This window comes from Porphyrobacter sp. MBR-49, from assembly GCF_053628655.1.
Map to the genome: position 1 here is coordinate 55,993 of NZ_JBRJGU010000002.1, position 112,407 is coordinate 168,399.

Annotated in this window: 109 protein-coding genes, 4 tRNA genes, 2 pseudogenes and 2 riboswitches (1 of these 117 only partly in view); of the genes and pseudogenes, 58 read left to right on the top strand and 57 right to left on the bottom strand. The window is 62.6% G+C overall.

Annotated elements, in window-relative coordinates; all coding sequences use genetic code 11:
* The 9 genes from ACSSV3_RS02445 to ACSSV3_RS02485 all read left to right on the top strand — a co-directional run.
* Positions 1-35: the final stretch of an SMP-30/gluconolactonase/LRE family protein gene (locus tag ACSSV3_RS02445; RefSeq protein WP_354325737.1), read on the top strand. It extends 823 nt beyond the left edge of the window; 35 of the gene's 858 nt are visible here — the last part of the coding sequence; the start codon falls outside the window, past its left edge; the stop codon is at positions 33-35.
* Positions 28-453, top strand: coding sequence for a nuclear transport factor 2 family protein (locus ACSSV3_RS02450; RefSeq protein ID WP_354325739.1), 426 nt, complete (start codon positions 28-30; stop codon positions 451-453). Before ACSSV3_RS02445 ends, ACSSV3_RS02450 begins: the two co-directional genes overlap by 8 nt.
* Positions 450-1,514 carry a phosphotransferase family protein gene (locus ACSSV3_RS02455; RefSeq protein ID WP_354325740.1) on the top strand — a complete coding sequence of 355 codons (1,065 nt, stop codon included), beginning with the start codon at positions 450-452 and terminating at the stop codon, positions 1,512-1,514. Before ACSSV3_RS02450 ends, ACSSV3_RS02455 begins: the two co-directional genes overlap by 4 nt.
* A gap of 11 nt (positions 1,515-1,525) precedes the next feature.
* A complete protein-coding gene (locus ACSSV3_RS02460) occupies positions 1,526-2,806 on the top strand; it encodes an acyl-CoA dehydrogenase family protein (protein ID WP_354325742.1) in 1,281 nt (426 codons plus the stop codon).
* Complete coding sequence (locus ACSSV3_RS02465; protein ID WP_354325744.1) at positions 2,803-3,558, top strand: SDR family NAD(P)-dependent oxidoreductase; 756 nt, start codon at positions 2,803-2,805, stop codon at positions 3,556-3,558. The genes ACSSV3_RS02460 and ACSSV3_RS02465 overlap by 4 nt, the downstream gene beginning before the upstream one ends.
* Positions 3,555-4,292, top strand: a complete 738-nt coding sequence (locus ACSSV3_RS02470) for an enoyl-CoA hydratase/isomerase family protein (protein ID WP_354325746.1) — start codon at positions 3,555-3,557, stop codon at positions 4,290-4,292. Before ACSSV3_RS02465 ends, ACSSV3_RS02470 begins: the two co-directional genes overlap by 4 nt.
* Positions 4,289-5,155 (top strand): SDR family oxidoreductase, encoded by an 867-nt coding sequence (locus ACSSV3_RS02475; RefSeq protein WP_354325748.1) that lies wholly within the window; start codon positions 4,289-4,291, stop codon positions 5,153-5,155. Before ACSSV3_RS02470 ends, ACSSV3_RS02475 begins: the two co-directional genes overlap by 4 nt.
* Before the next feature lie 90 nt (positions 5,156-5,245).
* Positions 5,246-5,659, top strand: coding sequence for an alcohol dehydrogenase catalytic domain-containing protein (locus ACSSV3_RS02480; RefSeq protein ID WP_354325750.1), 414 nt, complete (start codon positions 5,246-5,248; stop codon positions 5,657-5,659).
* On the top strand, positions 5,626-6,129 hold the full coding sequence (locus tag ACSSV3_RS02485; protein ID WP_354325751.1) for a zinc-binding dehydrogenase: 504 nt from the start codon (positions 5,626-5,628) through the stop codon (positions 6,127-6,129). The genes ACSSV3_RS02480 and ACSSV3_RS02485 overlap by 34 nt, the downstream gene beginning before the upstream one ends.
* On the opposite strand, the gene ACSSV3_RS02490 is transcribed toward ACSSV3_RS02485, so the two are convergent.
* From ACSSV3_RS02490 to ACSSV3_RS02510, 5 genes are all read right to left on the bottom strand, one after another.
* Positions 6,126-7,016: an NAD(P)H-dependent flavin oxidoreductase gene (locus ACSSV3_RS02490; RefSeq protein ID WP_454184744.1), complete on the bottom strand. Its 891-nt coding sequence runs from the start codon at positions 7,014-7,016 to the stop codon at positions 6,126-6,128. The two genes, ACSSV3_RS02485 and ACSSV3_RS02490, sit on opposite strands and share 4 nt — an antisense overlap.
* A gap of 62 nt (positions 7,017-7,078) precedes the next feature.
* Positions 7,079-8,575: a class I adenylate-forming enzyme family protein gene (locus tag ACSSV3_RS02495; RefSeq protein WP_354325753.1), complete on the bottom strand. Its 1,497-nt coding sequence runs from the start codon at positions 8,573-8,575 to the stop codon at positions 7,079-7,081.
* Positions 8,576-8,584: 9 nt separating this feature from the next.
* A complete protein-coding gene (locus ACSSV3_RS02500; protein WP_354325755.1) occupies positions 8,585-8,872 on the bottom strand; it encodes a hypothetical protein in 288 nt (95 codons plus the stop codon).
* Positions 8,873-8,893: 21 nt separating this feature from the next.
* Positions 8,894-9,901 (bottom strand): acyl-CoA dehydrogenase family protein, encoded by a 1,008-nt coding sequence (locus ACSSV3_RS02505; protein WP_354325757.1) that lies wholly within the window; start codon positions 9,899-9,901, stop codon positions 8,894-8,896.
* A 15-nt stretch (positions 9,902-9,916) separates the two neighbouring features.
* On the bottom strand, positions 9,917-11,113 hold the full coding sequence (locus ACSSV3_RS02510) for an acyl-CoA dehydrogenase family protein (protein ID WP_354325759.1): 1,197 nt from the start codon (positions 11,111-11,113) through the stop codon (positions 9,917-9,919).
* A 171-nt stretch (positions 11,114-11,284) separates the two neighbouring features.
* Between ACSSV3_RS02510 and ACSSV3_RS02515 the strand changes: the two genes are divergently transcribed.
* The gene (locus ACSSV3_RS02515; protein ID WP_354325760.1) at positions 11,285-11,611 is read left to right on the top strand and encodes an acyl-CoA thioesterase domain-containing protein; all 327 of its coding nucleotides are present in this window, start codon (positions 11,285-11,287) and stop codon (positions 11,609-11,611) included.
* 339 nt (positions 11,612-11,950) lie between these two features.
* On the opposite strand, the gene ACSSV3_RS02520 is transcribed toward ACSSV3_RS02515, so the two are convergent.
* Both ACSSV3_RS02520 and ACSSV3_RS02525 read right to left on the bottom strand, forming a co-directional pair.
* Entirely contained in the window at positions 11,951-12,742 is a 792-nt protein-coding gene (locus ACSSV3_RS02520) for an enoyl-CoA hydratase-related protein (RefSeq protein WP_354325762.1), read from the bottom strand.
* A 6-nt stretch (positions 12,743-12,748) separates the two neighbouring features.
* The gene (locus ACSSV3_RS02525; RefSeq protein ID WP_354325764.1) at positions 12,749-14,035 is read right to left on the bottom strand and encodes an FAS1-like dehydratase domain-containing protein; all 1,287 of its coding nucleotides are present in this window, start codon (positions 14,033-14,035) and stop codon (positions 12,749-12,751) included.
* Between the two features lie 40 nt (positions 14,036-14,075).
* Between ACSSV3_RS02525 and ACSSV3_RS02530 the strand changes: the two genes are divergently transcribed.
* Positions 14,076-15,596 carry a class I adenylate-forming enzyme family protein gene (locus ACSSV3_RS02530; protein ID WP_354325765.1) on the top strand — a complete coding sequence of 507 codons (1,521 nt, stop codon included), beginning with the start codon at positions 14,076-14,078 and terminating at the stop codon, positions 15,594-15,596.
* 7 nt (positions 15,597-15,603) lie between these two features.
* Here ACSSV3_RS02530 and ACSSV3_RS02535 read toward each other — a convergent pair whose 3' ends face one another.
* From ACSSV3_RS02535 to ACSSV3_RS02560, 6 genes and pseudogenes are all read right to left on the bottom strand, one after another.
* Positions 15,604-15,924 (bottom strand): hotdog fold thioesterase, encoded by a 321-nt coding sequence (locus tag ACSSV3_RS02535; protein WP_354325767.1) that lies wholly within the window; start codon positions 15,922-15,924, stop codon positions 15,604-15,606.
* A pseudogene (locus ACSSV3_RS02540) lies at positions 15,902-15,997 on the bottom strand (esterase); the annotation flags it as partial. The gene ACSSV3_RS02535 and the pseudogene ACSSV3_RS02540, both read right to left, overlap by 23 nt.
* 29 nt (positions 15,998-16,026) lie before the next feature.
* Positions 16,027-17,007: an aldo/keto reductase gene (locus tag ACSSV3_RS02545; RefSeq protein WP_354325903.1), complete on the bottom strand. Its 981-nt coding sequence runs from the start codon at positions 17,005-17,007 to the stop codon at positions 16,027-16,029.
* A 2-nt stretch (positions 17,008-17,009) separates the two neighbouring features.
* On the bottom strand, positions 17,010-18,230 hold the full coding sequence (locus ACSSV3_RS02550) for an acyl-CoA dehydrogenase family protein (RefSeq protein ID WP_354325768.1): 1,221 nt from the start codon (positions 18,228-18,230) through the stop codon (positions 17,010-17,012).
* A gap of 1 nt (position 18,231) precedes the next feature.
* Positions 18,232-19,320, bottom strand: a complete 1,089-nt coding sequence (locus ACSSV3_RS02555; RefSeq protein ID WP_354325770.1) for an acyl-CoA dehydrogenase family protein — start codon at positions 19,318-19,320, stop codon at positions 18,232-18,234.
* A 20-nt stretch (positions 19,321-19,340) separates the two neighbouring features.
* Positions 19,341-20,708 (bottom strand): phosphotransferase family protein, encoded by a 1,368-nt coding sequence (locus ACSSV3_RS02560; protein WP_354325772.1) that lies wholly within the window; start codon positions 20,706-20,708, stop codon positions 19,341-19,343.
* A 67-nt stretch (positions 20,709-20,775) separates the two neighbouring features.
* On the opposite strand from ACSSV3_RS02560, the gene ACSSV3_RS02565 reads away from it, so the two are divergent.
* The 3 genes and pseudogenes from ACSSV3_RS02565 to ACSSV3_RS02575 form a co-directional block, all read left to right on the top strand.
* A complete protein-coding gene (locus tag ACSSV3_RS02565; RefSeq protein WP_354325773.1) occupies positions 20,776-21,582 on the top strand; it encodes an enoyl-CoA hydratase/isomerase family protein in 807 nt (268 codons plus the stop codon).
* Positions 21,515-21,838 carry an AMP-binding protein gene (locus ACSSV3_RS02570; protein ID WP_354325774.1) on the top strand — a complete coding sequence of 108 codons (324 nt, stop codon included), beginning with the start codon at positions 21,515-21,517 and terminating at the stop codon, positions 21,836-21,838. Before ACSSV3_RS02565 ends, ACSSV3_RS02570 begins: the two co-directional genes overlap by 68 nt.
* Before the next feature lie 374 nt (positions 21,839-22,212).
* Positions 22,213-22,701 (top strand): annotated as a pseudogene (locus tag ACSSV3_RS02575) (tyrosine-type recombinase/integrase); the annotation flags it as partial.
* A gap of 90 nt (positions 22,702-22,791) precedes the next feature.
* Here the strand turns inward: ACSSV3_RS02575 and ACSSV3_RS02580 are convergent.
* Positions 22,792-24,225 (bottom strand): helix-turn-helix domain-containing protein, encoded by a 1,434-nt coding sequence (locus tag ACSSV3_RS02580; protein ID WP_354325776.1) that lies wholly within the window; start codon positions 24,223-24,225, stop codon positions 22,792-22,794.
* Between the two features lie 150 nt (positions 24,226-24,375).
* On the opposite strand from ACSSV3_RS02580, the gene ACSSV3_RS02585 reads away from it, so the two are divergent.
* Positions 24,376-25,302, top strand: a complete 927-nt coding sequence (locus ACSSV3_RS02585) for a helix-turn-helix transcriptional regulator (RefSeq protein WP_354325778.1) — start codon at positions 24,376-24,378, stop codon at positions 25,300-25,302.
* A gap of 267 nt (positions 25,303-25,569) precedes the next feature.
* Here the strand turns inward: ACSSV3_RS02585 and ACSSV3_RS02590 are convergent.
* The 8 genes from ACSSV3_RS02590 to ACSSV3_RS02625 all read right to left on the bottom strand — a co-directional run bounded on the left by ACSSV3_RS02590 (position 25,570) and on the right by ACSSV3_RS02625 (position 33,345).
* Positions 25,570-25,643, bottom strand: a tRNA-Gly gene (locus ACSSV3_RS02590).
* A 150-nt stretch (positions 25,644-25,793) separates the two neighbouring features.
* Positions 25,794-26,930: a cobalamin-independent methionine synthase II family protein gene (locus tag ACSSV3_RS02595; protein ID WP_354325779.1), complete on the bottom strand. Its 1,137-nt coding sequence runs from the start codon at positions 26,928-26,930 to the stop codon at positions 25,794-25,796.
* Positions 26,927-27,739 (bottom strand): alpha/beta fold hydrolase, encoded by an 813-nt coding sequence (locus ACSSV3_RS02600; RefSeq protein WP_354325781.1) that lies wholly within the window; start codon positions 27,737-27,739, stop codon positions 26,927-26,929. Before ACSSV3_RS02600 ends, ACSSV3_RS02595 begins: the two co-directional genes overlap by 4 nt.
* Positions 27,740-27,770: 31 nt before the next feature.
* Positions 27,771-28,319, bottom strand: coding sequence for a VOC family protein (locus ACSSV3_RS02605; protein WP_354325783.1), 549 nt, complete (start codon positions 28,317-28,319; stop codon positions 27,771-27,773).
* 31 nt (positions 28,320-28,350) lie between these two features.
* The gene (wrbA, locus tag ACSSV3_RS02610) at positions 28,351-28,953 is read right to left on the bottom strand and encodes an NAD(P)H:quinone oxidoreductase (RefSeq protein WP_354325785.1); all 603 of its coding nucleotides are present in this window, start codon (positions 28,951-28,953) and stop codon (positions 28,351-28,353) included.
* A gap of 11 nt (positions 28,954-28,964) precedes the next feature.
* On the bottom strand, positions 28,965-31,187 hold the full coding sequence (locus ACSSV3_RS02615; protein WP_354325787.1) for a TonB-dependent receptor: 2,223 nt from the start codon (positions 31,185-31,187) through the stop codon (positions 28,965-28,967).
* A gap of 162 nt (positions 31,188-31,349) precedes the next feature.
* Entirely contained in the window at positions 31,350-32,180 is an 831-nt protein-coding gene (locus ACSSV3_RS02620; protein ID WP_354325789.1) for an IclR family transcriptional regulator domain-containing protein, read from the bottom strand.
* Positions 32,161-33,345 (bottom strand): CaiB/BaiF CoA transferase family protein, encoded by a 1,185-nt coding sequence (locus ACSSV3_RS02625; RefSeq protein WP_354325791.1) that lies wholly within the window; start codon positions 33,343-33,345, stop codon positions 32,161-32,163. The genes ACSSV3_RS02620 and ACSSV3_RS02625 overlap by 20 nt, the downstream gene beginning before the upstream one ends.
* 91 nt (positions 33,346-33,436) lie before the next feature.
* Here ACSSV3_RS02625 and ACSSV3_RS02630 point away from each other — a divergent pair, with 91 nt between their 5' ends.
* The 3 genes from ACSSV3_RS02630 (at position 33,437) to ACSSV3_RS02640 (ending at position 37,262) form a co-directional block, all read left to right on the top strand.
* Positions 33,437-34,225 (top strand): citryl-CoA lyase, encoded by a 789-nt coding sequence (locus tag ACSSV3_RS02630; protein ID WP_354325793.1) that lies wholly within the window; start codon positions 33,437-33,439, stop codon positions 34,223-34,225.
* 76 nt (positions 34,226-34,301) lie between these two features.
* Entirely contained in the window at positions 34,302-35,795 is a 1,494-nt protein-coding gene (locus ACSSV3_RS02635) for a CoA-acylating methylmalonate-semialdehyde dehydrogenase (protein WP_354325795.1), read from the top strand.
* A 156-nt stretch (positions 35,796-35,951) separates the two neighbouring features.
* On the top strand, positions 35,952-37,262 hold the full coding sequence (locus ACSSV3_RS02640) for a lipopolysaccharide biosynthesis protein (RefSeq protein WP_354325797.1): 1,311 nt from the start codon (positions 35,952-35,954) through the stop codon (positions 37,260-37,262).
* Between the two features lie 3 nt (positions 37,263-37,265).
* Here ACSSV3_RS02640 and gcvPB read toward each other — a convergent pair whose 3' ends face one another.
* From gcvPB to gcvT, 4 genes are all read right to left on the bottom strand, one after another.
* On the bottom strand, positions 37,266-38,822 hold the full coding sequence (gcvPB, locus tag ACSSV3_RS02645; protein WP_354325799.1) for an aminomethyl-transferring glycine dehydrogenase subunit GcvPB: 1,557 nt from the start codon (positions 38,820-38,822) through the stop codon (positions 37,266-37,268).
* 115 nt (positions 38,823-38,937) lie between these two features.
* On the bottom strand, positions 38,938-40,302 hold the full coding sequence (gene gcvPA, locus ACSSV3_RS02650) for an aminomethyl-transferring glycine dehydrogenase subunit GcvPA (protein WP_354325801.1): 1,365 nt from the start codon (positions 40,300-40,302) through the stop codon (positions 38,938-38,940).
* A 54-nt stretch (positions 40,303-40,356) separates the two neighbouring features.
* Positions 40,357-40,728 carry a glycine cleavage system protein GcvH gene (gene gcvH, locus ACSSV3_RS02655; RefSeq protein ID WP_354325803.1) on the bottom strand — a complete coding sequence of 124 codons (372 nt, stop codon included), beginning with the start codon at positions 40,726-40,728 and terminating at the stop codon, positions 40,357-40,359.
* Between the two features lie 3 nt (positions 40,729-40,731).
* Positions 40,732-41,895, bottom strand: a complete 1,164-nt coding sequence (gcvT, locus tag ACSSV3_RS02660; protein WP_354325805.1) for a glycine cleavage system aminomethyltransferase GcvT — start codon at positions 41,893-41,895, stop codon at positions 40,732-40,734.
* A 57-nt stretch (positions 41,896-41,952) separates the two neighbouring features.
* Positions 41,953-42,061, bottom strand: a riboswitch (glycine riboswitch).
* Positions 42,062-42,162, bottom strand: a riboswitch (glycine riboswitch). It abuts the riboswitch before it with no gap.
* Positions 42,163-42,301: 139 nt separating this feature from the next.
* Here gcvT and ACSSV3_RS02665 point away from each other — a divergent pair.
* Positions 42,302-43,501, top strand: a complete 1,200-nt coding sequence (locus tag ACSSV3_RS02665) for a cation:proton antiporter (protein WP_354325807.1) — start codon at positions 42,302-42,304, stop codon at positions 43,499-43,501.
* 6 nt (positions 43,502-43,507) lie between these two features.
* Here ACSSV3_RS02665 and metH read toward each other — a convergent pair whose 3' ends face one another.
* From metH to ACSSV3_RS02725, 12 genes are all read right to left on the bottom strand, one after another.
* Complete coding sequence (gene metH / locus ACSSV3_RS02670) at positions 43,508-46,135, bottom strand: methionine synthase (protein ID WP_354325809.1); 2,628 nt, start codon at positions 46,133-46,135, stop codon at positions 43,508-43,510.
* Between the two features lie 21 nt (positions 46,136-46,156).
* On the bottom strand, positions 46,157-47,203 hold the full coding sequence (locus tag ACSSV3_RS02675) for a homocysteine S-methyltransferase family protein (protein WP_354325811.1): 1,047 nt from the start codon (positions 47,201-47,203) through the stop codon (positions 46,157-46,159).
* Entirely contained in the window at positions 47,200-48,129 is a 930-nt protein-coding gene (metF, locus tag ACSSV3_RS02680; protein ID WP_354325813.1) for a methylenetetrahydrofolate reductase [NAD(P)H], read from the bottom strand. The genes ACSSV3_RS02675 and metF overlap by 4 nt, the downstream gene beginning before the upstream one ends.
* Positions 48,126-49,115, bottom strand: a complete 990-nt coding sequence (locus tag ACSSV3_RS02685; RefSeq protein WP_454184751.1) for an ArsR/SmtB family transcription factor — start codon at positions 49,113-49,115, stop codon at positions 48,126-48,128. Before ACSSV3_RS02685 ends, metF begins: the two co-directional genes overlap by 4 nt.
* A gap of 84 nt (positions 49,116-49,199) precedes the next feature.
* A complete protein-coding gene (locus ACSSV3_RS02690; RefSeq protein ID WP_354325817.1) occupies positions 49,200-49,547 on the bottom strand; it encodes a hypothetical protein in 348 nt (115 codons plus the stop codon).
* Complete coding sequence (locus tag ACSSV3_RS02695) at positions 49,544-50,782, bottom strand: molybdopterin-dependent oxidoreductase (RefSeq protein WP_354325819.1); 1,239 nt, start codon at positions 50,780-50,782, stop codon at positions 49,544-49,546. Before ACSSV3_RS02695 ends, ACSSV3_RS02690 begins: the two co-directional genes overlap by 4 nt.
* Before the next feature lie 2 nt (positions 50,783-50,784).
* Positions 50,785-51,411 carry a 3,4-dihydroxy-2-butanone-4-phosphate synthase gene (locus ACSSV3_RS02700; RefSeq protein WP_354325821.1) on the bottom strand — a complete coding sequence of 209 codons (627 nt, stop codon included), beginning with the start codon at positions 51,409-51,411 and terminating at the stop codon, positions 50,785-50,787.
* Positions 51,408-51,980, bottom strand: coding sequence for an NADPH-dependent FMN reductase (locus ACSSV3_RS02705; protein ID WP_354325823.1), 573 nt, complete (start codon positions 51,978-51,980; stop codon positions 51,408-51,410). Before ACSSV3_RS02705 ends, ACSSV3_RS02700 begins: the two co-directional genes overlap by 4 nt.
* Positions 51,977-53,464, bottom strand: coding sequence for a glycerol-3-phosphate dehydrogenase (locus ACSSV3_RS02710; RefSeq protein WP_354325825.1), 1,488 nt, complete (start codon positions 53,462-53,464; stop codon positions 51,977-51,979). Before ACSSV3_RS02710 ends, ACSSV3_RS02705 begins: the two co-directional genes overlap by 4 nt.
* Positions 53,464-54,555 (bottom strand): YeiH family protein, encoded by a 1,092-nt coding sequence (locus ACSSV3_RS02715; RefSeq protein ID WP_354325827.1) that lies wholly within the window; start codon positions 54,553-54,555, stop codon positions 53,464-53,466. Before ACSSV3_RS02715 ends, ACSSV3_RS02710 begins: the two co-directional genes overlap by 1 nt.
* Positions 54,556-54,660: 105 nt before the next feature.
* Positions 54,661-55,926, bottom strand: coding sequence for an MFS transporter (locus ACSSV3_RS02720; protein ID WP_354325829.1), 1,266 nt, complete (start codon positions 55,924-55,926; stop codon positions 54,661-54,663).
* Between the two features lie 112 nt (positions 55,927-56,038).
* The gene (locus tag ACSSV3_RS02725; RefSeq protein ID WP_354325831.1) at positions 56,039-58,372 is read right to left on the bottom strand and encodes a TonB-dependent receptor; all 2,334 of its coding nucleotides are present in this window, start codon (positions 58,370-58,372) and stop codon (positions 56,039-56,041) included.
* 102 nt (positions 58,373-58,474) lie between these two features.
* Here ACSSV3_RS02725 and ACSSV3_RS02730 point away from each other — a divergent pair, with 102 nt between their 5' ends.
* The 4 genes from ACSSV3_RS02730 to ACSSV3_RS02745 all read left to right on the top strand — a co-directional run bounded on the left by ACSSV3_RS02730 (position 58,475) and on the right by ACSSV3_RS02745 (position 63,684).
* On the top strand, positions 58,475-60,535 hold the full coding sequence (locus ACSSV3_RS02730; protein ID WP_354325833.1) for an alpha-glucosidase: 2,061 nt from the start codon (positions 58,475-58,477) through the stop codon (positions 60,533-60,535).
* Positions 60,532-61,545 (top strand): LacI family DNA-binding transcriptional regulator, encoded by a 1,014-nt coding sequence (locus tag ACSSV3_RS02735; RefSeq protein ID WP_354325835.1) that lies wholly within the window; start codon positions 60,532-60,534, stop codon positions 61,543-61,545. Before ACSSV3_RS02730 ends, ACSSV3_RS02735 begins: the two co-directional genes overlap by 4 nt.
* Complete coding sequence (locus ACSSV3_RS02740; RefSeq protein ID WP_354325837.1) at positions 61,538-62,467, top strand: aldo/keto reductase; 930 nt, start codon at positions 61,538-61,540, stop codon at positions 62,465-62,467. The genes ACSSV3_RS02735 and ACSSV3_RS02740 overlap by 8 nt, the downstream gene beginning before the upstream one ends.
* 131 nt (positions 62,468-62,598) lie before the next feature.
* Complete coding sequence (locus ACSSV3_RS02745; RefSeq protein ID WP_354325839.1) at positions 62,599-63,684, top strand: LLM class flavin-dependent oxidoreductase; 1,086 nt, start codon at positions 62,599-62,601, stop codon at positions 63,682-63,684.
* A 141-nt stretch (positions 63,685-63,825) separates the two neighbouring features.
* On the opposite strand, the gene ACSSV3_RS02750 is transcribed toward ACSSV3_RS02745, so the two are convergent.
* Positions 63,826-63,901: transfer RNA gene (locus tag ACSSV3_RS02750), tRNA-Thr, on the bottom strand.
* 50 nt (positions 63,902-63,951) lie between these two features.
* Positions 63,952-64,025, bottom strand: a tRNA-Cys gene (locus ACSSV3_RS02755).
* Between the two features lie 151 nt (positions 64,026-64,176).
* Here ACSSV3_RS02755 and ACSSV3_RS02760 point away from each other — a divergent pair.
* Positions 64,177-64,956: an acyl-CoA thioesterase gene (locus ACSSV3_RS02760; RefSeq protein ID WP_354325841.1), complete on the top strand. Its 780-nt coding sequence runs from the start codon at positions 64,177-64,179 to the stop codon at positions 64,954-64,956.
* 11 nt (positions 64,957-64,967) lie between these two features.
* On the opposite strand, the gene ACSSV3_RS02765 is transcribed toward ACSSV3_RS02760, so the two are convergent.
* From ACSSV3_RS02765 to ACSSV3_RS02795, 7 genes are all read right to left on the bottom strand, one after another.
* Entirely contained in the window at positions 64,968-65,786 is an 819-nt protein-coding gene (locus ACSSV3_RS02765; protein WP_354325843.1) for a crotonase/enoyl-CoA hydratase family protein, read from the bottom strand.
* A gap of 4 nt (positions 65,787-65,790) precedes the next feature.
* Positions 65,791-66,057, bottom strand: coding sequence for a hypothetical protein (locus ACSSV3_RS02770; protein ID WP_354325845.1), 267 nt, complete (start codon positions 66,055-66,057; stop codon positions 65,791-65,793).
* The gene (locus tag ACSSV3_RS02775) at positions 66,054-66,470 is read right to left on the bottom strand and encodes a JAB domain-containing protein (protein ID WP_354325847.1); all 417 of its coding nucleotides are present in this window, start codon (positions 66,468-66,470) and stop codon (positions 66,054-66,056) included. The genes ACSSV3_RS02770 and ACSSV3_RS02775 overlap by 4 nt, the downstream gene beginning before the upstream one ends.
* 64 nt (positions 66,471-66,534) lie before the next feature.
* On the bottom strand, positions 66,535-67,035 hold the full coding sequence (locus ACSSV3_RS02780; RefSeq protein ID WP_354325850.1) for a hypothetical protein: 501 nt from the start codon (positions 67,033-67,035) through the stop codon (positions 66,535-66,537).
* A gap of 11 nt (positions 67,036-67,046) precedes the next feature.
* Complete coding sequence (locus tag ACSSV3_RS02785) at positions 67,047-67,403, bottom strand: hypothetical protein (RefSeq protein WP_354325852.1); 357 nt, start codon at positions 67,401-67,403, stop codon at positions 67,047-67,049.
* A 25-nt stretch (positions 67,404-67,428) separates the two neighbouring features.
* Positions 67,429-68,031 (bottom strand): hypothetical protein, encoded by a 603-nt coding sequence (locus ACSSV3_RS02790; RefSeq protein ID WP_354325854.1) that lies wholly within the window; start codon positions 68,029-68,031, stop codon positions 67,429-67,431.
* 122 nt (positions 68,032-68,153) lie between these two features.
* Positions 68,154-69,353 carry an LL-diaminopimelate aminotransferase gene (locus tag ACSSV3_RS02795; protein ID WP_354325856.1) on the bottom strand — a complete coding sequence of 400 codons (1,200 nt, stop codon included), beginning with the start codon at positions 69,351-69,353 and terminating at the stop codon, positions 68,154-68,156.
* A gap of 159 nt (positions 69,354-69,512) precedes the next feature.
* Between ACSSV3_RS02795 and ACSSV3_RS02800 the strand changes: the two genes are divergently transcribed.
* The 5 genes from ACSSV3_RS02800 (at position 69,513) to lptG (ending at position 75,485) form a co-directional block, all read left to right on the top strand.
* Positions 69,513-71,435 (top strand): PHA/PHB synthase family protein, encoded by a 1,923-nt coding sequence (locus tag ACSSV3_RS02800; protein ID WP_354325858.1) that lies wholly within the window; start codon positions 69,513-69,515, stop codon positions 71,433-71,435.
* A gap of 125 nt (positions 71,436-71,560) precedes the next feature.
* A complete protein-coding gene (locus tag ACSSV3_RS02805) occupies positions 71,561-72,370 on the top strand; it encodes a phasin family protein (RefSeq protein WP_354325860.1) in 810 nt (269 codons plus the stop codon).
* Between the two features lie 244 nt (positions 72,371-72,614).
* Entirely contained in the window at positions 72,615-72,959 is a 345-nt protein-coding gene (gene clpS, locus ACSSV3_RS02810; protein WP_454184752.1) for an ATP-dependent Clp protease adapter ClpS, read from the top strand.
* A 123-nt stretch (positions 72,960-73,082) separates the two neighbouring features.
* A complete protein-coding gene (locus ACSSV3_RS02815; RefSeq protein ID WP_354325863.1) occupies positions 73,083-74,369 on the top strand; it encodes an LptF/LptG family permease in 1,287 nt (428 codons plus the stop codon).
* A gap of 6 nt (positions 74,370-74,375) precedes the next feature.
* Complete coding sequence (lptG, locus tag ACSSV3_RS02820) at positions 74,376-75,485, top strand: LPS export ABC transporter permease LptG (protein WP_354325865.1); 1,110 nt, start codon at positions 74,376-74,378, stop codon at positions 75,483-75,485.
* Positions 75,486-75,508: 23 nt separating this feature from the next.
* Here the strand turns inward: lptG and ACSSV3_RS02825 are convergent, their stop codons facing one another.
* Positions 75,509-76,606, bottom strand: a complete 1,098-nt coding sequence (locus ACSSV3_RS02825) for a fatty acid desaturase family protein (RefSeq protein ID WP_354325867.1) — start codon at positions 76,604-76,606, stop codon at positions 75,509-75,511.
* Between the two features lie 157 nt (positions 76,607-76,763).
* Between ACSSV3_RS02825 and ACSSV3_RS02830 the strand changes: the two genes are divergently transcribed.
* On the top strand, positions 76,764-77,939 hold the full coding sequence (locus ACSSV3_RS02830; protein WP_354325869.1) for an N-acetyltransferase: 1,176 nt from the start codon (positions 76,764-76,766) through the stop codon (positions 77,937-77,939).
* Positions 77,940-78,005: 66 nt separating this feature from the next.
* Here the strand turns inward: ACSSV3_RS02830 and ACSSV3_RS02835 are convergent, their stop codons facing one another.
* Positions 78,006-78,614, bottom strand: a complete 609-nt coding sequence (locus tag ACSSV3_RS02835) for a superoxide dismutase (RefSeq protein WP_354325871.1) — start codon at positions 78,612-78,614, stop codon at positions 78,006-78,008.
* 72 nt (positions 78,615-78,686) lie between these two features.
* Positions 78,687-79,973 carry a dicarboxylate/amino acid:cation symporter gene (locus ACSSV3_RS02840; protein ID WP_354325873.1) on the bottom strand — a complete coding sequence of 429 codons (1,287 nt, stop codon included), beginning with the start codon at positions 79,971-79,973 and terminating at the stop codon, positions 78,687-78,689.
* Positions 79,974-80,086: 113 nt separating this feature from the next.
* Between ACSSV3_RS02840 and glmM the strand changes: the two genes are divergently transcribed.
* The 4 genes from glmM (at position 80,087) to thiD (ending at position 83,956) form a co-directional block, all read left to right on the top strand.
* Positions 80,087-81,424, top strand: a complete 1,338-nt coding sequence (glmM, locus tag ACSSV3_RS02845; RefSeq protein WP_354325875.1) for a phosphoglucosamine mutase — start codon at positions 80,087-80,089, stop codon at positions 81,422-81,424.
* 117 nt (positions 81,425-81,541) lie between these two features.
* Positions 81,542-81,766: a DUF1272 domain-containing protein gene (locus ACSSV3_RS02850; protein ID WP_354325877.1), complete on the top strand. Its 225-nt coding sequence runs from the start codon at positions 81,542-81,544 to the stop codon at positions 81,764-81,766.
* A gap of 198 nt (positions 81,767-81,964) precedes the next feature.
* Complete coding sequence (locus ACSSV3_RS02855; protein WP_354325879.1) at positions 81,965-82,915, top strand: retropepsin-like aspartic protease; 951 nt, start codon at positions 81,965-81,967, stop codon at positions 82,913-82,915.
* Positions 82,916-83,059: 144 nt separating this feature from the next.
* Positions 83,060-83,956 (top strand): bifunctional hydroxymethylpyrimidine kinase/phosphomethylpyrimidine kinase, encoded by an 897-nt coding sequence (thiD, locus tag ACSSV3_RS02860; protein ID WP_354325880.1) that lies wholly within the window; start codon positions 83,060-83,062, stop codon positions 83,954-83,956.
* Here the strand turns inward: thiD and ACSSV3_RS02865 are convergent.
* Both ACSSV3_RS02865 and ACSSV3_RS02870 read right to left on the bottom strand, forming a co-directional pair.
* Entirely contained in the window at positions 83,953-84,828 is an 876-nt protein-coding gene (locus tag ACSSV3_RS02865) for an LOG family protein (RefSeq protein ID WP_354325881.1), read from the bottom strand. The two genes, thiD and ACSSV3_RS02865, sit on opposite strands and share 4 nt — an antisense overlap.
* A gap of 108 nt (positions 84,829-84,936) precedes the next feature.
* Positions 84,937-85,010 (bottom strand) — tRNA-Gln (locus ACSSV3_RS02870).
* 171 nt (positions 85,011-85,181) lie between these two features.
* Here ACSSV3_RS02870 and ACSSV3_RS02875 point away from each other — a divergent pair.
* Both ACSSV3_RS02875 and ACSSV3_RS02880 read left to right on the top strand, forming a co-directional pair.
* Positions 85,182-86,417, top strand: coding sequence for a Ppx/GppA phosphatase family protein (locus ACSSV3_RS02875; RefSeq protein ID WP_354325883.1), 1,236 nt, complete (start codon positions 85,182-85,184; stop codon positions 86,415-86,417).
* On the top strand, positions 86,414-87,073 hold the full coding sequence (locus ACSSV3_RS02880; RefSeq protein WP_354325885.1) for an RlmE family RNA methyltransferase: 660 nt from the start codon (positions 86,414-86,416) through the stop codon (positions 87,071-87,073). The genes ACSSV3_RS02875 and ACSSV3_RS02880 overlap by 4 nt, the downstream gene beginning before the upstream one ends.
* A 46-nt stretch (positions 87,074-87,119) precedes the next feature.
* On the opposite strand, the gene ACSSV3_RS02885 is transcribed toward ACSSV3_RS02880, so the two are convergent.
* A complete protein-coding gene (locus ACSSV3_RS02885) occupies positions 87,120-87,806 on the bottom strand; it encodes a c-type cytochrome (RefSeq protein WP_354325887.1) in 687 nt (228 codons plus the stop codon).
* 120 nt (positions 87,807-87,926) lie between these two features.
* Between ACSSV3_RS02885 and ACSSV3_RS02890 the strand changes: the two genes are divergently transcribed.
* From ACSSV3_RS02890 to bla, 8 genes are all read left to right on the top strand, one after another.
* Positions 87,927-88,820: a prephenate dehydratase gene (locus ACSSV3_RS02890; protein WP_354325889.1), complete on the top strand. Its 894-nt coding sequence runs from the start codon at positions 87,927-87,929 to the stop codon at positions 88,818-88,820.
* Positions 88,821-88,881: 61 nt separating this feature from the next.
* Positions 88,882-89,580: a hypothetical protein gene (locus ACSSV3_RS02895; protein WP_354325891.1), complete on the top strand. Its 699-nt coding sequence runs from the start codon at positions 88,882-88,884 to the stop codon at positions 89,578-89,580.
* On the top strand, positions 89,577-90,872 hold the full coding sequence (locus ACSSV3_RS02900) for a DUF4350 domain-containing protein (protein ID WP_354325892.1): 1,296 nt from the start codon (positions 89,577-89,579) through the stop codon (positions 90,870-90,872). The genes ACSSV3_RS02895 and ACSSV3_RS02900 overlap by 4 nt, the downstream gene beginning before the upstream one ends.
* Positions 90,869-91,831 (top strand): AAA family ATPase, encoded by a 963-nt coding sequence (locus ACSSV3_RS02905; RefSeq protein ID WP_454184746.1) that lies wholly within the window; start codon positions 90,869-90,871, stop codon positions 91,829-91,831. Before ACSSV3_RS02900 ends, ACSSV3_RS02905 begins: the two co-directional genes overlap by 4 nt.
* 3 nt (positions 91,832-91,834) lie before the next feature.
* Positions 91,835-93,193 (top strand): DUF58 domain-containing protein, encoded by a 1,359-nt coding sequence (locus ACSSV3_RS02910; protein WP_354325894.1) that lies wholly within the window; start codon positions 91,835-91,837, stop codon positions 93,191-93,193.
* A 7-nt stretch (positions 93,194-93,200) separates the two neighbouring features.
* Complete coding sequence (locus ACSSV3_RS02915; RefSeq protein WP_354325896.1) at positions 93,201-94,268, top strand: stage II sporulation protein M; 1,068 nt, start codon at positions 93,201-93,203, stop codon at positions 94,266-94,268.
* The gene (locus tag ACSSV3_RS02920; protein WP_354325898.1) at positions 94,265-95,200 is read left to right on the top strand and encodes an RDD family protein; all 936 of its coding nucleotides are present in this window, start codon (positions 94,265-94,267) and stop codon (positions 95,198-95,200) included. Before ACSSV3_RS02915 ends, ACSSV3_RS02920 begins: the two co-directional genes overlap by 4 nt.
* Positions 95,197-96,129: a class A beta-lactamase gene (gene bla, locus ACSSV3_RS02925; RefSeq protein ID WP_354325899.1), complete on the top strand. Its 933-nt coding sequence runs from the start codon at positions 95,197-95,199 to the stop codon at positions 96,127-96,129. The genes ACSSV3_RS02920 and bla overlap by 4 nt, the downstream gene beginning before the upstream one ends.
* 126 nt (positions 96,130-96,255) lie before the next feature.
* Here bla and ACSSV3_RS02930 read toward each other — a convergent pair whose 3' ends face one another.
* Positions 96,256-97,326 carry an isoaspartyl peptidase/L-asparaginase family protein gene (locus tag ACSSV3_RS02930; RefSeq protein ID WP_354323604.1) on the bottom strand — a complete coding sequence of 357 codons (1,071 nt, stop codon included), beginning with the start codon at positions 97,324-97,326 and terminating at the stop codon, positions 96,256-96,258.
* Positions 97,327-97,401: 75 nt separating this feature from the next.
* Between ACSSV3_RS02930 and ACSSV3_RS02935 the strand changes: the two genes are divergently transcribed.
* From ACSSV3_RS02935 to ACSSV3_RS02970, 8 genes are all read left to right on the top strand, one after another.
* On the top strand, positions 97,402-97,914 hold the full coding sequence (locus ACSSV3_RS02935; protein WP_354323605.1) for a GNAT family N-acetyltransferase: 513 nt from the start codon (positions 97,402-97,404) through the stop codon (positions 97,912-97,914).
* A 16-nt stretch (positions 97,915-97,930) separates the two neighbouring features.
* Positions 97,931-98,881, top strand: coding sequence for an SDR family NAD(P)-dependent oxidoreductase (locus ACSSV3_RS02940; RefSeq protein WP_354323606.1), 951 nt, complete (start codon positions 97,931-97,933; stop codon positions 98,879-98,881).
* A 41-nt stretch (positions 98,882-98,922) separates the two neighbouring features.
* Positions 98,923-100,080 (top strand): flavodoxin-dependent (E)-4-hydroxy-3-methylbut-2-enyl-diphosphate synthase, encoded by a 1,158-nt coding sequence (gene ispG / locus ACSSV3_RS02945; protein ID WP_354323608.1) that lies wholly within the window; start codon positions 98,923-98,925, stop codon positions 100,078-100,080.
* Positions 100,077-100,592 (top strand): thioredoxin family protein, encoded by a 516-nt coding sequence (locus ACSSV3_RS02950; protein WP_354323610.1) that lies wholly within the window; start codon positions 100,077-100,079, stop codon positions 100,590-100,592. The genes ispG and ACSSV3_RS02950 overlap by 4 nt, the downstream gene beginning before the upstream one ends.
* A gap of 51 nt (positions 100,593-100,643) precedes the next feature.
* On the top strand, positions 100,644-101,000 hold the full coding sequence (locus ACSSV3_RS02955; RefSeq protein WP_354323612.1) for a hypothetical protein: 357 nt from the start codon (positions 100,644-100,646) through the stop codon (positions 100,998-101,000).
* 219 nt (positions 101,001-101,219) lie between these two features.
* Positions 101,220-101,765, top strand: coding sequence for a manganese efflux pump MntP (locus ACSSV3_RS02960; RefSeq protein ID WP_354323614.1), 546 nt, complete (start codon positions 101,220-101,222; stop codon positions 101,763-101,765).
* Between the two features lie 156 nt (positions 101,766-101,921).
* Positions 101,922-102,851, top strand: coding sequence for a histone deacetylase family protein (locus ACSSV3_RS02965; protein ID WP_354323616.1), 930 nt, complete (start codon positions 101,922-101,924; stop codon positions 102,849-102,851).
* Positions 102,852-102,913: 62 nt separating this feature from the next.
* Positions 102,914-103,588 carry a murein L,D-transpeptidase catalytic domain-containing protein gene (locus ACSSV3_RS02970; protein WP_354324085.1) on the top strand — a complete coding sequence of 225 codons (675 nt, stop codon included), beginning with the start codon at positions 102,914-102,916 and terminating at the stop codon, positions 103,586-103,588.
* Between the two features lie 9 nt (positions 103,589-103,597).
* Here the strand turns inward: ACSSV3_RS02970 and ACSSV3_RS02975 are convergent, their stop codons facing one another.
* Positions 103,598-105,001: a L,D-transpeptidase family protein gene (locus ACSSV3_RS02975; RefSeq protein ID WP_354323617.1), complete on the bottom strand. Its 1,404-nt coding sequence runs from the start codon at positions 104,999-105,001 to the stop codon at positions 103,598-103,600.
* A 116-nt stretch (positions 105,002-105,117) separates the two neighbouring features.
* Here ACSSV3_RS02975 and ACSSV3_RS02980 point away from each other — a divergent pair, with 116 nt between their 5' ends.
* The 6 genes from ACSSV3_RS02980 to ACSSV3_RS03005 all read left to right on the top strand — a co-directional run bounded on the left by ACSSV3_RS02980 (position 105,118) and on the right by ACSSV3_RS03005 (position 110,988).
* Positions 105,118-106,080: a DMT family transporter gene (locus ACSSV3_RS02980; RefSeq protein ID WP_354323618.1), complete on the top strand. Its 963-nt coding sequence runs from the start codon at positions 105,118-105,120 to the stop codon at positions 106,078-106,080.
* 129 nt (positions 106,081-106,209) lie between these two features.
* Entirely contained in the window at positions 106,210-108,882 is a 2,673-nt protein-coding gene (acnA, locus tag ACSSV3_RS02985; RefSeq protein WP_354323619.1) for an aconitate hydratase AcnA, read from the top strand.
* 7 nt (positions 108,883-108,889) lie between these two features.
* Entirely contained in the window at positions 108,890-109,369 is a 480-nt protein-coding gene (locus ACSSV3_RS02990; RefSeq protein WP_354323620.1) for a rhodanese-like domain-containing protein, read from the top strand.
* Between the two features lie 296 nt (positions 109,370-109,665).
* A complete protein-coding gene (locus ACSSV3_RS02995) occupies positions 109,666-110,214 on the top strand; it encodes a hypothetical protein (RefSeq protein WP_354323621.1) in 549 nt (182 codons plus the stop codon).
* A gap of 24 nt (positions 110,215-110,238) precedes the next feature.
* The gene (locus ACSSV3_RS03000) at positions 110,239-110,463 is read left to right on the top strand and encodes a hypothetical protein (RefSeq protein ID WP_354323623.1); all 225 of its coding nucleotides are present in this window, start codon (positions 110,239-110,241) and stop codon (positions 110,461-110,463) included.
* Positions 110,464-110,748: 285 nt separating this feature from the next.
* A complete protein-coding gene (locus ACSSV3_RS03005; protein WP_354323625.1) occupies positions 110,749-110,988 on the top strand; it encodes a hypothetical protein in 240 nt (79 codons plus the stop codon).
* Between the two features lie 106 nt (positions 110,989-111,094).
* On the opposite strand, the gene ruvB is transcribed toward ACSSV3_RS03005, so the two are convergent.
* Together ruvB and ACSSV3_RS03015 are read right to left on the bottom strand one after the other, a co-directional pair.
* The gene (ruvB, locus tag ACSSV3_RS03010; protein ID WP_354323627.1) at positions 111,095-112,138 is read right to left on the bottom strand and encodes a Holliday junction branch migration DNA helicase RuvB; all 1,044 of its coding nucleotides are present in this window, start codon (positions 112,136-112,138) and stop codon (positions 111,095-111,097) included.
* Positions 112,135-112,323: a hypothetical protein gene (locus ACSSV3_RS03015; protein ID WP_354323629.1), complete on the bottom strand. Its 189-nt coding sequence runs from the start codon at positions 112,321-112,323 to the stop codon at positions 112,135-112,137. The genes ruvB and ACSSV3_RS03015 overlap by 4 nt, the downstream gene beginning before the upstream one ends.
* Positions 112,324-112,407 lie beyond the last annotated feature (84 nt).

Below are 112,407 nucleotides of genomic sequence, written 5' to 3' on the forward strand. Positions count from 1 at the left end.
ACGAACCCGGACTCAAGCTCAATTACTATGCTTGATCCCACTGCAGACCGCGATGCCATCCGCCACCTGCTGGCGACCTATACCTATAACGGCGATCGCGGCCGGATTGCGGAGTTAGCTGCCTGCTTTGCGGCTGAAGGCGTTCTGGAGTTTCCAGGTGTCGCAGCGACCGGACCGGATGCAATCTATGCCGCGTTGACCGCTGGCGACCCGAGCGATCCGCGCCGCACCTTCGTGCGCCACCACACAACCAACCCACTGATTGAAATGGACGGCAATGCGGCTATCGCGCGGAGCTATTTCTCGGTCTGGTCAAACCACGGTCCCGATCATGCCGGAACCTATTCCGACCGATTGGTGCGAACCTTGAAGGGCTGGCGTTTTGCCCACCGGACGGTGCGGATCGATTGGCAGGCCGAAGGCAGTCTGTTCCGGCGGATGGTGACGCAGTGACCGTTACACCCGATCTCGCCGACGTGGAACGGTTGACCGCATGGCTAGACGGGAACGTCCCGCAGCTAGGTACTGGCCCGCTAAATGTCGCGCATCTCCACGGCGGCACCTCCAACGTGATCCTGACGCTCAATCGCGGCGGGCCGGACATGGTACTGCGCCGCCCGCCAACTGTCCCACCGCCCGGCTCGGACAAGGGAATTCTGCGCGAGGCGCGGGTGCTGACTGCGCTCAACGGCACACCAGTGCCGCACCCACACTGTTTCGGTTCCTGCGCCGATATCGAGGTCATCGGCGCACCGTTCTATGTGATGGAGCGGGTCCAGGGCTGGGCCGCCGAACTGCGTGGCGAGCACATATATCACCGCGCCCCATTCGATCGCGCACCAAGCGAGTATGGCATCGCCTATGCCATGGTCGATGGCCTGGTCGCCCTTGCCAATGTCGATTATCGGACGGTCGGCCTTGACGGGTTCGGAAAGCCTGACAATTTCCTCGAACGCCAGGTGGATCGCTGGGAAAGCCAGATCCGCTCCTATCCGGATCTTTATGGTTCCTCATGGCGCGATCTGCCGGGTTTTGCCTATGCTCGCGATTGGCTTCGCGCCAATCTGCCCGACGATTTCCGTGCCGGAATCATCCACGGCGACGTTGGCACACCCAACGCTCTGTTCGCCTTCGATCGGCCTGCCCGACTGACCGCGCTGATCGACTGGGAGCTCTCGACTATCGGCGATCCGCTGATCGACTTGGCCTGGTTCACTGGCCGCCTGCGCGACGAAGCCAAGCCGGACGAGATCGGCGCGGCGGCGCTCTACAACATTGCCAATTTCCCGACCCGGCAGGAACTGGCCCGGTATTACGCCGCCGGCACCGGGCGGGACCTCTCCAACTTCGATTACTACTGCGTGCTGGCAGCCTACAAGAGCGGCTGCATTCTTGAATACAAGGTAGCGCAAAGTGCGGCGGAAATCTTGCCTGCAACCACCGGTGCCTTTTTTGATAAACTGGTACGCGCTGCCTTCACGCGGGCCGAAACACTGGCTCGCGCGGCCGGATGAGGAGAGCGATCATGTGGCAGTTTCAGACCGACCCCGAAGTACAGGCCGAGCTCGATTGGTTGCTCGACTTCGTGAAGCGCGAAGTCGAACCGCTCGATGTCCGGTTCCCCGGTCACGGCGCACCCTATGACGTATCCAATGCAGAAAGCCGCGCTGCGATCCGCCCACTGCAGGACGAGGTGAAAAAGCGCGGACTGTGGGCCTGCCATCTTGGCGAACACCTGGGCGGGCCGGGCTATGGCCAGTTGCGGCTGGCGCTGATGAACGAGATCCTTGGCCGCTCTTATTGGGCACCGACGGTGTTCGGCACCGCCGCGCCCGATACCGGCAATGCAGAAATCCTCGCCCAATTCGGAACCGAGGCGCAGAAGGTGCAGTATCTCAAACCGCTAATGGACGGCGAAATCGTCTCATCCTTCTCGATGACGGAGCCGCAGGCCGGTGCCGATCCCAAGGAATTCATCTGCCGCGCCTGGCAGGATGGGGACGAATGGGTAATCGAAGGGGAGAAATGGTTCTCCTCGAACGCCCGCTTCGCCGCCTTCCTGATCGTCATGGCAGTAACAAATCCAGACAATCCGCCGCACGGGCGGATGTCCATGTTCATCGTCCCCACCGATACCCCTGGGGTAGATATCCTGCGCAACGTCAAGACGTTGGGCGACAGCCATTTCCGCGATGAAGGCACCCACGCCTATATCCGCTATAATCAGGTGCGGGTGCCGCTGGATGCCATGCTGGGTCAGCCGGGGGAAGGCTTCAAGGTGGCTCAGGCGCGACTGGGCGGCGGGCGCGTCCACCACGCGATGCGAACGGTTGGTAAGTGCCAGCGCGCGCTCGACATGATGGCCGAACGCGCCAATTCCCGCCGTACGCAAGGCAAGTTTCTGGCCGAGCATCAGTTCGTGCAAGGCATGATTGCCGACAGCTGGATCGAACTGGAGCAGTATCGCCTGCTGGTACTCAAGACTGCCTGGACCATCGACGAGGTCGAAGCCGGCCGCTCGCCGCCTGTCGCCCCGCGCACGTTAATCGCGATGTGCAAGGTGCAGATGGCCAAGGTTTATCACGACATAATCCAACGCGCGATTCACCTGCACGGCAGCCTGGGCGTGACATTGGAACTGCCGCTGGCCGATTGGTGGGCGGGGGTACCCAGCCTCGCTCTCGCCGACGGGCCGACCGAAGTGCACAAAGCCCAGGTCGCCAAGGCGCTGCTCAAGCGAGGCGCGACCGCGCCGGGGCTGTTCCCCAGCGAGCATTTCTCGACCCGGAAGGAAGTACTGGCATGATGGACCCGTTGTTCGACTTCACCGGCAAGGTGGTACTGGTAACGGGCGGCAGCCGCGGCCTCGGTTATCAGATGGTCAAGGCCTTTGCGGAGCGCGGCGCGAATGTGATCATCGCAAGCCGCAAGCTGGAAAACTGCGAGACGGTGGCGGAGGAATGCCGCCGATTGGGCCGCCGCGCGCTGGCCGTGGCCACGCATGTCGGACGCTGGGCTGAATGCGACGCATTAATCGAGGTGGCGTACAAGGAATTCGGTCGGATCGATGTGCTGGTCAACAATGCCGGGATGTCACCGCCCTGCCCGAGCCACGAGATGCCCGAAAGCCTGTTCGATTCGGTGATGAACCTGAACTTCAAGGGCCCATTCCGTTTGGCCAGCCAGATCGGCCACCGAATGGCTGATGGTGCCAATGAACACGGGGGTGGCTGCATCATCAACATCAGCTCGACCGGCGCACTGATGGCCTTGCCGGGCGTGGTTCCCTATGCCGCAGCCAAAGCTGCGCTCAATGCCATGACTGTGTCGCTGTCCCGTGAATATGGCCCCAAGGTGCGGGTCAACACGATCAGCGCCGGGCCGTTCCTGACAGACATCGCCGAAGCGTGGGATCCCAAACGCCGCGAAAAGCAGCCGGTCGCGCTGGGCCGGCCCGGTCGGCCGGAAGAGATCGTCACCGCAGCGCTGATGCTCGCCAGCCCGGCCAGTTCCTACACCACTGGTGCCTTGCTGAGAGTCGACGGAGGACAACGATGAGCCATCCCCTCCTTCTATTCGAGCGCGACGGCGCCATCGCCACGCTCACGTTAAACCGGCCCGACAAGCGCAATGCCATCAACCTTGCGCTATGGACCGAACTGGACAACCATCTTGCGGCGATCGAGGCAGCGGGTGACGCGATCGCGGTAGTCGTGCTACGCAGCACTGGCACGGTGTTCTCCGCTGGCAATGACCTGAACGAACGCGGAGCCAAAGCTCCCCGCCCCTATTACCAGGCCGGGATCGTCACCCGGCTGGCAGAGCTGCCTCAGCCGGTGATCGTCGCGGTTCAGGGTGGCTGCTTCACGGGCGGGTTGGAACTGGCGCTGGCCGGAGACATCATCGTTGCAGCCGAAAGCGCCAGTTTCGCTGATACCCACGGCAAGTTCGCCCTCGTTCCGGCCTGGGGCATGAGCCAGCGCCTGCCGCGCCGGGTCGGCCAGTGGAAGGCCCGTGAGATCAGCTTCACTGGCCTGCCCGTTTCCGGCACCGAAGCCGCGCGGATCGGCCTTGCCAACCACTGCGTGCCCGACGACGATGTGGATTCGACGGTCGCACGACTTGCCAACGCCAACGTCGGACAGAGCCGCCACAGCGTGTTCGCCTACAAGAAGCTCTACGTCGAACAGGCCGACCTGCCCTTGGAGGCCGGCCTAGCGCACGAAGTGTTTGCCAGCGCCGGGGTCGGTCCCGAATTTGCCGCGCGGGTCAACCGGGAGTTCGGGAAATGATGATCAACCACGTGGACAAACGTGTCGTTATTACCGGGGCCGCATCGGGCATCGGTAAGGCGCTTGCTGAATACCTCGCCGCACAGGGAGCACGACTGGTGCTGTCCGATATTGATGCTGGTCGGGTCAAAGCTCTCGCCGCCGGACTTAACGGGGCGATCGCGCTTCGATGCGACGTGAGTAACCATGCCAGCGTCGAAGCTCTAGCTGAAGCGGCACAAACGGAACTGGGCGGGATCGACCTAGTCTTCGCCAACGCCGGGACGATCCTCAATGGCCCACTCGTCAAATCCACGCCTGAAGAGTTCGACTGGCTGATGGGCGTCAACCTGCGCGGCGCGTGGTCTTCGATGACTGTATTCGCGCGGGCCTTGCTGGCGCAAGACGAAGGCGGTAAAATTTGCGTCACCGCATCAGAACATTCGCTGGGCCTGCAACACAGCGGTGCAGGAATCTATACCGCCAGCAAGCAGGCCGTGCTTGCCATGGCCGAAGTACTACGGACGGAACTGCCCAGGAAAGTCGGGATCAGTGTGTTCTGCCCCGGGCTGGTTTCAACCGGGCTGGCAGATGCTGTTCGTCCCCCGCACCTGCGTCAGCCCAAAGACCACCAGCGCGAGTTATCCCGCGCAGTCCAAGCACAGGGGATGAGCGCCACCGAAGCCGCTGAGGCGGCGATTGCCGGAACCTTCCGAGGCGACTTCCTGATTGTCACCCATCCCAATTCGTTCGCAGCAGCGCAAATTCGTCATGCCGAAATCGAAGCAGCCTTTGCCGCCCAGGCTCCTGCCGGGGATGATACCGGGCGCTATGACGTAAACCGGATTGTCGCCGAATTGATGAGCAAGCCACAGGGCTCATAATATGCCTCGCATGGTCATTGCTGACGAGTGTGGCCCGCCCGAAGCTACGAACTCCGCGATCTAAGCTCGCTCGCCTTGCGACCCGGACATGTGCGGATCGCGATTCAAGCGGCCGGGATCAGCTTTGTCGACGTACTGACTGCTGAGGGGCGCTATCAGATCAAGCCGCCAATGCCGTGCACTCCCGGCAGCGAATCCGCAGGCGTGATTCGCGATATCGGCACAGAAGTGTCGGGTCTTTCAGTGGGTGATCAAGTCTCGGCTAGCGGCTGGGGCGGGTTGTTCGCCAAAGAAGCGGTGCTTCCGGCGCGCGGAGTCCGCAAGTTTCCAGATGCGTTGAGCTTTACCGAAGCGGCGGTTTCCCGGTCAGCTATGCCACCGCCTGGCACGGGCTGGTTGATCGCGGCCAACTTCACGCGGGCGAAACGCTGCTGGTCCTTGGCGCCGGTGGAGCGACGGGTTATGCCGCTGTGCAAGTCGGCAAGCACCTTGGCGCGCGGGTGATCGCGTCTGCCTCCAGCGCGGACAAACGTACCCTTGCACTGGCGGGCGGGGCAGATAATGTCGTTGACGCCCGCGCCGATAATTGGCGCGAGCAGGTCAAGGCGGCAAATGAAGGCAAACCGGTCGACGTGGTGTTTGACCCGGTTGGCGGCGAGGCGACCGGTCCGGCATTTCGCTCGCTTGGTTGGGGCGGTCGGCACCTTGTCATCGGTTTTCTAGGCGGAATCGCAACTCTCCAAACCAACCTGTCGCTGCTTAAGGATGCCAGCCTTGTCGGCGTCGATATCCGCCAGTTTAATGAGCGGGAGCCGGACAAGGCGGAAGCGAACCGCGCCGAAACCAGCCGCCTTGCCGCTGCGGGCGTGCTGAAGCTGGTCATCGCCCAGACTTTTCCGCTCGAACGGTTCCGCGAGGCCATGACTGCTGCTGCCAGCGGCGCACTGGCAGGGCGGATGGTGCTGGAAATCTAGCGCCACCCGGCTTCGATCGAGGCGAGACGTGCGCGCCAGCCGGAATGCCCACCCATTGCCACGAAGTCGCTCGAAAGACTTTTCACCAGCTGCGCCACCGGCAACTCCGTATCTATCAACCCAACACTTTGCCCTGCACTGAAAATGTCGCGCCAAGGCTTTATTCCGGCGGGCATGGGTGTCCGGTGGTCAGGTAACTCCAAGTAATCGAGGCCCGCCGCCTCAAGCGAATCCGCGATCCAGTTGGCAACTACCCCGTTCATGGCCGCTGAAGGAACGATCCGCTCCATTCCCGCGCGAACGATCATATCTCGGTGCCGCTGGACCACGCCGCTTTCCGGGGTAGCAATAAATCGAGTGCCCATACAGGCAAGGTCTGCGCCCAGCGCAAGCGCACCGCGTATCGCGCGCGCATCGGCAATCCCGCCCGCGACAATCAGCAGGCCATCCCATATCCGCCGGACTGCCGGAACAAAGGCAAAGGGTGTCAAATCGCCCGTATGCCCCCCTGCCCCCGCACAGGTCAGCATAAGACCATCGACCCCAGCCGCCAAAGCCTTCTCGGCATGACGCAAGGTCGTAACATCCTGGATCACTCGGCCACCCCAGCCATGAACCCGCTCGACCATCCGCGCCGGATCTCCGACACTGGATAAGACCAGCGGAAACCGGGCCTGTTCCAGCAGGCCAAAACGGCTGTCAAAGGCTGGGTCGCCGGCCATTCGCGCGGGCAAGTTGACGATTGCGGGGGCACGACCGGGCGCTTCCAGCATCGCGAGATAGTGTGAGAATTCGGTCTCGTTCGTTGCGGCGCCGCCCTGCCAACCCGCAACGACTCCTGCTTCCACGCACGCCCGTGTGAGCGCCGGAGAAGATGCAATGCTCATCGGCGCGCACATGAGCGGCAGTTCGAGTTGCGCGAACATCACGCCAGGCTGCCCCACTCGGCTCACGCTGCTAGCATCGCCTTCACTTCGCGCCGAAGCAGCTTGCCCATTTCATTATAGGGCAAGGTCGGGAAGAAGCGGACCAGTTCCGGCACCCGGCTAGAGCGCAAACGAGCGCGGATCATGTCCTTCAGTTCACTCTCGCTCGGCTGGTCAAAACCGCCGCGCACTACCGCGGCGATCCCCACCGCCTCGCCCCATTCCAGGCTGGGGACGGCGACGGCGGCTACATCGGCAATCGCCGGATGGGTCAGCAACAGGTCCTCGATCTCGCCCGGCGAGATGTTCTCACCTCCGCGCACGATCACGTCGTCGGCGCGGCCAGCCAGAAATAGATAGCCGTCCTCGTCGAGATAGCCAGCATCGCGGGTCGGGAACCAGCCATCGGCATCAAGCGCGCTCTTTTCCTTGTACTGGCCGGAAACCTGATCACCCCGCACATAGATTTCACCCGCCTGCCTCGGCGGCAGGGTGTGGCCGTCTTCGTCGCGGATTTCCAGTTCGACCGTCGGCAGTGGAATTCCGACCGAAGCCAGCCGAGCCTGTATTTTGGGATCGCTTGAGCGGTGGGCAGCACGGTGTTCGTCCGGCCCCAGCAAGGCGATGGTTGAACTGGTTTCGGTCAGGCCATAGGCGTTGGTGAAGGCCGTTTCGGGCAGCAGGTCGAGCGCCTGCCGGATCAGTTCGAGCGGCATCTTGCCCCCGCCATAAGCAATCGCGCGCAGCGAGGTGATGTCCGCCTTCACACCTTTTTCCAGCGCGTGGATGATCCGCCCCAGCATGGTCGGAACCACAAAGGCATTGGTGACCCGTTCGGCATCGACCAACTTCAGCCAGTCCTCCGGCGCGAACGCGGGCAGCAGCACGATCCGCCGCTGGGCATAGATCGACGAGGCCAAGGCCGCGATGCCGGCAATGTGATAGGGCGGCACCGAAACCAGCGTCGCTTCGCCCTCGTCCGCCGAGCCGAACTCAACCGTGCCAAGGATGTAGGACACCAGATTGGAATGGCCTAGCAGCGCCGCCTTGGGCGCGGCGGTGGTGCCGCTGGTGAACAGCTGGATCGCCGTGCCAAGGCCCGGGTCGTGCTCGGCAAATTCATCGGCCACCGCCTCCAGCGCGGCCTGCGTGAATTCGCTGCGCGGATAGGCGGTGTGGCCCTGCCCGTCGGCCAGCCGGCCGACCCGCGCCACATCACCGATCACCAGCGCCGGGGCTATCCGCCCGAGCAGCGCGCCCAGATCGGTATCGGCGAGCCGGTAATTAAGCGGGCAATACGGGACGCCGGCCAGCGCCGCGCCGAACAGCGCTATCACCGCCGCTTCGCTCGATTCGTCAAGCAGGGCAACGTGGCTAGCACCGCTGGCGCGGATCAGTTCGCAGGCTCCGCGTGCGGCGACATCCAGCTCGCCATAGGTCCAGCGCTTGCCGTCACAAATCAGGCCGACGCGGTTGGGAGCAGCCTGGGCGGCCATTTCGAGTATAAGGGAAATGTTCATGGGTATCGATCAGTCCGAAGCAGGGAGCGGCTTGGCTTCCTTCAGCACCAGCGCCACGCCGTTCAGGGCGAAACTGCCCTTGCCCGGCTTTACGCAGAGCAGCTCTACCGTGCCATCGACATCGATATACCGCTTGCCCATTACCGTGCCTCCGTCGAATCCGGCGACAGGCGTACCATCACCGACCGCATCGTCGGCCATCGGCACACCACCGCATTCGATCGTGCCGCCCATGTACTTGATCACCACCGCTTCGCTGGCGCAGGCCGCGCTCTTGATCCGGCTTCCAGGTTTCATCACTTCACTCCCAAAATGCCATTACCAACCGGCCAGCTTGGCCGCGCGGGCGCGGTTCTGCGCCGGGCTGCCGAGCCAGGCCCGGTTCTGGATCGAACGACGGAACCAGTAATTGAGGCCATGTTCCCATGTATAGCCGATCCCGCCGTGGACGACGATGGCGGCGCGTGTGGTGCGGGTATATACTTCGCACAAGTGCGCCTTAGCCATGGCGGCGGCTCGGGTGCAATCAGGCAAATCCGCATCCCAGGCATAAGCCGCGTACCACACCAGCGCCCGAGATGGTTCCACCTCCAGTGCCATTTGCGCCAGCTGGTGCTTTACCGCCTGAAACTTGGCGATCGCCTTGCCGAACTGTTCGCGGGTCTTGGCATAATCGACCGACAGGTCGGTGCAGTGTTGCGCTCCGCCCAGGGCATCGGCAGCGATCAGCACCAACGCGGCATCGTTCAGGCGCTGGACCATCGGATCACCGGCGGCGAACAGCGGATGCGCCTTTACGGTGTCGAACGTCACTCGCGATACGGGGCGGCTGCGATCGGTCGCAATGACCGCCTCGATCGTCACCCCTTGTCCTGCCTCGATCAGATGCAATCCGCCCGCACCATCATCGGCCAGGAAATAGTCGGCCGCGCGGGCCGCCTGGACCAGATTGCCGCTGAGCGCGAGCGTGACGACGCTTTCCCCGCTGGCAATTGCGGGCAGCAGTTCACGGGTGGCAGCGTTGGCGCAAGCAGACACGGCAATCGCGCCGACAATCTGCCCAATCAACGGCCCCGGCGCAGCCGCCGCGCCCGCCACTTCGCAGACCAGCGCAGCATCAAGCAGGCCTAGGCCAGCCCCGCCATCAGCTTCGGGCAGGGCTAGACCGCCGATACCCAGCGCCATCAGCGCCTGCCAGCTGTCCGCATCAAAATCAGCCTCGCCATCGGCAAAGCCGTGCAACTGCTCCATCCCCCAGCATTCGCCCAGGGTGCCGCGCACAGCGTCCTGGATTGCGACCTGTTCGGATGTCAGGTGAAAACGCATCGCTCCCTCTCCCCGTCAGGCCGCGCCATCGCGCGGCAGGCCAAGACCACGTTCGGCGATGATGTTGCGCTGGATGTTGCTGGTGCCCCCGGCAATCGAATTGCCCAGGCTGCCCATGATCTGATCAAGCCACTTGTTGGGTCCGCGCGGCCCGCGCGGCCCGCGCCCGCCGGCCCCGGCCGGCTCGATCAGGGCGTGATCGGCAATCAGGTCCTGCGCCAGCAGGGCCATCTCGTGCCCGATTTCGGTCAGCAGCAGCTTCATCATAAGCTGGACCGACCCGGCATCTTCCCCGGCTGCTGCACAAGAAAACAGGCGAAAGCTGGTGTAGCGGTGGGACATGACCCTTCCTTCGATCTCGGCCAACCGGTCACGGACCAACGGATCGTTCATTCGCCCCATTTCCTCGGCCAGTTCCACTAGTTTCCTGAACTGGCCACCCAGGCCGTCGGCACTGCCGATGCTGGCGCGTTCATGCTTCAGCGTGGTGCGCGAAACGTACCAGCCCTTGCCGCGTTCGCCGACCTGCCACGCCACCGGCGTTTCGGCATTGTCGAAGAAGAATTCGCAAAAAGTATGTGCGCCCTCTTCCCCGGTCATCTGCCGGATTGGGCGGCGGGTGATGCCGGGTTGATCGAGGTCGATCAGCAGATAGGTGATTCCGTCATGCTTGGGCGCGTCGGGCTCGGTTCGCACCAACATAAACATATGGGTCGCCTGCATGCCTTGGCTGGTCCATATCTTCTGGCCGTTGATGATCCACTTGGTGCCGTCGGGCGAAAGCTCGCTTTTGGTGCGAACCGAGGCAAGGTCTGAGCCGGAGCCGGGTTCGGAATAGCCTTGGCCCCAGATGTAATCGCCCTCGATGGTCTGACGGATGAACAGGTCCTTCTGTTCCTCCGTGCCTTGTTCGAGCAAGGTCGGCACGGTCATGTTGACGCCGTTACCGCCCACTTCCATCGGCGCGCGGGCGCGCGAAAATTCCTCGCGGATCACTTGGGCCCGAATCACGTCGACTGGTTGTTCTGAGCCGCCATAGCGCTTCGGTACCGCGCGGTAGAGGTAACCGCGCTCGACCGCAGCGCGGCGGAATGCACGAACGAACTCTTTCAGTTCGACGCCGTGCCTGTCGCGCGGTTGCCAGTGTTCTTGCACAAAGCCGCGCACTTCCGTCCGGAAGGCTTCCGCCGCTTCGCCGTAACTCAGGTCCATTGACAAATTTCTCCGTAGTCGGTGGTTGTTTCGCGGTTTAGGCTATGCCTTAGTTGTATTACTAGGTCAAATATGTCGATCACTCTGGAGGGTTTAATGACACCCCCAACGAACCATCCCTAGCCACCCCGATACTATGATCAGGACGGCTGTGCATTTGTCCCCACCTCCGTGTGCCGAAGCCCATGGGATGGCCTTGCGATTGCGGGCGGGCCAGTCAGCGCGTTGCAAGCCCATTGTGCCAAGGATGCTGCGCTGGACAAACATTTAGAGATCGCCCGGTTCCAAATCGACATTTTCGGCAAGGTCCCACACCAGCCGCTTACCCACGCCCTGGAAGTGTCGAGCGGAGGTCGGAAGACCAAACTGCAGCGGATTGTCCTGCTGGCTGGAGATAAACCGGTGGCGCAGGCCCAAGTCCTGCGTGTGCGCCGGATGGACACCCCGGTGTTCGCCGTACCTCACGACTATCCTGCCCCTGAGACAATCCCGGTGTAGGAAGAGCCGCCCAACGCGCGCATGGCAGGGGCTATCACTTTGCGCAGGATTGTGGGAGCACCCGGCATTCCCGGCCGCAGCGTCTTATGGTTGAAGCCAGTATCCGACTGAAGTCGGAGGGGTGCCTCCCAGAAGTGGGACTCTAAATCCGCACCAACGGAAAAATGCCTCCCCTCCGCTGTAAGGGCAATTGCACGGACATCACTATTTCGTTCAAATCGAGGAATACGTCCCGAATTTCTCCGAGCAATTCAGGCCACGACGCATTGCCGTTATCGCCGCAAGCGGCATGGACCCATACCACCCCATCAGCGGTGTGTTCCACGCGGACATACTGCATCAGTGCTCTTCAGCCTTGCGCTTCTCGCGCCAGATCATCGCCGTGGCTTGGGTTGATAGCCCCATGTTGAGCGCTTCCGCATCCAGTGCAGCCTCGAAGGCCCAATCCTCGGCATTGTTGAGGTTCTGCTTCATGTAGCGAAAGCCCATGCGTGGACCGTCAGCCAACCGGTGCCCCGCCTTCAGCGTTTCCTCGCGCAGAACAGCGTCATCGAACAAGCGGGTGTAGAGCCCTTTGGCAAAGGCTTCTTCGCCAGTAAGCTTTTCACCCAGAAGGAACAGCTCGCGCGCGACGCCGGTCCCGACGATCTTGCTCCAGAACCATGTCGAGCCGAAGTCGCCCCCCGCTCCGATCCGATCAAAGGCAGTCAGGAAGCTTGCCGATTTTGCGGCAAAGCGCAGGTCGCACGCTCCGGCAATGCCAATTCCCGCACCTGCGACTGGCCCATTGACCATGGCGATCGTCGGCTTGGGCATTTCGTGCAGTAAGCGTGACGTTTCCATGAAGGCGCGCAAGCGGACAAAGCTCTGTTCGGTCCTGCTCCCGCTGTCGCCATTGGCGGGGACGATGGCCTTGTCGGCACCGCCTTCTTTGAGATCGCCGCCAGCACAGAATCCGCGCCCGGCGCCCGTTACGACAACGCAACCGACCGAGACATCGCGCGCAGCATCCGCGCAGGCATCCGCGAGCGGCGCCATGATCGAGCCGGTCAAGGCATTGAGCCGGTCAGGACGGTTGAGGGTGATGATCCTGACACCACCCTCATTTTCGATCAGCAGTTCGTCTGACATCAGCGATCAATCCCCACCCAGTTCCCAATGCCGGGCCATCATTCTCGCCGCGGTTTCAGCCAATTCGGCTGGCACTTCCGGGTAGAGCGGGAACAGCTTGTCCTTGCTCGGCAAGGCGATCGTCGCCGTCGAACGAACCGTCTCCTCTTCGCGCTGGTTCACGAACCGGACCGCAACATCGACAAGGTTCTGCCCGTTCTCGACCCGCTTGGCCAGTACTTCACCGGTTACCCGCTGAACGTCGCCCATGAAATTGAATTTGCGGATCTCGTCATGGACGTGGACGATAACGCCGTCATCGCCGGCCCAGTCGTTGAGATACTGCCATAGGTAGTTTTCGCGCATTACACCGTAGTCATAGGCCATCGGATTGCCGATTGCCTGGGCCCAGACCGGGTCCCAATGGAGCCTTTGAGCGACATCCGGAATCCCGTATTCGTTCTTGACGTAGAACGCCGGGATACGCTGGCGGTTCTTGTGCGCGCGGCGGTTGGCGGTCGGGGCATAAGGCACGAAGCCGTAACCACCCGCGTGGAAGCAGATCACATCGGTGACGGTCAGCGGCCCCTTGGCCTGCAACCCAAGAGAATCGCCCTCTGCAACATCCTCGAAGTAGCGCTTCTCACTCCCCTGGACGTGCTCGTTGGCGTAGATATTCTCGATCTCCTGGAATTCCTCGTCGGTGTAGGTTGCCGGTTTGATCGACAGATTTTTGCCCTTCTTCACGGCGGTCTTACGCTCAGTGAGAACGCGCAGGATATCGTAGGTGGCCACAACTTCTGCGCGCTGGTTGATCTTTACCCGGCGGCTAGTAATGATGACCGAACGACCGGCAAATTCCGACTGCTTGACTTCGCAGGTCAGGTCTCCGCCATAGGAATAGATCGTGTCGCCTGGTCGCACTGGCCGGTAGAAGTTCCAAGCCGATCCCGACACGAACACATGAATGCCTTTGAACAGGCTTTTCTTGAGCGCTTTCACTTCGTCCGGGAGCGGGTCGCCCTTCATCGGCTTGTTGACCTGCCCTACGAACATGCCCGGCGCGATGACTCCGCCCCACCGCGTCTTCCGAGCATAGTGGGCGTCCGAAAACAGCGGATTGTCGTCCCCGCAACCATAGGCCCAGTTACGGATCGAATCTTCCGAAACGGTCTGGACATACTCCCCTGTTCTTTGCGGTTCCCAAACGCCAATCAGCTTGCGCTGGCGTTCGATATCGCTGTCAAGGATCTCATAGGCGGTCGCCTTTTGCCATTCCTCGCTCTGCTTGATATCGGTTTTAGCTTCAGTCACGGCAATCCTCCTTGATCCCAGTTATATAACTAGGTAATAGATGCTGTCTGGGCAGGCAAGGGAATTCGGGATGACGCAAGTAAGGCGGATCAGCGACGCGCTGAAGGTGCGGGCAGAGCACCAGCGGGACGAGATTGCGCACGATGGCATCAACAGACAGATCACCTATGCCGAGTGGGACCGCGAGGCAGATGAAATAGGCGGTGGCCTTGCTGCGGCAGGCCTGCAGCCTGGTGATCGGGTGTTCCTGCCGATCAGCAACTCCCATGCAGTAGAAATGGCCATTGCGGTCTTCGCTGTGTTCCGCGCCGGCGGCATTGCCTGCCCCATCAATACACGCTTGAATGCCAATGAAATTGCCGACTTCGCAGAGCTCACCACGCCGCGCTGGTGCATCACCGATGTCCCGGATATCGTCGCTGGGCTGGATCTTGCCGGATGCTGGAATGTCGCGGACATGCCGCGTGATCTGACCAGTCTGCCGGACCAGGCCGCACTCGACCCCGAAGCCGATGCAGAAATTCTCGGGACTAGCGGCACGACAGGTAAGATCAAGGGCGTCGTTGTTTCCCACCCGGACCTTATGAAGGGGGTGACCGGCACCAATATGGACCGATCACGCTCCACTCTCAGCGCGCTGCCGCTGACGGGTTCCGGCGGAAACCTCGGCATCGTGATGTTGCCTGCGCGTGGCGGAGCCACCGCGATCACCCAGCCCAAGTTCGATCCCAAGGGGTTCCTCGATCTGGTGCGGGAGAAACGCCCCAACCTGGTTTACCTGGTCCCTTCGATGCTACGCCTGATTCTGGACCATCCCGATGTTGCGGACTATGATTTCGAAGGCGTGAAATACCTGATGACTGGCACTGCCCCGCTCCCGCACGATTCCGTGAAGCGCGCGCTGGATCTGTGGCCGCGTGTCCGGATGCGCAACAGCTATGGCATGTCCGAAGGCGGGATCGGAGTTAGCACGACCAGCATGGAACAGGTGCTCAAACCCGGCTGCGTGGGCAAGCTGCCCGAACACATGCAATTGCGTGACGAAGACGGGAAAGTCATCACCCAACCCGGCGTCATCGGTGAAATCTACGGTTACCAGAACCATCCGCGCCGCTACTGGAACGACCCCGAAGCGACGGCCGCAAGTTTCGTCTCGGGTTGGACCAAGACCGGCGATCTTGGCTATGTCGACGATGACGGCGATCTGATCATGGCCGGGCGTTCCAAGGAACTTATCATTCGCGGGGGCTACAATATTACCCCGCTTGAGATTGAGACTGCCCTGCACCTGCATCCAGCGGTGCAACAGGCAGCAGTGGTCGGCATCGGTCATGAAGTGTTGGGAGAAGACATCGCTGCCGCTGTAACCTTGCGCCCCGGCCTTGTCGCCACCCCGGCAGAGATCATCGAATTTTGCCGCCAGCATCTCGCCGACAACAAGGTCCCTCGGACCCTGCTTGTCATCGACGAGATGCCGCTCAATCCCAACGGGAAGATCCTCAAGCAGGACCTAGTTACACCACTGAGCGCTGCGGCAAACGCAAGGCGACGTGCAGCATAGCGGACGGCTACATCCTAACCAACTCTATGGCAGCCATCGTAATCCGGGAAATGCAAACGAGCTTTTGCGCTTCGTCTGTGATGCGGATCGACCAGATTTGCGTCGTTCGGCCCAATGCTTCCGGTGAAGCGGTCGCGGTAACCCGGCCAGAATGAGCAGGCCGGATGTGATTGGCATTTATCTCCATACCTACCGCTGAAAATTTCTCTCGATCTACGCACCATCCGGCCGCCATTGAGGCTGTGCACGAGTGACGCGCCGCCATGAAGCCTGCCAAATGGCTGAAAAGTCCGTTGGTCAACGGGCATTCGGGCGCTGATCCAGTCATCTCCACAATCGACGAATTCAATGCCAATGAGCTCCGCAATTGTGTTGCGATGCAGCTTGTTGCGTTCGTTCAGCGAAGGGCGGACTCACGCCGACCAAATCATCACATGATCCCTTGCACCGGATGCGGAATATAAGGAGCCTCCAGAATCTCGACGTCGGTCGGTTCAAGCTGGAGTTCCAAGGCAGAAAGTGCATCTTCAAGCTGAGGCAGCTTTGTCACACCGATGATGGGCGAGGTCACTCCCGGTTTGCCGAGTAACCATGCCAATGCAAGCTGCGCCATTGGCACTCCACGCGACTTACTTATGGCGCCCAACGCTTCGACAACCTGCCTGTCACTGTCTTCAGTCCTGGAATACAGCAAGTCACCGAAACGATCGCTCGAAGAGCGCTCGGTAACAGTGCCCCACGGTCGCGTAAGTCTGCCACGGGCGAGAGGGCTCCACGGAATCACTCCGATGCCTTCAGCTCGGCACAGCGGCAGCATCTCTCGCTCTTCTTCTCGATAGAGTAGGTTGAGATGGTTCTGCATCGAAATGAATTTGGCCCAGCCATTTTGCTGAGAAAGCAATAGTGCCTTCTGGAACTGCCAGGAATACATTGAAGATGCGCCAGTATACCGTGCTTTTCCTGCTCGAACTATGTCATTCAAAGCTTCCAGCGTTTCCTCGATCGGAGTGTCATTGTCCCAGCGATGAATCTGATAGAGATCAATATAGTCCGTACCCAAGCGGCGCAGGCTGTCATCTACTGCCTGGAGTAAGGCTTTTCGTGAGAGTCCACCCTGATTTGGTCCCCGCCCCCAACGCCCCCACGCCTTGGTTGCAATCACGACTTCATCACGGCGCGCAAAGTCTTTCAGCGCACGGCCAGTAATTTCTTCTGATGCACCTCCTGCGTAGATATTTGCAGTGTCAAAAAAATTGATCCCCGCCTCTACCGCGCGTCTGACGATCATTCGACTGGCGTCTTCATCCAATACCCAGGGGTGAGCACCATTGCCCGGTTCGCCAAAGCTCATGCACCCCAGACACAGCTGCGAAACCATCAGTCCGCTGTTGCCAAGCCTTTTGTATTGCATGGTCACTTCAGCTGCTCAAACGGGACGTCTTTGTCCATCCTGACTTCGCCCGGCATGCCCAGCACCCGCTCCGCGATCTGGTTGCGCAACACCTCGTCCGCTCCCCCGGCGATGCGCATCACGGTCGAGTAGATATAGTCGTATTGCAGACGTGCGGTTTCCTCGTCGGAAGGATCGGCTGCAATCGCATCCATTCCCCGCAATTCCATCGCTATGCCCAGCGCCTTCTGCTGGCGACCAGCATAGGCAAGCTTGACCATCCCCGCCAATGCTCCGGGATTTTCCCCTTTCGAGACCATGGTTCGCAAGCGCGCCTGGAAGAAGCGTTCGCCTTGCTCTTCGGCCAACGCTTCGCCAAGGGCCCGGCGGATAGCCTTGTCGTCCAGCATGGTTGAACCGTCATCGGCAGGTGTCCGCCCAGCCAGCTCCAGTAGTGGCTCGATCCCGCTGCGATGTGCGCCTGAGCCGAGCCGCTCGCCCATCAGAACGGTCATGCAGCAAGCCCACCCCTCTCCGATAGCTCCAATACGATTGGCATCGGGAATCCGCACATCGGTCAGGAAGGTCTCATTGAATTCGCTCATTCCGGAAATCTGCCGGATCGGTCGCGTTTCGATTCCCGGGGTCGCCATATCAACGACAAAGAAGGTCAGCCCCTTGTGCTTGGGCACGGTCGGGTCCGTGCGCACGACCAGGATTCCCCAGTCGGTCAGATGTGCGAAGCTCGACCAGACCTTCTGGCCGTTAACAATCCAGTCACCTGATCCATCATCCGCCTGCACCGCCTTGGTCCGAAGCGCCGCAAGGTCGGAACCGGCCGCCGGTTCGGAGAACAACTGGCACCAGGTGATATCGCCATTGAGCGTAGGTTTGATGAACCGGGCTCGCTGCTCGTCATTGCCATGTTTGGCAATGACCGGAAGCGCCATTCCGGTTCCGATCGAGGTAAAGGGTCCTTTGGGCAGATGATACCGGGATTCCTCTTCGGAAAAGATCACAGCCTCAATCCCGCTCAATCCGCCGCCACCAAGCTCTTTGGGGAAAGTCAGGCCCGACCAGCCACCCCTGAAGAGCTCGCGCATCCATGCCCGAGCCCGGTCAGCTTCGTCGGAATCGGCCAGAACCACACCCCTCGGCAGTTCGTGAGCCGGAGCGTGTTCGGCGAGCCATGCCTTCGCCCGTACACGGAAGGCAGATTCTTCAGGAGTGTCGTTGAAGTCCATGTCAGGAAGCCTTTCCTTGGAAACCTGGGCGCGCGTTGAGCAGTCGGTCTGTCCAGTAGTCACGGCCACCAAGATTGACCGCAAGCATCCGCTCGCGCCGGTAATAGAAGTGGCAATTGGCCTCGAAAGTGTAGCCGATGCCGCCATGAACCTGGAGGTTCTCACGCGCGGCCATCTCGAACGCCTTGATAGCAGTCAGCCGTGCTGCCGCCGCTGCGCTTGCAAGGTCATCGGGCGAACTTTCCGATGCCCACCCCGCATAATAGGCATTCGACTTCGCCAGTTCGATAGCCACTGCGACATCTGCAAGCTTGTGTTTGATCGCCTGATAACTCGCCAGCGGGCGGCCGAACATCTGCCGCTCCATCACATAATCGCGGCCCATCTCAAGACAAGCTTCGGAACCGCCAACAGCCTCGAACGCAACCTGGACTGCTGCCCGGTCAAGAAGAGTCGAAATCTGGTTCAATCCGGGCAGCATGTCCGCGTCGACGTCCTTGAAGTCGAGCCGGTAATGCGCGCGCAGCTGGTCAAAACTATCAAGCTTCGTACGCGTAACACCTGGCTGGTCGAGCTGCACGATCGCAAGCCCGTCCCCAACCTGCACGACAGCAATGGCCGCAATCCCGGCATCAGCAACCGGCGACTTGATGCCATTGAGCTTGCCAGCCATCAGGGAAGCCTCCTGCCCAAGCAGGGGCCCTGACCCTTCCGTGCTGGCAAAGCAGGCCACGATCTCACCGCTAGCTAGTTGGGGCAGCCAACGCTGCTTTTGCTGGACAGAACCGGCCAGCCGGATTGCATCAGCTGCGAGCACGATCGAAGAGGTGAACGGGACTGCTGCATTGACCCTGCCAAGCTCTTGCGAAATGACCCCGAGATCGAGCTCGCCCATGCCCAGCCCTCCGAACTCGTCGGGAATATTGGCACCGAGGAAGCCCATCTCTCCCAGCTCTCGCCAGAGGGCTTCATCCCATTCGGCACCAATGTCGATCAGCTTGCGCAAATGGTCGTAGGGCGAGCGCTCGGCCAACAGGCCACGCGCTTGCTCCGCCAGCATTTTCTGTTCGTCGGAAAGGTCGAAATCCATGGTCGTTCCTTATTCGGTCCCTATTGGGAGAAATCGTCGTACCACGTGGTAGCCAGCCCACCCATGGCATCGGCCATAAGCACGGTTTCGCGCACCACTCTATTGTAGCAAAGCTGGACCGCTGCAGAAAAATCGACTGACTGGTCGGCTATAGCGCGCGTCAATGCGGAGCGCGCCGGCAGCAACCCGTCAGGCGCTTCGGGCAGGAAGTGCTTGAGTTCCTCGAACTCAGCTGCATCGAATGCGGCACCATAACGCGCCCGCATGCGCCAAAACTTGATCAACCGCGCCAATTCCTTCGCCTTTGAAGCGGCTCTCTGGTTGCCGGCGGCCGGAACGATTTCCTCCTGGAGATCGGCCAATGCTGTATCGAAATATCGCTCTGTCCAATCCGGCTCGATGCCGGGCAAATCCGGCTCTTCGAGAGAGATACCTGCAAGTTCGGCGACCGCACGCACGATCACCCGCTTGTGCATCGTCCCGAACATCAAGGCGGTGCCGGTCGCTCCCAATCTGGAACCTTCTGCGGCGGCGAGGACCGCAGATGGCACTGAGAAGGACAGCTGAAAATAAAGCCGGTGGTACTTCACACGCGCGACATCCACGGCTCCCCCGACCGCGGCTGAATAGGCAGCGAAGACATTGCGCATCGGCACGAAAGGCTGGATCAAGCTCCGCACCCATATCTGTGCCAAGTCTTCGGCCGGATCACCCAGGTGGGTCAGTTCCCAATCCACAATCGCCGTGACCCGATCTTCATGGAACAGGAAATTTCCGGGACCGGCATCGCCATGCAGGACAACGGCTGGCCCGGTATCGGGCGGAATATTGCGTGCCAGCCAGTGCAGAGCCACTTGGTAAACCGGATCGCCTACCTTTGACTGATTATCTGCGCTCCATTGAGCAAGATTCTGGCTTATCCGCTGCGAGGGCAACTCCGTGCAATCGCCAAGCTCAGCAAATGCCGGATCGCTTGCATCGAGCCGGTGAAGCGTGGCGAGCTGGCCGACAAAATCCGTCGCCAGTTTTCCCTTGTCTTGTGCAAGGGCAAAACGGTCATTCCCGCCGACGAACTCACTCAACAGCGCGAGGTGCGAAGGAAATGTCGCGACTAACGGCGCGACCTTGATCCCAGCCTGGCGATAAGGCCCGGACAGGGCCGAAAGTATCGCTGTCTCGCGCTGGAAATATGCTAGCCTGGATGCCTCTCCGGCCCTTGCATCCCAGGCGAGATAGCACTGCGTTTCACGGCCATCCGCAAAACGCAGCAAAACCTCTGCCCCTTGGCGCGATGCTCCCCCGCCGCCCCGCGGCTTTTCACTGACGATGACAGAGCCGGTTTGCTGCTCTATCTCGTCACGCAAGCCCTGCGGGATTGCACTTGCCATTGCCTCATCCAGTTATATAACTACGTTACATAGCATCTTGAACACATTGCGCCCGGGAGAGTCAAGCGTGGCCTACGAAACCATCCTATTCGATGTGGCGGACCATGTCGCCACGATCACAATCAACCGGCCTGAAGCAATGAACAGCTTCAATCGCCAAATGATGGATGAGTTCGTTCATGCCTGGCACGAAATCTCGTGGAATGACGACATCCATGCCTGCGTGCTTCGCGCCGCGCCGGGGCGGGCATTTTGCACAGGAGTCGATGTGAAGGGAGCGGCGGCGGGCGGAGACACTCGCCCGGCCGTGGATCTCGACAATATCTGGCATTGCGAGGATCCGGGCGACATGCTCGGCCCGAAATCGCGGCGCTGCTGGAAACCGGTGATCGCCGCTGTCCACGGCATGGCTGCAGGCGGTGCCTTCTATTGGCTCAACGAGGCTGACATTATCATTGCCTCCGAGGATGCAACGTTCTTTGATCCGCATGTGACCTACGGAATGACAGCCGCACTTGAACCCATAGGGATGACCTACAAAATGCCACTCGCGGATGTGCTGCGCATGGTGCTGCTCGGCAATGACGAAAGGATGAGCGCAGAGTATGCGAAATCAATTGGTCTAGTCAGCGAAGTGGTTCCGCTCGACGCACTATGGAGCCGCGCAGACGAACTCGCCCGCCAGATAGCGGCAAAGCCACCGGCAGCAATACAAGGCTCGATCAAAGCTATCTGGACAAGCCTCGATCTGCCACGTTCCGTCGCTTTGGCGAACGGTCTCAAATACCCGCAGATCGGCAACCCGGTTGGCGTTCCGCAAGTCGATCGCGCTGCGCTTATGGCCGACAAGGCCAAGAAATTCACGTTGCGCTGAGGCAGGCGAGCCACGACCCACCCACGCCGCCTCTTCGCCTGACAAGATTGCGATTGTGATGAGCGATGGCTCGGGCAGCTTGACGTATCGCGAACTGGAAGACCGCGCCAACCGCGGTGCCCGACTGCTGCGATCGCTAGGCAACGAGAAGGGCGACACTAAAGCCTACTGGTTGCCCAATTGCCTCGAGGTTTTCGAAGTGTACTGGGCCGGGCAACGTGCAGGTCTTTACATCACGCCAATCGCCACTCGCTGACTGCAGACGAAAGCAGGGCAGGAGCAGCCTCAAGCTGCCGCCTTACGTCGCCCCCCAGCGGGAACTGACCAACAGCTAGTCGAGCAAAGGACCCGAGATTGTGGAAAATCCGCGCTTCAGATTAGCCACCGAAACCGGGGTATCCAAGGGGGTAGAGTGCACCTGCTCGTATGAGTTATACAATATTTATCAATGCGATAACAGCTAAGGCGGAATCCCTCCGTCTCCGCCATCGGCCTTTCCAAGCCGTTCCAAACCCAACCAAAGGGCCTAGCAAGCTCTTTTTTGGCGTTCAATCCGGTCCAGCCCAATCCGGCCCTAGCCAGATACATGTCGGGGTAGATTGGGGGTGAGGAACTCTTGCGATTGGGGGTATTGGATGCTTTACGGGCAAAGCTGTTCGCGCAGCGGCACCGAAGGACAAGGCCTACAAGGTGACTGACAGCGGCGGGCTCTTTCGGCACGTCTCGCCAAAGAATCACGAGTCATGGCGCTTTAAGTACAGGCTGGATGGCAAAGAGCAGCTGCTCACGCTCGGCACATATCCAGAGGTTTCTCTCGCCGAGGCGCGGGAGAAACGTAACGACGCCCGAAAGCTTCTGAGGGAGGGTCGTGACCCTCGGAGTGCAGCCAAACGGACCAAGCTTGTAGGCAATAGCGGCATGTTCCAGAGCTTAGAGCAGGCCGCCCGCGAATGGCATCAAGTTCAGAAGCCGAGGTGGAAACCAGTCCACGCCGATGATGTGATCACCAGCCTTGAGCGGGGCAACTTCCCGCATCTTGGCGCAATGCCGATGGACGTGATCGACAAACCGCTGCTGCTTTCGGTGCTCAAGAAGATCGAGGGGCGAGGCTCGATCGAGACGGCGCGTGGAGTGAAACAGCGAGTCGCGGCGATCTATCGCTATGTGAATGCGCATGGGGCTGGCCGCTGTGCTCCGAGAAGAGTTCAGCTATGTCTGCTTTATTCGCCCGTCAGAGGCAACGGTGAACGGAACCACCCCGCGGTGGAACAAATCGATCGAGATGCTCCGGTCGCTGGGAGGATAGGCGCGTTGGTCGCAATCGACGCGCGGACAGATCCGGCACGACACACCGATCGGCGTCACAGCCTTTTCGGAACGGATGTCGAGCCCGTCGGCGTAGATGAACTCCTTCGCGTGCTCGATCTCGCATCCCAGCGCCACGGCGTAGCGGCGCGGTGTTCGGTCGAAGCGACCAGAGGCCTTCACCAGCCCTTTGGCGATTGAGACATAGCGCAAACCATCCGGCGTCTCGGCCAGCTGGACAAGGATTCGGTCAGGACTGGCGGCCGCTTCATGCACCACCCACAGCGGGCACGCGCCTCCGAAGCGGGCGAATTGGAAGCGGGTGGCACTGTGCCGCTTGGTGATGTTGCCCGCCATGTCGACACGACAGAAGAAGATCGGCAAGCCTCGTTCTCCCTCGCGCTGCATGGTGGAGAGTCGGTGGCACGTCTGTTCGAAGCTCGTCTCGAAGAAGACCGCAAGCCGGTCGACATCGTGCCGAAATTCGCGGGCCACGCGGCGGAAGTCGCGGTAGGGCATGAGAAGGGCGCCAGCAGCATAATTTGCCAAGCCGACCGTGAGCAGATCCCGCGCCACCTCGCTACGCAACCGGGCCGCGCCGGCGATCTTACGGATCAGCGGCCCGAGCGTCATCGCGGCGATCTGGTAAGCGATCTGGAAGCGGATCCCGGTGCCTGACTGGCCCACGCCGATACGCAACACGCCCTGTCCGACGTCGAAGCTGCGTAGCACTTCTTGATGCTGCAATTCGACCGAGATGCCGTATTTGTCAAATAGGTGGTGCCGCAGGGCCTCGGTGGTGACAACCTGCCCCTCCCCGGACATGGTGATAGCCAGCTGCTCCGCTGTCCGGTCAATCTGATCGACATAGTTGTTCGACAGATGGAACCAGTCCCGCACTTCCTCCCACGGCAAGCGCGCGCCTTCATGTGTATCGACAGTCAACGCCTCGTCGATCATTTCCAGCCGCTGGTTCGCGCGGCGCAAGGCCTCGTGCAATACGACGAAGCGACGCGCGAAGCCGGGCTGCTGCTCGGCGATCCTGACGATCGTGTCGAGCGGTACAGGTTCGGCAAACAAGGGGTCGCTGGCCGCTTCGCGCAGCATCAGCGCCAGCTGATCGGTGTCCTCGCCCGGAAAGTCCTGCCAATCGAGCGGGAAAAGAGTTGCGACCCGTTCGATCAGGCGCGGCGTGAGCGGCCGGTCATCATGTTCGAGTTGGCTGAGATAGGAAGGGCTGATGCCCAGCTGACCGGCCAGTTCGGCCTGCATCATCTGCCGCTGCTCGCGCAGCACCCTTAGCTGTGCTCCTGCGAAGATCCTGTGTCGCTTGCTCATGCCGCCCTCAAGATTGCAAAGTGAGTGTTTGCAAATTTGCAAATTAACATTGGACCAGCACCCTGTCTTCCGCAAGGCTCCGACCGTGGAAATTCAACTTATGGGCCATTGTCCAAGCGTTTTTAGAGGCGCTTCTCACGGGGAGTTCGTATGGCAAACAATGTTCTGGATCTCTGCCGCCTTGATAAAGCCGCTCAGGCGGGCAGCCCGCCTGATGATATGGCAATCAGTACTCAGATAGACATAGCAATTGCAGCCCAGTTCCTAGCGCACAAGGTGAGGCGCCATGGGTTGCGGCTTATCGTATGGCACAACCTCGCCACGCTCGAACCTATGATTGACAGCGCGGGCGATCCGCTAAATCTCACGGTTTTTGGATGGGACGAGGAAACGTTGGCTCCTTGGCTATGCCACGAAGCGGCCGTGTGTTCGCCGCTGATCAAGGCGTGCCGCGTGGCGAACGAGCCCTTGTGGATCAACCGGCATGGTGCCTTTCCGAAAGGGCAAAACCGGTTTGTCGAAAAGATCGATTACACAGGGTTCGAGCGCTACGTTTCCGCCAATGCGGCGATCATCATGCCCGTCAGGATGCCCTTCGGCTATCTTGCCGCAGCTTTCCTGACCAGCGTCGATCCCGGGCAGCATGACCTGTCGGAAGAATTCGAGAGCTTTGGAAGAACGCTAGTGCGGCCTATCGACCAGTTCCTCAGGCGTTATTCCATGCTGACCTTCGATGATCGCTACCTACCGTCCGACAATCTCTTGTCCAGCAGGGAGATCGAGTGTCTGAACTGGATCGCTCAAGGCAAAACAGATTACGAAATCAGTGTCATTCTGGGATGTAGCCACGCCGGGGTTCGCTATCATATCACGCGGGTAAGCGCCAAGCTCGGAGCCGTAAACCGCGCGCAATCGGTGTTCAAGGCTTGCCAGCTTGGCTATCTAGGCATTCCCTCGCGCCGCCTTCCTCACAGCTGTGCGCAATCCGTCAACGCGGGGCGGCAGAAGGTCTGCGATCTGCCAGGAAGGAATGATATCCATCAGCGGTCAGTCGAGAATATCTCCCAACGGGAATGATTTCCTTTCGGCGCCGAGCATGAACTGATGAGGTGGATGCTCCCTTCGCCAGGCATCGTATGATGCCAGACCGGCGCGATATTGCGCTGGAGAAGGAGAAGCACATGATCGAAGTCCACATTCTTGCGATCGACCTCGCCAAACGCAGCTTTCAGGTCTGCGTGGACTTGTAACGGTTTTGCGCCGGTCGCCTACGGGCTTCTGCCAAAAACCATCAAATTTCCAGAGGTTTTGTAGCGCTTCCGGGATGTTTTGGGAAGGGAGGGCTGGAGCGGGTGAAGGGAATCGAACCCTCGTCGTCAGCTTGGGAAGCTGCTGCTCTACCATTGAGCTACACCCGCATTTACCGGCGGCGCGGGGCGATTGTTTCATGTGAAACATCGATCAAGCCGGGGTCAAGGTACCGCTAGCGGGGGCCAAGACCCCCTTTGGGCGGGGCGAGCCATTGCCACGAATCCGGGCGACTGGTCAATAGTTGTTCGAGCCTGCGATCAATGACGCGCGCTAGCGATTTCGGCCCCTTCGGCCAGCGCAGCCAGTTTGGCCCAGACGATTTCGGGATCGAGCGCATTGCTGCCCGCGTGCACCGAAAACCCGCAATCGACCCCCGCCATCACCCGATCGGCCCCCAGCAGATCGGCATAACGGCCAATCCGCTGCGCGATCAGTTCGGGGTGTTCGATATAGGGGCTTTGCGGTTCGACCATGCCGGGGCACAGGATCTTGTCATCGGGCAGCGGGTGATCGGCAAAGAACGCGAATTCATGCGCGTGGCGCGGGTTGGCGCCTTCAATCAGCACGGTCTGCGGTTTGGCCTGCCACACGATATCGGCAATCTCGTCCAGCGCCACATCGCAGTGGTGCGGGCCGGGGTAGTTGCCCCAGCACAAGTGCATCCGCAATTGCTCCGCCGGGATGTTCTGCACCGCGTGGTTAAGCGCGGCGATGTTCATGCCGATACGCTTGCGAAACTCCTCAAGCGACAGGTGGGTGAACTGCACATGGCGGCCCATGGCAAGATCGGGGCAATCGACCTGCAAGGTGATCCCGGCGGCTGCAATGGTTTCGTATTCGTGGCGCAAACCTTCGGCCAGCGCGAAGACATATTCTTCATCGCTGGCATAAAACTGGTTGGGGAAGAACAGCGCGGTCACGCCCGGCGATGCGGCGGACATGAAGGTGGCGTGGCCGCCCCCGTCTTTATTGGCGGCAAGCCGCACCAGCCGTTCGGCATCAATGCGCGGGGCTTCCATGTCGATCACTTCAATCGGCGCGGTGCAGGCTGGCGCGGAACGTTTGGCCCGGCCCTTGTTGCCGAACACCTGTGCCTTGGCACCGGGGAAGGCCTCTAGGTCGGCGAATTCATACTGACCGGCCTTGCCGCCAAAACCCGACAGGCGGTGCTTGATATAGGTGGCGTAGCTGGGCTTGGACATTTCGCCATCGTTGACGATGGCAATGCCTGCCTGTTTCTGCCGCGCAATGACATAGGCGGTCGCTTCTTCCACTGCGGCGTCAAAATCGGTTTCAGACACCGCCTGCCCGCCTTCGCGAGCAAACACCAGTTCGAGCAGGGCTTCCGGGCGCGGCAGGCTGCCGACATGGGTGGTGGCAAAGCGGGTAGTCATGATGCGGGCCTTGTTGTGTTAGGAGCGTCGAGGGTAGTGCAGGCGCGCAGGAAGTCACCCACCGCCGTGTTGAAATCACCCGGATTGTCGGCATTGGCAAAGTGGCCTGCGCCGTCGATCAGCGCATGGCGTGCGCGCGGGGCTGCATTGGCGAGCACCTTGGCACAGGCGCGCCGCCACTGCGTATCATGCGCGCCGGTCATCGCCAGCACCGGCACGGCCAGCGCGTGCAGGGCCGCTTGCGAAAGGTTCGGAGGGTCGCCAGCGGCGGCAAGATCGCGTCCGTCATAATCGGCCAGCATCGCAGCGATCAGCGTGCGCGCCGCGTCAGAATGGGCCTGCATCAACGGATGCGCGGCCCAATCCGCCCGCAGCGCCGCCATGTTGCCCGCGGCCGCCCATTGCCGGTAGCGATCCAGCGCGATCACCTCCTCGCGATCGACCAGAGCGGGCAGCGGCGCACCCGATACCACCACGCCCGTCAACCGCGCCGCATATTGCTGCGCTACATCCAGCGCCACCACCGCGCCCTGCGACAGGCCGACAAGCGCGAACCGGTCAAAACCAAGCGCGTCGGCAATCGCGATCACATCCTGCGCCTCACGCGCCAGATCGGGCGGTGCGGTGGCGTGCCCGCAGCCGCGCCGATCAGGCATCACCAGCAGGAAATCCGGCGCCAGTCCTGCGATTTGCGGCTGCCACATCCGGTGATCGAGCGTCCAGCCGTGCAGCAGGATGACCGGAACACCCTCTCCCGCCATCCAGATCGGGATCGTGCCGCCGTGAACGGCAACGTCGCGATGCTCCATCTAAAGCACTTCCCGCCCCTTGCGTCTCCGGTCAGGCAGCGTGTTCGGCGCGGAACGGGTTGTTGTTATGATATTGCCCCGCCAGCCAACGCTTCAATTCACCATGCGCCGATGCGCGGCGTTCCGCATCCAGCGGGGCCGCACGCGGATCATCATGGGTGAATTCGAGCAACATGCCATTGGGGTCTTTGATATAGACCGAGCGGCAATAGCCATGTTCGAGCACATAGGTATCAGGCTCGGCAAACCCGGCGGCGGCGATGCGGCGTTCGATTTCGGCCTGGGCATCAGCGTCCACATCCAGCGCGACGTGCGTGAACGGGCTTTCGGGCATTTCGGGGCCGAATTCAGCCTGATCGTCCGGGTCGGCAAACTGGAAAAACGCCAATGCGCTGCCATCGGCCAGTTCGAAGAACACGTGGCAATAGATGCGTTCCTTGCCGAACAATTCGTCCTTTTCGCAATAGGTCGCCATCAACGGGAAACCAAGCATGTCTTCGTAAAACGCGCGGGTGGCCTCCAGATCCTTGGTCACATAGGCGGTGTGGTGCAGCCGGTTAGCGAGGATTTTTTTCGTCATGGTCATCTCTCTCCATCAGTCCCAAAACTGTTCAGGCAGCCAGTTTACCCGCGATCTGGGCAACGTGCGCCCCTTGGAAACGCGCGCCGGCCAATTCATTTTCGCTCGGCATACGGCTGCCGTCATTCCCCGCCAACGTCGATGCACAATAAGGCGTGCCGCCGCTGATTTCGCCCATCTCGGCGTTACCCTCAAAGGAATAGGGCAGGCCGACGATCACCATGCCGTGATGCAGCAGCGTGGTGTGGAACGAGGTGATGGTGGTTTCCTGCCCGCCGTGCTGGCTGGCGGTGGAAACGAACACGGAACCAACCTTGCCGACCAGCGCCTTGGTGAACCACAACCCGCCAGTCTGATCGAGGAAGTTGCGCATCTGCGCCGCCATATTGCCAAACCGGGTGGGCGTGCCGAAGATGATTGCGTCATAATCCGCCAGTTCATCCGGGGTGGCAATGGGGGCGGCCTGATCAAGCTTGATACCCGAAGCGGTTGCCACATCATCGGGCACCAGTTCGGGCACGCGCTTCACCACAACTTCGGTGCCGGGAACACTCGCTGCGCCATCAGCCACCGCGGCGGCCATCGCCTCGATATGGCCATAGCTCGAATAGTATAGCACCAGCACCTTGGTCATGAATCGTTCCTTCAGAATGACAAGCTGATTTCGGCACCAAATCGCCGCGGACGGCCTTTCCACACGAAGCCACCGGGCGAAAATTCGGTGTTGTAATCCTCGTCAAACAGGTTCTGCGCAAAGGCGGAAAGTTTCCAGCCGTCCTTTTCCAGGCTGACCCGCGTGTCGATAATATCGACCGGATTGCGCGACGTCGAGTTGACCAGATCCCACCACGTCCGCCCGGTGCGGCGGTAATCGGCGCGGGCCACCAGATCCATGCCCCGGGCAATCTCTGACCGGTGCTGCGCGGCAAAGTTGAAGGTCGAACGGCTGACGCCGGGCAATTTGTTGCCCAGCACCGATGGATCGGCAAAGCTGCGGATTGCGCTGTCGGTGTAGCCATAGCCCACGCTGAGATCGAGCGAATTGGTCGCGCGCAAGGTGGCATCAACCTCAAAACCCTTGAGCCGCGACCGCGGAACATTGCCGAGGTTCTGGGTCGAATTTTCCGCCAGAAACACGAAGAAGTAGCTGTTTTCCGACTTGGTAGTGAACCCGCTGACATTGAACGTCAGCGCGCGGTCCGCCGTGCGGGTCTTGGCACCAATTTCGATGGTTTCAGCAATTTCAGCCTCGAAAATGTCATTGACGCCGACAATGCCATTGGCTGCCGCGACCGCGCCCACGCCGGTCTGGTTGAACCCGCCCGAACGGAAACCACGGCTCCACCCGCCGAACAGCGTGACGTCTTCAATCGGCTTGTAAGTCAGCGTGGCCTTGGGCTGCCATGCATCGAAGGTGCGGCGGCGCACTTCGCCCGTCTGCCCTTCGGGGAATCCCGGAATATTGGGCAGGAACGCGGTCGGCGTCAGTGTGGTGTTGCTGCGCCGGTCGCGGTCATAGCGCAAGGATGCGTCAAACCGCAGTTGGTCGTTGATCTTCCATACCGTGTTGCCAAACAACGCCCAGGCGAAATTGTTCTGCCCATCGGCAAGGAAGCTGAACTGCGGGTTCAGCGGATTGGTGGTCGGTTCGCGAAACACCGGGAACACGCCATTGTCGGTATCAATCATATTTCCAACCGAGATGAACCGCTCGGTATCGACCAGATAGCCACCAGCGATAAATTGCACCGGCTTGTCCACCGGGGATTCGTAACGCAATTCCTGGCTGAACGCCTTCACGTTGAGATATTGGCTCTGGTTTAGGTCAAAGCCGTTGCCCTGACCCAGGATCGCTTCGAACAGGTTGAAGAAGAAGGAATCGGGAATCGGCAGAAAGTCGAAGGCATCGCCGGTCAGAATTTCCGTGACGGTGTCATATGACGTGACCGATGCGAAGGTGCCGAAATCGCTTTCGTGGCTGACGCGCAGCGCGACATTGTAGAGATCGCGATTATTGATGCCGGCATTGTTCACCTGCACCGGCACCGATGTGTCGTTCACGTCATTGACGATGTTGTAATACAGCCCCTGTGTGCGCAACTGGCCGACACTGCCGCGCAGGTCGAGCGTCAATTCAGGCGTGGGTGTCCAGAGCAGGTTGCCGCGCAGGTTGAAATCTTCAACCGGATCAGCATCTTCCCCCAGAAATTCGTTGCGGATCAGGCCTTTGGTGTCATACCAGCTGCCCGCCACACGGAACTTCAGGTTCTCGGCCAGCGGGCCTGACATATTGCCACGCAGGTAATAACCAATGCCGTTGTCGATCCCGGCGGTCAGCTTGCCGCTGAGTTCGTCGGTCGGTTGCTTTGACGTGATGATGATCGCGCCGCCGATCGCATTGCGACCATAGAGGCCGCCCTGCGGGCCTTTGAGCACTTCGATCTGCTCGATATCGACCAGTTCCTGATTGAACTGCGCCGGATTGATCTGCTGCACGCCGTCAACCACCACCGCGACCGATGGTTCGCTGTTGCGGTTCTGCGAAATGCCGCGAATGATGACGAAGGAAAAACCCGCATTCTGCACTTCGACCAGGCTGACGTTCGGCGTCAGCGCGATGAAATCGGATGGCCGCTCGATCCCCTTGGCTTCGATCGCATCGGAGGTGAAGGCGGTGATCGAAGCCGGCACGTTCTGCAGCGATTCCGAACGCCGGGTCGAGGTGACGATGATTTCGCTCGAACCTGCAGGCGCGCGGTCGGTTGCGACATCTTGCTGATCAGCAAGCTCCTGAGCCTGAACCGGAACAGCGCTGGCAGCCGCAATTGCCACAAGGCTTACCATTGGCGTTCTAAGCGATTTCATCATTCTCTCTCCCCTGTGCGCGCTCAGCGCGACGCTCTTATGGCGACCCCATTGTGCCAGAGGAGTTACAAAATTCGCAATGCGAAGTCAACTTCGATATGCGAAAAATAATTGACCCTTACTAGACCCCTTCTTGACCCCAGCTAGACCCCGCCTAGACCCCGTTCAGCCACCCTGCCCTTGCGGTTTCAGCGCTGCCTCCAGCGTCGGCCAGCGTTTCAGCGCCGCCTCGATCTCGCCCGCCGCAGTGCGCAGCAAGGGCAGCCGGGTGCGAACCAGCTCATCTTGCGAAATGCGGGTGGTGGAGGTGGAACAATTGATCGCGGCAATCACGCGCCGATCCCGTCCGAACAGCGGCACCGCGACCGACACGATGCCGTAATCGAGTTCATCCAGCGCCGAATCGTAACCACGCTCCGCCACCAGCGCCAACCGCGCAGCCATTGCCGCGCCATCAGTCACCGTGCGTTCGGTAAAGCGTTGGAACGGGGCGCGCGCCAACAGTTCGGCGCGCTCGCGATCCGGCAGATGCGCCGCCAATGCCTTGCCCAGCGAGGTTGCGTGGAACGGAAACCGCGTGCCGACATTGGCCGCCACCCGAAACCGCCGGTCGGTAGAAACATGGGCAACATACAGGATCTCTGGCCCTGAAAGCACCGCAAGGCTGGCACTGTCGCCGGTCGAATCGCGCAAGGATTGCAGCGGGGCTGCGACCACGTGTTCGATCTGCATCGACGCCAGGAACGCCGAGCCAATCGTCAGCACCGCCGGGCGCAGCAGGAACTTGCGTTCGTGTTGCCCCACATAGCCCAATTCCACCAGCGTGATCAGGCACCGCCGCGCCACTGCCGGGGGCAGCGCGGTCTTGGCCGCCACCTCGCTCAGGGTCATTTCCGGGTGATCTTCGTCAAACGCCTTCAATACGCGCAAGCCGCGTTCCAACGTGGAAAGGTATTCGGGGTTTTTGGCTGTCAGGTCAGCCTCTGCGGATCCCATGTTCTGGCCTTTCGATGCTGCGGCGGACATCCGCATCATCCGCGCCCAATACCGGGGGGGCGGTGACGCTGTCCATCCGTTCACCATCAAAGGTTAGCGGAAAACGGATCGTGCGGAAGGTGCCGTGGGGGCCATCGGGATCGCTGACCTCAATGCCGAGCGCCTTGGCCTGTTCGCTCGCAAGAACTTCGGCGCTGTCGAGCACGGCGGAATTGGGCACTTCCAGCCGGGTAAGATCCGCTGTCCATGCATCGCGCGGGCGGGCGGCAAAGATCGGCGCGAGGAAGCCAAGGACATCGTCATAATGCGCAATCCGCGCCTCGCGACTGGCAAAGGCGGGCAGGCTGAGCATATCGGGCTGGCCCACAGCGATTGCCAAATTCTCCCAGAACTTGGGCGGTGATGACATATGCAGTGCGATCCATTTACCGTCGGCGCATTGGAACACATAGCTCTGGCTGACATGCGGGCGGCTATACGGCCCCATCACCTGATCGGCGGATAAGAGGTGGGTGAAATCGTCAAGGTTGAAGTGGCACATGGCCTCGAACATCGAGGTTTCGACCACCCGGCCCTTGCCCGTGATATGGCGTTCATTCAGCGCGGCGAGGATGCCCAAGGCAGTGTAGAACCCGGTCATGGCATCGGCGATGGCGGGGCCGACCACGCGCGGGTGCTGCGGGTTGACCAGCAGGCGCAGAAACCCGCTCGCCGCCTGAGCAACCGTATCGAAAGCCGGACGATCGCGATCCGGCCCTTCGTTGCCGAAGCCCGAGATCGAGGCATAGACCAGCGCGGGATTGATCGCTTGCAGCCGCGCCGCATCAACATTCAGGCGATCCGCCACGCCGGGGCGGAAGTTCTGGATGAACACATCGGCAGTGGCGACCAGCTGATCGAGCACGGCGAGATCATCGGGCTGTTTGGGATCAATCGTGATTGACCGCTTGTTGCGATTATAGGTCTGGAAATGCGGCGAATAAAGCCCGCCTTTGAACGAGCGGAACGGATCGCCGGTGCCCGGCTGTTCGACCTTGATGACATCCGCACCCATGTCAGCCAACAGCATCCCGGCGGCTGGGCCAGTGATGAAGGTGCCCATTTCGAGCACGGTGACGCCGGTTAACGGCCCCCCTTTCTTGCGAAGTTTTTCCTGGGCTGTCATCCGCCTGATCCCACCTTGTATCTTGACAATAGAGCGTTAGTATATTCTTCGCATAACGAAATCAACTTCGAATATCGAAAAGGAACGCCCCATGCGCATCGGCAAGCAGGATAACGCCGTCACTTCGATCTGCACATCGGACGCGACCAGTATCACCGTTCGCGGACTGGATCTGTGCAACGACGTCATCGGCAAGGTCGATTTCACCAGCTATTTCTGGCTGCTCGTAACTGGCACCATGCCAGATCCCCGGCAGAAGGCGCTGGCCGATGCGGTGTTGTGCGCGATTGCCGAACATGGCTTGGTGCCCAGCGTGGTCGCCACCCGCATGACCTATGCCGCCGCGCCTGAGGCGTTCCACGGCGCGGTGGCAGCCGGGCTGCTCGGCTGCGGATCGGTGGTGTTGGGCAGCGCCGAGGTGGCAGGCAAGTTCTACGCCGCCTGCGTCGCCCGCGCAGAGGCGGAAGGGATCGAACCAGCAGAAGCGGCCGCGGCAGCGATCAAGGAGCTTCGCGCTGAAAAGAAGGCGATACCCGGCTTTGGCCACCCGCAGCATTCCGGCGGCGATCCGCGCGCGCATCGGCTGTTGGCGCTTGCCGGGGAACTTGGCGTGAACGGCGCGCATATCGCGATGCTGCACACCATCCAGACCGTGCTGCCGGCGACGATTGGCCGTCCGTTACCGATCAACGTCAACGGCGCGATTCCCGCCGTGATGCTCGATGCAGGGTTCCCGCTCGCGGCGCTCAAGGGCATTTCGCTGCTTGCCCGCACCGCCAGCCTGATCGCGCATCTGCAGGAAGAAACAGAACGGCCCATCGGCTTTATCATGAGCGGCGCAGCAGCGCAGCGTATCGGGTTTGACGACGGCACCGATTAACAGGGCCCCCGCCCGCACCCTTGCCAGCATCGGCCTGCAGCGCCATTGAGGGGGGAGAGACAGGAGACCCCAATCCATGCGTCAGATCGATCATTTCATTGTCGGCACCAGCCCCGCTGTTACCCGCAAACACCAAATCTGGAACCCGTCGATCGGCGAGGTTCAGGCCGAAGTTGCGCTCGGCGATGCCGCGCTGCTGGCCCGCGCGGTGGAAACCGCCAAGCGCGTGCAGCCCGGCTGGGCCGCCACCAACCCGCAGCGCCGCGCGCGGGTGATGTTCGCGTTCAAGCAGTTGATCGAAGCCAATATGCAGAGCCTTGCCGAACTGCTTTCATCAGAGCACGGCAAGGTGATCGACGATGCCAAGGGCGATATCCAGCGCGGGCTGGAAGTGATCGAATATGCCTGCGGAATCCCGCAGGTGATGAAGGGCGAATATACCCACGGTGCCGGGCCGGGGATCGATGTCTATTCGATCCGCCAGCCGCTGGGCATCGGTGCGGGGATCACCCCGTTCAATTTCCCGGCGATGATCCCGATGTGGATGTTCGGGATGGCGTGTGCGGCAGGCAATGCGTTTATTTTGAAGCCCTCGGAACGCGATCCTTCGGTGCCGGTGCGCCTCGCCGAATTGTTCGTGGAGGCGGGCGCGCCTGAAGGCCTGTTGCAGGTTCTCCACGGCGACAAGGAAATGGTCGATGCGATCATCGATCACCCCGATATCGCCGCGATCAGCTTCGTCGGAAGCTCCGACATTGCGCAATATATCTATGGCCGCGGCACCGCCTTGGGCAAGCGGGTGCAGGCGTTTGGCGGGGCCAAGAACCACGGGATCGTGATGCCCGATGCCGATCTGGATCAGGTGGTCAACGATCTGGCGGGCGCGGCATTTGGTTCGGCGGGTGAACGCTGCATGGCGTTGCCGGTAGTGGTGCCGGTGGGAGAGGACACCGCCAATGCCTTGCGCGAAAAGCTGATCCCCGCGATCCACGCACTGCGCATCGGCGTCTCCAACGATCCCGATGCGCATTACGGCCCGGTGGTCACGCCCGAACACAAGGCGCGGGTTGAACAGTGGATCACCACCGCAGAGGATGAAGGCGCAGAAATCGTCATCGATGGGCGCGGGTTCACGTTGCAGGGGCACGAAAAAGGCTTCTTCGTCGGCCCGACGCTGATCGACCGCGTGACGCCGCAGATGAGAAGCTATCAGGAAGAAATCTTCGGCCCCGTTCTGCAAATCGTGCGCGCCGATGATTTCGAACACGCGCTGCGCCTACCGTCCGAACATCAATATGGCAACGGCGTCGCGATTTTCACCCGCAACGGCCACGCCGCACGCGAATTTGCAGCGCGGGTCAATGTCGGCATGGTCGGGATCAACGTGCCGATCCCGGTGCCGGTCGCCTACCACAGCTTCGGCGGATGGAAGCGGTCTGGCTTTGGCGACATCGACCAGTACGGCACTGAAGGTCTGCGGTTCTGGACCAAAAGCAAGAAGATCACCCAGCGCTGGCCCGATGGCGGCGGAGATGGCAGCAACGCCTTCATTATCCCGACGATGGGGTGAACTGGCGGGCGCACGCGCGGCGGCATTGGCGCAATCGCGCGCGCTTTCGCGCTTTGCTTGCCAAGCTTTTTGTGTCTAAGGCCCGCGCGCCATGATAAATACCTATCTCTTCACACCTTGCGCCAAGGCCGCAGGCTAAGCCGCGCTGGACATAGAATGAAGCGGGTATTCGCCAATATGGGCTGGCTGCTGGGCGGACGCGGGTTCAACGCGGTGCTCAGCCTTGTCTATCTCGCCATTGCCGCGCGCACTTTGGGCACCGAAGGTTTCGGTCATTTTGCGCTGATCATCGCGCTGGGGCAGGCGATCATGGGATTTGCCAGTTTCCAGACCTGGCAGTTCATCGTCCGCTGGGGGGTCAATGATGCCGCACCCGGCGTGGATATTGCGCGCGCGCGGGAGGCGACCGGGTTTGCGGTCGCGCTTGACCTGCTGTCGGTCGTGGGCGGCACGCTGGCCTCGATCATCGTCGTGCTGACCGCGCCCTTGTGGCTCGATGTGCCGCCTGACCTGTTGTGGCTCACGTTTTTCTATTGCGTGATTTCGCTGATCTCGATCCGCGCCACACCAACCGGAATACTGCGGCTGCATTTCCAGTATGCCAAGGCAACCGCCGCCGAAGCGGTGCAGCCGATGATCCGCACGGCAGGCGCGGTGCTGGCGTTGTTTCTGATGCCCAATGTGACCGGGTTCATCCTCGCCTATGCGGCGTCCGAAGTGGCGACCGCGCTGGCGCTGTGGGTGGCGGCGGCGCGGGTGCAACCGGTCAGCCTGGCATCGGTCAACCTGCGCACCATCCCCGCGCAGCACAAGGATGCGTGGCGGTTTGTGTGGTCAACCAATATGTCGGGCAGCCTGACGGTGGCGGGCAAGCAGGTGATGATCCTGCTGGTCGGGACATTTGGCGGGGCGCAGTTGGCGGGCGGGTTCCGCATCGCCAGCCAGTTGGGACAAGCCTTGATCGCGCTGGCGCAGACGATCTCCAAGGCGATCCTGCCCGAACTGGTGCACGCGCGCGATGATGCGCTGGACATCGCCCGGCGCATGGCCAACATCGCGGCGATTGCCGGGGTGGCGGCGGTGGTCACTGCGATCCTGTTCGGGCGCGAAGGGCTGGATCTGATCGCGGGCGACGACTTCCGCAGATTTTACTGGGTGATGATCATCCTTTCGATCGCCGGGGCGGTCGAACTGGTCGGCGCGAGCCTTGAATCGCTGCTGGTATCGGCAGGCAAGGCGCACGTCGCCTTCATCGTGCGAGCCGTGCCGACCGTGCTTGCGCTGGTGCTGCTGGAAACCGCCATCGACTGGAACGGCGCGAAGGGCGCAGCCTTTGCGATCCTGGGGTCGAGCGCGCTGGCGGTGGTCGGGTTCTTCGTCGCGATCATGAACCTCAGGCAGTTCCGACTGGTGGTTACGCCGGAGGAGCAAGCGGCAGCGCCGCCGCCTCTTCCTCCAGAACGGTAATAGCTACCCTTCAAACACCAGCTTCGGCTTCCTTGCCGCTGCCGTTTCATCCAGCCGCCGCCGGGGTGCGTAATAGGGCGCTTGTTTCAGCGCCTCATCCCCTGCCAGCGCGCGCTCCACCACGGCGCGGAAGGCGGTGATGAACTGATCGATCGCCGCCTTGCTTTCGGTTTCGGTCGGTTCGACCAGCATCGCGCCGTGCACGACCAGCGGGAAATACACCGTCATCGGGTGATAGCCTTCGTCGATCAGCCCCTTCGCCACGTCCAGCGTCGAAAGCCCGCCGGTGAAGTCCTTGTCGCCAAACAGCGCCTCATGCATGCACGGGCCGCTGGCGGCGAAGGGCGCGTGGAGGATGTCTTCCATCGATCGCAGGATGTAATTGGCGTTGAGCACCGCATCCTCGGCCACCTGTTTCAGCCCGTCCGCGCCGTGGCTGAGCATATAGGTAAGCGCGCGGGTGAACATCCCCATCTGCCCGTGAAACGCGGTCATCCGGCCAAAGCTCGGCCCGCGTTCTTCGCGGTGTTCTTCCTCGACGAGGTAGTACGTGCCATCGGCCTGCTTGCGCACGAATGGCAGCGGCGCGAAGGGCGCGAGCGCTTCGGACAAGACCACAGGCCCTGACCCCGGTCCGCCGCCGCCGTGCGGTGTGGAAAAGGTCTTGTGAAGATTGATATGCATCGCATCAACGCCAAGGTCGCCGGGGCGCACCTTGCCGACGATGGCGTTGAAATTCGCGCCGTCGCAATAGACATATCCGCCCGCCGCATGGACCGCATCGGCGATTTCGCGGAAGTCTTTTTCGAACAATCCGCAGGTATTGGGGTTGGTGATCATCACCGCCGCCACATCAGGGCCCAGCCGCGCCTTCAGCGCCGCGACATCAACGCGGCCTTCGGGCGTCGCGGGGATATCCTCCACCCGGTAATTGGCAAAGGCAGCGGTGGCGGGGTTGGTGCCGTGGGCGCTTTCGGGCACCAGCACCACTTCGCGCGCATCACCGCGTGCCTCGTGCGCCGCGCGGATCGCGAGGATCCCGCACAGTTCGCCATGCGCGCCGGCCTTGGGGCTCATCGCGACGGCGGGCATCCCGGTCAGCTTGCACAGCCATTCGCCCAATTGGCTGATGACTTCGAGCGCGCCCTGCACCGCCGATTGCGGGGCGAGCGGGTGAACATCGGCAAAGCCCGGCAGACGCGCGACTTTCTCGTTAAGGCGCGGGTTGTGCTTCATGGTGCACGAACCGAGCGGGAAGAACCCGAGGTCGATCCCGTAATTCTGGCGGCTAAGGCGGGTGTAGTGGCGCACCGCCTCCGGCTCGGTCAGGCCGACGAGTCCGATGGGTACAGACCGCGCCAACCCGGCGAGGCGGGTGGGAGCGGCGGCATCAACCGCAGGCAAATCAACCCCGGTCACATCGCCGCGCCCGATTTCGAACAGCAGCGGTTCTTCGAGCATCAGCGCGCGGTTGCCGGTGGTCGTCGATGGACCATTGTGCATCCCGTCTTTGGAGGCGATCATGGCGGGCTTCCAGCCAGATTGGTTGGGGGAAGTCATAGTTCAACTCCGCTCGTGCTGAGCCTGTCGAAGCACTGTCCTTCTTCGAGCGCAGGCCGTTGAAAAGAGAAAAGCGGCCCTTCGACAAGCTCAGGGCGAACGGGAGAAAAATCGCTCACTTGACGGCCTCCTCAAGTTCGCGAGCCAGGCGTTCAATATCCTCTTCGGTGGTGGTTTCGGTCACCGCCACCAGCAACGCGTGATCGAGCGCCGTAACCCCGCCATAGAGCCGCCCCAATGACACCCCGCCCAGCACACCGCGATCCGCCAGATCGCGGATGATTTCGCGCGCGGGCTTGCCATCGAGGATCAGGGTGAATTCGTTGAAAAACGCCGTGTTGAGCACGCGCACCCCCGGCACCCGCGCCAGCCGATCCGCCGCAAGGCAGGCGAGCCGGTGGTTTTCTGCCGCCAGTTGGCGCAACCCCGCCTCCCCCAGCAGCGTCATGTGGACAGAGAAGGCCAGCGCGCACAGGCCCGAATTGGTGCAGATGTTGCTCGTCGCCTTTTCGCGGCGGATGTGCTGTTCGCGGGTCGAGAGCGTCAGCACAAACCCGCGTTTCCCTTCGGCATCAGTCGTTTCGCCGCACAGTCGCCCCGGCATCTGGCGCACGTGTTTGGGATCACGCACCGCGAACAGGCCAAGGTATGGCCCGCCGAATTGCAGCCCGACGCCCAGCGATTGCCCCTCACCCACCACGATATCCGCGCCCATTTCGCCGGGCGACTTGCACGCGCCAAGCGCCACGGGTTCGGTATTCACCACCACCAGCAGCGCGCCCTTGGCGTGGGCGGCCTCGGCCACCAGGGCAAGATCGCTGATCCGGCCGAGGATATCGGGATATTGCACCACCACGCAGGCGGTGTCGTCATCGATCCGTGCGATCAGACCGGCAAGATCGGGCTCCGGCGTTATTGCGGGCATGGCATCGGCGATGGTGTCACCAGTGAACTGCGCCATCGTCTTCACCACCTGCGCATAGTGCGGATGCAGCGCGCCCGACAGCACGGCGCGGCTGCGGCGGGTGACGCGGGTCGCCATCGCCACCGCTTCCCAGCACGCGGTCGAACCGTCATACATCGAGGCATTCGCCACCGCACAACCATAGAGCCGCGCGACCTGCGTCTGAAATTCAAACAGCATCTGCAAGGTGCCCTGCGCGATTTCGGGCTGATACGGGGTATAGGCGGTCAGAAACTCGCCGCGCTGAATGATTGCGTCAACGCTGGCGGGGACGTGGTGGCGATAGGCCCCTGCCCCGAGGAAGAACGGCACCTCGCCCGCCACCAGATTCTTCGCCGCCAGCGCCTTCATGTGGCGTTCCACCGCCATCTCGCTCGCGTGCATGGGCAGGTCGTGGATCGGGCCGTCCAGCCGCGCGACCGCAGGCACGTCGACGAACAGATCATCAACGCTAGCCGCGCCGATTTTTTCGAGCATCGCGCTGCGGTCAGTATCGGTGAGAGGAAGATAGCGCATCGGTGCAGTGTCCGTGGTTGGGGGGGTGATGTCAGGCGGCGGGCGGCGTGCCGGTCACAGCGCCTCGACGAAGGCCTTGTAACCGTCTTCATCCATCAGCTTGTCCAACTCACCCTCGTCAGCGATGGTCATCTTGAAGAACCAGCCGTCATCTTCGGGCGCGGTATTGACCAGCGCGGGATCATCTTCCAGCGCGGGGTTCACTTCGGTGATTTCGCCGGTGATCGGGGCATAGACATCGCTCGCCGCCTTGACGCTTTCGACCACGGCGGCATCCTTGCCCTGTTCGATCAGCGCGCCTGTTTCGGGCAGTTCGACGAACACGATATCGCCCAATTGCCCCTGCGCATATTCGGTGATGCCGACGGTGGCGATCCCGTCCTCAACGTCGATCCATTCGTGTTCATCGGTGAAATAACGGGTCATGGTTCAGCTCCCTCTGAAATAGCGGTGGGGGACAAAAGGTGTCGGTGAAACAGTGGCGGCAAGTCGCTTGCCCCGCACTTCGACTTCAAGCGCGGTGCCGATGGCGGCATGTTCGCTCGCAACGTAAGCCATCGCGATGGGCGCGCCCAATGTGGGCGAAAATCCGCCGCTGGTGACGGTTCCGATGTGGTCGCTTCCCGCAAACACCTCGGCCCCTTCGCGGGCGGGCAGGCGGCCATCAATCCTGAGGCCGACCCAGCGCCGCGCGGTGCCTTCGGTAATCTCACGGATGATCCGGTCAGCGCCGGGGAAGCCGCCCTCGGTTCTGCGGCGCTTGTTGATGCCGAAGATCAGGCCCGCTTCGATCGGCGATGTGTCGGGCGACATATCATGGCCGTAAAGCGGCAGCCCAGCCTCCAGCCGCAGCGAATCGCGCGCGCCAAGGCCGATCGGTTGCACTTCGGGTTCGGCGCAGAGCAGCGTCGCGATATCCTCGGCAGCGGCGGCGGGGAGCGAGATTTCGAACCCGTCCTCCCCCGTGTAACCCGCCCGCGCGATGGTGACATCGTGGCCCGCGATGGTGAAGCGGCCAAACCGCATGAAGGTGAGCGCCGACAGCGGATATTCGCCCACGGCATGGCGCGCCAGCGCGTCCGCCGCCTTGGGCCCCTGCAAGGCCAGCAGCGCGTGTTCATCCAGATGGTTCAATGTAATGTCATCGGGCAGCGCTTCGCGCAGAGTGCCGATATCGTCCCACTTGGTCGCGCCGTTGACCACCAGATAAAGCGCATCGGGCCAACGCGAAACCATCAGATCATCGAGCACGCCGCCATCGTCATCAAGCAGCAGCGAATAGCGTTGCTGGCCGAGTTTGAGCGTGGAGAGATCAATCGGCAGCACCGCTTCAACCGCTGCATCCAGATCGGGGCCTGACAACAGCAGTTGGCCCATGTGGCTGACATCAAACAGACCCGCGTTCTCACGCGTCCAGTTATGTTCGGCGACGATACCCCCGGACGGCCCGGCATAGTGGATCGGCATGTCATAGCCCGCAAACGGCACCATCCGCGCACCCCGCTCCCGGTGCCACGCATCCAGCGGCAACGGATCAAGCGGCAGGTCTTCGAGATGTTCGTCAAAATCTTCTGGGATATCGTGGTCGGTCACTTGAGGTCTTCCCGGCAGAATACGGCAGTCCGACGGGCCTGTCGGCACCGCCACGATCCTGCCCCCTCTGTCGGGTGACCTGAGAGACTGACCCTGCGCAAACGCGCGCAAGGCTTACCCCTTCGGTGGCCACGGATATTCATCCGGGGCGCTTTCCAGAGTGTCACGCAGCCGAGCGGTCCATTGGCCTGAGAGTTTCCGGGGCGGTTGCTCCTTCGGCGCCGCGCCCCGTTTGACCGGGGCAACGGGCTCTCCCGCTCGTCCGCCCGCACAAGAATCGCTTCCCATGCGGATGACCCCTTGCGCTTGCGCGATTTGCTGCATTGCGTCAATCGGGGACGGCGCAGTTTGCCCCGCGACAATCGCATTTGCCTGCGGGTAAGCCGCCGACTAAAGACGCAAGCCCATGAACCTCACCGAAATCTATCTGATCGCGCTTGCCATCATTTTCGCCGTGCCGTGGCTGGTGTGGCGGATATTGCGCATTGATTACTGGGCACCGCTGGTGGTGGTGCAGATCGTCGGCGGCATCCTGCTCGGCCCCGGCGTGCTGGGCGCGGCGTTCCCCGATTACTACGCCTTCGTGTTCCGGCCCGATGTGATCACCGCGCTCAATGGCGTCGCGTGGTGGGCGGTGATGCTGTTCGTGTGGATCGCGGGGATCGAACTCGATCTGTCGCAGGCATGGAAACACCGGCGCGAAACCGGGCTGACCGCCGGTCTGGCGCTGGCGGTGCCGTTGATCGCAGGCACGATTGCCGCTGCCGTCATCCTGCAATTTCCCGGCTGGCGCGGGGCAAACGGGCACTATTGGCAAGTGCTGCTGGGCGTGGGCATGGCCTGCGCCGTCACCGCGCTGCCGATTCTGGTGCTGTTCATGGAAAAGCTGGCGATTCTGCGCCAGCCCATCGGACAGCGCATCCTGCGCTATGCCAGCCTGGATGATATCGCGATCTGGGGCGTACTGGCGATCATCCTGCTCGATTGGGAACGGATCGGGCGGCAGGCGCTGTTCCTTTTTGGCTTTGCGATCGCGGCGCTGGCGGTGCGGTGGTTGATGAAGCGGCTACCGGAAAGCGACCGCTGGCCGGTGGGGCTGATCTGGCTGGCGCTATGCGGGCTGGCAGGCGACTGGTCGGGGCTGCACTTCATGGTCGGCGCGTTTCTGGCGGGCATGGTGCTCGACGCGAAATGGTTCGGGCATGAGGCGATGGACCGCTTCCGCAATGTCGTGCTTTTGACGGTGATGCCGGTGTTCTTCCTGTCCACAGGCTTGCGCACCGAATGGCAGGGCGGCGGGCTGGCGGTGTTCGGCGCGGCGGCGCTGCTGCTGGTGGCGGCAGTGGGGGGCAAATTGGCGGGCGTGCACATTGCCGGGAGCGTGCTCGGCTGGAGCCGCGCCGAGGCAAGCCTGATCGGCTGGCTATTGCAGACCAAGGCGCTGATCATGATTATCTTTGCCAACATCCTGCTCGACAAGGCGATCATCACCCCCACCACCTTCACCGCGCTGCTGCTGATGGCGGTGGCGAGCACGATGCTGACGACGCCGCTGGCGACGCCCTTGCTCAAACGCTTGGGAGAACGGGTGCGCGCGGCGGCGTAAGCCCGATCAATCGAGGTTCGGCCGCAGCCAGCGCTCCACCGTCGCCAGATCAACCCCGCGCCGCGCGGCGTAATCTTCCACCTGATCGCGGCCCACGCGCGCCACCCCGAAATATTGCGATTCCGGGTGGCCGAAATAAAAGCCGCTGACCGCCGCCGTCGGCCACATGGCAAAGCTTTCGGTCAGGGTCAGCCCAGCGTTCGCCGGCGCATCGAGCAGATCGAACAGGATCGGTTTCAGCGAGTGATCAGGGCACGCAGGATAGCCCGGCGCGGGGCGGATGCCGCGATATTGCTCCTTGATCAATGCCTCGCAGGTGAGTTGTTCGCCCGGCGCGTAGCCCCACAATGTCGTGCGCACGTGCTGGTGCAGCGCCTCGGCAAAAGCCTCAGCGAACCGGTCCGCCAAGGCTTTCAGCAAGATGTCGGAATAATCATCCTTGTCGGCCTGAAACCGCGCGCTGTGCGGCTCGATCCCGTGAATGCCGACCGCAAACCCGCCAATCCAGTCGCCATTGGGGTCGATGAAATCGGCAAGGCACATATTTGCCCGGTCACGGCTTTTCTTTACCTGTTGGCGCAGGAACGGCAGGCGCACGTGCTGTTCCTGTTCGGCGAGGTGGATCGTCACATCATCCCCGTCGCGCGCGCAGGGCCACAGCCCGGCAACGCCGCGCGCGGTCAGCCATTTTTCGGCGATAATCTGGTCGAGCATCGCATTGGCATCGGCGAATAATTGCGTCGCGGTTTCGCCCACCACATCATCGGTCAGGATACCGGGATAATTGCCGTGGAGTTCCCATGCACGGAAGAACGGCGTCCAGTCGATAAAGGTGCGCAGGTGCTCCAGCGACCAGTCATCGAACACGTGCACTCCCGGTTGCTGCGGCGGGGCGGGTTTATCTGACAGGAACGCATCGTAGAAATTGGCGCGTGCCTCATCAATGCTCAGCAGCACGCTTTGCGACCTGCCTGCACGGGCATCGCGGACGTGGGTGTATTCGTCCGCAACCTGCGCGACGTAATCATCGCGCTGGGTGTCGGACAGCAACTTGGACGCCACCCCCACCGCGCGGCTCGCATCGAGCACATGGATCACCGGGCCTTCGTAAGCCGGGTCGATCCGAAGCGCGGTGTGCACCTTGCTGGTGGTCGCCCCGCCGATCAGCAGTGGCATGGTGAACCCTGCGCGCTGCATTTCCTCGGCCACTGTTACCATCTCGTCGAGGCTGGGCGTGATCAGGCCCGACAGACCGATCATGTCGGCCTTGTTGTCATTGGCGGAGGCGAGGATCGTCGGCCACGGCACCATCACGCCGAGGTCGATCACGTCATAGCCATTGCACTGCAATACAACGCCGACGATGTTCTTGCCGATGTCGTGAACATCACCCTTGACCGTGGCCATGATGATCTTGCCCTTGGCCTTGCGCTCTTCCTCAGGCAGCAGGTCTTTCTCGGCCTCGATAAAGGGGATCAGGTGCGCGACCGCCTTCTTCATCACGCGCGCGGATTTGACGACTTGCGGCAGGAACATCTTGCCAGAACCGAACAGGTCGCCAACCACGTTCATGCCGTCCATCAACGGGCCTTCGATCACTTCGATCGGGCGGCCGCCATTGGCCGCGCGCGCGGCGCGGGCTTCTTCGGTGTCTTCAACCACATAGGCGTCGATGCCCTTGACCAGCGCATGTTCGAGCCGGCGTTCAACTGGCCAGCCGCGCCATTCCTCGGCGGCCTTTTCGTCGGCGACCGATTTGCCCTTATAGCTTTCAGCAAGGTCGATCAGGCGCTCGGTCGCATCTGACCGGCGGGCGAGGATCACGTCCTCGCAGGCATCGCGCAGGGTCGGGTCGATCTGGTCGTAAACGTCCAATTGCCCCGCGTTGACAATTGCCATGTCGAGGCCCGCCGGGATCGCGTGATAGAGGAAAACCGAATGCATCGCGCGGCGCACGGTTTCATTGCCGCGAAAGCTGAACGACAGGTTCGATAGCCCGCCGGACGTCTTGGCGTGGGGGCACTGCGCCTTGATTTCCTTCACCGCTTCAAGGAAATCGAGGCCGTAGCGGTCATGCTCCTCAATCCCCGTCGCCACCGCGAAAATATTGGGGTCGAAGATGATGTCTTCAGGCGGGAAGCCTTCGCCCACCAGCAGATCATAGGCGCGCTTGCAGATGTCGATTTTGCGCTGCCGGGTATCGGCCTGCCCAACCTCGTCGAACGCCATCACCACCGCCGCCGCGCCGTAATCCATGCAGATGCGCGCCTGTTCGAGGAACTGCGCCTCGCCCTCCTTCATGCTGATCGAATTGACGATCGGCTTGCCAGAAACGCATTTCAGCCCCGCCTCGATCACATGGAATTTCGATGAGTCGATCATCACCGGCACGCGGGCGATATCGGGTTCGGCAGCGATCAGTTTGAGGAAGGTGGTCATCGCGTGGACCGCATCGAGCAGCCCTTCATCCATGTTGACATCGATCACCTGCGCGCCATTTTCGACCTGCTGGCGCGCGACTTCGACCGCAGCGGCGTAATCGCCCGCCATGATCAGCTTCTTGAACGCGGCGCTGCCGGTGACGTTGGTGCGTTCACCGATATTGATGAAGCGCGCGGAGGATGGCTGGGTCACTTGCTTGTCTTTCAGGTCAATTCAGGCCGCAACTGTGAACGGCTCAAGCCCCGCCAGCCGCATGGCAGGCGCTGGATGCGGCACTTCGCGGGGTTTCGATGCTGCCACCGCCTTGGCAATCGCGGCGATATGGTCAGGCGTCGATCCGCAGCACCCGCCAAGGATGTTGACCTGTCCGTGATCGGCCCAATCCGCCACTAGCCCGGCGGTCGTCTCCGGCGCTTCGTCATATTCGCCCAGCTCGTTGGGTAGCCCCGCGTTGGGATAGATCATCAACAGCGTATCGGCGATCTGCGAGAGCACCTTGACGTGCGGGCGCAATTGTTCAGCACCAAAGCTGCAATTGAGGCCGATGGTGAGCGGCTTGGCATGGCGCACCGCATACCAGAATGCCTCGACCGTATGGCCCGACAGGTTGCGGCCCGAAAGATCGGTCAGCGTCATCGAGATCATCAGCGGAATGTCGCGCCCGGTGTCACGCTCCAACTGCTTGACCGCCATGACCCCGGCCTTGGCGTTCAAGGTATCGAATACGGTTTCGATCAGGATAAAGTCAACCCCGCCTTCAATCAGTGCGGCGGCCTGATCTTTATAAACCGCGACCAGTTCATCGAAGGTGATTTCGCGGAAACCGGGGTCTTCGACATCGGGGCTTAAGGACAGCGTCTTGTTGGTCGGCCCGATCGCGCCTGCAACGAACCGGGGCTTGCCGTCCTTCGCCGCATATTCATCCGCCAGAGCGCGCGCGATTCTGCCGCTGGCGATGTTGATGTCCGCAACCAGATGTTCGGCCTTGTAATCGGCCTGGCTGATCGCGTTGGCCGAAAAGGTGTTGGTCGAGACAATGTCCGATCCCGCGTCCAGATAGGCCCGCGTGATATCCGCAATCACATCCGGGCGGGTCAGCGCGAGGATATCATTATTGCCCTTCTGATCGGCGGGCAGGCCAAGGGTGCCGGCGTAATCCGCCTCGCTCAATTTGCGGTTCTGGATCTGCGTGCCGAATGCGCCGTCAAAGATCAGCACACGGTCTTTGGTGGCGGCGAGCAGACGTTCACGCGCGCTCATGCGGCTTCTCCAACAGGACGTTTGCCGAGCAGGTGGCAAATCGCATAGGCCAGTTCGGGGCGGTTGAGGGTGTAGAAGTGGAAATCGCGCACGCCCCCTGCATAAAGGCGGCGGCAAAGTTCTGCGGCGACTGTGGCGGCGACCAGTTGGCGCGCGGCGGGCTTTTCATCCAGCCCTTCGAACAATCCGTCCATCCACGCCGGGATCGCCGCCCCGCAGGCGCCAGCGAATTTGCGCGCCTGCGCGACATTGGTGACAGGGAGGATGCCCGGCAGGATCGGCGCATCGATGCCTGCCGCAGCGCATTGATCGCGGAAAGCGAAGAAAGTTTCGGCGGAGAAGAAGAACTGGCTGATCGCGCGGGATGCCCCTGCGTCCAGTTTGCGCTTCAGGTTATCGATGTCGGATTGCGGGCTTGTCGCATCGGGGTGGGTTTCGGGATAGGCGGCGACCGAAATGTCGAAATCGGCGATGTCCTTCAGCCCTGCGACCAGCTCTGCCGCGCTGGCATAGCCTTCGGGGTGCGGGGTGAAGGGCGCGCCGGGCTCACCTGCATCGCCGCGCAGCGCGACGATATGGCGCACGCCAGCGTCCCAATATTGTTCCGCCACTTCGCGGATGTCCGCCTTTGACGCAGCCACGCAGGTGAGGTGCGCGGCGGCGGGCAATCCAGCTTCGGCGATGATCCGCGCAACCGTGGCGTGGGTGCGTTCACGCGTCGATCCGCCCGCGCCGTAAGTGACCGAGACAAAGCTGGGGCCGAGCGGTTTCAACTGTGTCACCGCGTCCCACAATTGCGCTTCCATCTTTTCGCTTTTCGGCGGGAAGAATTCAAAGCTCACTGCCACGTCGCCGGGAAGACCGGAAAACAGCGGCGCATCGGTGGCGGTGCGGTATTCGTGAAGCTGGTCGAGGGTCGGGGTCATCGGGCGGTTTCCGTGGCGGCGGTTCTGGAAGCGGCATCTGCGCGGCGTTTGGCGATCCAGATCTTGACGATCAACTCGCCCCCTTCGAGCGCGATTGGCGCGGCCGCGGTAAACCCGGCGGCGCGCAACAGATCGGCCATCTGGCGATTCCCAAAGCCCAGCCGCGCGTGCTGATGGCGGGTGCGCAGTTCCTCGTGGTCGTGGCTGGCGAAATCGACGATTGCAATGCGCCCGCCTGCGCGCAGCACCCGCGCCGCTTCGGCCAGCGCCGGGGCGGGATCGGTGGCGAAATGCAGCACCTGATGCAGCAGCACGGTATCGAAACTGGCATCGCCATGCGGCAAATCGGCAAAATCACCCTGCACCAATTCGATCTGCGCGGTCGGCAGGTGTTGCAGTTTCGCCCGCGCCACCCGCAGCATTTCGAGGTTCTTGTCGAGCGCGACGATGCGTTCGGCCTGTCCGGCGAACAGTTCCGCCATGCGCCCGGTGCCGGTGCCGATATCGAGCACCGCGCCCAGCGGCGCATCGGCAAGCGCAGCGGCTAGCGCCTGCTCAACTTCGGCATCAGGACTGTGGAGCGCGCGCAGATCATCCCATTCGCTGGCGTGACGCGCGAAATAGACTTCCGCTGCTGTCTCACGCGCGGCGCGGATCGCGGCGAGTTTGCGCCGGTCAACCTCGCACAATTCGGCAAAGGCAGGCTCTGCGGATTCGGCAATCGCTAACAGCGCCTGCGCGGCTTCGATGATCGGCGCGGCGGCGCCTTCGGCATCGGCTTGCCGCAGAAACACCCAGCTGCCTTCGCGGCGGCGTTCGGCCAGCCCCGCATCGCACAGAATGCCAACGTGGCGCGATACGCGCGGCTGGCTTTGCCCCAGCACCTGCGCCAATTCGCCCACCGCCAGTTCCATCGTGCCCAGCAGCCGCGCAATGCGTAGCCTGGTCGGATCGCCCAGCGCCTTGAAGATATCCTCGATCACCATCGCAGATATCATATAAAGATATTTTTATATGTGTAAATCGTCCCTGCAGGGATTCGCGCCAAATGCGCGGCCAGCGACGCTAAATCACTGCCCCGCCGCCGACCCGCCGGGGTTGGTAGCCTGCGCGGCCTGCACCGCGACGAAATAGTCGACGATGTCGGGGATCGCCTTTTCATCCACCGGGGCCTTGTAGGTCTCGATCATCTTGCCGATGATCGATTCCCACTTCGCGCGCGGAACCTGCGGCTGTTGCAGCATGGTTGATGGCGAATGGCAGGCTGTGCAATTTTCCACCACCGCCTGCAAGCCGGGGCCGGGTGGCAGTTCGGCGGGATCATCGGGCAAGGTAATCGCCGCATCGGCAAACACCACGTCCGGCCTGCTGTCACAGCCTGCCAACAGGACTGCAAGGATGATCGCCCAATGTTTCATTGCGCCCTCAAGCTGATACGTTCGATGACATTGCGGGCATAGCCGCTCGGGTTCCACGCCTGTTCGGCGGGCTGCGTTATCCCGTTGGCATTGGTGGCGCGCGCGCCGATTTGCGTCAGATCGCCGGTCACTTCAGGAATGCGCAGCGACCAGCGCCGGAAGCCGTATGTGCCTTCATCCGGGCCAAGTTCGCACGGCAATTCCAGCCCCGCACCCACCAGATCGACTTTGGCGAGCGCCGCGTCGCCGCCCATCGCAATCCCGCGCAGTTCCAACGGCTGACCCAGCGCGATGATCGCGCCATCGGCATGGCTGGTGATGAAGGAGCGCGGCGGCATGACGCTGACCGGGACCGTTTCGAAACCCTTGTCCTGCGGCGTTACCGGGGCAACCGGAACCCGATATGTCTTGGCGACGTAGTAGCTATCATCATCGCCGGTCAGCACTTCGATGGTGCTGAGCATCTTGACCCAATAGGTCGAAAACCACCCCGGCACCACGATCCGCAGCGGGTATCCGTGCAGCAGCGGCAGCGGTTCGCCGTTCATGCCCCATGCCACCAGCACATCATCGCGCATGGCGATATCGATCGGGATCGATTTGATGAATTGCGGCGCGCCGTCCACCATCGGCACATCCAGCCCGGCAAAGCGCACGCGCGCGGCGCCATCGGCCACGCCTGCTTTGGCCAGCACATCCTTCAACCGCACCCCGGTCCAGCGCGCGCAGCCCATCGCGCCATTGCCCCACTGGCCTCCGGTGACGCGCGGCTGTGAAAACCCGCGGCCATTGCCCGCGCATTGGTTGATCGCGACCACATCGACATGATCGCCCGCATTGGCGATATCATCCAGCGTCAGCGACACCGGCTGCCGCACCGCGCCGCCCACCGCCACGCGGTGTGCAGCGGCGTTGATCTGGGTCGGCATGTCCCAGTTCCAGCGCACGAAGAACCGGTCATTGGGAGTGATCGTGCCCTGATCGAACACCGCCATCGGGGTTTCGAGCACCGGGGGGCGGACGCGATGGACGACCATTTCGCCCTTGCCCGGAAATCGCGGGGTAAGCGGACGCTCGCTCGGCCCGCCGGGCAGGCCGAGGTCGATCATCCCGTCACCGATCAGGCGCTGTGCCAGCACCGGCGCGGCCAATACACCGCCGCCCGCTCCGGCCAGCAACGCACGGCGGGTCAACCGGGATCGCGCCGTGCCATTCGCATCTTTGCCGTCCGCCATCGTCACGCCCTTTCTGCGCCCGCGTTTTCGATCCGCGCGAGCAAGGTGCCAATATCGGCCACCGCCAGCCCGTGATCGCGCAGCAGATCGCCAATATCATCGATCCGCGCCATTTCGCCATCATCGCGCATTATCGAACAGATCACCGCCGCATCGCCAGCATCTGCCAGCCGCGCCAGTTCAATCGACGCCTCAACCGCCGAAGGCCGCGCCAGCACCCCGCCTGTCTGCGCAATCAGCGGGAAGACATGGCCGGGCGAATGGATATCGGCCGCGCTTGATCCCGGCGCAATCGCGACTGCGACCGTGTGGGCGCGGTCAGCGGCGGAAATGCCGGTGGAAACCCCGCTCGCCGCTTCAATCGATCGGGCAAAGGGCCGCCCGGTCTGGCGATGCGTTCCCGGATTGATCAGGCTCAGGCTCAGCCGCTTGGCCAGTTCTGGCGTGATCGACAGACAGATCAGCCCGCGCCCGTGAGTGGCCATGAAATTGATCGCTGCGGGGGTGACGTGGCGGGCAGCGATCATCAGATCAAGATCGCCGCCACGCAGCCGGTCGCCCGCCAGCACCACGATCCGGCCTGCGGCAATATCGGCCAATGCCTGATCGAAAGCAGTATCGGCGTTCACCGCAGCTCCCTCCCGGCGGCAAAGCTGCGTGCGCCCAGCACCACCTGCTTGCCCACCAGCTCCAATTGCCCGCGCGCGCGTTCATCCAGGCATTCGCCATCGGGCGAAAACAGTCCGCGATAGGTGCGGATGGTGGCGCCCATCGGGGTCGGCCAGCCGCGCAGGGCATGGGTGATCGCGCGCATCGTCAACAGCGTGCTCATCGACGCCTGATCGCCAAACGCGGTCGCGATCAGACCAACCGCGCGCCCATCAAGATAGGGGCGTTCATCGCGGGCGAGATCTTCAAGGTAATCGAGCGCGTTCTTGACCACGCCGGAGATAGTGCCGTGGTAGCCGGGCGCAGCGATCAGCAATCCATCGGCCTCACGCACGGCGGCAACCATTTCCGCCCCGCATGACGCATCATGCGTCGGGCCGAGATAGTGCGGCAGCGCGGTGAGATATTCGCCGCCGAACACCTGCACCGTCGCCCCTTCGCCAGCCGCAATGCTGGCGGCAAGCCGCAGCACCTGTTCGGTCGTGCTGCCGGGATTGACCGTGCCGCCAAGGGCCACGATGGTGGTCATGATAATGCCGTCCTTTCGGTGATATATTGGGCCAGCCGCGCGGTTTGTTCCGGCGTGAAATGCAGGCCAAGCTTGGTGCGCCGCCACAACACATCCTCGGCAGTGCGCGCCCATTCGGTATCGATCAGATAATCGACTTCAGTAGCGGTCAGCCCGTGACCGAAATCCTCGCCCAGATCGGCCGGGTTGGTAGCCGCGCCAAGGATTGCCCATGCGCGGGTGCCGTATAGCCGGATCAGGCGCGCTGCCTGTTGCGGGCCGATGAAGGGGTAGGCATCGGCCAGTTCGCGCGCTTTGGCCGGGGCTTCATCACGCCCGAAATCACCGCCGGGCAGCGGCGCGCCGTGCGTCCATTCCGGGCCATCGAGTGCAGGGCACAGCGGCGCGAGGCGTTCAATCGCTTCGGAGGCGAGGTGGCGGTAGGTGGTGATCTTGCCGCCGAACACCGACAGCAGCGGTGCCTCACCTGCGCCGCCATCTAGTTCAAAGCGATAACCGCGCGTCGCCGCCTCGGGCCTGCCCGAACCATCATCGACCAGCGGGCGCACGCCCGAATAGGTCCACACCACATCATCGGGCGTGATCGGGGTGCGGAAATATTCGGAGGCTCCTGCGCACAGGTAAGCGATTTCATCGGCGCTGGCGCGCACCTCATCCAGCCCGGCGGTGTGATCGACATCGGTGGTGCCGATCAGGGTGAAATCCTGTTCATAGGGGATGGCAAAGAAGATGCGCCCATCGGGCAGCTGGAAGAAATAGGCGAAATCGTGGTCGAATATCTTGCGCACCACGATATGCGAACCGCGCACCAACCGCATCCGCTGGCTGGTCGGTTCACCCGCCTGTCCTAGCACGTCCAGCACGCGCGGCCCGGCGGCGTTGACCACACAGCGCGCCCGGAACTGTTCGCCGCCAGCGGTAATCAGCCAGCTATCGCCCTGCCGGGTGAGCGCCGTCACTTCGCAGCGGGTGCGGATATCCGCGCCGCGATCCGCCGCATCGCGTGCGTTCAGCACCACCAGACGCGCATCATCGACCCAGCCATCCGAATAGGCAAAGGCGCGGGTATATTCGGGTTTTAGCGGCGCGCCCGCCGGGTGGTTGGCCAACTTCACCGACTGCGTGGGCGGCAAGTGCTTGCGCCCGCCGATATGGTCATACAGGAACAACCCCAGCCGCAGCAGCCAGCGCGGGCGCAGGCCGGGGCGGTGCGGCAGGATGAACCGCAAAGGCCAGATGATATGCGGGGCAATGCCCCACAGCACTTCGCGTTCGCTCAAGGATTCGCGCACCAGCGCAAATTCATAATGCTCAAGATAGCGCAGCCCGCCGTGGATCAGCTTGGTCGACGATGACGAGGTGCCCTCAGCCAGATCGCCGCGTTCAAGCAGCAGCACCCGCGCCCCGCGCCCCGCGGCATCGCGGGCGATCCCTGCGCCGTTCACCCCGCCGCCGATTACCGCAAGATCATAGGTCTGTTCCATCACACCGCCCATTTCGCAAAGGCCAGCGCCACGCCAAGCGAAGCGATGGTCGCCGCCAGCACCGGCATAACCGAGCGCCAGCCCAGTTGCAGCAGCAGATCGGTGCGAGTGCGCATCGCGGTTGCAGTCACCGCCAGCAGCAGCAGCGTCTTGGACGCGATCAGCGCATTGTCCGCAACCACGGCGGGCAAGCTGAGCAATGAATTGACCCCGACCAGCGCAAGGAAAGCGAGAATGAAGCCCGGCAGCATCGGCACCCGCGCACCCGTGCCTGCATCCGCCACCGGATGCGCGCGCGCAATCCACAGCGCCGCCAGTGTCACCAGCGGGGCCAGCAACGCCACCCGGGTCAGTTTGACCACGGTCGCCTGCGCCCCGGCGGAATCGGACACGGCAAAGCCAGCGCCGATCGCCTGCGCGACATCATGGATCGACGCGCCGACCAGAAATCCCGCCTGCGCATCGTTGAAACCCAGCATCTGGGTCAGCGCCGGATAGGTGGTCAGCGCAATTGCCGATGCCGCAGCCAGAATCACCAGCGTCAGCGTGAATTGCGCCTGATCGATCCGTTCGCGCCCGATCACGCCATACAGCGCCAGCGCCGCAGACGCGCCGCAGATCGCCGTCGCGCCGCCCGCCAACAGCCCCACCGACGCGCTTTGTCTGGTGGCCCGCGCCGCCAGCAGCGCGGCGATTACCGCCGCCGACATCACCAACGCAAGGCCGAGAAACGGCACCGCCCCCATCGCGGCCACCTGCATCGCTGTCACCTGAAAGCCGAGCAGCACGATCCCGACCCTGAGACCATGGCGCGATGCGGCGTCCAGCCCCGCATGGGTGCGCGCATCACCAGCCGCGAAATTGAGCGCAAGCCCGATCAACAGACCGGCAAGGATGACCGGGACACCATAATTCTGGCTGAGCCACGCGGCAGCGGCGCTGGCGATAATGCAGATTGCCAGACCGGGCACGAACCGGGAAAGCGGCTCGCGCGCCGCCGCCGGGGCCGCCGCGGCCGTATCGGCCAGCATGATTTCCCCGAACAGATCGCCCGCATAGGCATCAAAGTCAGGCCGCCGCTTGTCGATCATGTCAAACTGACCATGCGCATCGTGTTCCGGAAAGCCTCGCCCATGTTTTCTGTCCTACGGTGTCACACCATTAGGCCGCACACCATCTGAATGCAACCGCACCGCTCATACAGCCGCGCCCAGCGCGCCTTCATCGCGGCGGATGGTTGGCAATAGCCACTGGAACCACGCCAACGCAATCAGATAGGAGCTGGCCGCGAACACGAACAGCGGCACGAACCCGAACCCGGCATCCAGCACCCGGCCCGCGATCAGGCTGATCGCCACCCCGCCCATATTGCCCATGAATGCGCCAAATGCCGTTACCCGGCCCACCTTGGCATTGGGCACAACATCGGTGATGGTTGAGAAGAGCGACAGCGAAAAGCCCTGATGCCCCGCCATCACCACGCCGATCATGCAGGCCACCGGCCAGAACGAATTAAGCTCCAGCACCAATGGCAGCGGCGCCACCATCAGCGCCGATATCAGCATCACCCCCTTGCGCACGCGGTTGACCCCCCAGCCGCGTTCAAGCAGCCGGGTCGATCCCCAACCCGCCAGCAACGCGCCCAGCCCCGATCCGGCAAAGGCAATCGCCAGCGGCACGCCCAGTTCGATCGTCGAAAGGCCGAACTCCTTGCGGTAATAATCCGCCAACCAGAAATTGATGAACCACCACGTCATGTCGGATAACGCCTTGGCCCCGACGATGGCCCAGGTCTTGCGGTTGGTCAGGATCGGGCCGTATCCGGCGGCGTCGCCGCCGCTATCAGTGGGTGCTTCGTCAACGGTGCGTTCGCGCAGCTGGCTGAGCCCGCGCGCGAGCCAAATCCATGCGAGCAGCGAAATGAACCCGCCGATCCCGCCCGCCACCAGCGCGCCGCGCCAGCCCACTGTCAACGCCAGCGCCGGGATCACGAACGGCATCGCAATCGTGCCAGCACCCGCCAGCATCGTCGCAAACCCGAACGCGAAGGATCGCTGGTTCGGCGGAAACAGCGTCGCCACCGTCTTGATGGTCAGCGGGGTCTGCACCGCCTCTGTCAGCCCCAGCCCGATCCGCGCCGTCACCACCTGCCACGTGGTTATCGCCCAGCCATGCGCCATCGCAGCCACGCTCCACGCCGATGCGCCGACCTGCATCGAACGGTTCACGCCCAGCCGGTCAACCAGCCAGCCGGTGAACAGAAACGCAAAGGCTGCGGAAAATTGCGTGACCGCCGCCAGATCACCGAAATCACTGTCGCTCCAGCCGAAATCCGCCATCATGTCGGGTTTGAGGATGGCGATGATCGGGCGATCCATCGCGTTGAACACCCCGGCGATGCACAACACCGTGAACAGCGACCAGCGCAGACGGCTGGACAGGGGTGAAGATTGTGCGGCCATCACAGGCTCCTAGCTGGAAGAAGAGGGGCGGGACAAGCGTGGCCGGACAAGACAAGGGCCGCCAGATCGCTCTGGCGGCCCTGTTCTTATCATGCGACCAGAAGGCGCTCCATCACATACGGGCGCGCAGGCTGACCCCGACATAACGATCCGCCTCACGCGGGATTTGCAGACGCTGGCCATTGCCAACGTTCAGCAGCGCAAAGCTTTCATCGGTGATGTTGCGGATATGGAAGGTCAGGCGATAATTGTCATCCGGATCCGAAAAACCGACTGACGCGTTCCAGATGCCGTAGCCATCAAGCGGGCCGCTTTCACCAAGATCGGAGAATTGCGAGCTCAAGTGGCGGAAGTCGGTATCAAGATGCAGGCCAAAGCCGCCAAGGTCGGCTTCGTAACTGGCACCCAGAGTATAGGTGAACTTGGGAGCCAGCGGGAGCCTGGTGCCGTTGCGGGCATCAGGCGCGTTGGTAATCGGATTGGGATTGAATTCCTTCACCTTGGCATCGGCATAGGCGCTGCTTGCCCGCAGGGTCAGCCCACTGACTGGCACCACGACAAGATCGGCTTCAAAACCTTCGGTCTTGACCGTGCCCGCATTGGTCAGGTTGGTGATGATCGTGCCGTTCAGATTGACGAAATTGTTGGCCTGGAACCCATCATATTCAACCGTGAACGCGGCAAGGTTGAGCTGCACGCGATTATCGAGGAACTGCGATTTGATCCCCGCTTCGAATGCGTCGGAGGTCTCGGCATCGATCGGCACCGCATTATTGGGAGCGGTGTGATTGAAAAACACGTTGAAGGCCGGGCCCTTATACCCGCGCGTATAGCTGGTATACAGCATGATGTCGTCTGCTGCATAAACCTGCAAAACGGCCTTGCCCGACAGGTTGCCGTTGGTGCTGGAACCGGTTGACAGGTTCGTGCCATTGCCGCCGCTGGCGATCGTGCCGCCCGCCGGGTTACCCGACACGCCCGGCCCGGTTGCAGGCAGGCCGGTAGCAGCGTTGACGCCCGGAGCGCGGAAATGGCTAAACTCCAGATCATCCCATGTATAACGCAGCCCCCCGGTCAGCGCGATCATATCACTGAAACGGTAGGTTGCCTGACCAAACACGGCATAGTTTTCCGATGTAACATCGCTGTCCGAAGTTGCAGTGGGGAAAATCGTGTTGACCGTGTCCGCAAGGTTGCACGGCTGGCCGCCCGTAAGCGGATCAACCGGCAGTGTCGAACTGGCGCAAGTAACGACTTCGCGCGTGAACTGCTGCTCATTGTCTGATCGCCAGGCAAATGCCCCGACCTGATAGAAAAAGTCCTCTGATGTGTCCGACGCCAACCGCACTTCGAGCGAATATTGCTCGGTCTTCACCGTGCCGTCATCGTGCAGTTCAGCAGTGCCGACCAGCGCGCGCGGCAGGAAATCGCCTTCACGAATTTCGCGGTTTTTCCAGTTGCGATAGCCCGCGACAAAGCTCAGCGTGTGGCTGTTGAAAACATCAAAGTCACCCGATGCGGTCAGGCTCCACTGTTCGTCGCGGGTCTCGGTGACCAGATTGTGGTTGACGTAGCGCTGATCGAGCCCCTGCGCCACGCCGCCAGGCAGGCCAAGCTCGGCATCCAGCACCGCACCACGGCTGACCGTGGTGATATCGGCGCAGCAATCATCATCCGCCTTGAAGTAATCAGCGATCAGGCGGATTTTTGCCGAACCATTGTCGTAATCGACGATCCCGCGTGCGCCATAATGTTCATACCCGTTCACGTCTTCTTCCTGCCCGCCGAAGACGTTGGTGATGTTGCCATCATAGGTGCCGTAAAATCCGGTGATGCGGCCACTGAGGTTTTCACCCAGCGGGCCGGAAATTGCCGCGCGAAGGCGATATTCATTGCCTTCAAACCATTCGGCGCGCGCTTCAGCCTCCAGAGTGTCAGTGCCACCCTTGGAAACCATGTTGACGAGGCCCGCCGAAGCGTTTTTGCCGAACAGGGTGCCCTGCGGCCCACGCAGAACTTCGATCCGTTCGAGATCGACAAGATCCATGAACGCCTGACCAGAACGTGACAGCACGACTCCGTCGACAACGGTGGACACACTGGGTTCGGCAGCAATCGAGAAAGTGATCGTGCCCACGCCGCGCATCACAATCGCGCTGTTGGCGCTGGTGGTGCCCTTGCGGAAGGTTACCGATGGAACCAGCCGGGTCAGCCCTTCAAGGCTGGTGGTGCCGGTTTGCTCGAGTCGGTCAGCGGTGATTGCGGTGATCGCAATCGGCACATCCTGAACATTTTCAGATACTTTTTGTGCAGTTACAAGGATTTCGGCAATGCCGCCGGTGTCCTCTGCTTCATCCTGCGCGAGCGCCGGAGCGGCGTACATCAGCGCCAGCGAACTGGCGGAAACTGCAAGCGCTTTAAGCGCAATTCTGGTGGTGACGGACATATTGCTCTCTCCCCTCAAACCTGATCAACTCATTTGACGATCGTCAGATCATCGCCCGTGCGGTCGATCTTTGGACGCTTGAGTTGCGCTTTCTGTCGCTGTATGTCAAGCGGTGTCAGAAAGCACCAATATGGGGAGTTAAGGGCGTTGGCGTCGCAGTTGGCTGCACTTCAGGATGGATTCGCCCTGTTGCTGGGCGGGCATTCTATTGTCAGTCACAGGTCTGGTTTACCTGCCATTGCAATCGGTTCAGGCGACCCAAAGGTCGCGATGGTGCGCGGCAATTTCCGGCTCGGCGATGGGCTGCGTCCCGCAGCGCGACTTACCCAATGCGCCCGCGCTGGTGACGGGTTTGTGCTCTCCAGCCTCAATGAAACCGCGCAGGTGGCGGCGCGAATCGCGCCGGATGGCGGGCGGCTCAGCCTTAAGACGCTGACCCCGCATGATCGCATCACCATCGATTTCAACCTCGGCGCGGGTGATGTGCTGTGGGGCGGCGGAGAGCAGATGAGCTATCTTGCGCTCAATGGCCGCCGCTTTCCGATCTGGACGAGCGAGCCGGGCGTCGGGCGCGAACCCGGCACAGCACTGACCGATCAGGCCAGCGCCGATGGCTCGTTTGCGGGCGGGGATTACTGGACCACCAATTACCCCGAACCGACGGTGCTGTGTTCGGCGGGCTGGGCGCTGAGCCTCGCCAATGCCGACTATTGCGAGCTGGACGCGACCGAGCCCGGACGGCTGCGCATCCACGTCTGGTCAGGCGAGGTCGCGATTGATCTGTTTGAGGGCGATCCTGCTGATCTGGTGCGCCAGTTGGGCGCGCGGTTCGGCCCGCGTCAGCCGCTGCCTGAATGGGCACTCGGCGGCGCGATGGTGGGGCTTAAAGACGGGACGAACAGCTTTGACCGGCTCGAACGCCTGATCGATGCAGGCGCGGCCGTATCGGGGCTGTGGTGCGAAGACTGGGTCGGCTTGCGCGAAACCAGCTTTGGCCGCCGCCTGTTCTGGGACTGGCAATGGAACCCTAAACGCTATCCCGCCCTGCCCGATCGCATCGCCGCGCTGAAAGCGCGCGGCATCCGGTTTATGGGCTATGTGAACCCCTATCTCGCGGTTGATGGCCCGCTTTACGCTGAAGCCGCGGCAAAGGGATTTTTCGCGCGCCGGCTGGATTCTGACGCCCCCTATCTGGTCGATTTCGGCGAGTTCGACGCGGGCGTGGTCGATTTCACCAACCCCGCGGCTGCGGACTGGTTCGCCGAGGAGGTGATCGGCAAGCGAATGCTCGATTTCGGGCTGGACGGATGGATGGCCGATTTTGGCGAATATATGCCGGTCGATCTCAGGCTCCACGATGGCGATCCGATGCAGGAACACAACCGCTGGCCGGTGCGCTGGGCCGAGGTCAACGCGCGCGCCGTCGCCTCGCGCGGGCGCAGCGGCGATGTGCTGTGGTTCATGCGCGCCGGGCATACCGGGGTGCAGGCGCATTGCCCATTGTTGTGGGCGGGCGATCAATCGGTCGATTTCAGCCGCCATGACGGCATCGGCACGGTGATCACCGCCGCGCTGTCATCCGGGCTTGTCGGCAATGCCTTTAGCCATTCGGACGTTGGCGGCTATACCAGCCTGTTCGGCAATGTGCGTGAGCCCGAATTGTTGCTGCGCTGGTATGAACTGGGCGCGTTCAGCCCGGTAATGCGCACGCATGAGGGCAACCGGCCTGACGATAACCTGCAGATCGACTCAACCCCCGAACTGATCGCAGGCTTCGTCCGCTGGAGCCGGATTCACGCCGCGCTCGCTCCCTATGCGGCGCAGCTGGTGGCCGAAGCGCAGGCCAGCGGCCTACCCGCCATGCGCGCGCTGTTTCTGCACTATCCGCAAGACCGCCAAACTTTCACGATTCAGGATCAATTCCTGTATGGGGCCGACATGATGGTGGCACCAGTAATCGAAAAGGGGGCGGCGATGCGGCGGGTCTATCTACCGGGTGATAGCGGACAGGAATGGAGCCATCTGTGGACGGGTGAGGCCTTTGCGCCCGGCTGGCATGACGTGTCTGCGCCGCTGGGTCAGCCGCCGGTGTTCACCCGTCCGGACAGCGTGTTCGCGCCCCTGTTTGCGCAGCTGCGCGATATCGGAGGCGATCGGGCATGAGCAGAGCCAATATCCGCGATGTTGCCGCGCGCGCCGGGGTGGCGGTCAAAACCGTCAGCCGGGTGCTCAATGGCCACCCCTATGTCAGCGATACCCTGCGCGGCAAGGTTGAACAGGCGATGGCCGATCTGGACTTTCGCCCCAGCGTGGCCGCGCGCATACTGTCGGGTGCCAAGTCCAATCAGGTGGCGCTGATCTACGACAATCACAGCCCCTATTACATGTTCCAGATCCAGAAGGGGTGCTGGGATGTGTGCCACGAAAACGGCATCCGCCTACTGGCGCAGCCGGTTGACGTGGCTGACCCGCGCGTGGGCGATCAGGTGCGCGGGCTGGTGAGTGAAACCCACGTCGACGGGATCATCCTGTCATCCCCCGTGACCGATTGCGACCCGGTGCTGCGCGCGCTTGAATCGATGGACGTACCATTCGTGCGGATATCGCCGGGGACCAACCATGCGCTGACCAGTTCGGTGTTCATGGACGATGCGCAGGCCGCCGACGACATGACCACGCATCTGATCAACGCCGGCCACCGCCGCATCGGCTTTATCAAAGGCCACACCAATCACATGGCATCGGATGATCGCCTGTTCGGTTATCGCCGCGCGCTTGACCGGGTGGGCATTCCGTTTGAACCGCATCTGGTTGTCGATGGCGAATTTGATTTCGACTCGGGTGTGCGCAGCGCGCGTGCATTACTCGATCTGCCTGATCGGCCCACCGCGATCTTTGCCTCGAATGACGATATGGCGGCTGGCGTTCTGGCCGTGGCGCATGATCGCAGAATCAACGTGCCCGCCGAACTTTCGGTCGCCGGTTTCGATGATACCACGCTGGCCCGCACGGTCTGGCCGCCGCTAACCACCATCCGCCAACCGATGGCCGAACTGGCGCGCACCGCCACTGAAATTCTGATTGCGGGCGGAGATATCAACCATCGCCGCCTGCCCCACACTCTGGTGGAGCGCGCCTCTGTCGCTCCGCCCAAAGGACCATCTCATGAGTGAATTGCCCCTTCCCCCCGCCACCCGCACACTTGGCCATAGCGGCATTGCGGTGTCACCGATTGCCTGGGGCATGTGGCGCCTCGCTGAAAACGGGCGCACTGCGGTCGATGCAGCGCGGCTGGTGCACGCGGCGCTCGATGCCGGGATCACGTTCCTCGACACCGCCGACATCTATGGCTTTGATGGCCCAAGACCTGATGGGACCACCGGGTTTGGCGATGCCGAGGCGCTGCTGGGTGAAGTACTGGTTGCCGAACCCGGCTTGCGCGGGCGAATGGTGCTGGCCACCAAGGGCGGGATCCTGCCCCCGCTGCCCTATGATCAGAGCTCGGATTATCTGCGCAAGGCGATCGATGATTCGCTCACCCGGCTGAAGGTGGATCACGTTGATCTGTGGCAGATCCACCGCCCCGATATCCTCGCCCACCCGCAAGAGGTCGCCCGCGTGCTCGATGATGCGGTGGCATCGGGCAAGGTGCGCAGCCTGGGCGTGTCGAATTTCACGATGGCGCAGACCGCCGCGCTCAACCATTTTCTTGACCACAAGCTGGTGACGACCCAACCCGAAATCAGCCCGCTGCGTATCACCTGCTTTGAAAATGGCGAGCTGGATCAGGCGATGATGCTCGGCCTCACCCCGATGGCTTGGTCGCCGCTGGGAGGCGGGTTGCTGACCGCGCCCGAAACGCCGCGTGACAAGGCGGTGGCGGCTGCGCTGGACGCGGTGGCAAACGCGCAAGGGGTGTCGCGCACGGTTGCCGCCTATAGCTGGCTGATGGCGCATCCGGCGGGGATCATCCCGATCATCGGATCGCAGAACGCGGGCCGGATTGCCGAGGGCGCGGCGGCGCTGAGCGTGCGCTGGACGCGGCAGGATTGGTATGCGGTGCTGATCGCCGCGCGTGGAGTGCCACTGCCCTGATCATGAACCCCACCTCGTTCGTGCTGAGCTTGTCGAAGCACCGTCCTTCTTGAGGATGCGCGGGAAGCATGAAGTGAAGAACGGCCCTTCGACAAGCTCAGGGCGAACGGAAGTTGGATGAGGAACCGGAAATGACCCAACAATGCGAAATCGCGTGGTTTTCCGCGCTGTGCGATGATGATTACGAATTTCTCGGCGTGCCCGACAAATATCTGCAATCCAGCTGGGAGCATTGTCGCAACATCGTGCTGCGCGCCGAAGAAGGCGGGTTCGACAACATCCTGCTGCCTTCGGGCTATCAGTTGGGCCTAGATACCACCATCTTCGCCGCTGCTGTGGCAACGCAGGTGCAGCGGATCAAGCTGTTGTGGGCGACCCGGATGGGCGAAGACTGGCCGCCGCAACTGGCGCGCCGGATTGCGACGCTTGACCGCATCCTTGGCCCCAATGCGGCAGGCACCGGTGGGCGGCTGAACGTCAACATCATCTCCTCCGATCTGCCGGGCCAAAAGATGGAAAGCGGCCCGCGTTACCGCCGCGGCACCGAAATCATGAAGATCGTGCGCACGCTGCTGAACGGCGAACACCTCGATTTTCAGGGCGAGTTCTTCCAGATGAAGCTCGATCCGGCGCGCATCACCACGCTGTCGGGCAAGTGTCCGCCGTTCTATTTCGGCGGGTTGTCACACGAAGCGCGCGAATGCGCCGCCGAGGCGTGCGACGTCTATCTGATGTGGCCCGACACGATGGACAAGGTGCGCGAAAACATCGCCGACCTGCGCGAACGAGCGGCGCGCTATGGCCGGACACTCAAGTTCGGTTACCGCGCCCACGTGATCGTGCGCGAAACCGAGGATGAAGCGCGCGCCTATGCCGATCGCTTGCTGTCGAAGCTGGATGATGACGCAGGCCGCGCGATCCGCGAAAAATCGCTCGACGCCAAGAATTACGGCGTCCAGCGCCAGCAGGAATTGCGCAGCGCGGCGGATGGCGATGGCTTCGTCGAAGAAAATCTGTGGACCGGGATCGGCCGGGCGCGGTCAGGTTGCGGGGCGGCAATCGTCGGCACGCCCGATCAGGTGCTGGCCAAACTGCGCGCCTATCAGGCCGAGGGGATCGAAGCGTTCATCCTGTCAGGCTATCCCCACGCGCAGGAAGCCGACATGTTCGCCCGCCACGTGCTGCCGCATATCCAGCACGGCCCGTTGAACCTGTAAGCCCGCGAGCCACCCCAAAAGTGCCCCCGGATCGCGTGGATTTGGGGGCACCAGCAGGAACGCCAGCCGATGCCGGGAGCCATTAAATCCCATAAAAACATGGGAATTTCAAACGTCCGGCGATATCAGAAAACAGGGAAATGGTGCCGCTTACAGGACTCGAACCTGTGACCCCCGCATTACGAATGCGATGCTCTACCAACTGAGCTAAAGCGGCATATACGCGTGCTGCCCTAATTGCGGGGGGCAATGCGCGCAATGCAAAGGTGGAGGCCCGAGCCGGAATCGAACCGGCGTGCAAGGATTTGCAGTCCTCTGCGTAACCACTCCGCCATCGGGCCGAGCCATCCGGGGCATGCGTCCCGAACAGAGCGCGCGCACTAGCGATTCGCTGCGGGCTTGGCAATCTGTGTTTCGTGGGCAAGGCTTGGGGGATCGGTTGACGCAACGTCAATCTGGACGCCACGCAAACCGCACGGCAAAGCAGCGCGCATGACCATTGCCAGCCTGCTTGAACCCATCACCGGCCAGCCCGGCCCTGCCCGCCTTGCCCACGCCGCCGACTGGATGCAGGGGCGCACGCTGTATGGTGGGGCATCGGCGCTGGTGGCCTATACGATGGCGGCGCGCGCTTTTCCCGGCCTGCCGCCGCTGCGCGCCGCGCAGGTCGCATTTGTCGCGCCGGTGGGCGAAGACATTGCACTTACCGCCGAAATTATCCGGCAGGGGCGCAACGTCACGCAGGTGCGCAGCGAGATTCTGTGCGATGGCAAGGTGGTGCTTTCGGCCTTCTGGCTGTTTGGCGAAGGACGCGAAGCGAATGCGCTGCGCCCCGCCGATCCGCCCGAAAGCTGGCCGGGCGCACCTGACGCCAACGAGGTGGCGATGGGCGGGCAGGGGCCAAGCTTCATCCAGAACAATTTCGAACTGCGCTATGGTCAGGTCAAAGGCGCAGATCACGGCGCGACCGTGCGCCGCTGGGCGCGGCTGACCGAACAGCACGATCTCGACCCGGTGTCGAAACTGGTGCTGATGGGCGACGTCATGCCCCCGGGCGCGATGCGGGCGATGCGTCGGATTGGCCCGATCAGTTCAATCAACTGGTCGTTCAATGTGCTCGACCCCGAAACCCGTTCGCCGGGCGGCTGGTATCTGGCCGAGAACGCCAGCCAGCACGCCGATAGCGGCTATTCATCCGAACGGCTGCGAATGTGGGATGCGGACGGGCGGCAGGTGCTCGACGGGGTTCAGTGCGTGGCGGTGTTCGGGTAAGCGCGCGCCGTCTACAAATCCTCGAAATCCGGCTTGCGCTTCTGCATTGCCGCCATCACCGCTTCGACCTGGTTGCGGCTGCGCATGATGCCGTGCTGTTCGATGCTTTCTTCAAGCAGAATGGCATTGGTATCGCGATCGATCATGCCCGCATGCAGCCGCTTGGCCGCGCGGATTGCGTGGGGATTGCGATTGGCAATCTCGCGAGCAATGGTCAGCGCGCGGTCGAGCGGGTTGTCATCGACATGGGTCGCAAGGCCGAGAGCCTGCGCCTCCGCCCCCAAAAATTCGCGGTTGGTATAGATAAGTTCGCGCAGCACATCATCGCGCACCAACCCGCGCCAGAGCGCGAAGCCGCCCATGTCGGGCACCAGCCCCCACTTCATTTCCATGATCGACATCCGCGTTTCCGGGTGGACGATACGGATATCCGCGCCGCTGGCGATCGCCAATCCGCCGCCGAAACATACGCCGTGCACCGCCGCGATCACCGGCACCGGCAGTTTGCGCCACTGCATCGACACCTGCTGGAACTTGTTGGCATTGCCATATGTCCGTTCGGTCAGCGATGGCTCGTCCTCGCTTGGCGTGCGGGTGAAGCTGGCAAGGTCAAGCCCGGCGCAGAACGCCCGGCCCTCACCGCAAAGCACCACTACGCGCAGGCCCTTCATGCGCTGCAATGTGCTGCCCGCTTCGATGATGCGTGCGAACATTTCAGGGTCAAGCGCGTTCATCTTGTCAGGGCGGTTGAGGCGCACCAGCGCAACGCCGTCCTCTCCCAGCGCGATGGAAACCCTGTCGTTGGCGGTCATGGAGGCGGTGGCAGGCATCGGATCAGGCTTCCTTAAAACACTGGTTTGCGGACGGCAGATTGACCGATCCGCTGCCCCAAGTCCAGACTTGCCCCGGTTTAGAGCGGTTTCCGGGATGTTCTGCCAGCCGCCAGATCAGCGCAAATTCGCGCGGGTGCAGGCCGAGCCAGCAATCTTCCGCGCGACCGTCACGGTGGAACAGATCAAGCGTCATGTCCCCTGCTTCACGGAACCGCGGGATGATCTCGTCGCTGCCTTGAAACCGGCCGGCAGACAGGATGGCGTTCACAGCAGCCCTCCTGCGCGCATCGAATAGACTGCCCTGTTGGTGAAAATGAGATGATCGATCAGCGTGATATCGAGCGCGCGGGCGACATCCTGCAATTGCCGTGTGGCGGTCAGATCAGAGCCGCTTGGCTGGCACTGTCCCGAAGGGTGATTATGCGCGAGGATGAGGCCCGATGCGCCCAGCCGCAACGCCTCGCCAAACAGCGCCCGCATCCGCAGCTGCAATGTGCCGAGGCTGCCCATGCCAAAGGCCGCATCGCCCAGAAAGGCGCGCTGCGCATCCACAAAGATCGCATGGCCACGCTCGTGCAGGGCGGGCGGCGTCAACACCACATTGCGCAGGTAGTTGACCATCGCCGATGTGCGCTGCTCGTGCGATGATGCATGGTCATGCGCGGGTGGAGGTGCCAGCATCACCATGGTGCCCACAGTTCCGCCTGCGTGGCCAAAGCATCTGGCATCAGCATACCTGGCGCGATCACAGGCTTGGCCACTGCGCACCGGGCGTCGATGAGCGCCAATCGCGATAGGGGCCGAACTGGCGCGTTCGGGTGACATGGCGGGCGAACCCGGCAAATATCAGCGCCAGCTGGCAATAGGATGGGCCGCTGGCGAGGATCAGATACGCGATCGGGGACACCGTATCGACCAGCCCTTTGACTGCATGTGCGCTGATCGCGACCAGCTGGAAGCCCGCGATCCACAATGGGTAATTGCGGTTGGCTTTCAGCGCCACTGCCACAAACCCGACACCCGCCAACAGATCGATGCCGACATAGAGTGCAGCGTTCGGGCCGAGCGCCGGATTGCCAAGGCCCAGCAGACTGAAGAGATAGACCGGAGCGACCATCGTCGCCACGAATAGTGCGATTAGCCAGCGTTCGGGTGCCGCGCCCCAGCGCCATATCGCCAGTGCCAGCAAGACACTGGCGATATGTTGCGCGTCACCACGGTAAGTGTTGAACAGTTCGAGCATCATAGGGCGCGCACTCAGGCGATGGCCGATTCCGGGCGCAAGGTTTTGGCAGTGGCCGCAGTGGCAACGGCTTCCGGCGGGATGACCGTTTCCGTGCCGGTCTCACCGCCAGCGTGAACCCGGGCGACCTTGCTCAATTCATCGTGGACCCGCAGCAGGTTGGTGGACATTGCCATGGCCTGGCTTTCAGCCTCGGTCAGCCGCATCAGCGCGCGCTGGCCGGTGTGGACTTCGACTTCGGGGTTCTGGCGCGCGGCCAGCATCGCCTGCTTCAAACGGGCCATGGCAATGATCGATTCATCGGCAATCGCCTCGGCTTCACGCACCAGCTTTTTGAGTTGGTGGGCGTCGGACAGGATACGTTCGTTCATCGTGATACTCCGCAGCCGCCGGTGCTCAGCCGGCAACTTGAGGATTTTCCACAGAGACGGCCGCCTTGCCATTCATCGCATCGCTCAGGGCCACGGCTGCGGTCACAGTCAGCACCACGGCGGCAAGGATCCCTGATGCGATCCCCACAATGGCTCCCAGGCGAAGCAGAACGGCATGCTCACCGTCGAGCACTCCGGGGACCACCCTCGGTTCGCCCGGTCTGAGCCACGGCGCCTGTTCAATCAGGGGCATCGCATCGCTCAGAACCAGTTGGCCCGGGTCATCCCGACCGCCCAAATCAGGAAAATCCGTCGCCGCGTTAATCTGAGTTTTTGTGTATGCAGGTTCGCTCAAGGGGGGACGCAAAACTGCATCAGGGCTGCCCCCTAGGTCGTTTCCCTGATCCTCTGGCGACAATGCCGGCCCGCGCGTGGCGCGATAATTTTCGACCAGTTCGCCCAGGCTGCCAGCCTCGTAAACGTCTTTAAGCACGCGGATGTGCTGGTTTATCCGGGTTTCGGATACGCCAAGCTCCTGCGCGATAACCTTGATTGGCACGCGGCGATCAATGCGCTCTATCACTGCGCGCTGCCTGTCGGTCAGCCGCCGTGCGGCTCCGGACAACATGGGGCTCTCCTTCAGCAGTGAATCCCGTTTAACACATTGGGTGACGCAAATCGGTAGGAGATTCTCCTATGTCGCATCAGAATACGTAATGCCTCGTCAGACCTCTGCCTTGCGCCGCGAAATCAGGCCCCCGAACTGTTCACCCCGACTGACTGCAAATAGCGTTTGACGTTGCGCGCCGCCTGCCTGAGCCGCTGTTCGTTTTCGACCATCGCGATTCGGACATAGCCTTCGCCATTTTCACCATAACCCACGCCGGGTGCAACCGCGACTTGTGCCTGGGTGAGCAATTGTTTGGAAAATTCAAGGCTGCCCATACTGCGCAAGGCTGGCGGCAGCGGGGCCCAGGCGAACATTGATGCAGGCGGCGCGGGAATATCCCAGCCCGCGCGGCCGAAGGCTTCGACCATCACATCGCGCCGCTTGCGGTAAAGCTCGCGGTTGGTTTCAACAATGTCCTGCGGGCCATTCAACGCCGCGCAAGCCGCCGCCTGAACCGGGGTGAAAGAGCCGTAGTCGAGATAGGATTTTACCCGCGTCAGCGCCGCGATTAGCTGTTTGTTGCCGACCGCAAAGCCCATCCGCCAGCCTGCCATCGAATAGGTCTTGCTCATGCTGGTAAACTCAATCGCGACATCCATCGCGCCCGGCACCTGCATGATCGACGGAGTTGGCTTGCCATCGTAATAAAGCTCGGAATAGGCAAGGTCTGACACGACCCAGACCTGATTTTCCTTCGCCCAGGCGACCAGCCGTTCGTAGAACGCCAGATCGACCACCTCGGCGGTGGGGTTCGACGGGTAACTCACCACCAGCACGCTGGGGCGCGGCACGGTGAAGTTCATCGCCCGTTCTAACGAGATCCAGTATTCCTCGTCAGGGGTGGTCGGCACCGACCGGATCGTTGCGCCCGCGATGATGAACCCGAAAGTGTGGATCGGATAGGACGGGTTGGGTGCCAGCACCACATCACCCGGCGCGATGATCGCGGTGGCGAGGCTCGACAGCCCCTCCTTCGATCCCATCGTCACCACCACTTCGCTTTCGGGATCAAGTTCGACCCCGAACCGCCGGGCATAATATCCCGCCTGCGCGCGGCGCAGTCCGGGAATGCCCTTGGACTGCGAATAGCCATGCGCATTGGGCTTGGCCGCAACCTCGCACAGCTTGTCGATGACGTGCTGCGGCGGGGGTTGATCAGGGTTGCCCATGCCCAGATCGATGATGTCCTGCCCGGCCAGCCGCGCGGCATGACGCATGGCGTTGACCTCCGCGATCACATAGGGGGGCATTCGCTTCATCCGATAGAATTGATCATTCATCGCCTGTCATCACCTTGTCTCGGGCGGGATTGAGTGGGCAACACGCCAATTTCCTCCTAGGCTAATATCTCGGCCAGTGGGAAGGCGTTTTCGGCAATTGCCGCGCGCCCGGATTGGCGGCACTATATAACGCGCGTCGGACAAGGGACAGTTCAGGCTATGGCAGACGATAACAACCCGATGGCTGGTGCAGGCGAAAGCCTCAAGGGGTTCTTCGACATGCAAGGCAATGCCATGCGTGAAATGATGTCCGGCAAAGGGATCGAATCGCTGTTGCCGCAGGGGATCGATGCGGGGGAGCTGGGCGAATGGGCCAGCGCCAGCGCGCAATTGCAGCAGCTATGGCTCGATTTCGCGACGCATCAGGCGCAGGCTGCAGCCACCAAAGCAGCCAAGGGCACGAATGCGCTTGATCCGGCGCAATGGCTGGTGCTTTCGCAAAGCATGCTGGGCCAACTGCCCAAGGGGCTGTTTGATGCCCAGGCCCGGCTAGCGCAGGATTCGCTGAAATTGTGGTCCGGCGTGATGGAACGGTTTGTCGCCGGGATCGGAGCAGGCGTGACCGGGGGCGACAAGGCACCCGAAGCGCCCGATCCTGCCGCGCTGCCCAAAAGCGACCGCCGCTTTGCCGATCCCGCGTGGCGCGAACACCCGGCCTTCCTGCTGCTGCACCAGACCTATCTGCTGCTGGCCGATTACTTCCGCCAATCGGTCAAGGGCATGGATGGGCTTGATCGCGCCAAGCGCCAGCAACTCGAATTCGCGGTCAGCGCGCTGACCGAAGCGATGAGCCCGGACAATTTCGTGGCGCTGAACCCGGTGGTGATGAAGCGCACCGTCGAAACCCGCGGGCAAAATCTGGTGCGCGGGATGCAGCACCTGATCAACGACATGAAGCGCGGGCAGTTGACCCACACTGATCCCGACGCGTTCCGGTTGGGCGAAAACCTCGCCGCGACGCCGGGCAAGGTGGTGCATGAAACCCCGCTATATCAGCTGATCCAGTATAGTCCGACCACCGAAACCGTGCTCGAAGTGCCGCTGATCATCTTCCCGCCGTGGATCAACCGGTTCTATATCCTCGATCTGACCCCGAAAAAAAGCTTCATCAAATGGGCGGTCGATCAGGGGCTCAGCGTGTTCGTGGTCAGCTGGAAATCGGCCGACGAAAGCATGGCCGATGTGGTGTGGGATGATTACATCCGCGCCCAGATCGATGCGATCGACCATGTTCGCGCGCGGCTGGGCGTGCCCCACGTCCACACCATCGGTTACTGTGTCGCGGGCACCACGCTGGCGGCGACGCTGGCGATCCTGTCCCGCCGGGGCGAGGCCGATAAGGTCAAGAGCGCGACCTTCTTCACCGCGCAGGTCGATTTCGAAAAGAGCGGCGACCTGAAAAACTTCATCGATGATGGCCAGTTGGAGATGATCGGGCAGTTGTCGTCACAACAAGGCTATCTCGATGGGCGCTATCTGGCCGCCGCGTTCAATGCGCTGCGCGGGCGCGATCTGATCTGGAATTATGTCGTCAACAATTACTTGCTCGGCGAAGATTACCCGGCCTTCGACCTGCTGCACTGGAACGGCGACGTTACCAACCTGCCCGCCAAGTGGCACAATGATTACCTGCGCGACCTCTACCGCGACAACAAGCTGGTGGTGCCCGATGCGTTGCAAGCCGATGGCACACCGATTGATCTGACGCAGGTGGCAACGCCCAGCTTTGTGCAGGCCGGGCGCGAAGATCACATTGCGCCGGCGGAAAGCGTGTGGCGGATCACGCAGCACTTTACCGGCCCGCTGGAATTTCTGCTGGCCGGATCAGGCCACATTGCAGGCGTGGTCAATCCTCCGGCTGCGGGCAAGTATCAATATTGGGTGGGCAACAGCGCGGCGCCATCGCTCAAAGCCTTTGTCGAAAGCGCCACCGAACACCCCGGCAGCTGGTGGCCACACTGGCTCGAATGGTTGCACCGCCAGTCCGACACGCGCGTCCCGGCCAAAGGCAAACGCGCGCCCGGCGGCAAGGGCGATGTGGTAATCGAGGATGCTCCGGGACGCTACGTCAAGACGCGTTGAGCGGGGGATTTTCGAATTATCGCATAACTTCAATGATATAAAGCAATATTGTGCACTGCACAAAAATGCTTGACTTCGCAGTTGCAATCGCTATTTTGTGCAGTGCAACATGAAGCGAGGTCATCATGTCCGAAGTTAAAACCACTGCCGCTGAAGCCACCGCCCCGATCGCCAAGATCGATGCCGCTGCGGAAAAAGCCTATGCCGAAGCATCGGCCAAGGTTGTAGCCGCACCGAAGGCTGTAGCCGCGCCCGCCGCCAATGTGGCAAAGGCTGCCCCGGCCGCAACGAAAACCGCAGCGCCGAAGAAGAAAGCCCCGCTCGCCAAAAAGGCAGCCGTGGCCAAGACACCCGCTGCCAAGACCGTCAAGAAGACGGCAACTGCCAAGCCCACGGTCAAGAAGCCCGTGCTGGCCAAGAAGGCTGTCCGCAATGCCGGCAAGCCTGCCGCCGCGCCCAAGACCAACCCTGTCATCAAATTAAAGGATACCATCATGACCACTGCCAAGAACACCGACATCGCCGCCACCGCCAAGGAAGTCATCGCTGACGTCCAGACCCGTGCAAAGACTGCCTATGCCAAGACCACCGTTCTGGCTGCCGAAGCTGGCGAATTCAGCAAGGCGAACGTCGATGCCGTCGTCGAAAGCGGTAAGATCTTCTTCGCTGGCGCACAGGACATTGTCCGCAGCGACATCGAAACCGGCAAGACCGTGATCGAAACCGTCACCGAAGACGTCAAGAAGGTTGCGGCCATCAAGTCGCCGACCGAACTGATGCAGCTGCAGGGCGAAATCGCCCGTCGCAACTTCGATGCTCTGGTCTCGTTCGGCTCGAAGCGCACCGAAGCCTGGGTGAAGCTCTACAACGATGCTTTCGCTCCGATTTCGAACCGCGCCAGCGTCGCCGCCGAGAAGATCTCGAAGGCTGCCTAAGCACACAAGTTTCTGAACCGGGCCTCTCTCCTCTCTCCCAATCCCGGTTTACGAAAGCGCGCTGAAAAGCGCCGGGCCGGACAGACCTGCGGGTTTGTCCGGCCTTTTCTTTGTCTCTGGCCCACACACGCACAGCAAGCGCTTGCGAATGGGGCCGCATATCCCATAATGGGGGCTCATGCCGATCCAGCGACCACCTGCCCTGCCCGCACTTGCCGCGCTGCCCCTGCGGCGCGTGGATCGCGTGTGCGCGGGCGATGAAGACGGCGGCAAGGACGATGAAGGCAGCGGCGATAGCCAGATCGGCGTCGCCACCAAGACCCGCGCCAAGCCCAAAAAGCCGAACCAGTACAAAGTGCTGATGCTGAATGATGACTACACCCCGATGGAATTCGTGGTGCTGGTGCTCAAACGCTTTTTCAGCATGGATCTGGAACAGGCCACCCGCGTGATGCTCCACGTGCACCAGCGCGGGGTCGGCGTGTGCGGGATTTTCCCTTATGAAATCGCCGAAACCAAGGTCAATCAGGTGATGGATTTCGCCAAGCAGAACCAGCACCCGCTGCAATGCACGCTTGAGAAAGCGTGAGACGGCCGATCGGGCGGGGTTGGCGGTGGCCGGGTCATCTTGTTCAATTGCGGGCCGTTCGGCGGCTGTTACGGCAACCGGAATTGGGGGCATGACGCGCGAGCCCGAAGGCGCTAGGGCGTTATGGCCTTCGCGCAATCGACGGAACCGCACTTGCACAATCTGATCCCCAGCGTTGACCGGTATATCCTGCGGCTTACCATTATGCCGATGCTGGGAGTGTTCGCGCTGGCCGCCTCGTTGTTGCTGCTCGACAAGATGCTGCGCCTGTTCGATTTCGTCGCGGTTGAAGGCGGGCCGGTGGCGGTGGTGTTCAAGATGCTGGGGGCGCTGATCCCCGAATATGCCAGCCTTGCCATTCCGCTGGGCCTGCTGCTGGGCGTGTTGCTTGCCTTCCGCAAACTCGCCACCTCATCCGAACTGGACACGATGCGCGCGGTCGGGCTGTCGTATAACCGCCTGCTCAGGATGCCCTATGCCATCACGCTGGTGCTGGTTGCGATCAATGTGGCGCTGGTGTTCTATATCCAGCCGATCAGCCGCTATTATTACGAACAGATGGATTACGAACTGCGATCAGGCGCGCTGGGTGCCTCGATCAAGGTCGGGGAATTCACCACCCTTGCTGACCGTATGGCCTTGCGGATCGAAGCGAGCGAGGACGATGGACGGCGGCTGATCGGCATTTTCGCGCGCGTCGCCAACAACAAAGGTCAGGTGCTGTCGATCAGCGCGCGCGAAGGGGCGTTCCTTGCCACGCGTGACAACCCCGACACGATCATCCTGCGGCTGACCGAAGGCACGATCATCCAGGACACCACCATGCAGAAAGGCGGCGGCAACACGCCGCGCGTGCTGTCGTTCAGCCGTCACGATCTGCCGATTGATCTGCCCGCGATCGAGCAATTTCGTGATCGCGGCGATGCGACCCGCGAATATATCCTGCCCGAACTGCTCAGCATCGGCTGGAGCGACAAAAGCCCCACGCAGGTACGCGATGCCAGCCTTGCCAGCTTTAATTTCCGGCTGGTCGAAATCGTGATGATGTTCCTGATGCCGCTGCTGGCGGTGGCGCTGGCAATCCCGCCCAAACGATCGACCAGCGCGCTCGGCGTGTTCGTTTCGATCGTGATGGTGGTCGCCTATCACAAGGTCAATCAATACGGCGAAGATGTAGCCGCGCTGGGCCGGCTGGATCCGGTGCTGGCGCTGTGGGTGCCGTTCGCGCTGTTCGCCGCGCTGATCATCTGGATGTATTACCGTGTTGCCTATGTGCCTGGTGGACAGGCGATTGGCACGCTGGAAACGGCATTCGCCAAACTGTCGAAGCGGGTGGGCAAGCTGTTCGGGCGCCGCACCCAGCGCGCCTATCGTCCCGCGCCCGGAACGGCAGCGGCCCCGGCAGAATAGGGACATATGCAGCTCGATTTCTTCCCTTCGCGCACGCTGACGCTGTATCTTGCGAAAATGTTCGTGGTGCGCATTGTCGCGGTGCTGGTCATGCTGGTGCTGGTGCTGCTGGCGCTTGATCTGCTGTCGGCGACCGGCAAGATCCTTGAAGCTGCGGGCAATGGGCAGGCCGAAATCATGCGTTATGCCGGATTGCGCCTGCCGCAGCTCGTTTCGCGGTTTTTGCCCTATTCGGTGCTGCTGGCGACGCTGATCACGCTCGTCACCCTCAATCAGAACAGCGAAGTGGTGGCGATGAAGGCGGCGGGGCTTTCCGCGCATCAGGTATTGTTCCCGCTGCTGTTGACGGCGGCGGTGGTATCGCTGCTCAGCTTCGCCTTCAACGAACGCGTCGTCACCCGCGCCAATGCCAGCCTCAAGGCGTGGGAGTCGGTGCAATATGGCCCGATCCCGGCCACCGGTGCGGGGGCCAAAGGCGTGCGAACGAACGTCTATTTTACCGACGGCCCCAACATCCTGTCTGCTGCCACGCTGATGGGGACAGGCGATGATATCGTGCTGTCGAACGTCACCTGGTACGAACGCACGCCGAGCGGGATCATCCGGCAGCAGGTGCGCAGCGCCCGTGCGACCTATGCTGCGCCCGGCTGGCGGCTGGAACAGCCCCAACGGTTCGATGTCGCCGGCGCGATCAGCGAAACGCTGCCGCCACAGGTGGTGGGCGAAGGCCTCACTCCAGACCGGATCATGCTGCAATCGGTCGATCCCGATGCGCAAAGCTTCTGGGAACTCGGCGCCACTATTGATGCGTTCGATGCCGCCGGGCGCAATACTGATGAAATGCGAGCCAAATGGTGGCACCGCCTGTCGGGGCCGCTATCCGCGCTGTTGATGCCGCTGCTCGGCTCGATTGCGGCGTTCGGGCTGGCGCGATCAGGCCAGCTGTTCGTGCGCGCGATCATCGGGATGGCGCTGGGCTTTGCCTATTTTGTGGTCGATAATGCCGCCCTGGCGATGGGCAGCTTTGGCGGTTATCCGCCGCTGCTGGCCGCATGGGCGCCGTTCTTCCTGTTCCTGCTGCTGGGCGAAACGGTGCTGATCCGGACTGAGGAATAGGCTCAGGCGAGCCGCAGTCTATCTCAGCCCCGCGTCCCCATCGTGCTGCGCGCAATCCGCGCCACCAGCACCAGCATCCCCGGATGGTTTGCGCCTTCATAAGTCGATCCGCTGCCCAATTCACGCGCGAGCCGCCGATGTGCTTCGGGCAGGTCGTGATAGGGCATTGACGGCATCAGGTGATGCAACGCGTGATAGCGCAGGCCCACCGGCGCCCACAGCTCAGCCGCGATCCCCGGCGGCGGCACATTGACCGAATCGAGGAACTGCGCGGTCACTGTCATCGGTTCGCCCTCGTTCTCCCACAGATGCGCGACCAGCGTGCGCAACTGGTTGAGCACTGCGGTCAGCGATAGCACCGCAAACGCGATGGCAAGCGGCTGCCAGCCGATCACGAAGACGCTGGCGATCAGCGCATAGGCCCAGATGAATGCGCCGAATTCCTGCCAGCGCACAAGCCGGGCAAAATCGCCTTCTGGCGGCCTGCGGCGGAAATCGGGGTTGATCGACAGCGAGGAAAAGCGCTGCCAGGTGAAGCGCCGCACCGCCGGGATCACCGCGCCCAGCGGCACCAGCACCGCAAACCGCACCAGCAGCGCAACCGGCGCAAGCAGCGCCACCAGCACAAACAGCGGCAGGCTCCACGGTTTCATCAACGCCAGCGGCAGATACTCGGGGTCTTCGATGGTGCCATATTGCGTGCGCTTGTGGTGGATGGTGTGCACGCCTTCGTACATGAAGCTTGGCGTCAGCAGCGGGATGCCAACCAGCAGGTTCCACGCCATGCGGAAGCCCGGCAGCGCATCGCGGTGGATATGGGTGAGTTCGTGAATGAACAGCAGCGCACGATACATCGCCAATGCGGCGATTAGCCCGGCGGCGACCTGCACCGGCACGTTTCCGCTCACAATCGCTACCGCAATCCCGGCATAACCAATGCCTGCCGAAACCAGCATATCAGCCCAGTAAATCCCCGGTTTTGCCTCCCCCAACCCCTTGGTCAGGTCGCGCGCGGCGCGCAGCATCGCCTTGTCATCGCTGGCCATGAATTGGCTGCGGGTCGCACGCGGGGGCGAAAGCGCATCGGGGCGGGCGGGATCAATCGTCTGGTGCACAGTCATTTACGGGTCATTTTCTGCAAAAATCTGAGGTTCGCCCTACTCCAATTCCGGGGGTAAGCCAAACGAGGGTTATCGGTAAGAGTGATCGATAGGCTTGCGTCAATCACGCAGGCGCGACACAGACGCATTGATCAAAAACAACCATGGGAACTGCGGTGTGACGGATGCAGCAAAGCGCAGGGCAGAAATAAGCATCGAGCCGGTTTCCGGCAAGCGCGGGCGCGCCGATTTTGTCGATCTGGGCCGGGCCTTTTCCGCGCGGCTGGAACATTTCGTGCCGCAAATCCGTTCCGAACAGCTTGAACTGATCGATCCTGACAAGAACCCGTTTTTCGGCCATGCGCGGGTGCAATTGTTCATCGCGCGGCGCGGCGGCCAGCCGGTCGGGCGGATTTCGGCGCATATTGATGAACTCGCGCTCGCCATGCCTGCCGAACAGGGGTTTGGCCCCGGCACCGGGTTTTTCGGCTATTTCGATGCGGAGGACGAAGACGCGGCGCGCGCGCTGCTGGCCGCGGCAGAGGCATGGCTGGTGGGCGAAGGGATGCACCGCGTGCTCGGCCCGATCTCGCTTTCGGTCTGGGAAGAACCGGGCCTGTTGATCAGTGGCCAGGATCACCCGCCGATGATCATGATGGGACACCACCCGGCGCATTATGCAGGCTGGATCGAGACGGCGGGTTATGCCCGCGAAAAGACGCTTTACACCTATGATCTCGATATCACCCGCGATTCCCCCCCCTTGATCCGGCGGATTGTGCAATCGGGGCACAAGAACGCGCGCATCAATATCCGCCGGGTCGAAAAAAGCCGCTGGGACGAGGAAGTCGCCACCGTGCTGATGATCCTCAATGATGCGTGGTCGCACAATTGGGGGTTTGTCCCCTTCACCCCGGCAGAAGTCGCCTATGCCGGTAAAAAGCTACGCCCGATCATTCACGAAGAACTGAACATGATCGCCGAACTCGATGGCCGCCCGGTGGCGTTCATGCTGACCTTTCCCGATGTGAATGATGCGCTGACGAAAATCGGCGGAAAACTGTTCCCGTTTGGCTGGATCCACATGCTGCGCTGGCTGAGGCACCCCAAGGGCGCAGGCATGCGGGTGCCGTTGATGGGCGTGCTCAAGGAACTACACAACAGCCGCCTTGCCAGCCAGCTTGCCTTCATGATGATCGAGGCGATCCGCGCCGAGGCGAACACCACGTTTCAATCGACCCGCGGCGAGATCGGCTGGATCCTTGACGACAATCAGGGAATGATCGCCATCGCCGATACGATCCAGAGCAAGATCAACCGCGAATATGCGGTCTATGCGCGCGCGCTTGCCTGACAGGCGCCAAACAAAAGGCCCGCCGCATCGCTGCAGGCGGGCCTTCCAATCGACTTGCTATCAATATCAGGCGTAAGTCCACACCTGACCGCGCGCGAGGTTTTCGCTCGCAAATGCCCAGTTGAGCTTGGTTTCAACCACCGCATCGAGATAGGCTGGACGCTTGTTCTGGTGATCGAGGTAATAGGCGTGTTCCCACACGTCGAGCACCAGCAGCGGGTTAAAGCCGCTATCGGCCAGCGTGTCGGCATCGTGGGTTTCCTCGATGCTGAGCTTGCCGTCCTTTTCCGCCAGCCACACCCAGCCGCTGGCAAAGTGGCCAAGCCCGCGATCCTTCAACTGCTGTTTCAGCGCATCGACCGATCCGAACGCCGCATCGATTTTGGCGGCGAGGTCAGCCGAAGGTGCGGTGGTCGCAGGGGCCATCGAATGCCAGTAGAACGCGTGGTTCCATGACTGCGCTGCATTGTTGAACAGGCCCTGATTGCTACCGCGCGAAGCCGCGATGATCGCTTCGAGCGAGGCATCGGCGTGCGGCGTGCCTTCGATCGCGGCGTTCATCTTGTCGACATAGGTCTGATGGTGCTTGCCGTAGTGAAACGACAGCGTCTCAGCCGAAATCGCCGGTGCCAGCGCGGTATCGGGATAGGGAAGCGGGGAAAGTGCGAAAGCCATGGTGTCCTCCAGAAGCAGGTTGGGTGAATCGGATGGTTGCATTAACGCAGATGTGGTCGAAGGGTTCCAGCTTCAAGGCGAAGATTTTTCAAGCGTGTGCACGCTGCGGTCAACCGCGCTGGTCACTGCCACGTTCATGGTGACATTGCCCAGCGTGCGCATCAAGTCAGGCAGCATCTCGACCGCCACCAGCAATGCCAGCGGTTCCACCGGCACGCCCATGGCCAGTGCAATCGGGCCGATCGACACGACAAAGCTGATCGATCCGGGCAGGCTGACAGCGGAAAGGCTGATCACGCTGGCGATCAGCACCCCGGCAATCGCAATTGCCCACGGCACCTCGATCCCTGCAAGCGCGGCGATGTAATAGACCACCGCGAGGTTCATCGCCGCACTGGTCGCGCGGAATATCACCACCGAAAGCGGCAGCACGAATTCGGCCGTGGAGGCCCGCAGCCCCAGCCGCCCGGCGCTATCAAGCATCGCGGGCAGGCTGGCGAGCGAGCTTTGCGTGGACAGCGCCACCGCCTGCGCGGGCAACACCGCACTGGCAAAGCGCGCGCCTGTCCGCCCCAGCCCCATCGCAATCGCATAGGCCAGCGCCAGAATGAAGGCGCCCATCAACGTCACCGTCAGCACATAATGCCCCAGCGTCGCAAACGCCCCGCTGCCGCTCTTCACGCCCACCCCGAACGCCAGCGCGAACACCCCGATCGGCGCAATCGCCAGCACCCAGCCGATAATCAGCAGCATGACATTGCCGAGCGCGTGGAAGAACCCCAGCAGCCGGTCGCCCTGATCGGCGGGCAGGCGGGTGATCGCGACGGCAAACATCACGAAGAACAGCGTCAGCGGCAGCATCGCGGTTTCGGCGGCGGCGGCAATGATGTTGGGCGACACCAGCGATGCGGCAAAATCGAACACGCCCGGCACCGCGCCGACATTGTCCGGGGTCTGCGCCAAAAGCGCGCTCGCCCCCTGCGGCACCGGAAACGCCCTGAGCAGGGCCGGCATCGCAACCGACGCGAACGCGCCGCCCGCCAATTGCACCCCGATCATGATCAGCAGCATCCGCCGCGCCGCCGTGCCGACCCGCGCGGCCATGATCATTTGCACCAGCCCCAGCACCAGCAGCGCCGCAACCAGCGGAATGATCGTCATCTGAAGCGCGCGCAGCCACAGCCCGCCGACCAATGCGGCAAAGTCCTGCACCGCCTGCGGCACATCCAGCGCCGCCCCGGCAATACCCGCCACCAGGCCAGCAATCAGCGCGGCAAAGGTCAGCGCCACCGGCAGGCGGATCGATACCAGCGCGAACTTGCCCCCCGCGCCGGAACCGTTGTTTTCACTCTCCAGCAATCTCGTATCCTTTGTCTGGGCGGCTCGCCCTTCGCTCTTGGGTCTAGACCGTGGGCGATAACCGCGCCAGAAGCGCGATACAATCATGTGAGTGGGGCGGAGTAGGCAAATTCATGACACGCAAGCTGTTCGGAACCGACGGAATCAGGGGTCGCACCAATGCCGGCGTGATGACCGCTGCCACCGCGATGCGGGTGGGCCAGGCGGCGGGCACCTATTTCGTGCGCGGCGGGCACCGGCACCGGGTGGTGATCGGCAAGGACACGCGCCTGTCGGGCTATATGATGGAAAGCGCGCTGGTGGCGGGGTTCACCAGTGTCGGGATGGACGTGATCATGACCGGGCCGCTGCCCACCCCCGCGATTGCGCTGCTCACCCGCGAAATGCGCGCCGATCTGGGCGTGATGATCTCTGCCAGCCACAACCTGTTTGCCGATAACGGGATCAAGCTGTTCGGCCCCGATGGGTTCAAGCTGTCCGACGAGGCCGAGGCCGAGATCGAGCGGCTGATGCAGGGCGAGGTCGAACTCGCGCCCGCCGAGGGCATCGGCCGCGCGCGGCGGATCGATGATGCACGCGGGCGCTATATCCACGCGGTCAAGCGGTCGATCGCGTCAGAAATCCGCTTCGATGGCCTCAAGGTGGTGGTCGATTGCGCCAATGGCGCGGCCTATCAGGTCGCCCCGTCGGCGATCTGGGAACTGGGCGCGGACGTGGTGACGCTGGGGGTCAGTCCCAATGGCACCAACATCAACGACGGCGTGGGGTCGACCGCGATTGCTGCATTGCAGGCCAGGGTGGTCGAGGAACACGCGGATATCGGGATCGCGCTGGACGGCGATGCCGACCGGCTGATCGTAGTCGATGAAAAGGGCCGCGCGGTCGATGGCGATCAGATCATGGCGCTGATCGCCACCCGGATGCACGACAAGGGCGCGCTCACCGGCGGCGGAATTGTGGCGACGGTGATGAGCAACCTCGGGCTCGAACGCTATCTGGCGGGGCGCGGGTTGACGCTGGCCCGCACCAAGGTGGGCGATCGCTATGTGCTCGAAGCGATGAAGGCGGGCGGGTTCAATGTTGGCGGGGAACAATCGGGTCACATGATCCTGCTCGATCACGCCACCACCGGCGATGGCACCGTGGCGGCGCTGCGGGTGCTGGCGAGCCTGGTGCGATCCGGCAGGCCGGCGAGCGAGCTGCTCCACGTGTTCGATCCGGTGCCGCAATTGCTCAAGAACGTGCGCTTTGACGGCGGCAGGCCGCTGGACGATGCGCGGGTCAAGGCGGTGATCGCCGATGCCGAAACGCAGCTGGCCGGTCGGGGCCGGTTGGTGATCCGCCCTTCAGGTACCGAACCCGTCATCCGCGTCATGGCCGAAGGCGATGACCGCGCCGAGGTGGAACAGGTGGTCGACGCCATCTGCGAAGCCGTGCGCGCGGCGGTTTAGCGAAAAATCCGTTCGTGCTGAGCTTGTCGAAGCATCGCACTTTCTTCTTTCCGCACCTCAAAAAGGAAATACAGCCCTTCGACAAGCTCAGGGTGAACGGGATGGGAGTTACTGACAATGCTCGAAATGCGCCCCGATTGCGAACGCTGCGGAACCGGCCTTGCCGCCGACGCCCCCGGCGCGTTCATCTGCAGCTTCGAATGCACCTTCTGCGCCGAATGTGCAGATAGCCTGGATGACCGCTGCCCCAATTGCGGCGGCGAGCTGATGGACAGGCCGACACGGGCCAAAGCGCTCCACGCGAAGTTTCCGCCGAGCACGGAGCGCAAGTTCAAGGGGTGAGCGCGAGAGGCGGGGTCCGCTTTGGCAAGGCTTTGGAAAAAAGCTGCCATTCGGGAAACGACCCCATTCCGGTCGCTTCGAACAGCATTAAGCGACAGCCCTGCAGCAGATCGGGTTGGACGATGATGGGAACAACCGCACGCACAGTGCGATACGTATTCAACGAATGCGCGGACTCGTAAAGAAGGAGCCAATCAGATGTATGTCGTTGCTCAGCGTAAGCTGCTTAGCAGGTTGGTGATTGCCGTTTCGATTGCGTTGCAGAGCATAGCTTTGTCACCGGCAAGCGCTCAGCAGCAAAATGTGCAACGAGCAGAGGATAAGAGCAAAGACAGCCGGTCCTTTTCATTCTTGCATGGAGAGGTTGGCCCGAGGGCAACAACCTATGACGATTCACAACGGGTCATCTTGGTTGAAGCGAAAGTCGCAGAGACGAAAGTCTGGGCAGTAATTGACACAGGCAGCGAAGGCACTGTGGTGGATAGTGCGCTTGCTCGCAACCTGGGTTTGAGCCTGACGCCAATGCCGGGCCGGGCATTGTCCCCAAATGGTGACCGCCTTCCGCTTGAACGTGTGGATCAAGTCAGCATCGAATTGAAAGATCAATTCGTCATCGCTGGTCCCTCGCTGGCTTTGGATCTGACAGCAATCTCGAAACGTCTAAATCGGCAGATCGGCCTTCTGGTCGGAATGGATGTTATCGGCAGCCTTTCGATGGTCGTGAATGGTCCGAAGAAGGAGATCATGTTTGTTGCGCCTGGGACAGTCAGGCCGAATTCCAGCAAACTTGTCGAGCTGCCACTGACAGACGGGCTGATCTCTGGATCAGTCGCCGGCAAGACCGCTCAAGTCGGGGTTGACTTGGGAAGCGCGAGCCCAGCAACCATCCGTCGCACCTTTTGCGATAATGTTTTCGACGGCTGTCCTTCGGTCCCGGTTGGAACGTCGGTCGATATAGCAGGATCCGACAGCGCAATAGAGGGTGTGAGGCAAGTCGAATTCTCTTTGCCAGGTGCATCAGGACCAATCGATATGGTCGTCCAAGAATTCACGGGGAGTGCAGACGTTCAAATCGGATACCCCTTTTTCCGGGATAACTTCACCGTGTTCGATTACGCGAATGAGAGAATAACCGTCATCTTCCGCTAGCAAGCTACTTAGGAAAGCAGCCTTTCAGCAAACCACCCACAACCGGCCGTTCCCAACAACGCGCGCCATCCCTGAAAGCTGCCATTTCGTTTGCCGCTGGTGAAATCGGTGCCGTGTGACGTCCGGGCTTGCTATGGCGGTGGCATGACCACCACTCCTCCCCCTCGCATCCTCAGCATTGCCGGGTCGGACTCGTCCGGCGGCGCAGGCATTCAGGCTGATCTCAAGACCATCGCCATGCTTGGCGGCTATGGGATGACCGCGATCACCGCAGTCACCGCGCAGAACTCTGTCGGGGTGCAGGCCATCGCGCCGCTTTCGCCAGAGATCGTGCTGCAACAGATCGCCTCCTGCGCCGAGGATATCGGGGTCGATGCGATCAAGATCGGGATGCTGCACGATTCCGAGATCATTCGCATGGTCGCCGCCGCGCTGGTCGCTACGCCGGGGATCAAGGCGCGGTCGGCGCTTGGCCATGTGCGGCGGTCTGGCGGGTCTGCGGCAGCGCGTTTCCCGATTATTCTCGATCCGGTGATGATTGCCACCAGCGGCGCGGCGCTGATCGCGCCCGATGCGGTGGCGGCAATGCGCGCACGGCTGTTCCCGCTGGCAACGCTGATCACCCCCAACCTGCCCGAACTCAGCGCGCTGGTGGGCCGCCCGATCGCCACCGGCGCGGACATGGTCGCCGCGGCCGAGGAACTGGCGGAGGCGACCGGCGCGGCGGTGCTGGCCAAGGGCGGGCATCTGCCCGATCAGGGCGATGGCGCGCGGATTATCGACGTGCTCTATATCCCCGCCACCGACACGGTCGGCGCGCGCGCGGTGCAGTTCGATCACGCGCGGATCGACACGCGCCACACCCACGGCACCGGCTGCACACTGTCATCGGCGATTGCGACGCTGATCGGCCACGGTCAGCCATTGGAACACGCGGTGCGGCTGGCGCGGCAATTCGTGATCCGCGCGATCGAGGTCGCCCCCGGCTTTGGCGCGGGCAACGGCCCGCTTGGGCATCAGGCGGTCAGAACGCTCGCCTAGTCCTTCAACTCATAGAAATCGCAGATGCAGGCCCATGCCTCTTCAGCGGTTTCGCACCAGGTGAACAGGTCGAGATCGCTCTTTGAAATCGTGCCTTCTTCGGCCAGCGCTTCGAAATCGATCACCCGCGTCCAGAAATCCTTGCCGAACAGGATAATCGGGATCGGCTTCATCTTGCCGGTCTGGATCAGGGTGACGAGTTCGAAGAATTCATCGAACGTCCCGAACCCGCCGGGGAACACCGCCACCGCACGAGCACGCAGCAGAAAATGCATTTTGCGCAGCGCGAAGTAGTGGAACTGAAAGCTGAGATAGGGCGTGACGTAAGGGTTGGGCGCCTGTTCGTGGGGCAGCACGATGTTGAGCCCGATCGATTCGCTGCCCGCATCGGATGCCCCGCGATTGCCCGCCTCCATGATCGAAGGCCCGCCGCCGGTGGTGATGATGAACTGGCGTTTGCCATCCTCGATGATCGACTTTTCGCTGACCAGCCGGGCGAGTTTGTAGGCTTCGTCGTAATATTTCGCCTTTTCCGCGAGCCGCGCCGCGACCTTCTGATCATATTCGCTGCCAGTGGCAACGGCTTCGGCCAGCCGGGCTTCGGCCTGCGCGGGCGAGGGAATGCGCGCCGAACCATACATCACCAGCGTCGATCCCACCCGCGCTTCATCGAGCAGCATTTCGGGCTTCAGCAATTCCAGCTGAAAACGCACCGGGCGCAATTCGTCGCGCAGCAGAAAATCGGTATCGCGAAACGCCAGCGTGTAGGCCGGATGCGCGGTTTGCGGGGTGTGTTCGGGGCCGCTTTCAGCAAAGCGGGTTTCTTCGCCCGCGCGGTAGAATTTACGGTCAGTCAGGTCTTTGTCGGTCATGGTTAGACCCCTAATAGGGGCCACCTAGGCCCGCAAGCAGATTGATGGGATGGGTGTTTCACGTGAAACATTGATGCCAGCTGCGGCTGCACCACAATGCCGTGCGGCTGGATGCCCCGTGAGGATTCGAACCTCAATTGACGGAGTCAGAGTCCGTAGTCTTGCCGTTAGACGACGGGGCAACAGGCCATGCCCCCGAAACTTGCAGGTGGCATCAGCGAGCGCGCTCCCTAGTTTTGTGCGGCGGCAAGGTCAAGCGCGGCGTTGCTTGCTCTTGCGCAGTGCTTGGGTTAGCTTGGCCCCAAGTGCTGCCCGCCGAAACGTGCGGGCAGTGATATGAAAGTTGCACGATCATGGCGGAATTTCTCCCGCCGGACAGGAATTCGAAGGCTGGGACAAAACGGGGCGGCAAGTCCGGGAAAGTAGCTGATTTTCGCTACAAACGCCCCCCTCAGCAAGATTGCCGCAAGACTGGCCGTGATGGCCGGGGCAGCGGCGAAGCGCGCCAATCACGCACCGCGCCCGACCTTTCCACCATCGGCACAGCACGCGGTAACGCCCACGGCGAAGCCTATGCCGCGCTGGACCTTGGCACCAATAATTGCCGCCTGCTGATCGCGCGCCCATCGGGCCGGGATTTCACCGTGATCGACGCCTTCAGCCGCGTGGTAAAGCTGGGCGAAGGCCTGGCGGCCAGCGGGCGGTTGTCGGATAAGGCGATGGATCGCACCCTCGCCGCGCTGACGATCTGCGCGGATAAACTGCAACGCCGCAACGTCCGCCTCGCGCGGTCAGTGGCGACCGAGGCCTGCCGCCGCGCGGAAAACGGGTATGAATTCATCGAACGTGTCCGGCGTGAAACCGGCATCGCGCTCGACATCATCAGCGCCGAGGAAGAGGCGCGGCTGGCGGTGCTGGGGTGCCACATCCTGCTCGAATCGGGCGATGGCCCGGCGGTGATTTTCGACATTGGCGGCGGATCGACCGAGTTGGTGCTGGTGGAACCGGGCGGCATGGAAGCGAGCCGGGTGCCGCGCATCCTTGATTGGCATAGCGTGCCGTGGGGCGTTGTCTCGCTTACCGACACGGTGGGCCGGAGCGAGGATAGCGAGCCTGCGCGCGCCGCCCGTTATGCGGCGATGCGGCGCATGGTGTCCGATAGCTTCGCGCCTTTTGCCGCCCGCGTTGCCCAGGCCGCCCAGCATGACGATATCCGCCTGCTGGGCACCAGCGGCACGGTGACGACGCTCGCCAGCCTCTATCTTGAACTGCCGAGCTATGATCGCAAGGCGGTCGACGGGCTGATCGTGCCTGCGCCCGCGATGCGCGATATCAGCGCGCGGCTATCGGCGATGACACCTTATGAACGCAGCAATCTGCCGTGCATCGGGCAGGACCGCGCCGATCTGGTCGTGGCAGGCTGCGCGATCCTCGAAGCAATCCTCGACCTGTGGCCCGCGCGGCGGCTGGGGGTGGCGGATCGCGGCATCCGCGAAGGAATCCTCAGAAGCATCATGGCCTCGCAGCATCAGTCCGAACGCACCTTGCGCCAGTTGCACAAGCAACGCTCTGGTCGCAGCGCGCAATGACCCGCGCCAGCAAGACGCCGTCCAAGCGGGTGAAGACCGCCAAAGGCCGCACCGCATCGCAGGTGCGCTGGCTCGAACGCCAGCTCAATGATCCTTACGTGCGGCAGGCCAAGGCCGAAGGTTATCGCAGCCGTGCGGCGTATAAGCTGATCGAGTTGGACGAGCGTTTCAACCTGCTCAAAGGCGCGGCCCGGGTGGTCGATCTGGGGATTGCGCCGGGCGGGTGGAGCCAGGTGGTGCGGGCCAAGGCGCCGCGCGCCGAGGTGGTGGGCATCGACCTGTTACCGGTCGAACCGCTGGAGGGCGTGACCATTTTCGAGATGGATTTCATGGCCGATACCGCCCCCGCCGCACTGACCGAAGCCTTGGGCGGCGCGCCCGATCTGATCCTGTCGGACATGGCGGCCAACACCGTCGGCCACAAGCAGACCGATCATCTGCGCACGATGGGTCTGGTTGAGGCGGCGGCGTGGTTCGCGACCGAAAACCTTGCCCCCGGCGGCGCATTTGTGGCCAAGGTGCTGGCGGGCGGAACCGATGCTGATCTGCTGGCGCTGCTCAAAAAGCATTTCACCGTGGTCAAGCACGCCAAACCCCCGGCGAGCCGCAAGGGATCGTCGGAATGGTATGTGATTGCCCAAGGGTTCAAGGGTTAGGTTCAATCGCGCGCGCCGCCACGCTCGCTCTTGAACAGTCGGTTGCTTAAGCGGCGGGTGCGACTTCGCCTTCGGGGGCCGCAGGCACTTCACCTTCAACCGCAGCCGCATCACCCTCATCAACCGGCGCTTCAGCCGCTGGGGGCGTAAACGCGGGCAGGGGCAGATTCGCGCCCTTGGAGTTGAGATAGGCCGCCATTGCCGCGCGATCTTCAACCTTCGAAAGGCCGGCAAAGCTCATCTTGGTGCCCGGAACATAAGACTTGGGGCTTTTCAGCCACGCGTCCATCTTGTCCCAATCCCACTGACCGCCCAGCGCCTTCAATTCCGCGCTGTAAGCAAACCCGGCATGGGCCGCGACCGCACCGCCCATTGACCCGGAAAGGTTGGGGCCGACCCCATTGGCACCGCCCGCATCAATCGTGTGACAGCTCTGGCACTTGGCATAGGCTTTTTCACCTGCCGCGATCAGTTCTGCGGTAGGAATCGTGTTCAGCACTTCGGCGATTGTGACTTCCGCCGGGCCAGCGCCTTCGTCCGCTACGCCTTCGATCACATAGCCGAGCTGTTCGGGCCGTTGCGGCTTGTCGCCGTGGAAATACTTGCCCGAGAGGATCGCAAGACCCAATCCCAGACCGGCGGCAAATAGCACCCAGCCTGCGGCAGTGTTGAACAGATCGCCGCCACCATTCTGGCCTGCGGCACCATCTTGCGAAGAATTGTCCTGTGTCATCACGGCAGGCCCATAGTGTCGCCCACGCGCTCGCGCAAGACTGATCGTGGCATCTATCCTCGTTGCTTTTGCAAGCAGGCTTGCCGATCACGCCGCGCCGCTCTAGCAGCCTGCCCCAAGATGCGATCTTTCCCTGCCCCTGCACTTGCGCTTGTCGACCGGATGCGCGCCGCCGCCGCCGCCGATTCTGCGCGGGCGATTGCGTTCCAAGGTTCGCCCGGCGCCAATTCGCACCGCGCCGCAACCGAAGCCCGCCCCGATGCCCTGCCGCTGCCGTGCTTCAGTTTTGAAGACGCGCTCGACGCGGTGAAAGATGGCCGCGCGGGTGAGGCGATCATCCCGATCGAAAATTCACAGCACGGGCGTGTGGCCGATATCCACTTCCTGCTGCCCGAAAGCGGGCTGCACATCGTCGCTGAATATTTCATGCCGATCAATCACGCGCTGATGGCGCTGGGATCAGGCCCGTTCGAGGCAGCATACAGCCACCCGCAGGCGCTCGGCCAATCGCGCCATTTCCTGCGGGCGCGCGGGATCGTGCCCCTGAGCCATGCCGATACCGCAGGCGCTGCCGCCTATGTGGCGGAACGCGGCGATCCCACCATTGCCGCGATTGCCCCCGCCATCGCCGCCGAACTTTACGGGCTGGAAATTATCGAGCGCAATGTCGAGGACAGCGCCGACAACATGACCCGCTTCGTCATCCTCGCCCGCGAACCGATCACGCCAGCGGCATTAGCGGGCAAGCCGGTGATGACGACCTTCATCTTTGAAGTGAAGAATATCCCTGCCGCGCTTTACAAGGCGCTGGGCGGGTTTGCCACCAACGGGGTCAACATGACCAAGCTGGAAAGCTACCAGCACGGCACCAGCTTTGCCGCCAGCGCATTTTACGCCGACATTATCGGTGCGCCGGGCGATCCGGCGGTGGATCGGGCGCTGGAAGAATGCGCGTTCCATTCCAAGGAACTGCGCATTCTGGGCAGCTACGCACAGGCCCGCCCACGCGGGTGAGCCGCGCCGGGAACGTTTCCCGGTTGCGCCCGCGCGGGTGCCATGCCACCACCTGCCGCGCATGACCGCATCCGCCCCGACCATCCCTACTGAATCAACAGCGGTTTCCGGCGTATCGGCCCCTGCCGGTTGGGCTGACATTCGCAATGACGGCGATCTGCAATTCGCCCCGGTCACGATCCCCGAAATCCCGCCGCGCCAGCCGGGCTGGTTCGAACGCGTTCTGGACGATCTGTTCGGCTGGCTGGCAGACCTGTTCGCGCCGCTAGGCCAGTTGCTCGGCGCATCGTGGTGGTGGTTGCAATGGGCGCTGCTGGCCGCTGCTATCGGATTTGCGCTGGTGATGCTGGTGCGGATGTTCGGCCCCGGCGCAGGCTTCCGCCGCCCGCGCAAAACGGCGCAAGACGCGGAGGAATGGCAGCCCGATCGCGCCGCCACGCTCGCGCTGCTCGAAGATGCCGATCGGCTCGCCGCTGAGGGCCGGTTTGACGAGGCAACCCACCTGCTGCTGCTGCGCAGCGTCGGCCATATTGCCGATGCCCGTCCCGACTGGGTCGATCCATCGAGCACCGCGCGCGAACTCGCCGCACTGCCCGCCCTGCCCGATGCCGCACGCACCGCGTTCGGGGTGATTGCCGGAAGGGTTGAACGCAGCCTGTTCGCACTGCGCACGCTCGACCGGCCCGATTGGGAGGCAGCGCGCGCGGCCTATGCCGAATTCGCGCTCGCCCGCCTGAATACCGCAGGCGGCGCGGCATGAACCAGGCGGGGCCCGCCACCTTTTCGCGCGCGGGCGCGCTGGCACTGGTGGCGGTGGGCTTTGCGGTGTTCCTCGCGCTCATCTACCTGATCGCTGCGGGCGAAGAGTTTGGCGGGAACCGCAATAATGGCGGGGGCCATGCCGCCGCCAACGGGCTGAACGGCTATGCCGGCCTAGTTCAGATGCTTGAGGCGGACGGTTATGAGGTTAACCGGTCACGCAGTCCGGCGGGGCTGGAAACCGATGGCCTGCTGGTGCTGACCCCGCCCCCTTTCGTCGACGCCGATGAATTCGCCGAACTGCTTCAACGCCGCGAGTATATCGGCCCGACGCTGGTGATCCTGCCCAAGTGGGACGCCGCGCTGCCGCCGCCCACGCTGCCCGCCGAAGCGCGCGATAGGTTCAAGCCCGGATGGGTGGTGCTGACCGGGGCCGATGCGGTGGACTGGACAGCCGAACTGCCCGCGCCCTACGCCTTCACCCACGTGAAAGAGACGTTGCAGAAGGACGAGGTGCCCGGCTGGGACGGATTCGGAGTGGAAGGCAAGCTGCCGACCCGCACGATCCTCTACGCAGAAGATGATCCGCAGCACGAAACCCTGATCGCTGATGCCGCGGGCCATGCCCTTGCTATCAAAGTGATCGGTGAACCCGATACCGATTACTATGAAGACGCCCATTGGACGGTCTTTGTCACCGATGCCGATCTGATGAACAATTACGGGCTGGGCGATGCCGCGCGCGCCACGGCCGCCATCGCGCTGGTGGATGAAGCAACCTATGATCGCGACATCACGGGGGTGACATTTGACCTGACCCTCAATGGATTCGGCGCGTCGGAAAACCTGCTGACGCTGGCGTTCCGCCCGCCGTTCCTCGCCGCGACCTTGTGCCTGCTGATGGCGCTGCTGATCGTCGGCTGGCGCGCGTTCCAGCGGTTTGGCCCGGCGGCCAGCGCCAGCGGCCCCGCCATAGCGTTCGGCAAGCAGCGGTTGATCGCCAACGGCGCAAACCTGATCCTGCGCGCGCGCCGCCTGCCCTTGCTGGCCGCGCCCTATGCAGCATTATCGGCGCGGCGTGTGGCAGAACGGCTCGGCCTTGCCCGCGCGGATGCCGCCGCGATTGACGCCGCGCTTGCGCGCCGCCTGCCGCAAGAAGAACCGTTCAGCCGCCGCGCCGCCCGGCTTGAGGCTGCGACGCGGCCCGCCGATACTCTCAGCGCCGCGCAGGCGCTTGATGACCTCGCCACCAAGCTATCACACCAATCTATCACAGGGACAACAACCCGATGACCATGCCCCTCACCGACGTCCGCACCCTTGCCGACGCGATCCGTGCCGAAGTCGCCAAGGCGATTGTCGGGCAGGAAGCCATGGTCGACATGCTGCTGACCGCCATGCTCTCCGAAGGCCACGTCTTGATCGAAGGCCCGCCGGGCACCGCCAAGACCTTCCTCGCCAATGCCTTTTCCACAGCGCTGGGGCTGGATTTCGGGCGCATCCAGTTCACACCCGATATGCTACCGGGGGACATTCTGGGGTCGAACCTGTTCAACTTCCAGACCAGCCAGTTCACCCTGACCCGCGGGCCGATTTTCTGCGATCTTCTGTTGGCCGATGAAATCAACCGCACCCCGCCCAAGACGCAGGCCGCGCTGCTTGAAGCGATGCAGGAACGCCGCGTCACGCTGGACGGGGAAACCCATCACCTGCCCGAACGGTTCATGGTGATCGCAACCCAGAACCCGATTGAAAACCAAGGCGTCTATCCGCTGCCCGAAGCTCAGCTTGACCGCTTCCTGTTCAAACTGCTGGTGCCCTATCCGGCGGAAGATGAAGAAGCGCGGATCGTGGCGACTTATGGCCAGCGGGCCGGCCCGCAGCGGCCCACCGATCTGGGGGTGGCGGCTGTCACCAACGCCGCTGGATTGATCGCTGCCAGCGCAGCTTTGTCACAAGTGACGGTGGCCGATGACATTACCCGCTATGTTGTGCGCCTGATCCGCGCCACCCGCGAACACGCTGAACTGATCGTTGGCGCATCCCCCCGCGCGGCAGTGCTGCTGGCAGGGGCCGCCCGCGCGCGCGCTGCGTTGGAGGGGCGCGAATATGTCATCCCCGATGATGTAAAGGCATTGGCCGTGCCAGTGCTGCGCCACCGCCTGACGCTCAGCCCCGCTGCCGAGATCGAGGGGCGCGATATGGAGGCGCTGGTGGCCGAACTGGTCGAAGCCACGCAGGCACCCCGATAGGCAATGACGCGCCTCGCCCTCCCCCGCGTAAACCTGCCGCCGCTGCCGCTGGTGCCGACCGAGCGTGCGGCGTGGGTGTTTGCCGGCCTTGCGCCCGTCGCGCTGGTGATCGCGGCAGCTTCTCCCGGCGCATGGGTGATCGCCCCGCTGGCGGGGGCCGTGTTGCTGGCGCTGGTGGTGGCCGATGCGCTGCTGGCGGGCCGCTGCGCGGTTTGGGATGTCGAAACGCCCGTCGATGTCGAGGTCGGCCAGCCTGCGACGATCACCGTCACCGCGCGCTTTACCAGCGGGCGGCGCACCGGGGTTGCTGCGGCGGTGGCCTGCGATGCGCGGCTGGCCCCCGGCGGGCGGATCACCACCGATCTTGCAACCCTGCCCGATGCTCCCGGATGGCGCGGGGAAACGACTGTCACGCCCACCCGGCGCGGCACCGCCCCCGTCACCCGCGCGTGGCTGCGGTGGGAGGGGCCGCTGGGCCTCGGCGCGCGGCAGGTCAGCCACCCGCTTGAACAGGTGGTGCGGATCTGGCCCGATCTTTCGCCGGTGCGCTCGCCCGAATTGCAGACCTTCCTGCGCAATGCCCAACTTGGCCTCATCAACCGCCGCATCCGGGGCGAAGGCACGCAGTTCGAGGCTCTGTCAGAATACGAACCCGGCATGGATCGCCGCCGCATCGACTGGAAAGCCAGCGCGCGCCACACCCGGCTGTTCGCGCGCGAGAACGAGAGCGAGCGCAACAACCAGATCGTCTTCGCGTTTGATTGCGGACAGGCGATGTGCGAGCCTGTGGACGGGTTGCCGCGCATCGACCGGGCGGTTTCCGCCGCGCTGACCTGCGCCTATGTCGTGCTGAAGGGCGGGGACAAATGCGCGCTGTTCGGGTTTGCGCAAGCTCCGCAGATCATGACCCCCTTCATCGGCGATGCGCGCGCGTTCCACCGCTTGCAAAGCGCGGCTGCGGGGCTGGATTATCAGGCGGTCGAACCCAATTTCACGCTCGCGCTGGCAACTCTCACCTCCAAACTCAAACGCCGTTCGCTGGTGGTGCTGTTTTCCGATTTCACCGATCCCACCTCGGCCGAACTGATGGTTGAAAGCCTGGGGCGGCTGGTAGACAAGCATCTGGTGCTGTTCGTCACCATTGCTGATAGCGAGATCGAACGGCTGATCGCCGCGCGCCCCGGCGATATCGCCACGCTCGCCCGCTCTGTCACCGCCGATACGCTGGCGCAGCAACGCAAGCTGGTGTTGCAACGATTGCGGCGCATGGGGATCGACGTGATCGAAGCCCCGTGGGACGCCATCGGCCCGCGCCTGATCGATCGCTATTTCGCGATCCGCGCGAGCGAGGCGATCGGGTGAGGGGCGGATGAAGACACCGATCATCTCGTCATGGTTCGGGCGCGGACAGCTCGCCGCGCCGCCCGATATTGCCAGCGCGACGCTGCGTTCCGACCGGTTCCGGCTGGAGCGTGAGGGCGATTGGCGGCGGCTGGAGGCGATCATCAACCGGATGGAGCGCGGCGGGCTGCGGCGCATCGCGGATGATGACCTGCTGGCGCTGCCCACGCTCTATCGCACCGCCGCATCCAGCCTTGCGGTGGCGCGCGAAACCTCGCTCGACGCGGCGACCCTCGCCTATCTCGAAGCGCTGGTGCAGCGCGCGTGGTTTCAGGTTTACGGCCCGCGTCAGGGGTTTGCGCGCTGGCTGCGCGATTTCCTGCTTGGCGGATGGAGCCGTGCGGTGCGCGAAATCTGGCTGGATATCTGCATCGCGCTGTTCGTGATGGTATCCGGCACCGTGGTCGGCTGGCTACTGGTCGCCCAGAACGAGGAATGGTATTACCGGCTCGTCCCCGGCGGGCTGGCCGATACCCGCGTGCCGGGGGCCAGCCGCGAACAATTGCTGGCAACGCTCGCCACAGAGGAAAACGCGGTCGGCCTGTCTTCCTTCGCCGCGCAATTGTTCAGCAATAATTCCGCCGTTTCCATCCTCGCCTTCGCGCTGGGGTTTGCCTTCGGCATCCCGTCGCTGATGCTGCTGGTGCACAACACCGCGATGCTGGGCGCGCTGTTGTGGCTGTTTGCGAGCCAGGGCCTGCTGGTGGAACTGGCCGCATGGCTCAGCGTGCACGGCACCACCGAACTGCTGGGCATTCTGCTGGCAGGCGCGGCGGGGCTGCATATCGGGCGGGCGATGGCCTTTCCCGGCACGCGCCCGGTGCTTGACGCCGCAGCCGAGGCCGGGCGGCGCGGCGCGGTGGTGATGGTGGGCGTGGTGATCATGATGATCGTCGCCGCTTTCCTCGAAGCGTTTCCGCGCCAGCTGGTCGATGGCGCTGGCAGCCGCTTTATGATCGGAGGGGCGATGCTGATCTTCTGGCTATCCTATTTTGTCCTCTACCGCCCGCGCCGCATCGCCGAGAGCGCGGGATGAGCGTCGTCGCCCGCGCCCCCAACACCGATAAGCGTGCGCGGACGCTGGTGACGCCCGAAGGGATCGTGCTGCCGATCATGCTGGCATCGCGCGGCAGCCGGGCGGGCGCGCTGATCCTTGATGTGATGATCATCATGTTCGGGCTGCTGGCGTTTTACCTCGCGCTGTTGTGGATCGCGCGCGGACTGCTCGACGGCACCGGCCTGGATCCCGCCGCCGCGCCGCACGGGGCGCAGGAATTCATGCAGATCCTGCTGGCGCTGATCGGTTTTTTTACCTGGTATGGCTATTTTCTGGTGCAGGAACTCGGCCCGCGCGGCGCGACTTTGGGCAAACGCATCACCGGCATCCGCGTGGCGGCGCGCGGCGGCGGCAGGCTGACCCCCGAAGCGGTGATCGCCCGCAATCTGCTGCGCGATATCGAGGTTTTCTATCCGCTGATCGCGCTGCTGGTGCTGGCGGTGATGAGCGACGCGAACGAGGATGCGGGCCCGCTCGGCTGGGTGATGACCGCATGGTTTGCGCTGTTCCTGCTATTCCCGTTCTTCAACCGCGATGCCCTGCGCGCGGGTGACATCATCGCGGGCACGTGGGTGGTCGAACGCCCGCGCGCCAAGCTGGCCGATGTGCTGAGCGCCCAAGGCGCAGCAGGCGCACGCGGGGCCAGCGATATAACCGGCGTGCGCTATGCCTTTGGTGAGGCGGAACTGGCGGTCTATGGCGAGAAGGAACTCCAGACGCTCGAACGGATGCTGCGCGACGCCCAGCCCGATGCCTTGGCAGCGGTGCACACCGCCATCTGCCGCAAGATCGGATGGGAACCGGGGGCGGGCGACGAACGGGCGTTCCTCGAATCCTTCTATGCGCAATTGCGCGCCAAGCTCGAAGGCGACATGCGCTTCGGCAAACGCAAGGCGGACAAGTTTTCATGATGATCGACAGGCGGTTTTTCATTGGCGGATCACTGGCATTGGGCGCGGCAGCTTGCATTCCCCCCGATCAGAGCCCGACCGGCAGGCTGGCGGCGGAATTGCGCCTGATCGAGGCTGCGGCGGGCGGCACGCTTGGCGTGGAAATCTACAATACAGCCAGCGGCCAATCGGTCGGGATCAACCGGGATCGGCGGTTCGGCCATGCCTCCTCGTTCAAGCTTTCGCTGGCGGCAATGGTGCTTGCGCGTCATGCGGCAGGGACGATTGACGCCGACCGCCGCGTGACGTGGGGCGAGGCGGACATGATCGCCCATGCACCCTTCACCCGCGAACGGATCACCGCCGGGGCCACCTTGCGCGAACTCGCCGAAGCGACGCAGATCACCGGGGACAACCCGGCGGCCAATATCCTGCTGCGCGAACTGGGCGGCCCGGCGGCGCTGACCGCGTTCTGGCGCAGCATCGGGGACGATGTGAGCCGGCTTGACCGCATCGAGCCGGAACTGAACTTTGTCCCCGCCGCCGAATTTCGCGACACCACCACCCCTGCCGCCATGGCACGCACCGTGGCGAAGCTGGTTTATGGCGAGGTTTTGCCCCAGCCCGCCCGCGCCCAGCTGCGCCAATGGCTGATCGCCACCCAGACCGGGCTACGCCGGGTGCGCGCTGGCCTGCCCGAAGGCTGGATTGCGGGCGACAAGACCGGCACCTCGCTCGCGCCGGGAATGGGCAGCCTCTATGTCGATATCGGGATTGCCGAGGGGCCGAAGGGCGAACCTCCGATCACCTTCGCGGCCTATTTCACAGCGCGCGGCGTTCATGACCGAATTGATCCAACCGCCGAACTGGCGCTGTCGCGCGTGGGCAAGGTGATCAAGGAATTCGCCGAACCGGAACGCGGGTTGCCGCTGGTGGGGAAATTGTATTGAGCTTCTCCCCCTCCCCTTGCGGGAGGGGGTCGGGGGGAGGGGGCACCACGTCAGTGGACACAAGCGAAGCCTGCGGCCTCGCTCCCCTCCCCCAACCCCTCCCACAAGGGGAGGGGAGTAAAGGGGTCAATGATCCGGCGTGGCCGAAGCCTGCTCCTCGCCCCCGAAAATCGCCACTTCGTTCTCCCCATCGCTGGTCGCGCGACCGCGATACATCCCGCTGGTGTTGAAGCTGAAGATCGCATGGCCCTCGGGCGTGACGAGGATCACCCCGCCGTCGCCACCCAAGTCTTTAACGTCGGCCATAACTTCATCGGCAACGGTCTGTGCATAATTCTTGATCGTGATGGGATCCCACGGGTGAAGCCGAAATTCTAGCGCGGGAATGGTGTATCGAAGCCGCGCGCAAATCTCGTGCGCCACGCCCACCCGCAGGAAATACTCCCCCCAGCCCGTCGCCGACACCGCACAGCTGCGATTATCCGCATAGGTCCCCGCGCCGATCACCGGCGCATCGCCCACCCGGCCCCAGCGCTTGCCGGTCATCCCGCCGGTCGAGGTGCCCGCCGCAAGGTTGCCATGCTGGTCAAGCGCCACCGCGCCGACCGTGCCGAACTTGTGATCGACATCCAGCGCCGAAAGCTGCTGCGCCTTCATCCGCTCCAGCGCCTCGGCCCTCGCAGGCGTAGCGAAATATTCGGGCGGGGTTACGGCAAAGCCCTGTTCCGCCGCAAAAGCTTCCGCGCCTGCACCCATCAACATCACGTGCGGGCTGGCGGTGCGCACGCTGTCAGCCAGCAGGATCGGGTTCTTGACCGTCTTGACCCCCGCCACCGCCCCGGCGCTGCGGTCACGCCCGTCCATGATCGAGGAATCGAGTTCGTTCGTCCCTTCCCAAGTGAACACCGCGCCCTTGCCCGCATTGAACAGCGGCGAATCTTCCATCGGGATGATCGCGGCCTTCACCGCGTCCATCGCGCTGCCGCCTTCGGCCAGCACCTTGGCTCCGGCATCGAGCGCGACCTGTAACGCGGCCTCGTATTCGGCGCGCCTTTCCGGCGTCATCGCATCGCGGTTCAGCGTGCCTGCCCCGCCGTGGATGGCAATCGACCATTTGGGTTCGGGCGGCGGCGTATCCTGAGCCAGAGCGGCGGCGGGCAGCAGGGCGAGTGCGATGAGCGCGATGAGGTTCTTCATAGCCGCGATGTCTAACGCGGCCCGCTGCGTTTCGCCAGCTTAACAACGCACGCCCGCAGCGCTAGGGCGCTTCCCATGATCCTGCGCCCCGCCACCATCGCCGATGCCCCCGCGCTTGCCGCGCTGGGGGCCGAAACCTTCACCGCCGCCTTCGCGCATCTCTACACCGCAGCAGACCTCGCCGCGTTCCTTGCCGAGGTGCACGATCCCGCTGCCGTGGCGCAGGAAATCGCGGGCGAGGAATGCGCCCACTGCCTTGCCGAAGTGAACGGCAAGCTGGTCGCCTATTGCAAGCTGCGCTACCCCAGCCACTATGCCGCCCATTCCGCCGCGACAAACCCGATTGAGCTCAGCCAGCTTTATGCGCTGCCGCAGCACACCGGCACCGGGGTCGGGGCACAGCTGATGGAATGGGCGCTGGATCAGGCCCGCGCGGGCGGTCATGATGCGGTGCTGCTATCGGTCTATTCCGAAAATTACGGCGCGCAGCGGTTCTATCAACGCTATGGCTTTGCCAAGATCGCCGATATCACCTTCCGCGTCGGCACGCAGCTGGACGCGGAATTCCTCTACCAATTGAAACTATAAGCGCAGGAGAGAGCAGATGAGCACATTCGGCAAAGACAGCACCACGGATGAGGTGTTGGCGGGCAAGGACATGGCCGGGCTGACGGTGTTCATCACCGGTGCCAATTCGGGGCTGGGTCAGGAAACCGCGCGGGCGATGGCGGCGTGCGGCGCGCGCATCATCATGGCCGGGCGGGATCAGGCCAAGCTGGATGAAGCCGCAGCAGCGATCCGGGCGCAGCACCCTGATGCCAGCATTGACACCATCATCTGCGATCTCGGCAACCTCGCCAGCATCCGCGCCTGCGGGGACGAGGCCCGCAAACGCTTCACCGCGATCGACTTGCTGATCAACAATGCAGGCGTAATGGCCTGCCCGCTGATGCACACCGCCGATGGGTTCGAAATGCAGTTCGGCACCAACCATCTGGGCCATTTCGCGCTGACCGCAGAACTGCTGCCTTTGATCGAGGCAGGCAATGCCAAACGCATCGTCAACCTCTCCAGCCGCGGCCATCACTTTGCCCCGGTTGATCTTGACGACCCCAATTTCACCGAACGGCCCTATGATCCGTGGCAAAGCTATGGTCATTCGAAGACCGCGAACATCCTGTTTACCGTCGGGCTGGAGGCGCGCTTTGCCGCCAAGGGCATCCACGCCTATGCAGTGCATCCCGGCGGCATCCGAACCAATCTGGGCCGCCACATGACCGAGGAAATGACCGCCGCGCTGATCGAGCGCGTGACCAAAAGCGATAGCGGCTTTGCGTGGAAGACCATTCCGCAAGGCGCCGCAACCAGCTGCTGGGCCGCGACCGCGCTTGAACTGGAAGGCACCGGCGGGGTCTATTGCGAAGATTGCCATGTGGCCCCCGTGGACAACCAATCATCCGAAGGCGGCGTGCGTTCCTATGCGCTTGATCCGGCAGCGGCTGAACGGTTGTGGACGCTCAGCGAACAGCTGACCGGGGCGCAGTATCCCGCCTAGGGTCATTGCTCCGTCATGCAGGCACCGCTATAGGCGGGCGCATGTCTTCCATTCGGCCCTGGCGCACAATCGAACGGCGCAAATCGCGTCAGATCATGGTGGGGAATGTCCCCGTGGGCGGCGATGCGCCGATCACGGTGCAGACCATGACCAACACCCCGACCGAGGATGTGAAGGCGACAATCGACCAGATTCGTCGGTGTGAGGACGTGGGCGCGGACATTATCCGCGTATCCTGCCCGACCGAAGAATCGACCCGCGATTTCAAGCAGATCACCCGCGCCGCGCGCATTCCGATCGTGGCCGATATCCATTTTCACTACAAGCGCGCCTTGGAAGCCGCCGATGCGGGCGCGGCGTGCCTGCGGATCAATCCCGGCAATATCGGATCAGCCCAGCGCGTCGCCGAAGTCGTGCGCGCGGCCAAGGCCAATGGCTGCGCGATCCGCATCGGGGTGAACGCAGGCAGCCTGGAAAAAGACCTGCTCGAAAAATATGGTGAGCCCTGCCCCGAAGCGCTGATCGAAAGCGCACTCGATCACATCAAACTGTTGCAGGATCACGATTTTCACGAATTCAAGGTCGCGGTGAAGGCCAGCGACATCTTCCTTGCGGTGGCGGCCTATCACGGGCTGGCCGAAACCGTCGATTGCCCGCTGCACCTTGGTATTACCGAAGCGGGCGGGCTGATCGGCGGCACGGTCAAATCCTCGATCGGTATGGGCAGCCTGCTGTGGGCCGGGATCGGCGATACCATCCGCGTCAGCCTGTCGGCGGAACCGGAGCAGGAAATCAAGGTCGGGTTCGAAATGCTCAAATCGCTCGGCCTGCGCACCCGCGGCGTGCGCGTCGTCTCGTGCCCCTCATGCTCGCGGCAGGGGTTCGACGTGATCCGCACCGTGGAAGCGCTCGAAGCGCGGCTAGACCACATCAAGACCCCGATGAGCCTGTCGATCCTTGGCTGCGTGGTCAATGGCCCCGGCGAAGCGCGCGAAACCGATATCGGCCTGACCGGCGGCGGCGCGGGCAAGCACATGGTGTATCTGCGCGGCGTGACCGATCACACGGTCGAAAGCGAGGATATGCTCGATCACATCGTCCGCTTGGTCGAGGCCAAGGCGGCCGAGATCGAGGCAGGCGAAGCAACCGCGTTCGATCCCCACGCAGCGCCTGCGCAAACGGCGGAAGCGGCGGAGTGATCAAACCGATTGTGTCAGGCCTGATCGCGGGATTGCTGGTAATCGGTGGTTCAGCGATTGCAGGCAGCATCGTGTCGGCCGCCGGCGACCATCCCGAAGCGAGCGCCTATGCCGTGTCCCCCGATGCGATGGGCGATGTCGACGCCGCGCTCACCCGCGCCGCTGCGGCAGACAGGCGGGTGCTGTTGGTGATGGGCGCGAACTGGTGCCACGATAGCCGCGCGCTGGCCGGATGGCTCGGCACCCCGCGCTTTGCCGCGCTGGTGGCGGCGCATTACGAGTTGGTGTTCGTCAATGTCGGGATGCCGCAATCGGGTGATGGGCATAATCTGGATATTGCGCAGCGGTTCGGCCTTGCCGATTTCCCCGGCACGCCCGCGCTGCTGGTGCTGACCGCCGATGGCAATCTGGTCAATGTCGACACCGCGACCAGCTGGCGCAACGCCGCCAGCCGCAGCGAGGACGCGATTTACGCGGAACTCGCTTCTCTGGCTAAGGCCACACCAGATTGACAGATGCCTGCTTCTCCGTAGTTTGAACCAAGGGGTGTCAAGGAGAAAGGTATGGTAAATCTATCGAAGATGGCATTGGGTGCCGGGTTGCTGATCGCGCTGTCAGCTTGCGGTTCCGGCGTCGACAAGGCGAAGGCGGAAATGACAGCGAGCTGCGTGAGCTCGGGCAACGGGAATTTGACCGAAGAAGAGTGCGCTTGCATCACCGATGAGGCCTTCGCTTCGCTTGATGCCGACGAGCAGGAACTGATGGGTGCCATCTCCTCTACCGAGCAAGGTCTGAGCGATGCCGAAGTCGCAGCCAGCGTAGGATTGGAAGTCAGTGAGTTGCGCACGCGGCTTGGCACGGTGATGAGAAAAATTTCGCAAAACAGCTTTTCCAGCGCAAGGAATTGCATATATCGATGAAGCGCATTTGATGCAAAGCGCATCGCGGTAATTGCTCCGGCGTGAAATTAAGAATGTAGGATCGGCCGCCGATCTCGCGATAGTTGCGCCTGCACGTTTTCGGTGCCGTGCCGATCAACTCAAACTTTCCAGCCAGCCGCAGCGAGGATGCGATTTCCGCAGAACTCGCTGCTCTGGCTAAGGCCCGCGCCCCGCAGGTGCCATAATCAGGACACAGCCGTGATCGAAGCCCTGTTTCTTGCACTCGCGCTGGCGATGGATGCCTTTGCCGTCGCGCTGACGCAGGGGGCGCGGTTTCGGCCCGACGCGCGCGGCGGCCTCGCCATCGCGCTCACCTTTGGCCTGTTCCAGGGCGTCATGCCGCTGATCGGTTGGGGGATCGGCGCGTTTGCCATGGCTCATGTCGCGGCGGTCGATCACTGGATCGCCTTTGGGTTGCTGACCTTCCTCGGGGTGCGGATGCTGGGCGGGCACGTGGGTGAGGAGGAAGCATCGCACAGGCTGACAGGCCGGGCGCTGCTGGTCGCAGGGGTCGCCACCAGCATTGATGCGCTCGCCGCCGGGATTACCCTACCAACGCTGGATGTCGCGCCGCTGACGGCCGCCGCGCTAATCGGTATCGTCACCTTTGCGCTGAGCGCGGCGGGGGTCATACTGGGCCGGATCGCAGGGAATCGCTGGGGCACATGGGCCGAACGGGCGGGCGGGGTAATCCTGATCGCGCTGGGGGCGACGATTCTGGCCGAACATACGGGCTGGCTATGAGACTGTCCTACAGCCAATGATGGTGGCATGATTGCCTGCATGAACGCCCGTTTTCGCCCCTTCGCCCCTGCCATTGCCGTTGATCTGGCAGGCCCGGGTTTTCTGCTTCTGGACAGTGTCACATGTGTCTCCAACAGGCGGGCGGGACGGGTCTGAATGCTCCACGTCGTCCACCACGCCGATTACATGGCTCCGCGCCCCGAACGCGGGTCTTTCCGCTTCGACAAATACTACCTCGTGATGGAGGAATTGCGCGCCAGCGGAGCCCCGATCACCGAACACGCGCCAGAGCCTTGCCCGCGCGCATGGCTCGAAGCGGTGCATTGCCCCGCCTATGTCGATCAGGTGTTTCGCGCTGATGTTCCGCGCGACAAAGAACGCCGGATCGGCTTTCCGGTAACACCCGCTATCGCCAGCCGCGTGCGCCATACCAATGGCGGCACATGGCTAGCCGCGCAGCTCGCCATGAGTCACGGTTATGCCGCCAATTCAGCGGCAGGCAGCCATCATGCCTTGCATGATACCGGCGCGGGTTATTGCGTGTTCAACGATCTGGCAGTGGCCGCCAACCGCCTGATTGCCGAGGGCGATGCGGCGCGCGTTCTGATCGTCGATCTGGACGTGCATCAGGGCGATGGCACCGCCAGCCTGACCGCCGGGCGCGAGGATATCTTCACCCTCTCGCTCCACGCGGAAAAGAATTTTCCTGTGCGAAAGGCACGCTCCAGCCGCGATGTGTCCTTGCCCGATGGGGTGGATGATGATGGCTATATGGCGGCGCTGGCCCGTCACCTGCCCGAGGTGATGGCCGGTTTCGCGCCCGATTTCGTGTTCTATCAGGCGGGGGTTGATCCCCACGCGGAAGACAAGCTGGGCAGGCTCGCGCTGACTGACGCGGGGCTGGCGGCGCGTGATCGTTTCGTGATCGCAGAGGCGCGCCGCCGGGGCCTCGCCATCGCATCGGCGCTGGGAGGCGGATATGGCGATGATCCGCGCATAGTCGCCGCGCGCCACGCCGCCTCGATGCTGGTGATGGCGCAGGAAAACGCTGGATACGCAGCGCTTCCCCTACGAAGCGAGGCATAGCTGCGATGAACCGTGTTTTGCCTTATTGGGAACGCAAGCCCGGCGGGTTACTTTATAGGGTAATGAACCGGCGCGATCTTCTCAAAGGCTCTCTGATTGCGGGGGCGACACTGGCGCTGCCGATGCGCGCCTTTGCGGCGGTATCACCCGGCACCCCGCGTGATCGCATTCTGTTCGACATTGCCAAGCGCGAACTGGCGCGCGCGGGCGATGCGATCTGGAAACGCGATATTGTCGGCATTGCCGATTACGGGCTGCATTCGGCCAAGCCGCGGTTCCACTTCGTCAACTTCAACCGGGGTGAGGTGCAATCCTACCACGTCAGCCACGGTCAGGGTTCCGACCGGCAGCATGACGGCTGGCTCAAGCAATTCTCCAATACCGAAGGTTCCAACGCCACCAGCCGGGGGGCTTACGTGACGTGGGAATGGTACAAGGGCCGCTATGGCACATCAGTGCGGCTGGGCGGGCTGGATGAAAGCAACGACGCCGCGCTGCGCCGCTATATCGTGATGCACCGCGCCGATTATGCCGAAGCCTCGCATCTTGAGAAATATGGCCGCCTCGGGCGCTCCAACGGGTGTTTCGCGATGGGTGAGGAACAGTTCCGCATCGCTTTGATGCACCTGTCGGGCGGGCGGCTGCTGTTTGCCGACAGCCTTGGGCTGGAAGAAGACGGCAGCATCCAGCCGCTGCCCGAACTGGCGATGATCGAGCGCGCGCCGCTCAATCTGTAGCGCGACAGCCTAACTATCGCGCAGGTTATCCTCGATGACGATCACCTCGTCGACCGGCACGTAAGTGCGTTCGCGCACGCGCGGCTTGTCAAGGCTGGCGAGCACCGGGGCGTCGCGGCCGTAGATGTCCTTGAAGGTCGCCATCTCGCCGTTGATGTCCGATGCCATGGTGAAATAGGTGATGTACGCGGGCCACTGCTTTTCCATCATCACCTTGGTGTATTTGCCCGAGGATGAGATCGCCACCGCTTCGTCCTTGGTCGCGCCCTTGCCCAGAATTGCCATCGTCATCGCCAGTTCCAGCGCACGTTCGGTACGGATGCAGCCGTGGCTCAATGCGCGGTTATCATTGGCGAACAGGTGGCGCGACGGAGTGTCGTGGAAGAAAATCGCCTGCGCATTGGGCATTTCCAGCTTCATCAGCCCCAACGAATTGCCCGGCCCCGGCTGCTGCACCACGCTGATATAGCCATTGGCCCCGCGCGTGCCGACATAACCGTTGCGCTTCGCCCATTCGGGGTTGGCGAGAACTTTGGCGCCCAGCCCTTCGCCCTTGACGATCGATTGCGGCACCGTCCAGGTCGGGTTGAACACGATGCCTTCGATCGTTTCAGCCAATTGTGGGGTGGCGGTGCGCCCCGGCTTGCCAACGATGGTGCGATAGGTGCTGATGATCTTGTCCTTGACCGTCAGCCGCAATTGAAACTCGGGCACATTGGTGATCAGATATTGCGGCCCGAGATCGCGCGCCAGCCAGCGCCAGCGGTCCATATTGGCGCGGATCAGCTTGCGTTTGGCAATGTCGGTTTCGGGCGTCTTAGCCAGTTCGTCGCGCAGCCGCGCATAATCGGGGTGCGTCGGGGCGAGTTTTGCCAGCGTGCCTGCAATATCGCCGGTCGCAAGCGCTTGGGCGAGGATATCGCCGGTGCGCAATGTCTCACGGTCGGGATCGATCACGAACCACTGTTCGCGCGCCTCCATCGGGGTGCGCCCATCGCGCAAATCCTCAACCAGCCAGACAAAGCTTTGCGAGGCGATCTGGTTCAATTCATCCGACGGGCCGGAGGCAAGCGCAACCTTGAGCGGTTGGAGATCGTAATCCGCCGGATCGAGGCCTTCTGCACCGATACCTTCGATCACCGCCACCAATCGCGCGACCTGCGCGATGCTCCACGCCTGCACCAGCGGCGCAGGTGCCTCCATTCCGGGCTGCACCATCGGCTGCGAGACTGTCGGGAAAGCCTGATCAAAGGCGTCACGCGGTTTGGGCAGTTGCGCGGGCTGGGGGCCGCCCTGCACTTCGGGCTTGGGCAGCATTTGGGCACGCACCGCGCCGCTATCCTGCCCCAGCGCCGCTGTTGCCACCAGCGCCGCGATTGCGACACCGCCTGCAAATCTTTTCGCGAACCTCATCACTATCCTGCCTTTTCGCCCCATGCCGCCATTATTCACCGCGACCATGTGTCCGCTGCAATCATACGCCGCGCGGACACCCCCTATCAACCACCTTGGCTTTCGCAGCGATTAATGTGCACAGCCACTGGCGCCAGCGCCGCGCGCGCGTGACGTTGCTGGACGAACGGCTTATCGCATCCGCCATGCCCATCACTGCCCGCCCCCTGCTGCCCTTTGCCGCCGCGCTGGCGGGCGTGGGGTTCCTGTCTTTGATGGATGCCTTCATGAAAGAGGCAGCGCTGATGATCGGGGCCTATACCGCCACCGTGCTGCGCGCCGGGATTGGCGCGGCGATCATCGCGCCGATCTGGCTGGCGCGCGGGCCTGCCTGGCCAAACCGGGCGGTGTTGAAGCTGCACCTGACGCGCGGCGTTATATCGGCCTTCATGGCGCTGACCTTCTTCTTCGCGCTCACCCGCCTGCCGCTGGCCGAGGCGATTGCGCTGAGTTTTATGGCGCCGTTGCTGGCCCTCTATCTCGCCCACGTATTGCTGGGCGAAGCAATCAGCCGCGCAGCCATCGGTGCCAGTCTGCTGGGCTTTGCCGGGACGCTGGTAATCATCGGCGGGCGGATCGGGCAGGGGAAATTCGATGAAGGCGCCGCATTGGGCATTGCTTCGCTGTTCGTCTCGGCACTGCTTTACGCCTACAATTTCATTGTCATCCGGCGGCAGGCGCAGGTTGCCGGGCCGATTGAGATTACTACGTTTCACAGTGGGATCGGCGGATTGGTGCTGCTCACCCTCGCCCCGCTGCTGTGGACACCGCCTGCGCGGGAGGCGTTGGTGCCGCTGCTGGCGGCAGGCGCGTTGACCGTGGCGGGATCGCTGGCGATTGCCTGGGCCTACGCCCGCGCCGAAGCAAGCGCGCTGGTACCGACCGAATATTCGGGCTTTGTCTGGGCAACCTTGTTCGGCTGGCTGTTTTTCCGCGAAGCGGTAACTGTGCCGACACTGGCGGGAACCGCGCTGATCATCGCGGGCTGCTGGCTGGCGACACGCAGACCCGCTGCAATTACCTCAAAAACACCCGCTTAAGACCATTCTCCAAGGCCAATCCGACCTTGGCCCCCTTGACCTCGCGCGCGCGAAAGCGCAGGTGCGCCTCGTAAAACCGCGCCCTTGCTGGATCGGGGGCGGGCCAATCGAAAAGGATGGAATCCCCCCATGACCGCAATCGGCCAGGACACGTTCAAAACCCGTCAGACCCTTAATGTCGGCGGCAAGGAATACGCCTATTACTCGCTCGCGAAAGCCGCCGAGCAGTTGGGCGACGTATCGCGCCTGCCGATTTCGATGAAGGTATTGCTGGAAAACCTGCTGCGCTTTGAAGACGGCGGGTTCACCGTGGGGCGCGAACATATTCAGGCGATTGTCGATTGGCAGGACAACCCCACCACGGGTGAGGAAATCCAGTATCGCCCGGCGCGCGTGCTGTTGCAGGATTTCACCGGGGTGCCCTGCGTGGTCGATCTGGCCGCGATGCGCGATGCGATCAAGAAACTGGGCGGCGATACTGCCAAGATCAACCCGCTGGTGCCGGTCAATCTGGTGATCGACCACTCGGTAATGGTCGATGAATTCGGCCATCCCAAGGCGATGGAAGCGAACATGGCGCTCGAATATGAGCGTAATGCCGAACGCTATGACTTCCTCAAGTGGGGTTCCAAAAGCTTTGAAAACTTCTCCGCCGTGCCGCCGGGAACGGGCATCTGCCATCAGGTGAACCTGGAAAACATCGCGCAGGCGGTGTGGTCATCGCAAGGCCCCGACGGGGTAATGGTCGCCTATCCCGACACCTGCGTCGGAACGGACAGCCACACCACCATGATCAACGGATTGGGCGTGCTCGGCTGGGGCGTCGGCGGGATCGAGGCTGAGGCCGCGATGCTCGGTCAGCCGATTTCGATGCTGATCCCCGAAGTGGTCGGCTTTTACCTTGAAGGCCGCATGGCCGAAGGCGTGACCGCCACCGATCTGGTGCTGACCTGCGTGCAGATGCTGCGCGAAGTCGGCGTGGTGGGGCGTTTCGTTGAGTTCTACGGCCCCGGTGTGGCCAATCTGACGCTGGCCGACCGCGCCACCATCGCCAATATGGCACCCGAATATGGCGCGACCTGCGGGTTCTTCGGCATTGATGACAAGACCATCGACTACCTGCGCCTGACCGGTCGCAGCGAAGAAAACATCGCTCTGGTCGAAGCCTATGCACGCGCGCAGGGGATGTGGTTTGATCCCGCCAATGTGCCGGTGTTCTCCAAGACGCTGAGCCTCGACATGGCGGCGGTCGTCCCCAGCCTTGCCGGCCCCAAGCGCCCGCAGGACAAGGTGATCCTGCAAGAGGTGGATGAACTGTTCAACGGCGATCTCAGCAAGGTTTACGGCAAAAGCGGCCCCGCGCGCGTGGCGGTAGAAGGCAAGGATCACGACATCGGCGATGGCGACGTGGTGATCGCCGCGATTACCAGTTGCACCAACACCTCCAACCCCGACGTGCTGATCGCCGCCGGGTTGGTCGCCAAGAAGGCGAATGAGCGCGGGTTGAAGCCCAAGCCGTGGGTCAAGACCTCGCTGGCACCGGGATCGCAGGTGGTGACCGATTACCTGGTGAAATCGGGCCTTCAGGAACACCTTGATGCGATCGGGTTCGATCTGGTCGGCTATGGCTGCACCACCTGCATCGGCAATTCCGGCCCGCTGGCAGCCCCGATCAGCGCCGCGATCAACGGCAATGACATTGTTGCCGCAAGCGTATTGTCGGGCAACCGCAACTTCGAAGGTCGGGTCAGCCCGGATGTGCGCGCCAACTTCCTCGCCTCGCCGCCGCTGGTGGTGGCCTACGCGCTCAAGGGCACCGTGACCGAGGACATCACCACCACCCCGATCGGGCAGGACCAGAACGGCAACGACGTGATGCTGGCCGATCTGTGGCCGACCAACGCCGAAATTGCCGAGCACCGCGCCGCCAATATCGACCGGTCAATGTTCGTCAGCCGCTACGCCAACGTCTATGACGGTGATGAACACTGGCAGGCGATCACGGTTGAACCGTCGGATACCTACCAATGGCGCGCTGGCAGCACCTACGTCGCCAACCCACCCTATTTTGACGGGATGACGATGACCCCGCCGCCGCTGACCGACATCGTCGATGCCAAGCCGCTGGCGGTGCTGGGCGATTCGGTCACCACCGATCACATTTCGCCCGCCGGTTCGATCAAGGAAGATAGCCCGGCTGGCTCCTACCTCAAAGCGAACCAGGTCGCGAAAAAGGACTTCAACTCCTATGGTTCGCGGCGCGGCAACCACGAAGTGATGATGCGCGGCACCTTTGCCAATATCCGCATCAAGAACGAAATGGTGCCAGGCGTTGAAGGCGGGTTTTCGACCTACAATGGCGAAACCATGCCGATTTACGACGCGGCGATGCGCCACAAGGAAGACGGCACCCCGCTGGTGGTGATCGGCGGCAAGGAATACGGGACAGGCTCCAGCCGCGACTGGGCGGCGAAGGGCACGATCCTGCTGGGCGTGCGGATGGTGATTGTTGAAAGCTTTGAACGCATCCACCGTTCCAACCTGGTCGGCATGGGCGTGCTGCCCTTGCAGTTCAAGGATGGTGACACCCGCGAAACGCTCTGCCTGACGGCGGACGACACCTTCTCGATTCGCGGCCTGGCTGATCTGACACCGGGGCAGGACGTCACGGTTGACGTCACCCGCGCCGATGGCAGCACCTTCAGCTTCGCGGCGCTGTGCCGGATCGATACCGCCAACGAAATGGAATATTACCGCCACGGCGGGATTCTCCATTACGTCTTGCGCAAACTTGCGGCATGATGCGGGGATGATGACTGCCTTTCGCGCCTTGCGTCTGATCCCCGTTGTGCCGATTGCCTTGGGTTTGGCGGCCTGCGGGGCGAGCGATCGCGATGATTCGTCCTCGGCCCCGCTTGGCGTGGAACTGGCGATGGCGGCGGATGCAGAGGCGGGCGCTATCGCCGCCCCTGCGGCATTGATCGACCTCTCACCCGCAGAGCTTGCCGCGCGGATGGCGGCGGGCAATGTCCGGTTGATCGATGTGCGCACCGATGCCGAAGTGGCCGAAGGCGCGATCCCCGGCGCGGAACACATCGCGCTTGATCGGTTTGACCCGGCCAAGCTTGATCTGTCGGATGGGCGTGAGGTTGTGCTCTATTGCCGTTCAGGCCGCCGATCAGCGATTGCGGGTGAGCGGCTGGCTGATGCAACCGGCAAGCCGGTGGAACACCTCGCCGGAGGAATCATCGCCTGGGACGAAGCGCAGCAGCCGATCGCGCCGCGTTAATTCCCCCACCATCGGATAAGAAAAGGGCGGCTCCCCCCGGTGCCGCCCTTCTCGCTCGCCGTGCAAGCGTGAACGCGTTTTCGACTTTATACCAGCGCGCTGAGATGCTGACGCATCACGCATTGGAAATGCTCAAGCGCCGCACGGGCTTAACCAAAGCCCGATGAGTCAGCCCCATCGCGCTTTGGTATCAGGCGGTCGGCGTGCCCGTTAACTTGCGGCGGCCTAGGATCGCGGCGGCGGCAAGGCCGAACAGGATCATCATCGGCGGCGCGGGAACTTCGTGACCGCCCGAGGTGCTGCCGCTGCTCGACGATGATGACGAGGAAGAACTGCTGCTCGACGACGAGCTCGAACCCGACGACCCACTGCTGCCTGACGATCCGCTGGTGCTGCTCGACGAGGAGGACGACGAGGATGTGCTGCTGCTGGTGCTGCTAGTCAGATCGCCCGAGGTGCTACCGCCGCTGGTGGCGCCCCCCGATGAGCTCGACGAGGACGACGAAGAGGAACTCGACGACGAAGATGACGACGACGAACTCGAAACTGCGCCAGTCGAAGAACTGACATTGCCCGAAGAGCTGGAAACATTGCCCGAACTGCTAGATACATTGCCAGACGAGCTTGAGACGTTGCCTGAGGAACTGGAGACCGCCCCGGTCGAACTCGACACGCCGCCAGTGGAGCTGGAAACCGCGCCGGTGGAACTCGACACAGCCCCGGTCGACGAAGAGACGTTGCCCGAACTCGACACCGCGCCGGTCGACGAAGACACATCGCCCGACGACGAAACCGCCCCGGTGCTGCTCGACACCGTCCCGGTTGAGGTCGAGGTCGAAACCTGACCCGTCGATGAGCTGATCTGTCCGGTGGACGAGGTGGTGGAACTGCTGATCTGGCCCGAGGACGAAGTGGTCGAAGTCGAATTGTCGACGTCGACATTGACCACAACCCCGCTGCTGCCTTCACCGCCGCCGCTGGTGCTGGTGGTGGTTGAAACCGACACATCGCCCGATGACGACCCGCCGCCGCCGAAGAGCCCGCCAAAGAAGCCGCCACCGAAGCCGCCGCCAAAGCCCAACCCGCCGCCGTAACCGCCAAAACCGCCAACCGGGCCGCCGCCACCCGAAATCGGCGGAAGCGGGGGCAGCGGGGCCGGCATATAGGCGACCTGCGCAATCGGCGGGCATTCATTGGGATCGAAATAGGCCTCAACCGCGCCAGCAGGCACGCTCGGCGCGCCAACCGCGCCGGGGGAGACCGGCTGGCATTCAACCGTGCGTTCGACAATCCGGCGGCGGCGCTGTTCGGGCGGCGGCAAATCGCGGGTCCGCGTCTTGATGTAACGCGCGCCGGTTTGCGGATCGACCGCGATCAGCTTGCCATCAATTTCCGAGCTGAACTCCGGCGCGTCGGTGTTCATCGGCTCGGCCACGCGCACCGCGCCGCCCTGCAACAATGCAACACCCGCAGCAGCAGCAGAAAGCTTTGCGATGGCCAGTTTGAGCGACATAGTCGTTAACCCTGTTTGCCTGTGGCGGGGAATGCGGACCATCCGCACCTCCCCCGAAACCAACCTGCTTTTGAGGTCAGAAACCGCCACCGGGCAACCGGCTTAACCATGCCAAGGCCCACCAACGCCCCGGATTTGGCCCGGTTCTGCGGGATTTCGGGCGCGCTGTCCCGAACTGGCACCGAAAACAGGCGGCTGGTTAGCGGCCTGCGTTAACCATCTTCGTCGAACAGCCCGCTTTGCTGCGGTGCGGACGAATCAACGGGCCGCGCCAGTTCCAGATGCGCCCAGCCATCATCATTCAGCATCCGCCCGCGCGCGGTGCGGGCGATCAGGCCGAGCTGGATGAGGTAGGGTTCGACCACCTCCTCGACCGTGTCGCGCGGTTCGGCGAGGCCCGCCGCGAGCGTTTCGATCCCCACCGGGCCACCTTTGTACGTGGTCGCGATCATGGTGAGGTAGCGCCGGTCCATCGCATCAAGGCCGAGCCGGTCGATCTCCAGCCGGGTCAGCGCCTCGTCGGCGACATGGCGGGTGACAGAGGCCGCGCCCGCAACATCGGCAAAATCACGCACCCGGCGCAGCAGGCGTCCGGCCACACGCGGGGTGCCGCGTGAACGCCGCGCAATTTCGTGCGCGCCATCGGGCTGGATCGCGAGGCCAAGCAACCCGGCGGCGCGGGTGACGACGCGCTCCAATTCTTCATGGCTGTAGAAATTAAGCCTTACCGGGATGCCGAAACGATCGCGCAGCGGCGTGGTCAGCAAGCCCTGCCGTGTCGTGGCTCCGATCAGGGTGAAGGGCGGCAGGTCGATCCGAACAGAGCGCGCCGATGGCCCCTCGCCAATGATCAGATCAAGCGCGCGGTCCTCCATCGCCGGGTAGAGCACTTCCTCAACCACGGGGGAGAGGCGGTGAATCTCGTCGATGAACAGCACGTCATGCGGTTCAAGATTGGTGAGCAGCGCGGCGAGATCGCCCGCCTTGGCGATTACCGGGCCGCTGGTGGCGCGGAAACCCACGCCCAACTCGCCCGCGATGATCTGCGCCAGCGTGGTCTTGCCCAGACCCGGCGGGCCAAAGAACAAGGTATGATCCATCGCCTCCCCCCGCGCGCGCGCGGCAGCGATGAACACCGCAAGGTTGCCCTTGGCGGCCTCCTGCCCGACGAATTCGGCGAGCCGCTTGGGCCGCAACGCAGCGTCAGGGTCGCCCGGCTGGCGGGCGGGGGTGTGGAGGGGGGTGGGGTCAGTCATTCATACCTGCACGTATTGCGCTCGTAATCCCATGCGCCGCCCCGGTCGAGGCAATCATCAATATCAAGCCAGCCCTCTGCCCAGCAACCGCTCGCAAATCCGGACAGAAACGCGATACTGACCAGTGCGATGACGAGACTGCGGCGCATCACAACAAGCTCGCCATCGCGCGATTGCGCTGCCACCGCGATGATGGCGGGATGGACCCTGAAACGAGTTCAGGGTGACGAGGGATGGGGCAAACTTTTGAGAAATCGTCGTGCTGAACT

Excerpts from the sequence above, each read along its gene's own strand:
- gcvH (WP_354325803.1), bottom strand. The coding sequence starts at position 40,728 with ATGACCCGTTATTTCACCGATGAACACGAATGGATCGACGTTGAGGAC.
- ACSSV3_RS02580 (WP_354325776.1), bottom strand. The coding sequence starts at position 24,225 with ATGAGCAAGCGACACAGGATCTTCGCAGGAGCACAGCTAAGGGTGCTG.
- ACSSV3_RS02930 (WP_354323604.1), bottom strand. The coding sequence starts at position 97,326 with ATGAAGAACCTCATCGCGCTCATCGCACTCGCCCTGCTGCCCGCCGCC.
- glmM (WP_354325875.1), top strand. The coding sequence starts at position 80,087 with ATGACACGCAAGCTGTTCGGAACCGACGGAATCAGGGGTCGCACCAAT.
- ACSSV3_RS02955 (WP_354323612.1), top strand. The coding sequence starts at position 100,644 with ATGGTAAATCTATCGAAGATGGCATTGGGTGCCGGGTTGCTGATCGCG.
- ACSSV3_RS02630 (WP_354325793.1), top strand. The coding sequence starts at position 33,437 with ATGCGCATCGGCAAGCAGGATAACGCCGTCACTTCGATCTGCACATCG.
- bla (WP_354325899.1), top strand. The coding sequence starts at position 95,197 with ATGATGATCGACAGGCGGTTTTTCATTGGCGGATCACTGGCATTGGGC.
- ACSSV3_RS02880 (WP_354325885.1), top strand. The coding sequence starts at position 86,414 with ATGACCCGCGCCAGCAAGACGCCGTCCAAGCGGGTGAAGACCGCCAAA.
- ACSSV3_RS02735 (WP_354325835.1), top strand. The coding sequence starts at position 60,532 with ATGAGCAGAGCCAATATCCGCGATGTTGCCGCGCGCGCCGGGGTGGCG.
- ACSSV3_RS02470 (WP_354325746.1), top strand. The coding sequence starts at position 3,555 with ATGAGCCATCCCCTCCTTCTATTCGAGCGCGACGGCGCCATCGCCACG.
- ACSSV3_RS02835 (WP_354325871.1), bottom strand. The coding sequence starts at position 78,614 with ATGGCTTTCGCACTTTCCCCGCTTCCCTATCCCGATACCGCGCTGGCA.
- ACSSV3_RS02640 (WP_354325797.1), top strand. The coding sequence starts at position 35,952 with ATGAAGCGGGTATTCGCCAATATGGGCTGGCTGCTGGGCGGACGCGGG.
- ACSSV3_RS02905 (WP_454184746.1), top strand. The coding sequence starts at position 90,869 with ATGACCATGCCCCTCACCGACGTCCGCACCCTTGCCGACGCGATCCGT.
- ACSSV3_RS02890 (WP_354325889.1), top strand. The coding sequence starts at position 87,927 with ATGCGATCTTTCCCTGCCCCTGCACTTGCGCTTGTCGACCGGATGCGC.
- ACSSV3_RS02740 (WP_354325837.1), top strand. The coding sequence starts at position 61,538 with ATGAGTGAATTGCCCCTTCCCCCCGCCACCCGCACACTTGGCCATAGC.
- ACSSV3_RS02915 (WP_354325896.1), top strand. The coding sequence starts at position 93,201 with ATGAAGACACCGATCATCTCGTCATGGTTCGGGCGCGGACAGCTCGCC.
- ACSSV3_RS02665 (WP_354325807.1), top strand. The coding sequence starts at position 42,302 with ATGAACCTCACCGAAATCTATCTGATCGCGCTTGCCATCATTTTCGCC.
- ACSSV3_RS02715 (WP_354325827.1), bottom strand. The coding sequence starts at position 54,555 with ATGATCGACAAGCGGCGGCCTGACTTTGATGCCTATGCGGGCGATCTG.
- acnA (WP_354323619.1), top strand. The coding sequence starts at position 106,210 with ATGACCGCAATCGGCCAGGACACGTTCAAAACCCGTCAGACCCTTAAT.
- ACSSV3_RS02685 (WP_454184751.1), bottom strand. The coding sequence starts at position 49,115 with ATGGTGATCGAGGATATCTTCAAGGCGCTGGGCGATCCGACCAGGCTA.
- ACSSV3_RS02500 (WP_354325755.1), bottom strand. The coding sequence starts at position 8,872 with ATGAAACCTGGAAGCCGGATCAAGAGCGCGGCCTGCGCCAGCGAAGCG.
- ACSSV3_RS02560 (WP_354325772.1), bottom strand. The coding sequence starts at position 20,708 with ATGGCAAGTGCAATCCCGCAGGGCTTGCGTGACGAGATAGAGCAGCAA.
- ACSSV3_RS02920 (WP_354325898.1), top strand. The coding sequence starts at position 94,265 with ATGAGCGTCGTCGCCCGCGCCCCCAACACCGATAAGCGTGCGCGGACG.
- ACSSV3_RS02850 (WP_354325877.1), top strand. The coding sequence starts at position 81,542 with ATGCTCGAAATGCGCCCCGATTGCGAACGCTGCGGAACCGGCCTTGCC.
- ACSSV3_RS02600 (WP_354325781.1), bottom strand. The coding sequence starts at position 27,739 with ATGGAGCATCGCGACGTTGCCGTTCACGGCGGCACGATCCCGATCTGG.
- thiD (WP_354325880.1), top strand. The coding sequence starts at position 83,060 with ATGACCACCACTCCTCCCCCTCGCATCCTCAGCATTGCCGGGTCGGAC.
- ACSSV3_RS02550 (WP_354325768.1), bottom strand. The coding sequence starts at position 18,230 with ATGGACTTCAACGACACTCCTGAAGAATCTGCCTTCCGTGTACGGGCG.
- ACSSV3_RS02620 (WP_354325789.1), bottom strand. The coding sequence starts at position 32,180 with ATGGGATCCGCAGAGGCTGACCTGACAGCCAAAAACCCCGAATACCTT.
- ACSSV3_RS02495 (WP_354325753.1), bottom strand. The coding sequence starts at position 8,575 with ATGAACATTTCCCTTATACTCGAAATGGCCGCCCAGGCTGCTCCCAAC.
- ACSSV3_RS02520 (WP_354325762.1), bottom strand. The coding sequence starts at position 12,742 with ATGTCAGACGAACTGCTGATCGAAAATGAGGGTGGTGTCAGGATCATC.
- ACSSV3_RS02530 (WP_354325765.1), top strand. The coding sequence starts at position 14,076 with ATGCTGTCTGGGCAGGCAAGGGAATTCGGGATGACGCAAGTAAGGCGG.
- ACSSV3_RS02605 (WP_354325783.1), bottom strand. The coding sequence starts at position 28,319 with ATGACGAAAAAAATCCTCGCTAACCGGCTGCACCACACCGCCTATGTG.
- ACSSV3_RS02990 (WP_354323620.1), top strand. The coding sequence starts at position 108,890 with ATGATGACTGCCTTTCGCGCCTTGCGTCTGATCCCCGTTGTGCCGATT.
- ACSSV3_RS02675 (WP_354325811.1), bottom strand. The coding sequence starts at position 47,203 with ATGAGCGCGCGTGAACGTCTGCTCGCCGCCACCAAAGACCGTGTGCTG.
- ACSSV3_RS02895 (WP_354325891.1), top strand. The coding sequence starts at position 88,882 with ATGACCGCATCCGCCCCGACCATCCCTACTGAATCAACAGCGGTTTCC.
- ACSSV3_RS02940 (WP_354323606.1), top strand. The coding sequence starts at position 97,931 with ATGAGCACATTCGGCAAAGACAGCACCACGGATGAGGTGTTGGCGGGC.
- ACSSV3_RS02775 (WP_354325847.1), bottom strand. The coding sequence starts at position 66,470 with ATGCTGGCACCTCCACCCGCGCATGACCATGCATCATCGCACGAGCAG.
- ACSSV3_RS02795 (WP_354325856.1), bottom strand. The coding sequence starts at position 69,353 with ATGAATGATCAATTCTATCGGATGAAGCGAATGCCCCCCTATGTGATC.
- ACSSV3_RS02505 (WP_354325757.1), bottom strand. The coding sequence starts at position 9,901 with ATGCGTTTTCACCTGACATCCGAACAGGTCGCAATCCAGGACGCTGTG.
- ACSSV3_RS02800 (WP_354325858.1), top strand. The coding sequence starts at position 69,513 with ATGGCAGACGATAACAACCCGATGGCTGGTGCAGGCGAAAGCCTCAAG.
- ACSSV3_RS02710 (WP_354325825.1), bottom strand. The coding sequence starts at position 53,464 with ATGGAACAGACCTATGATCTTGCGGTAATCGGCGGCGGGGTGAACGGC.
- lptG (WP_354325865.1), top strand. The coding sequence starts at position 74,376 with ATGCAGCTCGATTTCTTCCCTTCGCGCACGCTGACGCTGTATCTTGCG.
- wrbA (WP_354325785.1), bottom strand. The coding sequence starts at position 28,953 with ATGACCAAGGTGCTGGTGCTATACTATTCGAGCTATGGCCATATCGAG.
- ACSSV3_RS02615 (WP_354325787.1), bottom strand. The coding sequence starts at position 31,187 with ATGATGAAATCGCTTAGAACGCCAATGGTAAGCCTTGTGGCAATTGCG.
- ACSSV3_RS02785 (WP_354325852.1), bottom strand. The coding sequence starts at position 67,403 with ATGAACGAACGTATCCTGTCCGACGCCCACCAACTCAAAAAGCTGGTG.
- ACSSV3_RS02555 (WP_354325770.1), bottom strand. The coding sequence starts at position 19,320 with ATGGATTTCGACCTTTCCGACGAACAGAAAATGCTGGCGGAGCAAGCG.
- ACSSV3_RS02460 (WP_354325742.1), top strand. The coding sequence starts at position 1,526 with ATGTGGCAGTTTCAGACCGACCCCGAAGTACAGGCCGAGCTCGATTGG.
- ispG (WP_354323608.1), top strand. The coding sequence starts at position 98,923 with ATGTCTTCCATTCGGCCCTGGCGCACAATCGAACGGCGCAAATCGCGT.
- ACSSV3_RS02780 (WP_354325850.1), bottom strand. The coding sequence starts at position 67,035 with ATGATGCTCGAACTGTTCAACACTTACCGTGGTGACGCGCAACATATC.
- ACSSV3_RS02900 (WP_354325892.1), top strand. The coding sequence starts at position 89,577 with ATGAACCAGGCGGGGCCCGCCACCTTTTCGCGCGCGGGCGCGCTGGCA.
- ACSSV3_RS02595 (WP_354325779.1), bottom strand. The coding sequence starts at position 26,930 with ATGACTACCCGCTTTGCCACCACCCATGTCGGCAGCCTGCCGCGCCCG.
- ACSSV3_RS02855 (WP_354325879.1), top strand. The coding sequence starts at position 81,965 with ATGTATGTCGTTGCTCAGCGTAAGCTGCTTAGCAGGTTGGTGATTGCC.
- ACSSV3_RS02815 (WP_354325863.1), top strand. The coding sequence starts at position 73,083 with ATGGCCTTCGCGCAATCGACGGAACCGCACTTGCACAATCTGATCCCC.
- ACSSV3_RS02970 (WP_354324085.1), top strand. The coding sequence starts at position 102,914 with ATGAACCGGCGCGATCTTCTCAAAGGCTCTCTGATTGCGGGGGCGACA.
- ACSSV3_RS02805 (WP_354325860.1), top strand. The coding sequence starts at position 71,561 with ATGTCCGAAGTTAAAACCACTGCCGCTGAAGCCACCGCCCCGATCGCC.
- ACSSV3_RS02725 (WP_354325831.1), bottom strand. The coding sequence starts at position 58,372 with ATGTCCGTCACCACCAGAATTGCGCTTAAAGCGCTTGCAGTTTCCGCC.
- ACSSV3_RS02875 (WP_354325883.1), top strand. The coding sequence starts at position 85,182 with ATGGCGGAATTTCTCCCGCCGGACAGGAATTCGAAGGCTGGGACAAAA.
- ACSSV3_RS02885 (WP_354325887.1), bottom strand. The coding sequence starts at position 87,806 with ATGACACAGGACAATTCTTCGCAAGATGGTGCCGCAGGCCAGAATGGT.
- ACSSV3_RS02450 (WP_354325739.1), top strand. The coding sequence starts at position 28 with ATGCTTGATCCCACTGCAGACCGCGATGCCATCCGCCACCTGCTGGCG.
- ACSSV3_RS02730 (WP_354325833.1), top strand. The coding sequence starts at position 58,475 with ATGTCAAGCGGTGTCAGAAAGCACCAATATGGGGAGTTAAGGGCGTTG.
- ACSSV3_RS02720 (WP_354325829.1), bottom strand. The coding sequence starts at position 55,926 with ATGGCCGCACAATCTTCACCCCTGTCCAGCCGTCTGCGCTGGTCGCTG.
- ACSSV3_RS02935 (WP_354323605.1), top strand. The coding sequence starts at position 97,402 with ATGATCCTGCGCCCCGCCACCATCGCCGATGCCCCCGCGCTTGCCGCG.
- gcvPB (WP_354325799.1), bottom strand. The coding sequence starts at position 38,822 with ATGACTTCCCCCAACCAATCTGGCTGGAAGCCCGCCATGATCGCCTCC.
- ACSSV3_RS02975 (WP_354323617.1), bottom strand. The coding sequence starts at position 105,001 with ATGAGGTTCGCGAAAAGATTTGCAGGCGGTGTCGCAATCGCGGCGCTG.
- ACSSV3_RS02695 (WP_354325819.1), bottom strand. The coding sequence starts at position 50,782 with ATGGCGGACGGCAAAGATGCGAATGGCACGGCGCGATCCCGGTTGACC.
- ACSSV3_RS02790 (WP_354325854.1), bottom strand. The coding sequence starts at position 68,031 with ATGTTGTCCGGAGCCGCACGGCGGCTGACCGACAGGCAGCGCGCAGTG.
- ACSSV3_RS02965 (WP_354323616.1), top strand. The coding sequence starts at position 101,922 with ATGCTCCACGTCGTCCACCACGCCGATTACATGGCTCCGCGCCCCGAA.
- metF (WP_354325813.1), bottom strand. The coding sequence starts at position 48,129 with ATGACCCCGACCCTCGACCAGCTTCACGAATACCGCACCGCCACCGAT.
- ACSSV3_RS02690 (WP_354325817.1), bottom strand. The coding sequence starts at position 49,547 with ATGAAACATTGGGCGATCATCCTTGCAGTCCTGTTGGCAGGCTGTGAC.
- ACSSV3_RS02465 (WP_354325744.1), top strand. The coding sequence starts at position 2,803 with ATGATGGACCCGTTGTTCGACTTCACCGGCAAGGTGGTACTGGTAACG.
- gcvPA (WP_354325801.1), bottom strand. The coding sequence starts at position 40,302 with ATGCGCTATCTTCCTCTCACCGATACTGACCGCAGCGCGATGCTCGAA.
- ruvB (WP_354323627.1), bottom strand. The coding sequence starts at position 112,138 with ATGACTGACCCCACCCCCCTCCACACCCCCGCCCGCCAGCCGGGCGAC.
- ACSSV3_RS02705 (WP_354325823.1), bottom strand. The coding sequence starts at position 51,980 with ATGACCACCATCGTGGCCCTTGGCGGCACGGTCAATCCCGGCAGCACG.
- ACSSV3_RS02475 (WP_354325748.1), top strand. The coding sequence starts at position 4,289 with ATGATGATCAACCACGTGGACAAACGTGTCGTTATTACCGGGGCCGCA.
- ACSSV3_RS02585 (WP_354325778.1), top strand. The coding sequence starts at position 24,376 with ATGGCAAACAATGTTCTGGATCTCTGCCGCCTTGATAAAGCCGCTCAG.
- ACSSV3_RS02510 (WP_354325759.1), bottom strand. The coding sequence starts at position 11,113 with ATGGACCTGAGTTACGGCGAAGCGGCGGAAGCCTTCCGGACGGAAGTG.
- ACSSV3_RS02865 (WP_354325881.1), bottom strand. The coding sequence starts at position 84,828 with ATGACCGACAAAGACCTGACTGACCGTAAATTCTACCGCGCGGGCGAA.
- ACSSV3_RS02760 (WP_354325841.1), top strand. The coding sequence starts at position 64,177 with ATGACCATTGCCAGCCTGCTTGAACCCATCACCGGCCAGCCCGGCCCT.
- ACSSV3_RS02625 (WP_354325791.1), bottom strand. The coding sequence starts at position 33,345 with ATGACAGCCCAGGAAAAACTTCGCAAGAAAGGGGGGCCGTTAACCGGC.
- ACSSV3_RS02635 (WP_354325795.1), top strand. The coding sequence starts at position 34,302 with ATGCGTCAGATCGATCATTTCATTGTCGGCACCAGCCCCGCTGTTACC.
- ACSSV3_RS02535 (WP_354325767.1), bottom strand. The coding sequence starts at position 15,924 with ATGACTGGATCAGCGCCCGAATGCCCGTTGACCAACGGACTTTTCAGC.
- ACSSV3_RS02545 (WP_354325903.1), bottom strand. The coding sequence starts at position 17,007 with ATGCAATACAAAAGGCTTGGCAACAGCGGACTGATGGTTTCGCAGCTG.
- ACSSV3_RS02910 (WP_354325894.1), top strand. The coding sequence starts at position 91,835 with ATGACGCGCCTCGCCCTCCCCCGCGTAAACCTGCCGCCGCTGCCGCTG.
- ACSSV3_RS02825 (WP_354325867.1), bottom strand. The coding sequence starts at position 76,606 with ATGACTGTGCACCAGACGATTGATCCCGCCCGCCCCGATGCGCTTTCG.
- ACSSV3_RS02765 (WP_354325843.1), bottom strand. The coding sequence starts at position 65,786 with ATGCCTGCCACCGCCTCCATGACCGCCAACGACAGGGTTTCCATCGCG.
- ACSSV3_RS02745 (WP_354325839.1), top strand. The coding sequence starts at position 62,599 with ATGACCCAACAATGCGAAATCGCGTGGTTTTCCGCGCTGTGCGATGAT.
- ACSSV3_RS02490 (WP_454184744.1), bottom strand. The coding sequence starts at position 7,016 with ATGAGCATTGCATCTTCTCCGGCGCTCACACGGGCGTGCGTGGAAGCA.